Source organism: Bradyrhizobium oligotrophicum S58, from assembly GCF_000344805.1.
GTDB classification, from domain to species: domain Bacteria; phylum Pseudomonadota; class Alphaproteobacteria; order Rhizobiales; family Xanthobacteraceae; genus Bradyrhizobium; species Bradyrhizobium oligotrophicum.
Genome location: NC_020453.1, coordinates 1,545,044 through 1,660,386 on the forward strand (window position 1 = coordinate 1,545,044; position 115,343 = coordinate 1,660,386).

84 protein-coding genes, 2 tRNA genes and 2 pseudogenes (1 of these 88 cut by a window edge) are annotated in these 115,343 nt (G+C 64.4%); 51 read left to right on the forward strand and 37 right to left on the reverse strand.

Features of this window, described 5'->3' with window-relative positions; all coding sequences use genetic code 11:
- Positions 1-88 precede the first annotated feature (88 nt).
- Positions 89-165 (reverse strand) — tRNA-OTHER (locus tag S58_RS38070).
- Between the two features lie 103 nt (positions 166-268).
- Positions 269-973 (reverse strand): class I SAM-dependent methyltransferase, encoded by a 705-nt coding sequence (locus tag S58_RS06685; protein ID WP_015664498.1) that lies wholly within the window; start codon positions 971-973, stop codon positions 269-271.
- Between the two features lie 107 nt (positions 974-1,080).
- Here S58_RS06685 and S58_RS06690 point away from each other — a divergent pair, with 107 nt between their 5' ends.
- Positions 1,081-1,608, forward strand: coding sequence for a Dps family protein (locus S58_RS06690; protein ID WP_015664499.1), 528 nt, complete (start codon positions 1,081-1,083; stop codon positions 1,606-1,608).
- Positions 1,609-1,698: 90 nt separating this feature from the next.
- Here the strand turns inward: S58_RS06690 and S58_RS06695 are convergent, their stop codons facing one another.
- Both S58_RS06695 and S58_RS06700 read right to left on the reverse strand, forming a co-directional pair.
- On the reverse strand, positions 1,699-2,157 hold the full coding sequence (locus S58_RS06695; RefSeq protein ID WP_015664500.1) for a DUF6691 family protein: 459 nt from the start codon (positions 2,155-2,157) through the stop codon (positions 1,699-1,701).
- A gap of 7 nt (positions 2,158-2,164) precedes the next feature.
- A complete protein-coding gene (locus S58_RS06700) occupies positions 2,165-2,587 on the reverse strand; it encodes a YeeE/YedE family protein (protein WP_042338884.1) in 423 nt (140 codons plus the stop codon).
- Between the two features lie 88 nt (positions 2,588-2,675).
- Here S58_RS06700 and S58_RS06705 point away from each other — a divergent pair, with 88 nt between their 5' ends.
- The 3 genes from S58_RS06705 (at position 2,676) to S58_RS06715 (ending at position 5,985) form a co-directional block, all read left to right on the forward strand.
- Entirely contained in the window at positions 2,676-3,002 is a 327-nt protein-coding gene (locus S58_RS06705; protein WP_015664502.1) for an ArsR/SmtB family transcription factor, read from the forward strand.
- Positions 3,003-3,186: 184 nt separating this feature from the next.
- The gene (locus S58_RS06710) at positions 3,187-4,356 is read left to right on the forward strand and encodes an ROK family protein (protein WP_015664503.1); all 1,170 of its coding nucleotides are present in this window, start codon (positions 3,187-3,189) and stop codon (positions 4,354-4,356) included.
- Between the two features lie 42 nt (positions 4,357-4,398).
- Entirely contained in the window at positions 4,399-5,985 is a 1,587-nt protein-coding gene (locus S58_RS06715; protein WP_015664504.1) for an ABC transporter substrate-binding protein, read from the forward strand.
- Positions 5,986-6,003: 18 nt separating this feature from the next.
- On the opposite strand, the pseudogene S58_RS38925 reads toward S58_RS06715, so the two are convergent.
- Positions 6,004-6,153, reverse strand: a pseudogene (locus S58_RS38925) (PaaI family thioesterase); the annotation flags it as partial.
- Between the two features lie 88 nt (positions 6,154-6,241).
- Positions 6,242-7,438: a glutamine-hydrolyzing carbamoyl-phosphate synthase small subunit gene (carA, locus tag S58_RS06720; RefSeq protein ID WP_015664505.1), complete on the reverse strand. Its 1,197-nt coding sequence runs from the start codon at positions 7,436-7,438 to the stop codon at positions 6,242-6,244.
- Positions 7,439-7,619: 181 nt separating this feature from the next.
- Here carA and S58_RS06725 point away from each other — a divergent pair, with 181 nt between their 5' ends.
- The 4 genes from S58_RS06725 to S58_RS06740 all read left to right on the forward strand — a co-directional run bounded on the left by S58_RS06725 (position 7,620) and on the right by S58_RS06740 (position 11,676).
- Positions 7,620-8,075, forward strand: coding sequence for a GatB/YqeY domain-containing protein (locus tag S58_RS06725; RefSeq protein ID WP_015664506.1), 456 nt, complete (start codon positions 7,620-7,622; stop codon positions 8,073-8,075).
- A 290-nt stretch (positions 8,076-8,365) separates the two neighbouring features.
- Positions 8,366-9,973: an acyl-CoA synthetase gene (locus tag S58_RS06730; protein ID WP_015664507.1), complete on the forward strand. Its 1,608-nt coding sequence runs from the start codon at positions 8,366-8,368 to the stop codon at positions 9,971-9,973.
- 391 nt (positions 9,974-10,364) lie between these two features.
- A complete protein-coding gene (locus S58_RS06735) occupies positions 10,365-11,141 on the forward strand; it encodes a DUF2189 domain-containing protein (RefSeq protein WP_015664508.1) in 777 nt (258 codons plus the stop codon).
- Positions 11,142-11,253: 112 nt separating this feature from the next.
- Positions 11,254-11,676, forward strand: a complete 423-nt coding sequence (locus tag S58_RS06740; RefSeq protein ID WP_015664509.1) for a hypothetical protein — start codon at positions 11,254-11,256, stop codon at positions 11,674-11,676.
- 13 nt (positions 11,677-11,689) lie between these two features.
- Here the strand turns inward: S58_RS06740 and S58_RS06745 are convergent, their stop codons facing one another.
- The 3 genes from S58_RS06745 to S58_RS06755 are packed head-to-tail and all read right to left on the reverse strand — an operon-like array spanning position 11,690 to position 12,974.
- Entirely contained in the window at positions 11,690-12,202 is a 513-nt protein-coding gene (locus tag S58_RS06745) for an SRPBCC family protein (protein WP_015664510.1), read from the reverse strand.
- Positions 12,203-12,205: 3 nt separating this feature from the next.
- Positions 12,206-12,667: an SRPBCC family protein gene (locus tag S58_RS06750; RefSeq protein WP_015664511.1), complete on the reverse strand. Its 462-nt coding sequence runs from the start codon at positions 12,665-12,667 to the stop codon at positions 12,206-12,208.
- Positions 12,660-12,974 carry an ArsR/SmtB family transcription factor gene (locus tag S58_RS06755; protein WP_042340598.1) on the reverse strand — a complete coding sequence of 105 codons (315 nt, stop codon included), beginning with the start codon at positions 12,972-12,974 and terminating at the stop codon, positions 12,660-12,662. The genes S58_RS06750 and S58_RS06755 overlap by 8 nt, the downstream gene beginning before the upstream one ends.
- 400 nt (positions 12,975-13,374) lie before the next feature.
- Between S58_RS06755 and S58_RS06760 the strand changes: the two genes are divergently transcribed.
- On the forward strand, positions 13,375-13,995 hold the full coding sequence (locus tag S58_RS06760; RefSeq protein ID WP_015664513.1) for a LysE family translocator: 621 nt from the start codon (positions 13,375-13,377) through the stop codon (positions 13,993-13,995).
- Between the two features lie 48 nt (positions 13,996-14,043).
- Here the strand turns inward: S58_RS06760 and S58_RS06765 are convergent, their stop codons facing one another.
- The 3 genes from S58_RS06765 to S58_RS38365 form a co-directional block, all read right to left on the reverse strand.
- The gene (locus S58_RS06765) at positions 14,044-14,628 is read right to left on the reverse strand and encodes a Uma2 family endonuclease (protein WP_015664514.1); all 585 of its coding nucleotides are present in this window, start codon (positions 14,626-14,628) and stop codon (positions 14,044-14,046) included.
- An 88-nt stretch (positions 14,629-14,716) separates the two neighbouring features.
- Positions 14,717-15,553 carry a PhzF family phenazine biosynthesis protein gene (locus tag S58_RS06770; protein WP_015664515.1) on the reverse strand — a complete coding sequence of 279 codons (837 nt, stop codon included), beginning with the start codon at positions 15,551-15,553 and terminating at the stop codon, positions 14,717-14,719.
- Between the two features lie 25 nt (positions 15,554-15,578).
- Positions 15,579-15,722: a DUF1127 domain-containing protein gene (locus tag S58_RS38365; RefSeq protein ID WP_173424418.1), complete on the reverse strand. Its 144-nt coding sequence runs from the start codon at positions 15,720-15,722 to the stop codon at positions 15,579-15,581.
- 86 nt (positions 15,723-15,808) lie between these two features.
- Between S58_RS38365 and S58_RS06780 the strand changes: the two genes are divergently transcribed.
- Positions 15,809-17,218, forward strand: coding sequence for an aminotransferase-like domain-containing protein (locus S58_RS06780; RefSeq protein ID WP_083938517.1), 1,410 nt, complete (start codon positions 15,809-15,811; stop codon positions 17,216-17,218).
- A gap of 4 nt (positions 17,219-17,222) precedes the next feature.
- On the opposite strand, the gene S58_RS06785 is transcribed toward S58_RS06780, so the two are convergent.
- A complete protein-coding gene (locus S58_RS06785) occupies positions 17,223-18,026 on the reverse strand; it encodes an N-formylglutamate amidohydrolase (protein ID WP_015664518.1) in 804 nt (267 codons plus the stop codon).
- Between the two features lie 246 nt (positions 18,027-18,272).
- On the opposite strand from S58_RS06785, the gene S58_RS06790 reads away from it, so the two are divergent.
- The 4 genes from S58_RS06790 to rpoD all read left to right on the forward strand — a co-directional run bounded on the left by S58_RS06790 (position 18,273) and on the right by rpoD (position 24,312).
- Positions 18,273-19,097 (forward strand): transglutaminase-like domain-containing protein, encoded by an 825-nt coding sequence (locus tag S58_RS06790; RefSeq protein WP_015664519.1) that lies wholly within the window; start codon positions 18,273-18,275, stop codon positions 19,095-19,097.
- 36 nt (positions 19,098-19,133) lie between these two features.
- Complete coding sequence (locus S58_RS06795) at positions 19,134-19,544, forward strand: gamma-glutamylcyclotransferase family protein (protein ID WP_015664520.1); 411 nt, start codon at positions 19,134-19,136, stop codon at positions 19,542-19,544.
- Positions 19,545-19,764: 220 nt separating this feature from the next.
- Positions 19,765-21,771, forward strand: coding sequence for a DNA primase (gene dnaG, locus S58_RS06800; protein ID WP_015664521.1), 2,007 nt, complete (start codon positions 19,765-19,767; stop codon positions 21,769-21,771).
- A 429-nt stretch (positions 21,772-22,200) separates the two neighbouring features.
- Positions 22,201-24,312: an RNA polymerase sigma factor RpoD gene (gene rpoD, locus S58_RS06805; protein WP_015664522.1), complete on the forward strand. Its 2,112-nt coding sequence runs from the start codon at positions 22,201-22,203 to the stop codon at positions 24,310-24,312.
- 127 nt (positions 24,313-24,439) lie between these two features.
- Here rpoD and S58_RS37300 read toward each other — a convergent pair whose 3' ends face one another.
- The gene (locus tag S58_RS37300) at positions 24,440-25,387 is read right to left on the reverse strand and encodes a hypothetical protein (protein WP_144058258.1); all 948 of its coding nucleotides are present in this window, start codon (positions 25,385-25,387) and stop codon (positions 24,440-24,442) included.
- Positions 25,388-25,533: 146 nt separating this feature from the next.
- Here S58_RS37300 and S58_RS38930 point away from each other — a divergent pair, with 146 nt between their 5' ends.
- Together S58_RS38930 and S58_RS06810 are read left to right on the forward strand one after the other, a co-directional pair.
- The gene (locus tag S58_RS38930; RefSeq protein WP_277996609.1) at positions 25,534-25,902 is read left to right on the forward strand and encodes a DUF817 family protein; all 369 of its coding nucleotides are present in this window, start codon (positions 25,534-25,536) and stop codon (positions 25,900-25,902) included.
- The gene (locus S58_RS06810) at positions 25,895-26,830 is read left to right on the forward strand and encodes a DUF817 domain-containing protein (protein WP_015664525.1); all 936 of its coding nucleotides are present in this window, start codon (positions 25,895-25,897) and stop codon (positions 26,828-26,830) included. Before S58_RS38930 ends, S58_RS06810 begins: the two co-directional genes overlap by 8 nt.
- A gap of 158 nt (positions 26,831-26,988) precedes the next feature.
- Here S58_RS06810 and S58_RS06815 read toward each other — a convergent pair whose 3' ends face one another.
- Positions 26,989-27,225 (reverse strand): hypothetical protein, encoded by a 237-nt coding sequence (locus S58_RS06815; RefSeq protein WP_015664526.1) that lies wholly within the window; start codon positions 27,223-27,225, stop codon positions 26,989-26,991.
- A 219-nt stretch (positions 27,226-27,444) separates the two neighbouring features.
- Here S58_RS06815 and S58_RS06820 point away from each other — a divergent pair, with 219 nt between their 5' ends.
- A complete protein-coding gene (locus tag S58_RS06820; RefSeq protein WP_042340599.1) occupies positions 27,445-27,819 on the forward strand; it encodes a thiol-disulfide oxidoreductase DCC family protein in 375 nt (124 codons plus the stop codon).
- 288 nt (positions 27,820-28,107) lie between these two features.
- On the opposite strand, the gene S58_RS06825 is transcribed toward S58_RS06820, so the two are convergent.
- The 3 genes from S58_RS06825 to S58_RS06835 all read right to left on the reverse strand — a co-directional run bounded on the left by S58_RS06825 (position 28,108) and on the right by S58_RS06835 (position 30,137).
- Positions 28,108-28,437 carry a hypothetical protein gene (locus S58_RS06825; protein ID WP_015664528.1) on the reverse strand — a complete coding sequence of 110 codons (330 nt, stop codon included), beginning with the start codon at positions 28,435-28,437 and terminating at the stop codon, positions 28,108-28,110.
- A 157-nt stretch (positions 28,438-28,594) separates the two neighbouring features.
- Entirely contained in the window at positions 28,595-29,107 is a 513-nt protein-coding gene (locus tag S58_RS06830) for a hypothetical protein (RefSeq protein WP_015664529.1), read from the reverse strand.
- Positions 29,108-29,192: 85 nt separating this feature from the next.
- On the reverse strand, positions 29,193-30,137 hold the full coding sequence (locus S58_RS06835) for an OmpA family protein (RefSeq protein ID WP_015664530.1): 945 nt from the start codon (positions 30,135-30,137) through the stop codon (positions 29,193-29,195).
- 275 nt (positions 30,138-30,412) lie between these two features.
- Here S58_RS06835 and S58_RS06840 point away from each other — a divergent pair, with 275 nt between their 5' ends.
- The gene (locus tag S58_RS06840; protein WP_015664531.1) at positions 30,413-31,219 is read left to right on the forward strand and encodes a lytic murein transglycosylase; all 807 of its coding nucleotides are present in this window, start codon (positions 30,413-30,415) and stop codon (positions 31,217-31,219) included.
- Positions 31,220-32,382: 1,163 nt separating this feature from the next.
- Here S58_RS06840 and S58_RS06845 read toward each other — a convergent pair.
- Positions 32,383-33,222: an SDR family NAD(P)-dependent oxidoreductase gene (locus S58_RS06845; RefSeq protein ID WP_015664532.1), complete on the reverse strand. Its 840-nt coding sequence runs from the start codon at positions 33,220-33,222 to the stop codon at positions 32,383-32,385.
- Positions 33,223-33,376: 154 nt separating this feature from the next.
- On the opposite strand from S58_RS06845, the gene S58_RS06850 reads away from it, so the two are divergent.
- The 4 genes from S58_RS06850 (at position 33,377) to S58_RS06865 (ending at position 36,276) form a co-directional block, all read left to right on the forward strand.
- On the forward strand, positions 33,377-33,781 hold the full coding sequence (locus tag S58_RS06850; RefSeq protein WP_015664533.1) for a response regulator: 405 nt from the start codon (positions 33,377-33,379) through the stop codon (positions 33,779-33,781).
- A 122-nt stretch (positions 33,782-33,903) separates the two neighbouring features.
- Positions 33,904-34,248, forward strand: a complete 345-nt coding sequence (locus tag S58_RS38370; protein ID WP_173424419.1) for a hypothetical protein — start codon at positions 33,904-33,906, stop codon at positions 34,246-34,248.
- 143 nt (positions 34,249-34,391) lie between these two features.
- Positions 34,392-35,621 carry a GGDEF domain-containing protein gene (locus tag S58_RS06860; RefSeq protein WP_015664534.1) on the forward strand — a complete coding sequence of 410 codons (1,230 nt, stop codon included), beginning with the start codon at positions 34,392-34,394 and terminating at the stop codon, positions 35,619-35,621.
- 22 nt (positions 35,622-35,643) lie between these two features.
- Positions 35,644-36,276, forward strand: coding sequence for a peptidoglycan recognition protein family protein (locus S58_RS06865; protein WP_015664535.1), 633 nt, complete (start codon positions 35,644-35,646; stop codon positions 36,274-36,276).
- Between the two features lie 77 nt (positions 36,277-36,353).
- Here S58_RS06865 and rpoH read toward each other — a convergent pair whose 3' ends face one another.
- Together rpoH and S58_RS06875 are read right to left on the reverse strand one after the other, a co-directional pair.
- Complete coding sequence (gene rpoH, locus S58_RS06870; protein ID WP_015664536.1) at positions 36,354-37,253, reverse strand: RNA polymerase sigma factor RpoH; 900 nt, start codon at positions 37,251-37,253, stop codon at positions 36,354-36,356.
- Between the two features lie 219 nt (positions 37,254-37,472).
- A complete protein-coding gene (locus tag S58_RS06875) occupies positions 37,473-38,453 on the reverse strand; it encodes an RluA family pseudouridine synthase (RefSeq protein ID WP_042338891.1) in 981 nt (326 codons plus the stop codon).
- A 31-nt stretch (positions 38,454-38,484) separates the two neighbouring features.
- Between S58_RS06875 and S58_RS06880 the strand changes: the two genes are divergently transcribed.
- Together S58_RS06880 and S58_RS06885 are read left to right on the forward strand one after the other, a co-directional pair.
- Entirely contained in the window at positions 38,485-38,823 is a 339-nt protein-coding gene (locus S58_RS06880) for a hypothetical protein (RefSeq protein WP_042340600.1), read from the forward strand.
- 425 nt (positions 38,824-39,248) lie between these two features.
- Positions 39,249-39,323, forward strand: a tRNA-Glu gene (locus S58_RS06885).
- Between the two features lie 672 nt (positions 39,324-39,995).
- Here S58_RS06885 and S58_RS37310 read toward each other — a convergent pair.
- The 3 genes from S58_RS37310 to S58_RS06900 form a co-directional block, all read right to left on the reverse strand.
- Entirely contained in the window at positions 39,996-40,832 is an 837-nt protein-coding gene (locus S58_RS37310; RefSeq protein ID WP_015664539.1) for a DUF294 nucleotidyltransferase-like/CBS domain-containing protein, read from the reverse strand.
- A 78-nt stretch (positions 40,833-40,910) separates the two neighbouring features.
- On the reverse strand, positions 40,911-42,329 hold the full coding sequence (locus S58_RS06895) for an argonaute/piwi family protein (RefSeq protein ID WP_015664540.1): 1,419 nt from the start codon (positions 42,327-42,329) through the stop codon (positions 40,911-40,913).
- Positions 42,326-44,068: an SIR2 family protein gene (locus S58_RS06900; protein WP_144058259.1), complete on the reverse strand. Its 1,743-nt coding sequence runs from the start codon at positions 44,066-44,068 to the stop codon at positions 42,326-42,328. Before S58_RS06900 ends, S58_RS06895 begins: the two co-directional genes overlap by 4 nt.
- A gap of 900 nt (positions 44,069-44,968) precedes the next feature.
- On the opposite strand from S58_RS06900, the gene S58_RS06905 reads away from it, so the two are divergent.
- The 4 genes from S58_RS06905 to S58_RS06920 all read left to right on the forward strand — a co-directional run bounded on the left by S58_RS06905 (position 44,969) and on the right by S58_RS06920 (position 48,138).
- The gene (locus S58_RS06905; protein WP_015664543.1) at positions 44,969-45,718 is read left to right on the forward strand and encodes an SDR family oxidoreductase; all 750 of its coding nucleotides are present in this window, start codon (positions 44,969-44,971) and stop codon (positions 45,716-45,718) included.
- Positions 45,719-45,850: 132 nt separating this feature from the next.
- Positions 45,851-47,107: a sulfite dehydrogenase gene (soxC, locus tag S58_RS06910; RefSeq protein ID WP_015664544.1), complete on the forward strand. Its 1,257-nt coding sequence runs from the start codon at positions 45,851-45,853 to the stop codon at positions 47,105-47,107.
- Position 47,108: 1 nt separating this feature from the next.
- Positions 47,109-47,627 carry a c-type cytochrome gene (locus tag S58_RS06915; RefSeq protein WP_015664545.1) on the forward strand — a complete coding sequence of 173 codons (519 nt, stop codon included), beginning with the start codon at positions 47,109-47,111 and terminating at the stop codon, positions 47,625-47,627.
- Positions 47,628-47,733: 106 nt separating this feature from the next.
- Positions 47,734-48,138 (forward strand): DUF302 domain-containing protein, encoded by a 405-nt coding sequence (locus S58_RS06920; RefSeq protein ID WP_015664546.1) that lies wholly within the window; start codon positions 47,734-47,736, stop codon positions 48,136-48,138.
- A gap of 63 nt (positions 48,139-48,201) precedes the next feature.
- Here the strand turns inward: S58_RS06920 and S58_RS06925 are convergent, their stop codons facing one another.
- From S58_RS06925 to S58_RS06935, 3 genes are read right to left on the reverse strand one after another with little or no spacing between them, the layout of a single operon-like run.
- Positions 48,202-48,573, reverse strand: a complete 372-nt coding sequence (locus tag S58_RS06925; protein WP_015664547.1) for a YidH family protein — start codon at positions 48,571-48,573, stop codon at positions 48,202-48,204.
- Positions 48,570-48,911, reverse strand: coding sequence for a hypothetical protein (locus S58_RS06930; RefSeq protein ID WP_015664548.1), 342 nt, complete (start codon positions 48,909-48,911; stop codon positions 48,570-48,572). The genes S58_RS06925 and S58_RS06930 overlap by 4 nt, the downstream gene beginning before the upstream one ends.
- A gap of 43 nt (positions 48,912-48,954) precedes the next feature.
- Positions 48,955-49,920, reverse strand: coding sequence for an MBL fold metallo-hydrolase (locus tag S58_RS06935; RefSeq protein WP_042338898.1), 966 nt, complete (start codon positions 49,918-49,920; stop codon positions 48,955-48,957).
- Between the two features lie 299 nt (positions 49,921-50,219).
- Between S58_RS06935 and S58_RS06940 the strand changes: the two genes are divergently transcribed.
- From S58_RS06940 to S58_RS06970, 7 genes are all read left to right on the forward strand, one after another.
- Entirely contained in the window at positions 50,220-53,087 is a 2,868-nt protein-coding gene (locus S58_RS06940) for an ATP-binding protein (RefSeq protein WP_042338901.1), read from the forward strand.
- A 308-nt stretch (positions 53,088-53,395) separates the two neighbouring features.
- Positions 53,396-54,385, forward strand: a complete 990-nt coding sequence (locus tag S58_RS06945) for a helix-turn-helix domain-containing protein (protein ID WP_015664551.1) — start codon at positions 53,396-53,398, stop codon at positions 54,383-54,385.
- A gap of 153 nt (positions 54,386-54,538) precedes the next feature.
- Complete coding sequence (locus S58_RS06950) at positions 54,539-55,360, forward strand: alpha/beta fold hydrolase (RefSeq protein ID WP_015664552.1); 822 nt, start codon at positions 54,539-54,541, stop codon at positions 55,358-55,360.
- A 143-nt stretch (positions 55,361-55,503) separates the two neighbouring features.
- Positions 55,504-56,004, forward strand: coding sequence for a cytochrome P460 family protein (locus tag S58_RS06955; protein ID WP_144058260.1), 501 nt, complete (start codon positions 55,504-55,506; stop codon positions 56,002-56,004).
- A 385-nt stretch (positions 56,005-56,389) separates the two neighbouring features.
- Positions 56,390-57,298 (forward strand): alpha/beta fold hydrolase, encoded by a 909-nt coding sequence (locus tag S58_RS06960; RefSeq protein ID WP_377811991.1) that lies wholly within the window; start codon positions 56,390-56,392, stop codon positions 57,296-57,298.
- A gap of 123 nt (positions 57,299-57,421) precedes the next feature.
- On the forward strand, positions 57,422-57,853 hold the full coding sequence (locus tag S58_RS06965; protein ID WP_015664555.1) for a DUF6130 family protein: 432 nt from the start codon (positions 57,422-57,424) through the stop codon (positions 57,851-57,853).
- Positions 57,854-57,952: 99 nt separating this feature from the next.
- Positions 57,953-58,483, forward strand: coding sequence for a Dps family protein (locus S58_RS06970; protein WP_042338905.1), 531 nt, complete (start codon positions 57,953-57,955; stop codon positions 58,481-58,483).
- A 274-nt stretch (positions 58,484-58,757) separates the two neighbouring features.
- On the opposite strand, the gene S58_RS37320 is transcribed toward S58_RS06970, so the two are convergent.
- From S58_RS37320 to S58_RS06995, 6 genes are all read right to left on the reverse strand, one after another.
- Positions 58,758-59,063: a hypothetical protein gene (locus S58_RS37320; protein ID WP_144058261.1), complete on the reverse strand. Its 306-nt coding sequence runs from the start codon at positions 59,061-59,063 to the stop codon at positions 58,758-58,760.
- 172 nt (positions 59,064-59,235) lie between these two features.
- Positions 59,236-59,832, reverse strand: coding sequence for a redoxin domain-containing protein (locus S58_RS06975; RefSeq protein WP_015664559.1), 597 nt, complete (start codon positions 59,830-59,832; stop codon positions 59,236-59,238).
- A 45-nt stretch (positions 59,833-59,877) separates the two neighbouring features.
- Positions 59,878-61,638 carry an MOSC and FAD-binding oxidoreductase domain-containing protein gene (locus S58_RS06980; protein WP_015664560.1) on the reverse strand — a complete coding sequence of 587 codons (1,761 nt, stop codon included), beginning with the start codon at positions 61,636-61,638 and terminating at the stop codon, positions 59,878-59,880.
- A gap of 157 nt (positions 61,639-61,795) precedes the next feature.
- Positions 61,796-62,848 carry an alpha/beta fold hydrolase gene (locus S58_RS06985; RefSeq protein WP_015664561.1) on the reverse strand — a complete coding sequence of 351 codons (1,053 nt, stop codon included), beginning with the start codon at positions 62,846-62,848 and terminating at the stop codon, positions 61,796-61,798.
- A 141-nt stretch (positions 62,849-62,989) separates the two neighbouring features.
- Entirely contained in the window at positions 62,990-63,691 is a 702-nt protein-coding gene (locus tag S58_RS06990; protein ID WP_015664562.1) for a hypothetical protein, read from the reverse strand.
- A gap of 119 nt (positions 63,692-63,810) precedes the next feature.
- Positions 63,811-66,654 carry an ATP-binding protein gene (locus S58_RS06995; protein ID WP_015664563.1) on the reverse strand — a complete coding sequence of 948 codons (2,844 nt, stop codon included), beginning with the start codon at positions 66,652-66,654 and terminating at the stop codon, positions 63,811-63,813.
- 203 nt (positions 66,655-66,857) lie between these two features.
- On the opposite strand from S58_RS06995, the gene S58_RS07000 reads away from it, so the two are divergent.
- Positions 66,858-67,526, forward strand: coding sequence for a sensor histidine kinase (locus tag S58_RS07000; RefSeq protein ID WP_015664564.1), 669 nt, complete (start codon positions 66,858-66,860; stop codon positions 67,524-67,526).
- Between the two features lie 52 nt (positions 67,527-67,578).
- On the opposite strand, the gene S58_RS07005 is transcribed toward S58_RS07000, so the two are convergent.
- Positions 67,579-70,443 carry an ATP-binding protein gene (locus S58_RS07005; RefSeq protein WP_015664565.1) on the reverse strand — a complete coding sequence of 955 codons (2,865 nt, stop codon included), beginning with the start codon at positions 70,441-70,443 and terminating at the stop codon, positions 67,579-67,581.
- A 250-nt stretch (positions 70,444-70,693) separates the two neighbouring features.
- Between S58_RS07005 and S58_RS07010 the strand changes: the two genes are divergently transcribed.
- The 7 genes from S58_RS07010 to msrA all read left to right on the forward strand — a co-directional run bounded on the left by S58_RS07010 (position 70,694) and on the right by msrA (position 77,712).
- A complete protein-coding gene (locus S58_RS07010; protein ID WP_015664566.1) occupies positions 70,694-71,383 on the forward strand; it encodes a VOC family protein in 690 nt (229 codons plus the stop codon).
- A gap of 287 nt (positions 71,384-71,670) precedes the next feature.
- Positions 71,671-72,984, forward strand: a complete 1,314-nt coding sequence (locus tag S58_RS07015; RefSeq protein WP_015664567.1) for an epoxide hydrolase family protein — start codon at positions 71,671-71,673, stop codon at positions 72,982-72,984.
- A 33-nt stretch (positions 72,985-73,017) separates the two neighbouring features.
- Complete coding sequence (locus S58_RS07020; protein ID WP_015664568.1) at positions 73,018-73,866, forward strand: enoyl-CoA hydratase/isomerase family protein; 849 nt, start codon at positions 73,018-73,020, stop codon at positions 73,864-73,866.
- A 110-nt stretch (positions 73,867-73,976) separates the two neighbouring features.
- Positions 73,977-74,447, forward strand: a complete 471-nt coding sequence (locus tag S58_RS07025; protein WP_015664569.1) for a (2Fe-2S)-binding protein — start codon at positions 73,977-73,979, stop codon at positions 74,445-74,447.
- 2 nt (positions 74,448-74,449) lie between these two features.
- Positions 74,450-76,621 (forward strand): xanthine dehydrogenase family protein molybdopterin-binding subunit, encoded by a 2,172-nt coding sequence (locus S58_RS07030; protein WP_015664570.1) that lies wholly within the window; start codon positions 74,450-74,452, stop codon positions 76,619-76,621.
- Between the two features lie 29 nt (positions 76,622-76,650).
- A complete protein-coding gene (locus tag S58_RS07035; RefSeq protein WP_015664571.1) occupies positions 76,651-77,073 on the forward strand; it encodes an OsmC family protein in 423 nt (140 codons plus the stop codon).
- Between the two features lie 126 nt (positions 77,074-77,199).
- Positions 77,200-77,712, forward strand: a complete 513-nt coding sequence (gene msrA / locus S58_RS07040; protein WP_042338910.1) for a peptide-methionine (S)-S-oxide reductase MsrA — start codon at positions 77,200-77,202, stop codon at positions 77,710-77,712.
- On the opposite strand, the gene S58_RS07045 is transcribed toward msrA, so the two are convergent.
- Positions 77,663-80,542: an ATP-binding protein gene (locus S58_RS07045; protein WP_015664573.1), complete on the reverse strand. Its 2,880-nt coding sequence runs from the start codon at positions 80,540-80,542 to the stop codon at positions 77,663-77,665. The genes msrA and S58_RS07045 overlap by 50 nt on opposite strands.
- Positions 80,543-80,770: 228 nt before the next feature.
- Between S58_RS07045 and S58_RS07050 the strand changes: the two genes are divergently transcribed.
- The 3 genes and pseudogenes from S58_RS07050 to S58_RS07055 all read left to right on the forward strand — a co-directional run bounded on the left by S58_RS07050 (position 80,771) and on the right by S58_RS07055 (position 83,731).
- Positions 80,771-81,757: a Bug family tripartite tricarboxylate transporter substrate binding protein gene (locus tag S58_RS07050; RefSeq protein ID WP_015664574.1), complete on the forward strand. Its 987-nt coding sequence runs from the start codon at positions 80,771-80,773 to the stop codon at positions 81,755-81,757.
- An 869-nt stretch (positions 81,758-82,626) separates the two neighbouring features.
- Positions 82,627-82,926: pseudogene (locus S58_RS36200) on the forward strand (transposase domain-containing protein); the annotation flags it as partial.
- A 409-nt stretch (positions 82,927-83,335) separates the two neighbouring features.
- Positions 83,336-83,731 carry a hypothetical protein gene (locus S58_RS07055; protein WP_015664576.1) on the forward strand — a complete coding sequence of 132 codons (396 nt, stop codon included), beginning with the start codon at positions 83,336-83,338 and terminating at the stop codon, positions 83,729-83,731.
- Here S58_RS07055 and S58_RS07060 read toward each other — a convergent pair whose 3' ends face one another.
- Entirely contained in the window at positions 83,732-84,073 is a 342-nt protein-coding gene (locus S58_RS07060; protein ID WP_015664577.1) for a DUF1833 family protein, read from the reverse strand.
- Between the two features lie 736 nt (positions 84,074-84,809).
- Here S58_RS07060 and S58_RS07070 point away from each other — a divergent pair.
- The 5 genes from S58_RS07070 to S58_RS07090 all read left to right on the forward strand — a co-directional run bounded on the left by S58_RS07070 (position 84,810) and on the right by S58_RS07090 (position 114,378).
- Positions 84,810-85,526 (forward strand): hypothetical protein, encoded by a 717-nt coding sequence (locus S58_RS07070; RefSeq protein WP_015664578.1) that lies wholly within the window; start codon positions 84,810-84,812, stop codon positions 85,524-85,526.
- Positions 85,527-85,553: 27 nt separating this feature from the next.
- Entirely contained in the window at positions 85,554-87,080 is a 1,527-nt protein-coding gene (locus tag S58_RS35765) for a hypothetical protein (RefSeq protein WP_015664579.1), read from the forward strand.
- Positions 87,081-87,114: 34 nt separating this feature from the next.
- Positions 87,115-87,522 carry a PilZ domain-containing protein gene (locus S58_RS07080; protein WP_015664580.1) on the forward strand — a complete coding sequence of 136 codons (408 nt, stop codon included), beginning with the start codon at positions 87,115-87,117 and terminating at the stop codon, positions 87,520-87,522.
- A 308-nt stretch (positions 87,523-87,830) separates the two neighbouring features.
- Positions 87,831-89,513 (forward strand): TolC family protein, encoded by a 1,683-nt coding sequence (locus S58_RS07085; protein WP_160167585.1) that lies wholly within the window; start codon positions 87,831-87,833, stop codon positions 89,511-89,513.
- A gap of 256 nt (positions 89,514-89,769) precedes the next feature.
- Positions 89,770-114,378 carry a beta strand repeat-containing protein gene (locus S58_RS07090; protein WP_015664582.1) on the forward strand — a complete coding sequence of 8,203 codons (24,609 nt, stop codon included), beginning with the start codon at positions 89,770-89,772 and terminating at the stop codon, positions 114,376-114,378.
- 62 nt (positions 114,379-114,440) lie between these two features.
- On the opposite strand, the gene S58_RS36205 is transcribed toward S58_RS07090, so the two are convergent.
- On the reverse strand, positions 114,441-115,343 hold the 3' portion of the coding sequence (locus tag S58_RS36205) for an HlyD family type I secretion periplasmic adaptor subunit (protein ID WP_160167586.1). Its footprint extends 675 nt past the window's final position; 903 of the gene's 1,578 nt are visible here — the last part of the coding sequence; its start codon lies beyond the right edge, outside the window — the gene reads right to left on this strand; its stop codon occupies positions 114,441-114,443.

A 115,343-nucleotide genomic window follows, 5' to 3' on the forward strand; every position in this document is an offset into this window, starting at 1 on the left:
CGAAATCAACGGCCAATTTGGCCGGGACGGGCAGAAGGGTGGCCGTGAGCGCTGGCTCGCCGAGCCGAAGCCGCGCAGCGGCGAAGGCTGGAGGCCCGGCCTGGACTTGAACCAGGTTCAAGAGCGTTGCACCGCTCTTCGCGTCGTAGCTTCCGCCACCGGGCCGGGGACGATCTTACCCCTCACGGCGGCGTGAGCCAGCCCGTGTTTCAATTAACCCTAATTCCTTTGCGGAATATGGCTGATGGCCGGCCGGCGACCGTGACGGTCAGGCGGTTCCCGTCATGGGCCGGGCCACGAAGGTCATGCGCCAGCGATTGTGGCCGATGTTCTTGGGCGCACGGACGGCGCTGAGGCCGGCTTTCTTGAGCCTCGCCAGGATATCGGCCTCGCTGTAGCGCTGCAGCCCGACCTTGGTGCGCAATTGCCGGTAATCGGACAGGGCGGTGGCCACTAGCCCCACTAGCGCATCCTTGAGGAAGCCGTTGCGTCCGGCGAACATCAGCAGCGCGAGCACGTCCCTGACCATGCCGACGTCCGGGCGCAGCACGTCGCCAAGAACGAACTTGCCCGACGGCTTCAGCAGCCGGCGGATGACGGCCAGGGCTGCGTCGAAATCGGCCTCGCTCATGTATTGCGCGACCGAATTCATGACCACGAGGTCAATCGACGCTTCCTGCATGTTGCGCAACTCGTCCAGCGAGCGCACGCGGATCTTGGTGTTCGGAGCAAAGCGCGCGATCAGCCGCCCACGCACGCCGGGTGCCGGCTCGGCCAGGATCAGCGTCATGCAGGAGTCCGCCACCTTGGCCGCGGACAAGGCTTCGCCGCAGGAATAGTCGAGCACGACGGCATCGGGCGCCGGAATGTAGCTGACGATATCGCGCGCAATCACCTGGAAGTGCAGGTCGCGATGCAATTTGCTCGCATAGATCGTGTGCGTGGAATCGTAATAGTCGATCCAATCGTCCATAGCGGGTTCCGGCAAACACGGTTCCTTGATCGGAACTGGAGGGGTCAGCGAGCGTTAACGGGTCCGATCACCCGTGTCCATGCTGGTTCTAACAGGAAGGTAAAGCCGTGAGTAAAGCAAAGACCGACAAGACCGCCCCCGAGCTCGATACTCCGACCGATCTGTCGCCCGACGCCGTCAACAAGATCTCGACCGCGCTGAACACGTTGCTCGCGGACGCCTTTGCCCTCTATCTCAAGACCAAGAACTTCCATTGGCACGTCAGCGGACGGCATTTTCATGACTATCACGAGATGCTGGACCAGCAGTCGGATGCGATCTTCGCCACCACCGATCAGCTCGCCGAGCGGGTGCGCAAGCTCGGTGGCACGACGCTGAAATCGATCAGCCAGATCAGCAAGCTGCAGACCATCAAGGACAACAACGAGGAGTATGTCCCGCCCCGTGAGATGCTGCGGGAGTTGATGGAGGACAACAAGCACGTGGCCGCCGCGATGCGCAAGGCGCACGAGCTGTGCGACGACAATGACGACCCGGCGAGCGCCGGCCTGCTCGAAACCTTCATCGACGAGACCGAGCGCCGGACCTGGTTCCTGTTCGAGGCGAGCCGCCAGGAGGGCAGCAACGCCGCCTAAGCAGATAGGTCTGGAGACGCGCTGCGACGACGTGGCGCGTCCGCCCAGCCCGGTGCATCAGCCGTTAGTGCGCAGATGGCCGGCGCCAAATCAGCTCGACTGGCCCATGGCCATCGAGCCGCGGTGCTGGCGGTTCGCGAGCATGCGGGCCGCGGCCATTCCGATCATCATTGCAATCACGAACAGGGCGATCGCGGGCGAGCCGTAGCCGAGGTCCACGAATGCCGGACCCGGGCAGATGCCGGCCAGACCCCAGCCGATGCCGAAGATGGCGGGACCCGTGGCGATCCGCCAATCCAGCGTCTGCGAGGGTGGCAGTTGGAAGCGGTCGCTGAGAAGCGGGCGCTGGCGCCGGAAGATGAGCCGGAAGCCAGCGAAGGTGACACCGACCGCGCCGGCCATCACGAGAATGAGGCTGGGGTCCCAGCCGCCGGAGCGGATGGCGGCGAGATCGAGGAAGTTCAGCACCTTCTGGGGATTGGACATGCCCGACAGCAGCAGTCCGAGCCCGAACACGATCCCGACGATGAACTGGACCAGGACGATCATTCGCGCCTCACATCACGTGACGGACGAGGAAAGTGGTCGCGACCGCAGTGGCCATGAACACCAGCGTGGCGACGATCGAGCGTGACGACAGGCTGGCGATGCCGCAGACGCCGTGGCCCGACGTGCAGCCATTGCCCCACACCGCACCGAAGCCGACCAGCAGCCCGGCTGCAACGAGGGCGATCGGGCCGGCCTCGAGCGTGAGGGGCGGCAGGCTTCCCGTCGTGACGCGAACCACCAGTGCCGCGATGACGAGCCCGGCCACGAAAGCGAACCGGCCGGCGACGGCCCCGTCCCAAGGCGGCAGCATCTGCGCGGCAATTCCACTCACGCCGGCGATCCGCCCGGTCAAGCCCATCAGCATGACGGCCGCAGCTCCGATGAGAGCGCCGCCAGCGAGCGCGGTGAGGGCCGTATACTCTGTGATCATCTCGTACCGATTCCCTGAAAAGTCAGCCGGTTGCAATCGAGTAGCGTATGCATTATTTCTTATATGCGAACTTCATAAAGTAACAATCATGACAGCTCGGGTCGCGCGCAACGCCAAGGTCGCTTCGGTGACGGGCCTCGAAGACAAAGCGGAAGAGGCCGCCCGCCTGCTCACGGCCATGGCGAACCCGAAGCGGCTCATGGTGCTTTGCAACCTGATCGAAGGCGAACGCCCCGTGGGCGAACTGGCCGAGCAGGTGGGCCTGCGGCAGGCGGCGTTATCGCAACATCTTGCCATGATGCGTGCGCTCGATCTGGTCGCGACGCGGCGTGAGGGCCAGACCATCTACTATCGGCTGGCGAGCCACGAAGTCCGCGAGATCCTGCAGACGCTGTATCGGCTGTACTGCGCCTGATCAGCGCGCGTCCTGGCCAGCGCTGCGTCAGCGGCAGATGGCCGCCGGACCGAACGCCCCATGTCTTCCCCCCTCAACGTCTTCCCGCGCATCCAGCCGGCTCGGCGGTGGCGCGCCGATTGACACCTCGATGTTCGCTGAGTACCATTCTTACAATAAGTAAGAATGAAGCGGGGAGGACGGCGTGCGGCTCATTCGCAGTCGGCACGATACGAGATCTGCAGTCCTTGGTTACCTCTGGTGCTCCGGCGGCTCGTTCCGGCCGGATCTGGCGCAGGGGGTTGCGCTCACCGAAGCCAGCATCTCGCGCATCATCGGCGATCTCAAGGCCGAGGGCGTCATCCAGGAGACGCGGCGCGCGGTGCCCTATCGTGGCGGCCCGAGCCAGTTCATCACCTTGAGCAACGAGATCTCCGTCGCGGCGATCGAGATTTCCAACAACCGTCTCTACTCCGCCATCGGCACGCTGGCCGGCGAGACGCTCTACGTGGCGCCGTACGAGCTCCCGGATGGTCTCGGCGCCGCCGAAGTCGATGCGACGGTCAGCCGGGCCGTCTGCGACATCGCGGCCTGGGCCACGCAGCGCAGCATCACCCTGGAGCAATTGGCCGTCTCGATCCCCGGCTATGATCCCGATCTGCGCGCCAGCCCCATCGTTGCGCTCGATGCAACGAGGCTTGCCGATGCCCTGCAGCGCGAGCTGCCGGAGACCCCGGCGCGATTGACCAATTCGATGGTTGCGCGCGCCGTCGGTCACCGGCTGCAGATCGGAACGGGCGTTCTCGGCGGCTCGTATTTCTTCGTGTTCGTCGGCCATGGCGTCGGCGCGGCCATCGTCGATGAGCTTGCCGGGAGCGGCGATGTCGAGACCTGCGAGATCGGCCACGTCGTGATCGATCCTGCCGGCGGCCTCTGCCGCTGCGGCCATACGGGCTGTCTCGAAACCCATGTCTCCACCGTGGCGCTGGCGGACATTCTCGCAGTGCAGGAAAGTGACCTGCTCAGCCGCGGCGATTGCTGGCCTCATGACTATCGCATCTCCGTGCAGGCACGCGCAGAGATCAGGGTCCGCCTCGGCCGGCTGGGGCTTGCGATCGGCAACGCGCTCAATCTCAACCGGCAGCGCAACGTCGTCATCGCCGGATGGCCGGGGGCTCTGCCCGCCGAGGATCGCGCGGTCGTGATGGAGGCCATCGGCCAGTCGCGCCTGGGCGGCCTGCAAGCCGTCGCGCTCACCTTCTCCAATGCCAGCCTGGGCCGCGAGCCGGTCTCCGGACTGGCGCTGGCCGCCTTCTCGTTCATCCGGCGCAGCGGCGAGCGGCGCGCGCAGGCCCGGCAACCGGCTTCGAGCTAACACACGTCGGCGGTGCACGTCCGACGATCATGGGAGGGAATGATGAAACTGAGCCAGGCCCTGATACGCCAAGCTCTGGCAGGCGGTCTCCTCTGTCTGGCAGCCTCGCTGCCCGCGACGTTCGCGCGTGCCGAAACCGTGCTGAAGGTGAAGCCGTCGGGCGATCTCAAGGTGCTCGATCCGACCATCGCCGCGGATTCGATCGCGCGCAATTTCGGCTACATGATCTACGACACGCTGTTCACGGTCGACGACAAGCTCCAGGTCAAGCCGCAGATGGTGGACAGCTGGACCAATTCCGCCGACCGCAAGCTGTGGACCTTCAAGCTGCGCGACGGGCTGAAGTTCGGCGACGGTCAGAGCGTGACCTCCGACGATGTTGTTGCTTCGCTCAAGCGCTGGAGCCAGGCCGATGCGATGGGGCAGGTGCTCAATGCCCACGGTGCAGCGTGGGAGGTGGTCGATGCCAGGACCTTCACCCTGACGCTCGGGGAGCCATGGGGATTCGTGCTCGACGCGCTCGCCAAGCCGGGCGCGCCCGTGCCCTTCATCGTTCCGGCGCGAATCATCGCCAGCACCCCTGCCGGGCAGCCGCTTTCGGATCAGACCGGCTCAGGCCCCTTCATCTTCAAGAAGGACGAGTGGGTGCCGGGCTCGAAGCTGGCATTCGTCAAGAACCCGCATTACGTGCCGCGCGCCGAGCCGGCGGCGGGGCTTGCCGGCGGCAAGGTCGTCAAGTTCGACCGCGTCGAATGGCTGATCATTCCGGATCAGCAGACGGCGCTCGACGCGCTGAAGAAGGGCGAGCTGGACATTGCCGAGGACATTCCGACCGACCTCGTTCCGGTGGCGAAGGCGAGCAGGAACGTCGTCGTCTCCAACCAGGACGAGATCGGCGTGGCGCAGCAGATCCGACTGAACTCGCTGCAGCCGCCGTTCGACAATCCCGCCATCCGCAGGGCGGCGCTGCTCGCCGTGAACCCGACGGACTATATCGAGGCCTGGGGGGGCGGCGAAGGCGGGCTCATCAGGGCGTGCAAATCATTCTACATCTGCGCGTCGCCCTACTACACGGAGGCAGGCTTCCCGTCCTTCGATCTCGAGAAGGCGAAGACGCTGCTGCGCGAGAGCGGCTACGACGGCACGCCGGTCGTGATCCTCGACGCCTCGGAGAATGCCCAGATCCATCCCGCGAGCCTGGTTGCCGAGCAGCAGCTCAAGGCGGCCGGCTTCAAGGTCGACGTCCAGGCGATGGACTGGGCGACGGTGGTGAGCCGCCGGACCAAGAAGGAGCCGGTGGCGCAGGGCGGCTGGTCGATCTTCATCTCGGGTCCCGGCGGTCTCGACATGATGCTGCCGATCAGCCATCTCGGGCTGCGCTCGAACTGCGACAAGGCCTGGTTTGGTTGGCCGTGCGATGCCGAGATCGAGAAGCTGCGCGCCGCGTTCGGCGACGCCGCCGAGATGGCCGAACGCAAGGCGCTGGCCGAGCAGATCCAGCTGCGCGCCGCGCAGACGGTGCCGTACATCCCGATCGCCGTGGCCTATCAGTTTCGTGCCGCGCGCGCGGACCTGGCCGGAATTCTCAATCCGCCGGCACCGGTCTACTGGAACGTGACCCGCAAGTGAGCTGACCGCGAACGAAGCCTTCGGCAACTCGACCACCAGGCCGGTCGTCGTCGCGTGCGCCAGCAGCCGGCCCTGCGTATCGGTGATGCGGGCTTCGGCCGTGGCGGCGCGGCGTCCGAACGACAGCGTCCTGCCCTCGGTCCTCACCGTGCCGGTGCTCTCGGTCATGAGGTCGTTGGCGTCCTCACGACCTGGTCCGGGCACAAAAATGCCCGGGAGCGGCCCGGGCATTCGATCGCGATCAGCCTGTCGGCCCTCAGGCCGCGCTGCGCTTCTTGTCTCGCATCAACTCGGCAAAGCGCTGGAACAGATAATGCGAATCGCGCGGGCCAGGCGAGGCTTCCGGGTGGTACTGCACCGAGAACACCGGCTTGCCGTCGAGCTGGATGCCGCAATTCGAGCCGTCGAACAGCGAGATGTGGGTCTGGGTCGCGCCCGAGGGTAGCGTGTTCTGGTCGACCGCGAAGCCGTGGTTCATCGAGGTGATCTCGACCTTGCCCGTGGTCTCGTCCTTGACCGGATGGTTGGCGCCGTGATGGCCCTGATGCATCTTCTTGGTCTTGGCACCGACGGCGAGGCCCAGCATCTGGTGGCCGAGGCAGATGCCGAAAGTCGGCGTGCCCGACGAGATCACCTGCTGAATCACCGGCACGGCATATTTGCCGGTCGCCGCGGGATCGCCCGGACCGTTGGACAGGAACACGCCGTCCGGCTTCATCGCCAGGATATCCTCGGCCGGTGTCGTCGCCGGCACCACGGTCACTTTGCAGCCGACGCCGGCGAGCAGGCGCAGGATGTTGCGCTTGATGCCGTAGTCGATCGCGACCACGTTGAACTCCGGCTTGGTCTGCTGGCCAAAACCTTCGTTCCACACCCAGGGCGTCTCGTCCCAGGTGAAGCGCTGCGCGGAGGTGACCATCGGCACGAGGTCCATGCCTTCGAGGCCCGGCCACTCCCGCGCTTCCTTCTTCAGGGCATCGAGGTCGAAGGTGCCGTCCTTCGAATACGCGATGACGGCATTCGGCATGCCCTTGGAGCGGATCAGCGCGGTCAGCGCCCTTGTGTCGATGCCGGAGAGCCCGACGATGCCGCGGGCGCGCAGCCACTGGTCGAGATGGCGGGTGGCGCGGTAGCTCGATGGATCGGTGATCGCGGTGCGCAGGATCACGCCACGCGCGCCCGGCGTCGCCGCCATGTTCACCGTCTCGATATCCTCGTCGTTAGTGCCGACATTGCCGATATGCGGGAAGGTGAAGGTGATGAGCTGGCCGGCATAGGAGGGATCGGTGAGGATCTCCTCATAGCCGGTCATTGCGGTGTTGAAGCAGACCTCGCCCACGGCGTGGCCCTCGGCGCCGAGGCCGTAGCCTTCGAGCACCGTGCCGTCGGCGAGCACGAGGAGCGCGGTCGGTTTATGGTCCGGCCAGGCGGCGTCAGTATCGATGTGTGTCATGAGGCCCCTACATAGTGGCCTGGGCCGCCGGCGTCAAAGCAGGAACCGGTCGATTCACACGCGATTTCGGTCAATTTGGCGGGGTTCAGGGGGCGTTCAGCCGGAACAGATGCGGAACCGTGTTGTTTCGGGGGAACGAACCGCCTAGACAGCCGGCAACGAAGTTCGAGAGGGCGAGATCATGCTGCGCGACGACATCAACAATGCGGTCAAGGAGGCGATGAAGGCCAAGGACGAGCGCAAGCTGTCCACCCTTCGCATGGTCAACTCCACCTTGAAGAACGCCGACATCGCCGCGCGCGGCGAGGGCAAGCCGCCATTGACCGACTCCGACGTGCTCGCGGTGCTGCAGAAGATGATCAAGCAGCGCCAGGAATCGGTCGAGCTGTACGAGAAGGGCGGCCGCGCCGAGCTCGCCGCCGGCGAGCGCGAGGAGATCGCGGTCATCTCGGCCTATCTGCCGAAGCAGATGAGCGATGACGAGGTGAAGACCGCCATCTCCGCCGCCGTCACCGAGACCGGCGCCGCCGGCATGAAGGACATGGGCAAGGTGATTGCCGTGCTGAAGGCCAAGTACACGGGACAGATGGATTTCGCGAAGGCGAGCGCGCTGGTGAAGGCCGCGCTGTCGGGCTAGCCACCGCTGATTTTTGCGCACGGCGCGAGCCGCACGGGCAGTGCGCTCCCTCGCCCCGTTCTTCACGGGGAGAGGGTCGGGGTGAGGGGCAGCCGCACGGGAGGTGTTCGTGGTGAGACCTGTACCTCCTCACCCGGTTTGCATCTTCGATGCAATCCGACCTCTCCCCGCCCTAGCGAAGCCTGGCTTCGCCCTGGCGGGGCGAGGTAAGGAGACCGAGCAAGCGTTCCAGGCATTCGCCACCTCACGGGCACGCTTGAACTAACAACCGAGAGGGAAACGCCTCCGCCATGCTCCAGGAAACGTCCGACTACGACCAGCTCACGCGCGACTTCCGCTGGGACATCCCGGCGCAATTCAACATCGCCGTTGCGACCTGCGACCGTCACGCCGACGGCTCGGGACGTCTCGCCCTGATCGTGGTCGAGGAGGACGGCGCGTCCCGGCGCGTGTCATTCGACGAGCTGCGCGAGCACTCCTGCCGGTTCGCCAACGTGCTGAAGGCCGATGGTCTCGCACGGGGCGATCGCGTCGCGGTGTTCCTGTCGCAATCGTTGGAGCTGCCGGTCGTCCATCTCGCGGCGTTTCGCGCCGGGCTCGTTTCGGTGCCGCTGTTCACGCTGTTCGGCGAGGACGCGCTGCAATTCCGGCTGCAGAACTCCGGCGCCAAGGCGCTCGTCACCGACGCCGTGGGCCTGGCAAAGCTCGCCCGCATTCGCGACCGGCTGCCGGAGCTGAAGACGATCTACGTCACCGATGGCGGCGGCACCGGCGCCCGGCCGTTCTGGCCGACGCTGGAGCGCGCCTCGGATCAATTCCCGACGGTGGCGACCTCGAGCGACGATCCCGCCATCATCATCTACACGTCAGGGACGACCGGCAATCCGAAGGGCGCGCTGCACGCTCATCGCGTGCTGCTCGGGCATCTGCCCAATGTCGAGATGGTGCACGGCTTCCTGCCGAAGCCCGGCGACGTGATGTGGACGCCGGCGGACTGGGCCTGGATCGGCGGGCTGTTCGATGCGCTGTTTCCGGCCTGGTATCACGCCGTCCCGGTGATCGGCTATCGTGCCAGGAAATTCGTACCCGAGGCTGCGATGCAGCTGATGGCTGACTACAACGTGCGCAACGTGTTCCTGCCGCCGACCGCGTTGAAGCTGATGCGGCAGGCCAATGTGAAGCACGACGAGGTCAAGCTGCGCAGCATCCTGACCGGCGGCGAGTCGCTCGGCGCCGAGCTGCTGGACTGGGTGCGGGCGACCTTCGGCATCGACGCGCACGAGATTTACGGCCAGACCGAATGCAATCTCGTCGTCGGCAATAATGCTAAGCTGTTTCCGATCCGGCCGGGCTCGATGGGCAAGGCGACGCCGGGTTTCCAGGTTCTGATCGTGAACGACAGGGGCGAGGAGCTGCCGCGCGGTGCCAGAGGCATCATCGGCGTACGCCAGCCCAATCCCTGCACCATGATCGAATATTGGCGCAATCCGGAGGCGACGGCGAAGAAGTTCGCTGGCGATGTGCTGCTGACCGGCGATCTCGGCACCCAGGATGAGGACGGCTATTTCTGGTATGCGAGCCGCGAGGACGACGTCATCACCTCGGCCGGCTACCGCATCGGCCCGGCGGAGATCGAGGACACGCTGCTCAAGCACCCGGCGGTAGCACTGGCTGCCGTGGTCGGCATTCCCGATCCGGTGCGCACCGAGGCCGTCAAGGCCTGGATCGTGTTGCGGCCGGGCTTCGTTGCAAATGACACGCTGTCGCGGGAGATCCAGGACTTCGTCAAGGTGAAGCTCGCCGCGCATGAATATCCGCGCCACGTCGAATTCACCGACACCCTGCCGATGACGGCGACCGGCAAGGTGCTCCGGCGGGAGTTGCGGGCGCGGGGGTAGGGGCTGTGCTCCAAGCCGCTCCATGGGTCTGTTTCCATCGTTGAGAGATGTGAAGCAAGATGGTGCAGCAGGCTCGGTGCACCTCGCCCCGCCAGGGCGAAGCGAGGCTTCGCTAGGGCGGGGAGAGCTCGGATTGCATCGATGGATGCAATCCGGGTGAGGGGGGACAGGTCTCTCCACGAACACTTCCCGTGCGTTTGTCCCTCACCCCAACCCTCTCCCCGTGAAGGACGGGGAGAGGGAGCGCACCGTCCGTGCCGCGCGAGCTCGCATTCGCCTTCAGAGATGTAACCGACACGCCACTCGGCTCTGCCTACAAGTTGAAATTGAAATCCCTGCCCTCCCGCTGTTAGCATCGGCTCAAAGACTAACAATCAAGGAGGGTACGCCGATGACCGCTTCCGTCTCGGGACGATCCGATCCGGTGGTGCGCCGCATCACCACGGGCGACATTGCCGAGGCCTTGACGCAAGGCCTGCGGGATTTTCAGGCGCAGCCGCTGTTCGGCCTCGCTTTCGGCCTGATCTACGTGCTCGGCGGTATCAGCATCGTGCTGTGCGTCACCGCCTTCGGCATGGTCTATCTCGCTTATCCGCTGGCCGCGGGTTTTGCACTGATCGGCCCGTTCGTCGCGATCGGCCTCTACGAGGTCAGCCGCCGTCGCGAGCTCGGCCAGCCGATGTCCTATGGCGCGATCTGGCGCACGGTCACCTCGCGCGGCGAGATCGCCTGGATGGCATTCGTCACCGTGTTCTTCTTCGTGATCTGGATGTATCAGGTGCGGCTGCTGATCGCGCTGCTGCTCGGGCTGAACGCCTCGTTCTCCAGCTTCAAGGAGTTCATGACGGTGGTGCTGACGACCAATGAGGGCCTGCTGTTCCTTGCGATCGGCAATCTCGATGGCGCTGCGCTGTCACTGATTTTGTTTTCGCTGACGGTGGTGTCGTTTCCGCTGCTGCTGGAGCGCGACGTCGATTTCGTGACGGCGATGATCACCAGCGTGCGGGCGGTCGTGACCAGCCCCGGACCGATGATCGGCTGGGCAGCGATCATCACCGTGCTCCTGATCGTTTCGGCGCTGCCATATTTTCTCGGCCTGCTCGTCACGGTGCCGGTGCTGGGCCATGCGACATGGCATCTCTATCGCCGCATCGTCGCCCCGGCCTGATGGAGGAGCAGATCGCGACTAAGGTTCGATGGAGGACAAAGGCGCTGCCGGGTATGATCCTTGAAAACGCCGCTCACCGGTTATTTAGCCGGTGCGGATATGGGGAAGGATGATGCCCGACAACATCGCCCTGTTTGCTACCATCGTCCTGCTGCTGCCGATGTTCTATCTGCTGCTGGCCGCACCGGCATTCCTGCTGGTACGGCTGGATATCGTGCCGGTGACGCGGCTCTTGCGCGGCATGTTCGATTCCTACTTCATCGCCCTGGCGATCGCCGGCGGCATTGGCACGCTCGCCGTGCTGGCGGACGGCCGCCCCGCTCTGGGCCTGGGCATCGGCCTGATCGCTGGCTTCGCGCTGCTCTCGCGCCGCTGGTTTCTGGAGCGGATGGACGCGCGCATCCGCGACCGCGATTCCGGTGACGTGACGGCGGTGCGGCGGCTGCGCTGGCTGCATTGGGGCGGCATGCTGAGCAATGCCATCCAGGTCGGCGCCGTGCTCGCCAGCATTCCCCAGATCGCCGCGGTGTCGTAGCGGGCGTTTTTCGTTATGGCACCTTGATTCCGATCGCCTTCAAGGCCGCGAGCATGCGTGTCGGCGGCGCCATCTTCACCGCAAGCGGCTTGCCGGTCTCGAGTAGGCTCTTGAGGCTCGACAGGATCGCCGGCCAGCCCGCGCGTCCGCCGGACAGGATGTCGTCGGACAGCGGCCGCTCGTGCGCTTCGGTCATCGTGAGACGGACCGCATCGCCGGCCGCTTCGATCTCGTAAGTCACGAGCGTTCGGCCCAGCGCGTCGACGAGTCCCGGCCAGTTGACGTCCCAGGTGATGGTCAGCCGCTGCGGCGGCTCACAGACGATCACTTGGCCGCCGATATGCTCGGAGCCGTCGGGCGCGCGCACGATGAAGGCGCCGCCGGCGCGCAGGTCTGCCTCGACGGCGAAGCCGAAGAAATATTGCCGGCTGAACTCGGCCGAGGTCAGCGCCTGCCACACCTTCTCAGGGCTGGCGGCGATGTAGATGGTGTAGACGGTGGCGGGCCTGAACTTTGCAAGATCCATCGCTCAGCCTCCCTTGCCGAGCGCTGACCTCGGGATCGCCAGCGCCGTTCCGGTCTCCAGCAGACTTTTTAGGCCGGACAAGATCGCGGGCCAGCCGTTGGAAACCGCATCGAGCAATCGACCTGCCCCTTCGAAACGTTCGTGCGTCAAGGTCAGCTTGACGGAGTTGCCGTGTTGTTCGATCGCGAACACGACCTTGGTCGGCTGCTCGTTGCGAAACTCGTCTTTCAGGACGTGCTGGAAGGTGTAGGAGAGCCGGCGCGGCGGATCGGACTCCAGAATCTGGCCGACATCGGTCGTGATCCCATCGGTCACCAGCGCGAACGGCGAGCCGACGCGCCAGTCGGAATGCAGTTCGGTGCCAAACCAGTAGCGCTTCGCAAATTCGTTCGATGTCAGCGCTTCCCACAATTTCTCGGGCGTCGTCGCGATATACGTGACGTAGACGAATTCGGGCTTACTCATCGCGCTTCTCCAATTGCCGCTTCAAATCGCTGAGCGCGGTGAGCTTGCCGCGCTCGAATTTCTTGATCCAGCGCTCCCCGATGTGATGGATCGGCACCGGATTGAGATAGTGCAGCTTCTCGCGGCCATGCCGGATCGTCGCGACCAGATTGGCTGCTTCCAGAATGGCAAGGTGCTTGGTCACGGCCTGTCGCGTCATCGCGAGGCCGTCGCAGAGTTCGGTCAGGGTCTGCCCGTTCCGCGCGTGGAGCCTGTCGAGCAGGGCGCGTCGTGAGCCGTCCGCAAGCGCCTTGAAGACGTCATCCATGATCTGGATCATAGGCAACCAAATGGTTGCGTGTCAAGCGGGTACGCTGCGAGCTGTTTTCCTGGTTTGGGCGCACATTTTGCGGCTTGCTCGGTTCACCTCGCCCCGCTTGCGGGGAGAGGTCGGATTGCATCGCAAGATGCAATCCGGGTGAGGGGGTACAGGTCTATCCACATACGCTTCCCGTGCGTCTGCCCCTCACCCCAACCCTCTCAGCGCGAGCGAGGCTCGTCGCGGCCTCGTAAGAACGGGGAGAGGGAGTGCACTTCTGTTGCGGAAGCAGCTCTACTCTCGCCAGCGATCTGCGCTCACACCGAGCTGTCAGGATCGGGTTCAGCAAGGCTTCCCACCGCACACATGTCGTGCATTAGTGATCGCATCACTCGCATCGAGGCGCCTCATGTCCCTGCAAGTCTATCTCGCCTTCGTCGCTGCCTGCATCGCGCTGGCGCTGCTGCCCGGACCCGTCGTCACGCTTCTGATCGCCAACGGCCTGCGTCATGGAACCCGCGCCGCGCTGATCAACATCGCCGGCGTCCAGACCGGGCTTGCGATTGCGATCGGCATCGTCGCCGTCGGCCTGACGTCGCTGATGGCCACGATGGGCTACTGGTTCGAATGGGTGCGGTTGATCGGCGCCGCCTATCTGGTGTGGCTTGGCATCCAGCTCATCCGCTCGCCGATCGAGGGCATCGCCGCGGGCGAGGCGCCGCCGCCACCGCCGCGTGGCGGCTTCTTCCTGCAGGGCCTGCTGGTGCTGTTGTCGAACCCCAAGGTGATGGTGTTCTTCGGTGCGTTCCTGCCGCAGTTCATGGACATGAGCCGGGATCACGCACCGCAGGTCGGATTGCTCGGCGCCACCTTCATGGTGATCGCGGGTCTCACCGATGCGATCTATGCCCTGCTCGCCGGCCGTGCGCGAAAACTGTTCTCGGCCAGGCGCACCCGGCTGGTGTCGCGCATCTCCGGCGGCTTCATGATCGGCGGCGGCCTGTGGCTGGCGCTGACGCGGGCGCGATGAGTCCGCGTTCGGCCCGCGGCTCGTCTCCGGCTATGGGCGCCGTAGCGTCTATTCGACGAGGCGGGGGCGGGGGCGGAATTCAAGGCCTGCATAGACGTCACGCAGTTCGAGTGTGACGTTCAGCTTGTCCAGGCGAATAACAGCATCTAGCCCCTTCAGCACGGCGTCCGTCCAGGCGCCGTCCGCATCGCGTGAGTAGAGATGCACGTTGGGGCTGTCGGTGTCGATGAACAGGATGTAATCGAGACAGCGCAGCGCTTGATATTCGGCGAGCTTGACCGTGACGTCGAAGCCCCCGGTCGTGGGTGACAGCACCTCGACCAGCAGCGCCGGCCGATCTGCTACCAGCGAGTCCTCATCGGGCTTGCCGCAATCGACTCCCAGATCCGGCATCCGCCGGGTCGAAGGCGACGTGACCACATAGGTGTCGCCCGTGAAGGTTTGGCACGGGCCACGTCTGGTCTGGGCGTGTAGCGCCGCCGTCAGATTCACCACGATCGCATCATGCCGCCGGCCGGCACCGGCCATCATAACGACCTCGCCATCGACGAGTTCGTAACGCTCTTCCTGCGCCGTGACCCAGGAGAAGAATTGCTCCGGCGTGACCGCCGCCTGATCGACCTTGATGTTCATCCAAGAACGCCTGTTCGATCGAAGTATAGGCGACGCCATCGATCGACGGAAGCGGGCCCGCGGCCGCATCTTTGTCTGCCGACGGGCGTTACAGGCTGATCGTCCCCTTCACGACCGGCGCGACGTCGCCGCCGATCCAGATCGTGTTGCCGTCCTGTGCGACATGGACACGGCCGGCGCGGCCGAGCACGGTGCCTTGCGAGGCGACGTATTGCGTCGGTGCAATTCCGGCGCCAATCAGCCATTGCGCCAGGCTTGCATTGAGGCTGCCCGTGACAGGGTCCTCGACGCCGCTCCAGGTGAAGGCACGGACTTCGAAATCGGCATCGCGTCCGTCGCGCGCAGGATCCCATGGCGCGGCGACGCCGATCGGCTGCTGCGACAGCGCCGAATTGTCGAAACGGATGTTCAGGAGATCCTGGCGCGAGTCGATGAGAACGCCGATCCAGCCCGGTCCATTGTCGACCCACTGCACGGCGCGCATCGCATCGGTCTTGATGCCCAGCGCGGCTGCGATCTTCGCAGTGAGTTCGGCATCGACAGCACCGGAGCGGCGCAGCGGCGGCGCCGCAAAGGCGAGCCGATCGCCGTCACGCTTGATGCGCACGAGACCGGCGCCGCATTCCTGCACCACGTGCTCGCCCTTCGGCCGGCCGCCGAGCGCGAGCCAGGCGTGGCAAGAGCCAAGCGTCGGATGGCCTGCAAAAGGCAGCTCGCGCTGCGGCGTGAAGATGCGCACGCGATAGTCCGCGCTCGGATCCTGCGGGCGCGACAGGAAGGTCGTCTCGGACAAGTTGGTCCAGTTGGCGATGGCCTGCATCGCCGTATCGTCGAGGCCGTCGGCCTCGGCGATCACGGCAAGCGGGTTGCCCTTGAAGGCGACCTTGGAGAACACGTCGACTTGATGGAAGGGAAGCGTCGGCATCGCTGTGTTCTCCTGAAGGTCCGTGTCAGTCGCGCCAGAACGGCTTGTTGGCCTCTTCGTGGACCACCGTCGGGTCGAGGCCGCAATCGCGCATTTGCTCAGGGTCGAGCATTGCGAGCTCGGAGCGCCAGAACAGACGCTGCAGCCAGAGTTGCGGAGCCTGGAGCAAATTGCTCTTTCCGTGGGCAACCTGCGGAGTTGCCCAACGCTGCGCCAGGGAATATGCCATGTGTCACCTATTGCTCTTCAATTGCGTTGTTCGAAGAGCAATCGCGCAGTACATATCTCGGTGCAATTGAAACATTGCTCTCGGTGCAATTTAGCATGAACACTTCCTATACGACCCTCGTGGACGGCATCGCCGAGGACATCGCCCAGGGGCGGCTAAGGGCCGGCGACCGGCTGCCGCCGCAGCGCCAGTTCGCCTATGAGCGGGGAATTGCCGCATCCACGGCAGCGCGTGTCTATGCCGAATTATTGCGCAGGGGTCTCGTCGTGGGCGAGGTCGGGCGCGGCACCTTCGTCGCAGGAGAGCCGATACCGGTGCCGCCCTCGCTACGGCTGGAGCCGTTCGATGGCCGCATCGATCTCGAGTTCAATTTTCCGACCCTGCCCGATCAGGCGGCGCTGATCGCGAAGTCGCTCGCGGTGTGGCAGCGGCCGGAGAAGCTCGCGCCGGTGCTGGCGCCGATCACGCAGCGCCGGCTGGTCGAGGCCGGCCGGACCGCCGCGGCCTTTTTCGCTGGCGACCGCTGGCGCCCGCGGGCGGAGAATTTCGTCTTCGCCGGCAGCGGGCGGCAATCGCTGGCGGCGGCGATCTCGGCGCTGGTGCCGGTCGGCGGCCGGCTCGGCGTCGAGGCCGTCACCTATCCGATGATCAAGGGCATTGCGGCGCGGCTCGGCGTGACCCTGGTGCCGCTCGCGATGGACGGCGAGGGAATCCGCCCGGATGCGCTGACCAAGGCGCATCGCAGCAGTGCGCTCAACGCGATCTACATTCAGCCGGTGATGCAGAATCCACTTGGACTGACGATGAGCGAGGCGAGGCGCGAGGAGATCGTGCGTCTCGTGCGCAAGCACGAGCTGATGATCATCGAGGATCTCGTCTACGGCTTCCTCAGCGACCAGGTTTCGCTGGCAACGCAGGCGGAAGAGCGCGTCGTGATCGTCGATAGCCTCGCCAAGCGGCTCGCGCCGGGAATCGCGGTCGGCTTTCTCTACGTGCCGGCAAGCATGCGCGAAAAGTTCGCTGCCACAGTCCGCACCGGGGCCTGGTCGGTGACGTCGCTGGCGCTTGCCGCCGGCATGGGGCTGCTGACCGACGGCACGGCGGCCGAGATCACGAGGCGCAAACGCGCCGATGCGCTGGTGCGGCAGGCGATCGTCGCCGAGTGCCTCGCTGGCCATCACATCGAGGCAGATCCGCGCTCCTACCATGTCTGGCTGCATCTGCCGGAGGGCTGGCGCGCCGAGGCCCTGACGGCGGCCGCTGCGCGTGCCGGCATCGCGATCACGCCGGCAAGCGCCTTTGCCGTGGCGCATGGCCATTCACCGAACGCGGTGCGGCTCGCGCTCGGCCTGCCGAGCCATGACGATCTGCGCACCGCGCTGTGGCGGCTCGCCGGATTGCTGGCGCATCACGACGCCTCCGACATGACGGAGTAGCGAGCTAGGCGAGGCCCTTGTTGCGCAGCTCGACTTCGATCTCGCCGAGGATGCGGCTCAGCCGCTCGGCCCAGCGCTGCTGGCCCTCGGGCTCCGCGATCTCGTTCTGCCGGATCTCGATGCCCGACGTAATGAGGCCGCGGCCCCCGCCATGCACGGGGATGGTGTAGTCGGTGCCGTCGCCGACTGCGTAGGGCTGGTTGTCGCCCACGACGAGATCAGGCTCGGCCCGCAACGCCTTCAACAGCAGCGGCGGCAGCACGCGGTCGTGCTGATACAGCGTGCCGATGTGCCAGGGCCTCGCGATCCCCGCATAAACCGGCGTGAAGCTGTGCAGCGACACCAGCACCGTCGGCCGCCCCTCGGCCTTGCGCGCATCGAGCACTTCGGTGATGCGGTCATGATACGGATCGAAGATCGCGCGGCGCCGGAGCTCGGCATCCTCATGCGTCAGGCCTTCATTGCCGGGGATCGTGGTGCGCTCGCTGATCATGGGAATCGCGTTCGGTGCCGTCGGCGAGCGGTTGCAGTCGATCACCAGTCGCGAATAGCGCTGTGCGATCAGATGCGCATCGAGGGCGCGCGACACCGCCTCCGCGACGCCGGCGATGCCGATGTCCCAGGCGATGTGCCGCTCCAGCTCGGTCTCATCGAGGCCGAGATCGCCGAGCGCGCGCGGCAGCAGGCGGCCGTAGTGATCGCAGGTGAACAGAAACGCAGACGCTCCGCCGGCATTCTGTTCGAGCACCGGCGGAACTTCGTCGCTCTGCAGGAGTAGTGCTTTATCGGTCGTGCCCGGAAGCTTCATGGTGACGTTCGTTGCTCATTCAGGCGCCATGACGATCTGCAATTGAGCAGAGGTCGATCTGGATTGAAATGCCGAAAACCGCGATGATGGTTCGACGATGCCGATCCTGACGGACGATCACACGACCCGATATTGCCGAGCCCAGCCGCTTTCTGTGGGAAGGCTATGCATCCCGCGGCCGGCGCGGCTGATTTGCGCTGAGACGATCGAACATGCCGAGAGCCGCATAGGCTGAAGAGGGGACTGATGGAGATCAAGGTCGGGTTCGAGATCGTCTATGCGGCGCCTGCGGCGACGCCGATGGTGATCATGCTGTCGATCCATCCCTCGCGCTTTCCGGACATCGTCGGCACCGAGACGATCACAACCGAGCCCAATGTGCCGATCAAATTCTATAGCGACAGCTTCGGCAATCTCTGCGGACGCCTGGTGGCGCCGGCCGGCGGCGTCACCTTCCACGGCAGCGCGATCGTCCGCGATTCGGGATTGCCCGATCTCGTCGATCCCGCCGCGCAGCAGCTGCCGATCGACCAGTTGCCGGACGAGCTGCTGCTGTATCTGATGCCGAGCCGCTATTGCGAGACTGACAAGCTGACCGACATCGCCTGGTCGCTGTTCGGCAGCATGCCGGCGGGCTGGGCGCGGGTGCAGGCGATCTGCGACTTCGTGCACCGCCATGTCACGTTCGGCTATGAGCACGCCCACGCCATGAAGTCGGCCCACGACGTCTACCAGCAGCGCACCGGCGTCTGCCGCGACTTCGCGCATCTGGCGCTGACCTTCTGCCGCTGCATGGGCATCCCGGCGCGCTATTGTACCGGCTATCTCGGCGACATCGGCGTGCCGCCCGATCCCGCGCCCATGGACTTCTCCGGCTGGTTCGAAGTGTATCTGTCTGGCCGCTGGTACACCTTCGACGCCCGCCACAACACCCCGCGCATCGGCCGCATCCTGATGGCCACGGGGCGCGATGCCGCCGACGTGGCGCTGTCGACCTCGTTCGGCCTGATGACCCTGGCGAAATTCCACGTCGTCAGCGAGGAGGTCGTGGCGGCCCGCGGCGTGGCGTGAGCTGGCCTTGCCGCACCAGGGCGGCTATGCAGGGCGATGACCTCCGATACGATCTCCGACCTGCTTTTCGTCTACGGCACGCTGATGCGCGGCTTCGACCATCCGATGGCGCGGCTGCTGTCGGCCAATGCCGACTTCGTTGGCGAAGCCAGCTGCCGCGGGCGGCTGTATCGTATCCAGCACTATCCAGGCCTGGTGCTCTCCGATGACGCTGCGGACGCCGTGCATGGCGAGGTGTTCCGGCTGCGCCAGCCTGACGCCATGTTGCGCGAGTTCGACATGTACGAGGCCTGCGGCGAGGGCTTTGCCGCCCCGACCGAATATCTGCGCCGGCGCCTCGCAGTCACGCTCACCGATGGCAGCGTCCGCGATGCCTGGACCTATGTCTATAACTGGCCGGTCGACGAGGCCGCCCGCATCGCCTCGGGCCGCTTCCTGGCGCCTTGAGCCTAACTCTCTCGACGCCGTCATTCCGGGACATCACGAAAGCGATGAGCCCGGAATCCATAATCCCGAATGGATTCCGGGCTCGCCCTGCGGGCGCCCGGGAATGACGAGCGGCGAGTGCGCGGCCTGTGAATAGCCCGGACAAGGCCAAGGAAGTTCACATTTCGTACACGGCTGCCTATATGCGTAAGTCCATCAGCACAGGACCACCACGCCGCCCATGGCCCGCTTCACGCCGGAATTCCTCGATGAGCTGCGCGCCCGGCTTCCGGTCTCGGATGTCGTCGGCAAGCGCGTCAAGCTCAAGAAGGCGGGGCGCGAGTGGAAGGGGCTGTCGCCGTTCCAGCAGGAGAAGACGCCGTCCTTCTACGTCAACGACCAGAAGGGTTTTTATCACGACTTCTCCTCCGGCAAGCACGGCAACATCTTCGACTTCGTGATGGAGACCGAGGGCTGCAGCTTCCCGGAGGCTGTCGAGCGGCTGGCGGGGGTCGCCGGCCTGGCGCTGCCGGCGGTGACGCCCGATGCTGCGCGGCAGGAGCGGCAGCGCAAGACCCTCTATGACGTGATGGAGCTGGCCGCGAAGTTCTTCGCCGACACCCTGGCCTCGCGCCATGGTGCCCGGGCGCGCGGCTATCTCGCCGATCGCGCGATCCTGCCGCAGACGCAGCTGCAGTTCCGCATCGGCTACGCGTCGCAGGAGCGCTTCGCCCTGAAGGAATATCTCGGCGCCCAGGGCGTGCCGGTGAACGACATGGTCGAGGCCGGGCTGCTCGTCGCCGGCGACGACATCCCGGTGCCGTACGACCGTTTCCGCGACCGCGTGATGTTTCCCATCACCGATGTCAGAGGCCGCGTCATCGCCTTCGGCGGCCGCGCGCTGCAGAAGGACGTGCCGGCGAAATACCTGAACTCGCCGGAGACGCCGCTCTTCCACAAGGGCGACAACCTCTACAATCTCCCGAGCGCCCGCCAGGCCGCGCATAACGGCGCGCCGATGATCGTGGTCGAGGGCTATGTCGACGTCATCGCGCTGGTCGCGGCCGGCTTTGCCGGCGCCGTGGCGCCGCTCGGCACCGCGCTGACCGAGAGCCAGCTTTCGCTGATCTGGAAGATGGTCGATGAGCCGATCCTGTGCTTCGACGGCGACCGCGCCGGCCAGAAGGCGGCCTATCGTGCCGCGGACCTCGCCCTGCCTCATCTCAAGCCCGGCAAAAGCCTGCGCTTCGCATTGCTGCCCGAGGGCCAGGATCCCGACGACCTCGTCCGCTCCGGCGGCCGCGGCGCCGTCGAGGAGGTGCTCAAGATCGCAAAGCCGCTCGCCGAGGTGATCTGGTCGCGCGAGATCGAGGGCGGCAGCTTCACCACCCCGGAGCGGCGCGCCGCGCTGGAGGCCCGGATCGGTCAGCTCACCGGCGGCATCGCCGACGAGGTGGTGCGCCGCTATTACAAGCAGGACCTCAGCGACCGCTTGTACCGGGCGTTCGCCCCGGACGGCGGCCGGGGCTTCGGCCGCGGCTTCGGTGCCGAATCAGGACGACGGTTTGGCCCCCGCAGTCCCGGTTCCGGACAGCCGGGGCGGTTATCCACAGGGGGCGGCCGCCGCGGCGGGGCGCCATCCACAGGCCCGGCGATGGCCCGCGGCCCCTACCAGGCGGCGAGCCCGCAGCTCGCCATGAGCCCGATCATGCGCGGCCAGCGCTCCGCGATCTCGCGCCGCGAGGCGCTGATCCTGCAGTGCCTGATCAACCATCCCTGGCTCCTGCACGACCATCTCGAGGAGGTCGCAGCGCTCGAGCTCGCCCACCCCGAGGCCCACAAGCTCCGCGCCGCCATCATCGCCGCCTTCGCCCACGACCACCACCATTCTCCGGATCCGGACGAGCAGGCCGAGAAGATGCGGGCCGATCTGGAGAAATCCGGCTTTTCCGAGCTTCTTCAACGGGTTGAGCGGGCGATCACGACCGCGGCGGTGTGGGCGACGAAGTCCGGCGCGGCGCGCGATGACGTTCTTGCGACCTGGCATCAGCTCGTCGCCTTGCATCGGCAATGGCACTCCTTACTTAGAGAATTGAAGGATGCCGAGCTGGCGTTGGGCGAGGAGCCGAGCGAGCCGAACATGGGCTGGTTGAGGGACGTGAAGGCCAGGATGGCCGAGGTGGACGGCACCGAAGCGCTGATCGAAGGCTTCGGGGAACTGTCCGGACGCAACAGCCGAAACGTGTAGATCTGAGGCCCGGCGCCCTGTCGCCAGTTGAGCACATTTCGACCCGGTCCGCGGAAGCGGAGTCCGGTCCACGCGAAAAGACTCGCCAAATCCATGGTTTGGCTGCAAAAACAGGGTTAATCGAAGTTTAAGAGGTCCGGGGCATTTTCTGCAGCAGATGGTTTGGTTTCGCTGTCGGACACCACGCTTGCATGTCGGGCGCCGGATTCGATTGCAAAACCGGTATCGCTTTTGCAAGAAACGCGCGCCGGTCCGAAAACGGGACGACACCAGCGTAGGGCGACACTAGCGAAAGACTTCATGGGGTGGCGACGTTGAAGTGCGCCGCCCTTTCCGCGTCGACAACAGTTTTTGAGTAGAGCAGGCGGGCGCCGCGATGCCAAGGGCGAAGATGCCACGGGCGGAGCGGGCGCGTTTCGGGAGCAATGAATGGCCACGAAGGCAAAGACGCTGCAGGTGAAGGACAAGGAAAAGGACGACAAGGCGGCCGACGCTCCCGAGAAGGACGCCGCCGATGCGCCTTCGCCGTTGCTCGATTTGTCGGACGCCGCCGTCAAGAAGATGATCAAGCAGGCCAAGAAGCGCGGCTTCGTGACCTTTGATCAGCTCAACGAGGTCCTGCCTTCCGACACCACCTCGCCGGAACAGATCGAAGACATCATGTCGATGCTCTCCGACATGGGCATCAACGTGACCGAGGCCGAAGAGGCCGACGATTCCGACGAAAAGGACGACGGCGAGGACGAGACCGACAACGAGCTCGTCGAGATCACCCAGAAGGCCGTCACCGAGGTCAAGAAGTCCGAGCCCGGCGAGCGCACCGACGATCCCGTGCGCATGTATCTGCGCGAGATGGGCACCGTCGAGCTGCTGTCGCGCGAGGGCGAAATCGCCATCGCCAAGCGGATCGAGGCCGGCCGCGAGGCGATGATCGCAGGGCTCTGCGAAAGCCCGCTGACCTTCCAGGCCATCATCATCTGGCGTGACGAGCTCAACGAAGGCAAGATCTTCCTTCGCGACATCATCGATCTCGAAGCCACCTATGCCGGCCCCGAAGCCAAGGGCGGCATGAATCCGCAGATCGCAGCGCCGGTGAACGGCGAGGGCGCTCCGGCCGAGGGCGGCGAGATCCAGGCCGCGGTCGCGCCGCCGGCCGCCCCGCAGCAGCCGACCCCGTTCCGGGCCGCGCCGAACGGCGCGCCCGCCACCGAGGAAAAAGATCCCGGCGAGGCTGCGGCCGAAGCCGACATGGACGACGACGAGTTCGAGAACCAGATGTCGCTCGCCGCCATCGAGGCCGAGCTGAAGCCGAAGGTGGTCGAGACCTTCGACAAGATCGCGTCCGAGTACAAGAAGCTGCGCCGCCTGCAGGAGCAGGACATCGCCAACCAGCTGCAGAGCGAGTCGCTGTCGCCCTCGCAGGAGCGCAAGTACAAGAAGCTCAAGGACGAGATCATCGTCGAGGTGAAGTCGCTGCGCCTCAACCAGGCCCGCATCGACTCACTCGTCGAGCAGCTCTACGACATCAACAAGAAGCTGGTCTCGTTCGAGGGCCGCTTGATGCGGCTGGCCGATTCTCACGGCGTCGGGCGCGAGGATTTCCTGCGCAACTACCAGGGCTCGGAGCTCGATCCGCGCTGGCTCAATCGCGTCTCGAAACTCTCGGCCAAGGGCTGGAAGAACTTCGTCCATTACGAGAAGGACCGCATCAAGGATCTGCGCCAGGAGGTGCAGTCGATGGCCGCCCTGACGGGTCTGGAAATCGGCGAATTCCGCAAGATCGTGCACTCGGTGCAGAAGGGCGAGCGCGAGGCCCGTCAGGCCAAGAAGGAGATGGTGGAAGCCAACCTCCGTCTCGTGATCTCGATCGCCAAGAAGTACACCAACCGCGGCCTGCAGTTCCTCGACCTGATCCAGGAAGGCAACATCGGCCTGATGAAGGCGGTCGACAAGTTCGAGTACCGCCGCGGCTACAAGTTCTCGACCTACGCCACCTGGTGGATCCGGCAGGCGATCACCCGCTCGATCGCCGACCAGGCCCGCACCATCCGCATCCCCGTGCACATGATCGAGACGATCAACAAGATCGTCCGCACCTCGCGCCAGATGCTGAACGAGATCGGCCGCGAGCCGACCCCGGAGGAGCTCGCCGAAAAGCTCGGCATGCCCTTGGAGAAGGTGCGCAAGGTCCTCAAGATCGCCAAGGAGCCGCTCTCGCTCGAAACCCCCGTGGGTGACGAGGAGGACTCTCATCTCGGCGACTTCATCGAGGACAAGAACGCGATCCTGCCGATCGACGCCGCCATCCAGTCCAACCTGCGCGAAACCACCACCCGCGTGCTCGCCTCGCTGACCCCGCGCGAAGAACGCGTGCTCCGCATGCGCTTCGGCATCGGCATGAACACCGACCACACCCTGGAAGAAGTCGGCCAGCAGTTCTCGGTGACCAGAGAGCGTATCCGCCAGATTGAAGCGAAGGCGCTGAGGAAGCTGAAGCATCCGTCGAGGTCGCGGAAGCTGCGGAGCTTCTTGGATAATTGATCCGCGGTCGATTCTGACCGTCATTATCGGGCTTGACCCGGCAATCGATTGACACGAAGGAGCGGGCCGAAAGGGCCGCTTCTTCGCGATTGCAACTCGCGTGTTCAGTAAAGGTTGTACGGATTTTTCAATCCGGCGGAAGATTGGGACCCTGAGGGCAGGCAGGTATCCAATGAATTTCTGGTATCTGACCGTTTAAATTAGCTCGGTGAAAATCAGCGACGGCACCGAGGGTCGCAAGTAGTGCCCGGTGTGCTGTCGAAAATGAGCGACCATTTTTGACGTAGCTGTCAAATTCTTGAAGCGCCAGCGTCATGGGTCCAAATTCTCTCTTTTCGTCATTTGAGAGAAGGTTCCAAGATGTTTTTAGCAGAGACAGAGCCAGATCGCGTTTGAGATGGTCAAAAGCATCGATCGCACCGCTTTCGTCAAACCCGTCCTTCATCTTTCGCATCGCCGGTCGCTCCTGTTCAGGAGCTGCCGATATTTCGTCTTCAGTGAATGTTTTGGGAATTAATGACCGAGTCGAAGTTTGACCCGTGAAAGCAAGGAACTGCCAGATTACCGTCAACGAAAAGTTTCTAAATCTTACCTGAACAACGTTCTTGCCCTCGGGAAATCTGACGCCAAAAGCTCTATCGGCTCGACCGACCAAAACATAGAATACTGGTTGAAAGTGCTCAGGATCATATTTCCCAAGCGATACTACATTTTGGGACGATCGGATTTTGTATCGATCATGAGACATGTCGCCCGCGCGACGTATAAAAACACCTGCGAACTGGTTGAGGACTTTCAAAGCCTCAGTATAGTTCCTGGTAGTTTCGCGCCGGCCGTCCTTCATCACTTTCGTATATTTTATGACGTTAACCTGAGAGCTTTCAAGGCTTTGATGAACTGAAAATCGTTCTTCGATCACCTTGTCTATGTCGGTCGATTTGGATCCTTCTACTTGGTTGTGAAATAGCGAGTGCTTAACAATAAGCGTAAGGTCACCTGAGGCTCGTTCCTGCACAGAAAGCAGAAGGCGCTCGGCTCCTCTAATTCTGGCTGAGAAGATTATAGGTTTAGGCATGACTAATCCGAAATAGCCAAGCGTCGAATCTGTTATCAATCACATTGTTTGCAAAAAGGCTCTTATTCAGCAAGGGTGGCGCGTATGTGCTGTAACGAACCGTGAGTATGCTCGGCGCGCTGCGGTGATCGCGATTTCTGCCGAGTATCGTTGTTTTCGACTTCCGCTTCACCGGCCACCCGTCACGGCGCTGGCTGATTAGCTTGAGCGCGGCGATCTATCTCAACTTCTTCACCGACCACTATGGGCTCGATCTGCGGTTCGTGCTGTTCGGTTGGGCCGCGCTGCTGTTCGCGCCGGCGACTGTCCACTTCGATGTTACGGTGACAGTGCTGGACTGCACTAATCTCTCTCGCGCCGAACGGCGGCGTCGAGGTGTCGAGGGTTGGCCGACAAGACGTTCTGTCCGCAAATGTCCGTGTCCTGGCCGCAAGAGGCCGAACTTTGCGCAGGCGGCGTTGGGCGATCGACTGCTAGGAATCGGCGTCTCACCGGACGCCAACTCCCATGCATGACGACGAGTTTTCATCAGCCGCGGCGCAGGACAGCGCCGCCGCGATCTGGGCGCCGCTGCGCCCCTTCATTGCGGCCGAGGCGCGTCTGGCCGCGCGCGCAGCGCAAACGCCCTGGACCGCCTTCCTCTACGAATTCCTCCGCTTCGGCGTGAAGCAGGCTTGGGCCTGCCTGTTCGGCGGCATCGCGGTGGCGCTGATGCTGCTGACGTGGCGGTTCTATCCGGCGAACGCGCCGCTCGCGCGCTACGACTTTCTCTTTCTCTGCATGCTCGGCGTCCAGGCCGCGCTGCTCGCTGCGCGCCTGGAGACCTGGGAGGAGGCGAAGATCATCTTGATCTACCATCTCGTCGGCACGGCGATGGAGTTGTTCAAGACCGCGACCGGCTCGTGGATCTATCCCGAGCCCAGCCTGATCCGGCTTGGCGGCGTGCCGCTGTTCTCCGGCTTCATGTATTCCTGCATCGGCAGCTATCTCTGCCGGGTCTGGCGGCTGTTCGATTTCCGCTTCAACTTCCATCCGTCGCGGCGCTGGCTGATGGCTTTAAGCGCTGCGATCTATCTCAACTTCTTCACCGACCATTACGGCCTCGATCTCAGGCTCGTGCTGTTCGGCTGCGCCGCGCTGCTGTTTGCGCCGGCGACGGTCCACTTCAAGGTCTGGCGCGTGCACCGGTCGATGCCGCTGCTGCTCGGGCTGGTCCTGGTGTCGCTGTTCATCTGGCTGTCGGAGAACATCGGCACCTTCACGCGGGTCTGGCTCTATCCGGCGCAGGCCCATGGCTGGGCCATGGTGTCGCCGGCCAAGCTCGGCTCGTGGTTCCTGCTGCTGATCATCAGCTACACGCTGGTCAGTCTGATCAACCGGCCGAGGGTGATGGGCACCAGGGAAAACACGCTATTGCCGGAGCGACAGAAGCAAGCCGCATAGCGCGCTGCCGTAGGGTGGGCAAAGGCGCGGGCGCGGTGTCGAGATGCGGACGGTATCGAACGCGCCGTGCCCACCGAGTCTCGCGGTAATCACCTGATGGTGGGCACGCGGCCGCCGGGCGGCGGACGCTTTGCCCACCCTACGGCGGCGCGACTGAGCTACTTCTTCTTCGCGCCGACCCGGTCGAGCGACTTGATCGCCAGCGGCGGGCGGCCGGATTTTTCGGCGATCTCGCGGTCCTGCTCCATGATGAACCCGCGGGCCGGCTCGTCGCCGTCGAGGCCGCCGAGCAGCTCGGCCGGAACGCGGCGGTTGGAGCGCTGCGAGCCGTCCTCATAGGTGACGTTGAAGAAGGCGAATTCGCCTTTGGGATTGGTGCCGGGTTTTTTCGCCATGGAAGGCGCTTTACGGCGGCAGGGCGCACCCGGTCAATGCCAGAAAATGCTTATCCGCTGCCCGAATTTGACTTTTTCGTCATATGGTTTTCGCGGAATCGGGACGGTCGCCGGGGCACGAATCGCGGGTCGGCCGCGGGCTTCCGAAACTCCTCGATTTTGCCGGATGAAGGTGCCTTCATCGCGGCCCCGAACCCGCGACGAATGTCAGACATGTCGATGCCCCAACTCACCGTCTGGTACAACACGCGCTGCCCGGTCTGCGACGCCGGCATCGACTGGCAGCGCAACAAGCTGCTGGCGCTGGTCAGGTCGGGCCGGGTCGCGTTCAAGGACATCAATGAAGAGCCTGAGGCGCTGAGCGCCTTCGGCGCCGATGTCGACGCCGTCCGCCGCCGCCTGCACGCGACCGACGAGGAGGGGCAATTGATTACCGGCGCCGACGTCGCGCTGCTGCTGTGGGCGCTGACACCCGGCGAGGGCTGGCTCGCCACCCTGTTCGGCAACCGCCTGGTGCGGCCGCTGACGCGGTTCGGCTACGACCGCTTTGCCGACGTGCTGTTCGCCTGGAATAAGCGCAAGGGGCATTGGTGAGGAGCGGAGCTCGCGACTGGAGTGCAACCATCTCACCGCGCGATCGGTGAGCTCCCCTCCCCCTTTTGCGGGGAGGGGTCGGGGGTGGGGGTCCACGAATTCCGCTCTGTCTGATGAGCACTGATCTCGGCTGAGCCTTACGGACACGCTGACTGTCGTCAGCGCCTTCGGACGGACCTGCGAACATCTGGAATGGCGAGGCGCATCTCACTGAGGTCAGCGCCCGTGGACCCCCACCCCCAACCGCTCCCCGCAAGGAGGAGGGGAGTTCACCGTCTGCGTGGCGAGCTATCGCGTCAAACTACGTCGCACCTTCACCCGCGCATGCACCCTTGTGCCGCCGCGTGGCTCGTCGTCATCATCGCCGCGGCCGAGCGCCATGATGGCGGTGCCCATCGCGGTCGAGCCGAAGGTGACGAAGAACGATCCCAGCAGCAGGCCGATGGCGACGCCGGGCGAGTGATCGGAGAAGATCAGGTGACGCAGGCCGTAAGGGTCGAGCGCCAGCAGCCCGCCGACCAGCACCACAGCCATGCCGAGGCCGAGCGCGAGGTTGATCGCGAGCAACCGGAAGAGGGGAGTCTGAAGCAGTCTGCGTCGTCGCTGGCCTGGCGGCATCGGCGATCTCCCGCGGATCGTGAACGACCTTGATATGGTAGCACCGGTCGCGATGGGCTCAAGGCCGTAAGCCGCCCGCCAGGGACATGGCTGAAGCGCCATCCTGGCGCGCCGTTTCGGGACAATGGCGCGCCAGGCAGGCTGCACGCCAATGACGTCACGCCGCCTCGCCCTCGGCGACACCATGCTGCTTGGCGATCACGGTCTGCCACACGCCGGCGATCGCGCGCTGCGTCTCCGGTGCGATCAGGCAGTGGCCTTCATTGTCGAAGCCGCAGAAGCGCGCCGAGGGATCGTGTCTCGCCTCGATCAGCGCCTTGTTGATCATCTCCAGCGACGCCATCACCTGACCGACGTTCTGCAGCCTCGTGTGATGCAGGATGTCGATCAGGCGGAACATCATCACCGGCGGCTGGCCCAGCGCGATGCCGGGACGGCCGAACTCGAACAACACGTTGACCGCCGGCAGCACGCCCTGGATCTGTGCCAGGATCTTCGCGGCATCCTCGGTCGTGCAGGCGACGAGATGCGCGCCCTGGACCGGGAGGGTGGGGACCGGTGGCGCCTCCGGGCCGAGCCCGAGACCCGACAGCACCTGATGCTCGATCCAGCGCCGCACCTCGGGTGGCGCCGAGAGGATCTGGTCGGTGGACAGGGTAATCCCGATCATGGCGTCATCTCCTTTTGCCGCAGCTTAGAAAACGACGATGGCACTGTCTTGACGAGGATCAAGCGGCCGCGAAGGCGCAGCTGCCTCAGGGCGCCACCAGTTCGACGCGGCGGTTCAGGGCGCGGCCGACATCGGTGGCATTGCTGCCGACCGGAGCGAGCAGGCCCACGCCCGCGCTGCGCAGCCGCGCTGGCGCAATACGGTAGCTCCTCGCCAGCTCCGCGGCGACCGCCTCGGCCCGCCGCCGCGACAGATCGAGATTGTAGTCATAGCTGCCCTGGCTGTCGGTATGGCCGACGATGAAGACATTGAGCTGCGGCTGGCCGGCGAGCAACTGGGCGATCTGCTCCAGCGTCGGCCGGCTCTCCGGCTTCATGGTCGCCTTGTCGGTGTCGAAATAGATGCCATAGAGCGCGATGTGGCCCTTGTCGCCGAGGCCCTTCGCCATCTCGGCGGCGCTGACCATCTTGTTCTGCATCGCGCCGAGCTCGGCGATGGTGAGCTGCGCAGTGATCTGTTGGTTGTTCTGGCTGACCAGCACGCTGGCATAGATCTCGCGGCCATCAGCCGCCTTGCGGCCGGCAAAATAGCGATAGTCGAAACCGTCCACCCACATCTGCGGCACCGGCAGCACGTCGATCGCCTCGGTGAAGGGAATGGCGCCGCAGGCGTCGGTGTCGCAGGCGAGCAGCGTCTCGAAGCCGGCCTTGGCGAGCTGGTTCTCGAAATTGCGTGATACTTCGAGGATCGAGGGACCGGGCATGGTGCGATACGCAATCCGTGTGATGCGGCCCTCCAGGCGCCGTTCGTCGGTGGCCTTGCCATCCTTGAACGGCGCCGCCTGCAGCCGCATGGCGTCGAAATCCTTGGCGACATAGCCGGTGATCACGCTGCCGGCGAAACGGCCGATGCCGGGGAAGTCTCTTGCACCCGCGACATCGCCGGGCTGTGCGGTCGCAGGCGAAACGGTGTGACAGATCAGGGCCGCGATCAGGGTGAGCTGCGCCAGTGCGCCGAGCCGGAACGTCATAGTCATGGTGACCTCTTGGGAAAATGGCGGGCCGAGGCTTGCGAGGGTCGGAAGGCATGTTTGGATCAGCGGAAAGAACGCGACGACGAAACAGGGGCGCCTCGCTTTAGTAACGACGAGGCCGCTGCCCGTTCAAAGAAGCTGGCGGCCGGACGCAGGTCGATCGCGGTCGATGGTCCGCCCGCTGGCTGGCCTGCCGCCGCCAAATCGGGCATTGTGGCGAGGCTCGGCACCGCCTGTCCTCATCACGCTCTCATGCAGGGACCTTTCTTCTCATGCTGGCTTTTCGATCCCTCGTAGCTGTTGCGATTCTGTCGTTTGCCTCTCCCGCCCTGGCCGCGCGCTGCGGCGGCGATTTCAATACCTTCATCGCGAGCTTCTCCGCGGAGGCGCAGAGCGCCGGCGTCTCGGGCGCGGTGGTCAGCCAGGCGCTGTCGGGCGTGACGCTCGATCCGGCCGTGCTCTCCTTCGACCGCCGCCAGCGCTACACCTTCAACAAGAGTTTTGAGCAGTATGTCGCGACCCGCGTCGGCCCCGGCCGCATCAATGGCGGCCGCGCCATGCTGCAGCGGCACGCGGCGCTGCTGTCGCGCATCGAGCAGCAATATGGCGTGCCACGCCAGATCCTGGTCGCGATCTGGGGGCTCGAGACCGATTTCGGCAAGGGCGACATGGGCAAGCTGCCGGTGATCCGCACCCTCGCCACGCTGGCGCATGACTGCCGCCGCACGGAGCTGTTCCAGACCGAGCTGATGGCGGCGCTCAAGATCGTCGAGCGCGGCGATCTCACCTTGCGCGACCTGATCGGCGCCTTCGCCGGCGAGATCGGGCAGACCCAGTTCCTGCCGTCGTCCTACATCAAATACGGCGTCGATTTCGACGGCGACGGCCGCGTCGACCTGCGCCACTCCACCGCCGACGTGCTGGCCTCGACCGCCAACCTGCTCCACACCAACGGCTTCAAGATGGGCGCGTCCTACGAGGAGGGCTCGGCCAACTTCGATGCGATGCGCGAGTGGAACAGAGCCGTGATCTATCGCAAGACCATCGGCTATTTCGCCGACCAGCTGATGGGGCGGTAGGCCGAGTCATAGCCTCATGTGGGCTGTCATGCCCGCCACCGGGTCTCGCCTTCGGCGAGCCCGATGACAGGCTCCGGCGGGCATCCAGTACGCCGTGCCGCCTCGGCTTATTAACCTCTGCCGGTGACTACTGGATCGCCCGGTCAAGCCGGGCGATGACAGCTTGGGGTGTAGCTCCAGCACTCATTAGGTGTAGCTCCAGCACGCGCCACACCCACGCTGTCATTCCGGGGCGCGCCCAACGGGGCGCGAGCCCGGAATCCATAACCACAGGCGGACGCGGTGAGACACGGCTGTTGCTCCAGCTCGCGCCACACTCACATCCGTGGCTATGGATTCCGGGCTCGCGCTACGCGCGCCCCGGAATGACGGCAGAGGGCGGGGGCGCATAGCTCGCATGCGCAAACTGCCCGTCGTGTTAGTTTGTCGCAGGATCAGCGCTTGCGCCGTCGGGCAAATCAGAAGCACATTTCCGCTCGTCCCGGCCCGCCGGAGGGGCGTTTCGCGATCGTCACGAGGCGCGGGCCTGGGATGCGATGGGCGTAGAGGTCTGCAGCGTGGCTTGTCCGCGCCGACGAACGGATCGATGCGCACGCCGAAATCGTGGCGTCCCGACACCCCGACGCTGGTGTCAACTCACGACGAAGCTCTGCTTCGCGTGGGGATGGTGGCCAACAAGCCCGGCGCACCAGGGAGACCACGTATAAGGCGTCAAACCATTGCGCAGGGAGGGCCGGGTCTGTCCGGCTGAACCTGTGGTAACCGCCGCGTGCACTTTCTTTCGCACGCGGGCCGCAGGCCTCAGCCGAGGCCTGGCTCTCCCTGCGCCCTCCATCTGATGAGGGCGACGAATTGGCAAGACTCGGACGCATCACGCGCCGCGAGAACGATCAACGACATTCTCGTCGTGGCGACGAGCGGCTGCTTGACACGAGCTTGCAGATGCCTGGCTCCACCCTCCCCTGGAGGGGGAGGGTCGCCTCACGACGAGCGAAGCGAGACGTGAGGCGGGGTGGGGTGATGTCTCCACATGCACCATCGTCCGCGGCTTCACCCCACCCCGCTCGCCCGCTTCGCATGCGATCGACCCTCCCCTCCAGGGCAGGGTGGGCATTCCGTTCGGACTTCTGCGCAAGGAGCGACAGCGGCACAGAGGCGCCGGCTCACCTGTCCTGCGCAGCCGCCTTCTCCAGCCGCTTCGCCATCACCTTCCAATAGGTGCCCGGCATGAACCGCTGCAGCAGATCCATGAAGCGCGCGTCGCCGCCGATCAGGATGCGCGGCTCGTTGCGCTCGATGCCGGCGATGATCCGCAGCGCCGCGTCGCGCGGGCTGGTCCTGGCGAGCCGCTCGAAGCGCTCGATCGACTGCACGCGGCGCGCATTGTCGGTCATGCCGGTCCCGGCGCGGGCGTTGCGCGCGATCGCGGTGGCGACGCCGCCGGGATGCACGACGGACAGCCTGACCGGGCTGTTGGTGGCGGCAAGCTCGTGACGCAGGCTCTCGGAAAAGCCGCGCACCGCGAACTTGGCCGCGGCATAGGCCGACTGGCCGGGCGGCGCGATGATGCCGAAGATCGAGGACAGGTTGACGACATGCGCCTCCGGCTTCCGCGCCAGATGCGGCAGGAACGCGCGCGTGCCGTGCACGACGCCCCAGAAGTTGATATTGAACAGCCACTCCATCTCGGCCTGGTCGATCTCATCGAAGCTGCCGAACAGCGCCACGCCGGCATTGTTGATGACGATGTTGAGGTTGGGATGCGCGGCGGTCGCGGCGTCGGCGAATTGCGCGATCGCGGCGGGGTCGCTGACGTCGAGCCGGTGCGTGGTCACCTTGCGATGATGCCCGGCAAGCTCGCTCGCAAGGCTGGCAAGGCCGCCCTCGTCGCGATCCGCCAGCGCCAGATCACAGCCGCGTGCGGCAAGTTCCAACGCCAGTGCGCGACCAATGCCGCTCGCTGCGCCCGTGACGGCGGCAGCCGCCCCATTGAGAGCCGTCATCCCCGCATCCTCCCCGCTGATCTGCCGGTTCCGTGCGCTCGTTCCAATTGCAGGTGGAATTTCTGCGAGTTTTTCGCATTGGAACCGAACCATCCGGCCGTTGGGCTTTTAACTCACATTACTTTTGCGATGGCACACTTTCTGGAGGTCAAGCATGGGACAGTCGCACCCCTTTCGCGCAACGGCGCTGATCGTCGAGGACGATCCGACCCAGCGCGAGATGATCGCGCTGCTGCTCGAGGAGAGCGAGTACGACGTGATCGCGTGCGAGAGCGCGGAGGCGGCGGAGCTCGTGCTCAACAAGCCCGGCAACCGCATCATGCTGCTGATGACCGACGTCAATCTCGCCGGCCGGATGAGCGGCGTCGAGCTCGCGCACATCGCGCGGGCGCGTCATCCGCATATCAACATCGTGGTGACGTCGGGACGACCGCTGTCGCAGCCATTGCCGGGGAATGCGAAGTTCTGGAGCAAGCCGTGGGCGCCGCTCGACGTGCTGCGCGAGGCCGAGGTGACGCTGGAACGCGCGCCTGACGGCCAGAGGTGGCTTGGGGAGTGACGGTCCGCCAGGACCGGTTCGACTTGACGGAGCAGGGGCAGCCATCCCACGTCTGCAAAGACGAATTTTAGCCAGGGGTCGGGGATGCAGCGGGAGGATGGTGAAGCGCGAGAAGAGGCCGGGTGGAAGCCGCGCTCCCACCCGGGGAGTGCAACTACTTCTTCTTGGCAGCCTTCTTGGTCTTCTTCGCCGCTTTCTTGGTCGCCTTCGCGGCCTTCTTCGCTTTCTTCGCCATGGAATCCTCGTCAGGAGTTGATGGATTGCAACGCGACTTCGAGGCTTGGCTGGCGCAGGCCAGCTATGCATCAGCCTCGGGAATTGATCCCAGCAGATTCGCGAAGCTCTGCCTCACCCTGTCACCGGGCGACATCCGCTTATCCACAGCTCGCTGCGGCGAGCCGCGGCGTGCAGCGTTCGCACATGCCGCGAGAACAGGGTTAACGTCTGGCAAATCGTGTCTTCATTGATTCAAAACCAAGGCGCAATCTTGGTGGCTCAATTGAGGAAGCGTTAAGTGCGCCGCGCTCATGTTGTGGCCAACCACAGGGAAGGTCATGAGCGCGGCGTTGCTGAATATCGGGAACAGGACTCGTCACGTCCTGTGGTCGGGATGCTGAACGTCCCGACGCTCTGGACCGCCTTCGTGGTCAACTTCCTGGCGCTGGGCCTGATCTGGGCCTACGTGATGCGCAGCTATCCCAATCTGGATTCCGCGCGCTTCTGGACGGCGTCCGCATTCATGTGCGCGCCGGCCGCGATGTTCGCGTTGGCGCGGTTCTATTTCGGCTCGCTCCTGCCGCTCTTGGCCGCCGCCTCGCTGATGACCGCAGCGATCTGCCTCGCCGCGATGGGCGTGGAGCGGTTCTATGGGCAGAAGGCGTCGTGGCGGCTGAGCTTCGCCGTGGTCGGCCTGACTTGCACCTCCATCGCGTTCTTCCTCTACGTCTACGACAGCAGTTCGCTGCGCATCCTCTGCTACTCGCTGGGGCAGGCGGTTCCGATGGCGGTCATCGCGCGGCTGGTGCTGGATCCGAGGCGCGGGCCGATCAACCCGGGCGCGCGGCTCGCCGGCCTGTTGTCGGTGCTGATCATCGCGGTGTTCGCGGTGCGGGCGGCGGGGAGCTTCATTGGCCTCGATTTCAACTTCAGTCATTCCACCGACGGCCAGGCGGCCGCGGTGCTGCTGCTGATCTTTCTGTCGATGTCGCTCAATTTCGGCTTCCTGCTGATGGCGGTGGACCGGTTGCGCAACGAGGTCGCCGATCTCGCGCTGCTGGACGATCTGACCGGCGTCGCCAACCGCCGCCATCTGATGCAGCGCCTCACTGAGGAATGCGCGCGGGCGGAGCGCTCGCAGCAGCCGTTCGCGCTGCTGGTGATCGACCTCGACGGCTTCAAGCTGATCAATGACAATCATGGGCATGCGGCGGGCGATGCCTGCCTGCAGCATTTCACCCTGATGGCGCAGACACGGCTCAGGCCGGGCGACCTGCTCGCGCGCACCGGCGGCGACGAGTTCTGCATCGTGCTGCCGGCGTCGTCCTTGCGCGAGGGCGCGATGATTGCGCGGCGCATTCTGCAGGTCTGCCGTGACGATGCCGAAGCCTGCGCCGGCACCGAGGTTCCGATCGAGGTCTCGATCGGCGTCGCCGAATGGACCCGGGACGTCGCTGCATTCCCGGACCGGCTGATGGCGCGGGCCGACCAGGCGCTCTATGCCGCCAAGAAGCACGGCAAGAACGGCTATGCCGTCCATCAGGCCGAGCACGACGCGCCGTCGCTGGCGCCCGATCAGCTCGAGGCGATCGCCGCGCCTCGGCAGGATGCCGCAGCCGAATAAGCGGTGCTATCGTCCCCTCGCCATGAGGCCGACCCTGCTCTCCATTCGCGCAGCGCTCGCGCTGCTTGTTCTCATTCCGCCTCTGCCGGTCTCGGCCGAGGATCTCGATCTCGCCACGGTCGCCCGCTCATCCGGCACGCCGGATATCCCGGGCTTGAAGATGGTCTGGCTCGCGCCCTGGGGCGATCCCGCCAACGCCCATCCCTGGACCAACATCATTGTTCACCAGACCGAAGGGCCTGCCGGGTCGGCGCGCTCCGGCGCGCTGGCGCAGGCCAAAAACCCGAAACGGCGCGGCGTCACTCTGTGGGTCGAGACCGACGGCACGGTGTATTGGGCGGTGCCGGAAACCCTGGTCACGCTGCATGGCGACGGCGCCAATCGCAACGACAACCGCTATATCGATAACGGTCCCACCTATCGCAAGGTGGTGCGCGACAATTCCATCGGCGTGGAGTTCGCCGGCAACTATCCCGACGTCGGCACACCCGCCACCGTTGCCCAGGTCGCCGCATGGCGCGTGCTCTCGAAGCTGCTCCGGTTGCGCTATGGTATCGCGCGGGAGCGGATCTATGCGCACAACTGGATCGACTACAAGGATGCCCGCTATTGCGAGGGCTGTGCGCTGGCCGAGCTCGCCCGCGCCGCCGACTGACTCACCTAACAAGAAGCCGGCGTCTCCGCCGGCTCCGATCGCATCCAAAAACCACCTTCGAGCGAAGCCGCGCGCGCTTAGTGCGCGGCCTCCAGCGCCGCCGCCTCCTGCTGGGCGATGGCGCCCTTGACGGCCGACTGCACCTTCTCGAAGGCGCGCACCTCGATCTGGCGCACGCGCTCGCGCGACACGCCGAACTCGGCAGCAAGATCCTCGAGCGTCATCGGCTCGTCGGCCAGGCGCCGCGCCTCGAAGATGCGGCGCTCGCGCGCATTCAACACGCCGATCGCGCCGTTCAGCGCCTGCCGGCGGTGGTCATACTCCTCGTGCTCGGCCATGATGGCTTCCTGGTTGGGCGTATTATCGACCAGCCAGTCCTGCCATTCGCCCGCTTCGCCGTCGTCGCGGATCGGCGCGTTCAGCGAGGCGTCGCCGCCGAGGCGGCGGTTCATGTCGACCACGTCCTGAGCGGTCACGCCGAGGCGCTTCGCGATCAGCTGCACCTGATCCGGATGCAGATCGCCTTCGTCCAGCGCAGAGATCTTGCTCTTGGCCTTGCGCAGGTTGAAGAACAGCTTCTTCTGGTTCGCGGTCGTGCCCATCTTCACGAGCGACCACGATCTCAGAATGTACTCTTGTATCGACGCCTTGATCCACCACATGGCGTAGGTGGCGAGGCGAAAGCCCTTCTCGGGCTCGAACCTCTTCACAGCCTGCATCAGGCCGACATTGCCTTCCGATACGACTTCGGATATCGGCAGGCCGTAGCCGCGATAGCCCATGGCGATCTTGGCCACGAGCCTGAGATGGCTGGTCACGAGTTTATGTGCTGCGTCGCTGTCGTCATGCTCACGCCAACGCTTGGCGAGCATGTACTCCTCCTGCGGTTCCAGCATCGGGAACTTGCGGATCTCGGAGAGGTAGCGAGCAAGTCCGGATTCTCCGTTGAGAACCGGGAGTGTAGCTGTACGGGCCATCGAGCGCCCTCCAGTTGGTTCAGGCCCCCGATAGCGGCGGGCCAGGCAAAGCGGTCGCTTGGTTAAAGCCAACCGGTTTGCGACGTTCCATGCGTCGACCATTCGACGCAGGCGCAACATACACCAAAATTCGCCTCCCGTGGAAGGATTCCGGGGGTCACGACCCCGTGTGAGCGCATTAAGATTTTGACATACTTGCGTTTTTCTGAACGGCCTGCGTCATAGCGCCGCTCGAAGCGCCTCCCCCAAAAGAGAAAGATCCTCCGGAAGCTCCGATTCCCAGCGCATTATGTCCCCGGTCCGGGGGTGCTCGATCACCAGCAGATAGGCATGCAGGGCCTGCCGCCCCAACGATTCGAGCGCCGCGCGCGCCCCCGGCGCCAGCTGGTTCGCCTTGGTCTTGAAATGCGGGCCGTAGACCGAATCGCCCATCAGCGGGTGGCCGAGATGGGCAAGATGCACCCGGATCTGGTGGGTGCGCCCAGTTTCGAGATGGCAGGCGATCAGCGCCGCCACCGGCTTGCCGTCGCGGCCGGTAAAACTCTCCTGCACCTCGTAATGGGTGATGGCCTCGCGCCCCTTGGGACGCACCGCCATCTTGTCGCGCGCATGCGGGTGCCTGTCGATCGGGGCATTGATGGTGCCATGCGGCCGATGCGGCAGGCCCCAGGCGAAGGCGAGATAGCCGCGCTCCATCGCGCCGGTGCGGCCGTGGTCGGCGAACTGCGCGCTCAGCGAGGCGTGGGCGTGGTCGTTCTTGGCGACCACCATCAGTCCCGTGGTGTCCTTGTCCAGCCGGTGCACGATGCCCGGCCGCTTGACCCCGCCGATCCCCGAAAGACTGGCGCCGCAATGCGCGATCAGCGCGTTCACGAGCGTGCCGCTCTCGTGCCCGGCGGCCGGGTGCACCACGAGGCCTGAGGGCTTGTCGATGACGATGATGTCGTCGTCTTCGTAGACGATTGTGAGCGGGATCGCCTCGGCGGCGGGCTCGGCCGGGACAGCCTCCGGCACGTCGATTGTGATCGTGTCGCCGGCTGTGACGTGATAAGCGGGGTCCCGCACCGCGCCCGCGCGGAGCGACACCTGTCCGGCCAGGATCAGCGCCTTCAGCCGGGACCGCGACAGCTCCGGCAGCTTCGCCGCCAGCACGCGATCGAGCCGCGGCGAGCCTTCGTCGCCGGCGACGATGACCGTCATCAGACCGTGGGATTGTGAAGTCGAGATGTCCATGAACTCTACCGTTGCGCCCGAGCCGTCCTCGCCCGAGCAGGCCCAGCTGATGGCGCGGCTGCGGCGCATGATGATGATCGCGGGCGTGACCACCTCGGTCGCGATCGCAGTGCTTCTGGTCGCCATCGGCTATCGCCTTTTCCGCGGCGATGGAAGCACAGCTTCGGGTCCGGACCTCACCGCCATGCTGCCGAAGGGCGCCCGCATCGTCGCCACCGGCACCGCCGGCGACCGCTTGGCGGTGACCTTGGATGTGGGGGGCGCCACCGAAATCCGCACCTTCGACGCCAAAACCCTCAAACCCACCGGCCGCCTCCGCTTCGCCGTGGAGCCGTAAGGGCAGGGCGATTTGGCCCGGCCATTTCAACCCTTCTCTCCCGCCTTGGGCATCTCTCTTCTGGCTTTGGCCCATCTCCCCCACCTCGGGCAGTCAGCGCCTCCCCCGCTTGCGGGGGAGGTCGCATCGCATCGAAGATGCGATGCGGGTGGGGGAACTCTCGCACCGCCGCCGCGGCTGCCCCCACCCCAGCCCTCCCCCGCAAGCGGGAGAGGGGGCCCACCGCCGTCGTGGCAGTCTGCTTCCCTCCCATCAATGTCCGAATGGCCACTCTCCTCACCACCCGGGCAGTCCGCCCCCTCCCCCTTGCTGGGAGGGGTCGGGGGTGGGGGTCCCCACGGGGACTCTCTCCTTCACCACCCCCAAAAAACTCCCATCCCCCGTCTTGCGGCGCGCCGATTTCGAGGCTATGCGGTTCACCTCACGCTCCCTTCGTCTAGCGGTTAGGACGCGGCCCTCTCAAGGCTGAAACAGGGGTTCGATTCCCCTAGGGAGCGCCATTCTTCCCGGCGCTCAACCCTCTATCTTTGACCTGTAAGCGCGGCTCATCAGCCTCGCGGCGCGTTTGCGCGTCCGAGCTTTGCTGGTCGGGGCACCCTTCAGAGAGAAGGGCGCAGGGAAGGCCGGGTGCAGGCCGCACCCATGGCCCGCCTGCAACAAAGAAAGCAGGCGGCAGTCACCACAGGATTGGCCGAACATCCGGCCTTCCCTGCGCGATGGGTTTTACGGCTGCTCCGTGCTCTCCCAGGGGACCGGGCTTGCTTGCCCCCGTCATCGGCATCGTCGCCGACCAAGACACCAGCGTCGGGGTGTCGGGACCACACGTCTTGACCGTCCGCCCAGGGTTCGTTCGTCCGCACGCGAAACGCGCACTGCGACCCCAGGCGGCCACCGCATCCCCCGCTCCACGGTCCGTGACGATCGCGAAACGCCCCTCCAGTGAGCGCGAGACGGCGGGAAGCATCGATCTGATTTGCCCGACGGCACAAGACCGGAGTTGCCCGACGGAATGCGGCAAACTGGCACGACAGGCAGTTTGCGTATGGGTGGTGTGGAGAAGGCTGACGTCGAGGCGTAGGCCAACACGAAATGAGTGCTTTTCTTTGGTGCGCTACGATCGAGTTAGGTGGACTGCCACCGTAGCCCACCGTATTTCGCGATGGCAAATTGAGTTAAGTTTCGTTGAGCCGTTCTCGAATCTCGCACCGCATGCTCAAGAGTTCGCGAACAACCTTGCACACGTGCTTTGCTTGATCCGGGGATGAAGCATATTCGTTAGCATGTGCAACCTTGTTTCTCAGGCTTTCAAAATGCCTCAGATTTCGCGCTAACGCGGGGCCATTCACAGCAAGGGGTTTAAGTCGTTTCATGATCTCGGCTTTGTCGGAAAATTGCGTGAAGAGAAGCGCATCTACGTATGCGTCCTTTTCCCGAGCTATCAAGATTTCCTGCTGAATCTTGGTGAGCCTCGTTGGCTTGAGCATCGCCATCCAAGCCGGTTCATGGGGTAAGGTCGTCCTAATCAAGTCGGTCATGATCATTTCAAATCCTGTGATTAGCGCAAACAGCGCCACTCGGACTGGCAATCGCTGCAGATCTGATAGCGTCACAAGGCCCACAATTTGGTCGCCTGACACGACGAGCCTGCAAGGACGACTATCAGCCTGAACGACGAAGTCCAGAATGCTCGCGTCAGCGCCGATCAAGTACTCCTCCGTCAGCGGTACGTAGAAGGAGGACACCGGTCCATCCGCAATGCCTCTCTTTCGAATATCCGCCGCATGAAATAGGCCGACGAGCCGCGGCTCGTCATCGGCGTCGTTCAACACCGGAATGAAATCGAAGTCGTCCGGATTTGAGTCAAGGACGTCAGAGGCTAGCTCGCTCCATTTGCAGGTTTTCAGCTCGTGTCGCGGTGTAGAGACAAGTTTCACTGTGAGACCGTAATGCAGGGTCTTGAATATGTCGTCCACGCCCGCAAATGCCGGGCGAGCCCAGTTTGCTGCCACGGATGGTCTCCTTGCCTAGTTTAAATCGAGTGAGCTGCTGACTGCGCATCGTCGCCTGAAGCGTGCGGACCTCGACCGCTACATGAAGAAACGGAATTGGTAGGAGGCGGAGCCTAGTCCGTCCATCCGTTTGACGACGCGGGCCAGCGTTTTGGCGTAGGCCATCGTCACCGGCAGCATGTCGTACAACGCGTCGTTGTTCCAATCCATCTTCGCGAGCGCGAGAGCCGAGCGGGCGGTTTCGTCCCAAGGGCCATGGCCCGCATGGCGGACCAACCGGATTGGACGAGGCGTGCTGCGACCCCCTTGGTAGTACGAGCGCTCCGCAATTCCTTTCACGTCGCCGTGCATCCAGAGCAAGCACTCTCGGTCTCCAAGCGGGATCACGGTACCGCGCTCGACCGGATAACCCGTCGGCTTGCCTTTACCGCTCTGCCGGTCGCGATCGATGCGGACACCCCGCCAGCCGATGTCCTCCACGACCTGCACGAGGTCGACGGCTTCGCACAGATGCAGCGCTTCCATGCAGCCTTCGATCTCCTCCTTCTTGAACTCCGTCGACTTGTGCACCGCCACTCTGCGAGGCGAGCGACCTGAGTGCCGTCGTCGGTACAGGTCCAGAGATCGTCCCATCACGCGGAACATCTCCGTCCGGGACATGAACGGATTGTCCCGCTGCACATCGATTTCATGGGCGTCGTAGGCGACAAATTCCAGACCAGCTCCCTCCGCATCGAACACTTGGCTACAGCAGGTTACGAAGCGCGGCCCGTCCGAATCAGTCGGGCGCAGCGCATAGGATAGGCCGATGAAGGCGGTCTCCGGATCCGAATCCGCAAGTTTCCAAGGAACGCCGCCCGCCTTTGCGTAGATCGCAAGGCCGATCCGCCACATGACACTCGCACGGTCCGGGTAGGCGAGCGCGCGGTCTTCGCGCACAAGCTGGATCGGAATACGCCGCGCTGCAGTGGCGGCCTTTAGATGATCATGAAGGTCGAAATCGTCGCCGTCCGTACCCTTAAACCCGACCGCCCAGCTTTGTGGAATGTAGATGAAGACTATGTCGAACGCGTCGCGGCGAGCTTCCAGTGATCGGATCGCGCGAAGCAAGCGGTCCGCCAGCACGACATGTGGCGCGGCCGAGTCCTTCATCTCGCCCTCTAGCCGGTCGTCCAACTCGATATGGCAATCCTTAACCGCCCCACGCATGTCGAGATTGAACGCTTTGCGGAAACTGGGCCAAGGAGGCAGGTAGTCCTTGCGCTCCGTCGGCTTGTATTGGGACGCCAGTTCCTTCATGAAGCCGTAGAGCTCGTTTCCCTGCCGCGCCGGTGCGATCGTCGCGATCCGGATGGGATCGGGAACGAGACCCGATGAATAGGGTCCGAACCGCAGTAGCCCGCGCAAAGGATGGAGATCCACGTCCGACGCGCGGTCGGGGTGGAATGCAAGTCTGGCTTCGGGAAAGAATAGGTGAGGCGATATCTCGCTCGTCATGGGCGGGCTCTCCCCGAGAAGGCGGTGACGTCCCCCAGCCTGAAGGCGGCGTCCACACCTGCGGTGATCCCGAGCGCCGGGAGGTCGCGCTGCGGGGACGCGAACAGCGTCGACCAGAATTCGAGCAGGGCATTGAGTGCAGGGTTGTAACGTCTCACGGTCCGTTCACGCGCGAAATCGGTGGCGGCAGCCCTGTTTGCCTCCGTGAGGCCTTCGAACACGGTGCGCGGTTCAAGCAACAGCCAAAGCCGCTCGTCCGCCCAATCCAGCCTGATTCCCAAGCCTTCCTGCCATCTCAATTCGAGTTGCTTCGGCACCCTTCCGCCGAGGCTTCCGATCAGCTTTTTCAGCGGCGTCCACTTTTCGTCCTCGGCAGACGCCGGGGCTAGTAGGTCGGCGCTTCTGCGACGGACGGCCGTCATCCGATGTTCGCGGATGAGAGCTTGGGTTAACGCTTCGCGAAGCAGTCCGCGCTCGTGGCTGTCGTAGCGCAGCCGACGGGCTTCGATCGGATGCAGGTCGAAGCTCTTGATCTCATATGCAGAGAGGACGGCTCTGACGTCAGCGTCGGCGCCAAACGCCAGCACGCCCGCTTTCGAACGGGTGCCTATAACGGGCAGGCCCGACGCTTCGATGGCTGACTTGACGTCCTTGACGCCGCCAGCGTCGCAGACGACGCGACGGCAAACCGTCGGCGTCCCTGTTAGTTCGAGCGCGTTGAGCCGGACGACCGGATAGCCCCGATTTCCGGTCGGGTGCGGGGCGGGGGACCAAACTCTCCGTTCGGATGCGATCTCGTCAAGCACCGTCGTATCCAGGTCCACCACGAGCCGCACAAGATCCCGCAACGTCTCGTCGAAATTCTCGATCGGCACGAGACCGCCATCGATCTCCTTACTCGCGGCGGCAGCAAGAAGCTGTTGGACGCGTGGCAAGGGCGTGTCCTCGCCGCGATGTAGCCAAAAGAGGCCGGCGGGAAAACAGCCATCGCGTTCGAGTGCTGCTTCGAGTGTGTCCATCACGGACTCATCACGACCGCTGTAACCAGCTACGACGAGGCCCCACCGGCTGCAACTATCGATCAGCAGGGCCCTGAGTTTCGCGTCCTGTTCGCGGAGTTCGTCCCCCGTGTTCTTGAGCCGGCGCGACCGGAAGTCGCCGTGAAGCTTGACCTCGACGGGCCAGCGTCCCTCATCGATAGCGTCTCGCCCAAGACTCCCAGTCTCAATCGCCACCGTAGTCAACTGACCGGTGCCGCCATAGACCTTCGCGCAACCGTCTGCGACCAGAGGGTCGAAATTGGTCGTCCAGACCAGACGGCAACGCACACCTTTCATCAGCGTCGCCAATGCAACGTGCCCATAGGAGGGCTTCGCGCCGCTGATCTTCGAGGCGATGTATGTCCGACGGTCCGCCTCGCTCGGATAGGCGGATTCGAAGAGCGCCGCATATTCGGCAGGCGAACCGAGGGCGGGCAGGCTGCCAATGCCGTCGATGAACGTTTGCAGTTCGCGTCGGACGGCCGGGTTGGCAAGGTCGGCGACGTGCTTCGGGGAGACCCGTCGCTGGCTGACATAGAGTTGCTGCTTGAATTCCCAGATCATGTCCCACGCCGTTGGAATGCCGGCAGCTGCCGAGGCGCCGGCTCCGAGCAGCCACATGAGGTTTCCGCCGCGCTGGGAGTAGCGGCGTGCAAAATCGTCCGTAGCCACGGTGGGGTAGATCGAATCGATTGTCACGCGAGCATTGTAGTTTCGCTCGCTGGCAGATGCCACTGGGCCTCGCTTGGCTGTCCGGGTTATCGTCGCAATCCCCAGAGGCAGCGCTTAAGCTGGATTCCTACGTCATTTAGCAATTTGCGGTGATAGTACACTTAACTCGCAGACTTGTCTGCCATGGTTCGGCGGACGGATACTGCCGGAGTGAATTTAACCCTTTTGCCGCTCAGTTGGTCGGGGGCGACTTCCGATGGCACGCGCGCATTGCGCACAAAAAAGTGCATTTTGGCTGTCGAGCGTCGGCAGGTCTAGGACCATCCCTATCGCCACCACAATATAGTTCTGGTTAGTGCTTGTCCCCTGTCATCTGAGGCGAACACAGGACCACGCGAGCCTGCCGTGGCGCATGAGCTTGCGCTTTCGGCATTTGCCCTCCACCAACTGGAATTACGGTGACGCTGCGGTTAATTTTCGTCTCGACAGCGCTGTCGAGTCGCGCAATTCGTCGATGATGGGCATTGCCCCGTTCCGCCGCAGCCGCGATCGAGAGGCTCACACTCTCGTTCCGGCATGACGTCCTGGCCGCGAGGAACACTCCGACCAGGTCGTTCTGGTCGTGAGTAACCCAATGGCCCCCCACTGGTTACGTCCTCTGATCAACCCACCGGACCGCCCACATCCGACCGACATGTGATCGTCATCGGATGTGGACACAGCCATCTAGAGGTGGACACGCCCCAAGTCGGAGAGGCCAAGCCCAGATGCCTGCTCCTACAACCTCGTCCGCGTCGAATGACACGGACATCGGATAATCGAGACAAAATTCCCAGAAAGATCCAATCCGTTTCGGACCTGGTCCCCTAGCGTCATCCCCTGCATCGCAGGGGCCGCCTGCGGCAGCACACCGCTCGAGGGGACCACATGGACCGATTGTCAGGGAAGATCGCGCTCGTTACTGGCGGAACCAGCGGCATCGGATTGGCGACCGCGAAGCTGTTTGCGGAGGAAGGCGCGTTCGTCTTCATTTCGGGGAGACGGCCGGCCGAACTCGAGACGGCCGTCGCCGCGATCGGGCCGGGCGCGAAGGGAATCCGAGGCGACATCGCGAACCCCGAGGATCTCGATCGTCTGTTCGACGAGATCGAGCGCACCAAGGGGCGGCTGGATGTGCTGTTCGCGAATGCCGGTCTCGGCGAGTTCGCGCCGCTCGGGTCGATCACGGAGGACCACTTCGACAAGACGTTCGGCGTCAACGTCCGCGGGACCCTGTTCACGGTGCAGAAGGCGCTGCCGCTGATGGGCGAGGGGGCCTCGATCGTGCTGAACGCGTCGATCGCCGCCATCAAGGGCATTCCTGCATTCAGCGTCTATGCCGCGTCCAAGGCCGCGATCAGGTCGTTCGCCCGCGGCTGGAGCGTCGATCTGAGAGATCGCAAGATCCGCGTCAATGTCGTGAGCCCCGGCACGGTGCCGACGCCGGCCTACGACAAATTCGGCATGACGGACGACCAGATGGCCGAGTTCCTGAAGGGGCACAGCGATGTGGCGCCGGTCGGACGTGTCGGGCGGCCGATCGAGATCGCGGAGGCGGTCCTGTTTCTCGCGTCCGACAACAGCTCCTTCGTCAACGGTGCCGAACTGTTCGTCGACGGCGGCGCGGCCCAGGTCTGATCGTGCCTCGCGAGGTTCGAGGTCGCCGCAGCGGAATCTTTCCCTCAGGCGATTTCCGTTCAAGGCCAACGTGGAAGCACCGGGACAGGATACAGCGGATCCCGGCTCGCTCCAGAGTGAAGGGACAACGGCATGTCGGAACGACGCGGAAGTGACGTCGCGTGGAATCGCAGGAAATTCCTCGCGGCCACGACGACGGGCATCGTTGGGAGCGCGGCCGCGGGGAGCGCGTCGGCAGAAACGCTCGCGGACGTGCCGGCGCGCGAGCCGGGAGCCGATCTGGGCGCGCTCAGCGCACGGTCGACATACGTGCAGATCGGTCGGATCCCCGAGGCGGGTCCAGGGCGCCGCAACGTCGATCCCGCCGACGCCATCAACTCGAAAGCGCCGTTGCAGAAGCTCGTGGGCGCCATCACGCCGTCCGACCTGCACTACGAGCGCAGTCATTCTGGCGCGCCCGACCTCGACCCGTCCAAGCACCGGCTGCTCGTGCACGGGATGGTCCGCAAACAACTGGTGTTCTCCGTCGAGGACTTGAAGGCGATGCCGGCCATCTCCCGCATGGCCTTTCTCGAGTGCACCGGCAATGGCTGGGAGAATTGGAAGAAGGCCGACGGCAATCTCACCGTTCAGAACACGCATGGGCTGGTCAGCACCAGCGAATGGACGGGCGTGCCGCTGAAGTTCATTCTTGGCCTTGTCGAGAAGGAGACGGCTGCCACCTGGATGCTCGCCGAGGGCGGAGACGCCGCCGGCGTGGCCCGCAGCATTCCGCTCACCCCAGAGATCGTCGATGAGGCGATCATAGCCTACGGGCAGAACGGCGAGCCGATCAGGCCCGCGCACGGTTTTCCGATCCGGCTGATCCTGCCCGGCATGGAGGGCAATCTGAACATCAAATGGCTGCGCCGCCTGAAATTCGGCGACCAGCCCTGGATGACCCGCTGGGAGACGGCACGCTACACGCAACTTCTCGCCAACGGGAAGGCCAGGCAATTCCAGCTGCGGATGGAGACCAACTCGGTCATCACGCAGCCCTCGGGCACCATGCAGATCCGGCCGGGATACAATCGCATTTCGGGACTGGCCTGGAGCGGCCACGGCAGGATCGCCAGGGTGGAGATCAGCACCGACGGCGCGAAGACCTGGCAGGACGCGCAACTGAACCTTCCAGCTCTGCCGAAAGCCCAGACACGCTTCCAGATGGATTGGATCTGGGACGGCAGGCCGACGAAGATCGTCAGCCGCTCCACCGACGACAAGGGCAATGTGCAGCCCGACCGGGACTCCTTCATCGCCACGATGGGGACCAACGCCCTGTTTCATTACAACGCCCAGCAGACCTGGAGCATCGACCAGGCGGGAGGGGTTCAAAATGTCCTGTCGTAGAATGGCGCTGTTCTCGGGCGCGATGGCGTTTGCGCTGGTCTCCTCCGCAGGGGCCTCGGATTTTGGTCGCCCCGCGACCCCCGATGAAATCGCGCTGTGGGACATCGACGTTCGGCCTGACGGCAAAGGCCTGCCGCGGGGCAGCGGCACGGTGGCCCGAGGCAAGCAGATCTTTGCAGAGAACTGTGCGGCGTGCCACGGCGACAATGGCGTTGGCGGCATCAAGGATCGGCTCGCCGGCGGGCAGGGGACACTGGCCTCGGCCACGCCCGTGAAAACGGTGGGAAGCTTCTGGCCGTACGCCACGACCCTGTTCGACTACATCCACAGGGCGATGCCCTATCAGGCGCCTGGATCGCTCAGCGTCGACGACACCTACGCGGTGGCCGCCTACATTCTCAGCCTCAACGGGATCCTGCCTGCGGAGGGCCAGCTCGACAACCACTCCCTGCCTGACATTCGGATGCCCAACCGGGACGGCTTCATCCCGGAACCGGAATTCAGCGGCAGCAGGAAGTAGGTCCGCCATGGCGCACGCGACAAACTCGCAAATCCGCCGCTCGCGACTTCTCTTGCTCGCAGCAACAATCGTGTTGTTTTCAGCCCGCCTCTCAGGAGCAGACGCCATGGCCGCCGAAGGATTGATCAGTCAGAAGAGCCACTACGCGCCGAAGGAGACCATGGCGCGGCTCGAGGCCGCCGTGTCCAGGCGAGGCCTGACCATCTTCGCGCAGGTCGATCACGCGGCCGGCGCCGCGGCGGTCGATCTGTCGCTGCGCCCGACCGACCTGTTGATCTTCGGGAATGCCAAGGGCGGAACACCGGTGATGCAGGCGGCCCAGACCGCGGGCATCGACCTGCCGCTGAAGGCGCTGGTCTGGCAGGATGCAAATGGCATCACGTGGCTGTCGTACAATGATCCGGCGTGGATCGCCGGCAGGCACGCCGCGGGCCCCGACGCCAAGGCCGCTGCCGAAGCGATGACGAAGCTACTCCAGGGCATTGCGGCCGAGGTCACGTCGGAGAACTAGCAGCACCGCGGCGTCGGCGCGGTGAACACCGCCGCGATGTCGATCGAGGCTGACCCCGCTGCATCAGACGTGGGACAAGTATACCAGCAGCGCAATTCCCATCACACTGAGGAGCCCGCCCAGCACGATGTCCATGCGTGAGCCCGGGATCCGGCGCTCCTCGTCGCTGTCGATCATGGTCGCGTTGCGCAGGAAGCGAACGGTCGCGAGGACGAACAGGAGCGTCCCCACCGCGATCGCCGAGGTTCCCGCGATGTTGGCGAGTTCGCGCTCCGGCGCACGCGGTGTGGCAACGCCGGCGGCCAAGCCGGCTGCCTCCAGCATCAGATCGAATCTTTCGATCAGGACTCCGAATGCCATGACGGCGATTGCCGTCCTTATCCAGGCCAGGAAGGTGCGCTCGTTCGCGGCATGATCCCGGAAGTTGCGGATCATTTGTTGTCGCCGGCGTTCTCGACGGAGGAGTCGGAGCCTCCCTCCGTGGTGATAAACACCGCAGGCTCGTCGTAGCCGCGGCGGCTGCTGTAGAACACCAGGCCCATGAGCCCGAACCCGACGGCCAGTGAAACGACCACGCCCAGAGCCATCGCGACATAGCCTGCGGTCGTCACGTCAGCGCCGCTTCCAAGTGTCCAGCCGAGATAGGCGACGAAGCCTGATGCTCCCAGCAGCGCGACCAGGATCACGATGATGGTCCAGGACCCCACGCCAAGACGGGCATTCGCCGTCGTGGTGCCAACGGCAACAACCGTTTCCTGCTGTGGGTCGCTCATGTCAGTGCTCCCTGTGACGGGTTGCCGACTTCGGCCTGTCGAACTAGACGCCCTCATAGACCAGCTTGGTGAACAGGGCCGGCGTGATCACGAACTGGCCCCACTTCCCGTCGAAGGCCGCCGTCGGCCTGGCAGCGACCACCGCATCGAGCGTCTTCTCCTGCTTCTTGAGCCTCGCGACGTTGTCGCGGATGGCGACCAGCATGTCGCGATACTCCTGTAGCTCGGCGCGATTGCTGACCGGGGCGCCGTGTCCCGCGATCACGATCGTCTTGTCACTGGCCTTCGCCAGATTCGCGTCCGCGGCGCGGATCATGCCGTCGATGCTTCCGCCGGTCGAGTAGTCGATGAACGGGTAGATCCCGTTCCAGAAGGTGTCCGCGACATGCAGAATATCGGCTTCCACGAAGTGGACCGAGATGTCGCTGTCGGTGTGAGCAGGCCCATAATACTGAAGTTCGATCGTGGACCGATTCACCGTCAGCTGTTTCCGCTCGGAAAATACGTCCGTCGGAATGGCGCTCGGCGCCAGGGCCGGGAAATCGAAGTTCCAGTCCTCGACGCGCTGCATCGTCTTCAAGTGTTTTTGCGTGTTCTCGTGAGCCGTAATCGCGGCGCCCTGGGCCTGAACCCACTCGTTGCCATCGGCGTGGTCGAAATGCCAATGCGTGTTGATGAGATGCCGAACGGGCTCGCTTCCAAGACTGGCCAGCGCTTCCAGCATTCTAGGCTTCGACGCTGTGATTCCGGCGTCGATCATGACCTTGCCGTCCGGCCCACTGAGCACGCCGACACTGCCGCCGGACCCCTCGAGGACGCTGACGCCACCGCGCAATTTGTGGACCTTGATCGATGCCGTGGCCGCGTCCGCGCGGATCATGTCCACGATGTTCCTCGCTTCGGCATACGCGGCCCGAGGCGTCAGCCACCCTCCACCGGATGCGAACGTAGCCGATGCCACGCAACACAAACAAAAGCGCCGTCTTGTCAATTGTGACACTTGGCTCATCTTGGCCTCCGATGATCCGCAGGGTTCGTCCGGACATCTGGGGCGAATTCGATGGCGGGTACTTGAATGAACCTCCTCGGCTTTGTACGTTTCGCTCACTCGCAGACGCAAACGATGCAAAAAAGCCCGCGCAACGCGCGGCAAGGGAGGCTTGTCCCTTTCGGGGCAACAAGCGAGCGATCGGTTGCAAAGTGTCGCAGGTCGATCGCGTAGGATGGATCTGTGATCGTTTGTGTCTCTGATTTTGACAAGCAGACATCTCAAGAATTGGCCGTTGGCGCCTTAGCGGGACATGCCGGATGATTCCTCAGGATTCGTTGCCGCAGGGGGATGAAGTGTCGTTCGGCTCGTTCATACTCCGGGTGAGTGAGCGGTCTCTGAGAAAGGGTGCGACGCCGGTCCACCTGCCGCCGCGCGCGCTGGATATTCTTCTTGTGCTTCTGCAGCAGGCGGGCAGCGTCGTCGACAAACATGATCTGATGGCGCGTGTCTGGCCGGACGTGACCGTCGATGCCGGCAGCCTGCGATTTCACATCGGCGTGTTGCGCAAGGTCCTGGGCGACGGAGAAGCCGGCGCCAGATTTGTCGCCACGGTGCCGGGCAAAGGGTACAGTTTCGTCTGTCCCGTATCATATCGGATGAGCGCAGAGGCGGACGATCGCAGTCGGGCTGTCGAGACGAACTATGGCCTGCCACCGCGTCTCAGCCGGATGATCGGTCGCGACGAAGTGGTCGAAAAAGTCTGCGGGATGCTCCTCAAGGATCGCTTCGTCACCATTGTTGGACCAGGCGGGATCGGCAAGACGACGGTGGCCATAGCTGCTGCGCATCAGAGGAACCCGCAGGTCGCCAGCGCCGTGGCCTTCTTCGACTTGGGGCCCCTGAACGATCCCATGCTCGTGCCGACGGCCGTGGCGTCGACGCTCGGTCTCATGGTTCAATCCGATGATCCGACGCCGGCCATCATCAGCTTTATCCGCGACAAGAACATGTTGCTGATCCTCGACAGTTGCGAGCACGTCATCACCTCGGCGGCGGCACTCGCCGAGCATATTTTTCAGCACGCACCGAAGGTGCGAATTCTCGCGACGAGCCGCGAGGCGCTGCGGGTGGAGGGAGAATATGTCTTCCAACTGCCGTCATTGGAGAATCCGCCCGTGAATGTGCAGACAGTCTCGGACGTGCTTGCGTTTCCGGCGGCGCAATTGTTCCTGGATCGCGTTCTCGCGAGTGGGTCATCATTCGAACTGAACGATGATGATGCTCCGATCGTCGGGGAAATCTGCCGACGATTGGATGGAATAGCACTGGCGATTGAAATCGCTGCAAGCCGGGTGATCGCCTTCGGGGTCAAAGGAACGGCTGCTCTGCTCGATGACCGGTTCAGGCTGCTGGGCCAGGGGCGGCGCACGGCTTTGCAGCGTCACCAGACGCTGACAGCTGCGCTGGATTGGAGTTACGGTCTGCTCTCCGACAACGAATCGCTTGTGCTTCGGCGGTCATCTGTCTTTGTCGGGTTTTTCTCGATGCGAGCCGTCGTTGCCGTGGTCGGGCCGGATGATCTCAGCGAGGAGCTCGCGTTCGAGGCCGTCGCAAGCCTCGTCGACAAGTCGCTGATAGCGGTCGCTTCAGGGACATCGGAGGCGCGCTATCGTCTGCTCGACACCACGCGCGCATACGCCTTGTCGAAGCTCATCGATCATGACGACGACAACGGCGTCTTCCAGCGACATGCCATATTTTATCTGAGGTGGGCCGAACAGCACGAGAGTGTTCGGCTGACCGAGGCAGGTCGTGACGGGGCCTCCGCTTACGACCCTCACCTCGGCAACATACGTGCAGCATTGGAGTGGAGCTTTCTTCAGACCGAAAAGTCGATCGCTATTGCACTGACCGCTGCGACTGCTCCACTGCTGCTTGAGTCGTCGTTGGTCACGGAATGTCGCCGCTGGACGGAGCTGGCGATGGTCAGTCTGGATGAGTCGAGCCGGGGGACGTCTCGAGAGGTGACCTTGCAGGCGGCGCTTGGCCTCTCGCTCATGTTTTCTCAAGGCAATAATCAGCAGGCCAGGACATCACTCGAAAGGGGACTTGAAGTGGCCGAGGACTTGGGGGATTTGCCAAGTCAACTGCAATTGATCGGTCGCCTTCATCTGTTTCACTACAGAACCGGAAATTTTCGCGAGGCTCTCAAATATGCCGAACGCAGTGAGGCCGTTGCACTGAAGATGAATGACCAGGGGGCGCTGGCGGCTGCAAGCTCCCTTCTGGGTGTCTCGCATCATCTCATGGAGGATCTCGAGAAGGCGCGTGGGTACCTGGAATCGGCTGTCAGGCACGTACCCGCTTCAAAGCATGTCGATTCACTCCGTCTTGGTCTTGACTATCGCAACCGCGCTGGAATCTGCCTGGCGCGTACGCTCTGGCTCCTTGGATACGCCGACCGGGCGACCAAATTGGCTCGGCAGGTCTCGATTGAGGCCGGCAAGTTGAATCATCCGCTTACGCTCTGCATCGCGCTGATCTGGGCTGTTTCAGTCTATCTCTGGAACGGAGATTGGGAAAACGCGGAGCAGAGCATCGAGCGACTGATCGATCACGCGCGCAATCGCGCAATAGTCGCCTATGAGGCGGCCGGAATTGGCGTGCGAGGCTATCTCGCTGTCATGCGAGGTGACCACCAGGCGGGGCTGCCGATGCTGAGATACGCCCTCATCGAGACGCGAGCGCATCGCTATGAACTGATGACGACAGCCTTCAAGAGTGCGTTGGCGGAAGGATTGCTGATGGCGGATCAAGCGAGAGAAGCGCTTGACGCGGCGGACGACGCACTTGCTACGGTGGCGCGAAATGGAGACATGTTCAATGCCGCCGAGCTTCTTCGCATCAAAGGTCACGTGTTCTTGGCCGAAACCATGAAAGACATGCCCAGGGCGGAGGGGCTTTTCATTCAATCCCTCGAAGCCGCGAAGGCATGCGGAGCCCGTGCGTGGGAGCTGCGAACGGCGACGAGCTTGGCCAGCCTGTGGTGCTCGCAGGGAAAGTTCGAGTCGTCCGTGGAACTCTTGGAGAACGTCCTGGAAAGCCGCACCGAAGGCTTCGGTCGCCCTGATTTCATCAGCGCCAGGAAATTGCTCAGTGATTGCGCCAGGCGCGCTGCGCCTTGACGGGGAACCCGGGCGGTCTACCGTCCCGAAGGAGACCCCTCACACAATCTAACACCTGTCTTTGAGCATTCTAACACGCCTCTCGGATGTTCTAACCCCCGGACTTGCTCAGGAATTGTACCTTGCAAGTGCCGAGCGACCAACACGAGAGTATCCACATATGCAAGAGTTGAAGGATCCCCAGAGGGGGGCGCTTGCCGGTTTTCAAGCTGGCGGCTGCCGTCGCAGCGACCGTGCTGGCATCGCTGCATCAAGCCGGCCCGCGCGCGCATCGAGATCGCCGTCCCCACCGATTCGGGGAGCCTGATATGAGCGTCCTCGATCAGACCGCCGCCGCAAGCCCAGGTTGGCCGGCGCACGCGTTTGGATCTGTCAAGACGCGCCGCACGCCTCCGAATCGTGGAGGCGCTGTGATAGCCCAGACGTCCTTGGACCGCGTTGATCTCTTCAGACAACTGGTCGTTCCGGCCGGCGAAGACGAGGTAGTGATCTCACACATTTCAAGACGCCTGGCCGGACATGGCTCCACGGAATCGCAAGCCAGGAAAGCGGGCTATGCGGTCTGCGTGCACCTGGATGAACTCGCCTCATACGACGTGTGGAGCGACGAGAGGCATTGCGCCAGTCCTCCGCTCGCGGCAGGCACAATTCACATCAGCGACATGCGACACACTTGGCAGGCAGATATTCAGAGCTCATTCCAGGTTGCCAATTTCTACCTACCTCAATCGGCTCTCGACGAGGTCGCCGAGGGGCAGGGCTCGCGGGGTGCGGGGACACTCCATTGTCCCATCGTGGAGACAAGATCGGACTCCGTCGTGACGAACGTTGCGATGGCGCTTCTGCCCGCTCTGATGCGTCCCGAACAGGCGAGCAAGATCTTTCTTGACCACGCCTGGAGAGCGCTGACGGCGCATTTGCTCAAAACATATGGATCGTCTGACGCGCGCCCGCAAATCGCCCGAGGCGGCCTTTCTCCATGGCAGGAGCGTCGGGCAAAGGAGATGCTGCTTGCAGACTTGAATGGCAATGTGACGTTGCCGGATCTCGCGCAGGCGTGCCGCCTGTCATGCAGTCACTTCAGTCAGGCATTTCGACGGACGGTGGGCTGTCCGCCACATCGATGGCTGCTATCTCAACGGGTCGAACGATCGAAGGAATTGATGCTCAACAGCGATCAACCGCTCAGCGAAATCGCGCTCAATGCCGGCTTCGCCGATCAAAGCCATTTCACGCGCGTATTTTCACGCATGGTCAAGACGAGCCCCGCCGCCTGGAAGCGTGCGCAGGAAAGGTAAGTGCGTCGGCGCAAAGAAATGCTTTCGTCACAAGGAGCAGAGAATACGAAAAGAAGCTGTAGTTCGTTCGCTCAATGATGCGTCAGTTGTAAGGCAACTCGGGTCCCGGCGGCTTTTCGTCGATGATCCCGACAAAACTCGACAGGAGCGGACATGAGCACAATCACGACGAAGGACGGTACGACGATCTACTATAACGATTGGGGTTCGGGTCGGCCGATCGTGTTCAGTCACGGATGGCCGCTGAGCGCGGACGCCTTCGAAGACCAGATGTTCTTCCTCGCCTCGCGTGGCTATCGTTGCATTGCTCTCGATCGGCGCGGGCATGGCCGTTCGAGCCAGCCTTGGCAGGGCAACGATCTCAGCACCTATGCCGACGATCTGGCGACGCTCGTCGATAAACTGGATCTGAAGCATGCGATCCATGTCGGGCATTCCACCGGCGGCGGCGAGGTGACCCGATATATCGGTCGGCACGGGACGGGCCGGGTGGCGAAGGCCATTCTGATAGGCGCCATTCCGCCGCTGATGCTCAAGACCGAAGCGAATCCCGGCGGCCTGCCGATCGCCGCGTTCGACGAGCTTCGCGCGAACGTGGCCGCCGACCGATCGAAGTTCTTCAAGGACTTGAGCCTGCCGTTCTATGGCTACAACCGATCCGGAGCGAAGATCTCGGAGGGAGTCCGTGAGTCCTTCTGGCTGCAGGGCATGATGGCCGGCTTTCCGGCGTCCTATTTCTGCATCAAGGCGTTCTCGGAAACAGACCTGACGGAGGACCTCAAGCGGTTCGACGTCCCCACTCTGGTCCTGCACGGGGACGACGACCAGATCGTTCCGATCGGCGCCTCGGCGCTGCTGTCGTCCAAGATCATCAAGGACGCGAAGCTCGTCGTCTACGAGGGCGCACCGCATGGCATGTGCACGACCCTCAAGGACCGAGTCAACGCCGAGCTGCTATCGTTCATTCAAGGCTAGCGGCTCATGCGCCGGCGCCCGACGGCACGTTGTCGAAGAAGCTCCGCACGGGCTCTGCACGCCGCACAAGGATCGCGTCGATGCGGAGCCCCTCGCATTCATAAGGTCATCGGCAGTTCGGCGGCACGACGATGGGACATGCGATGAACCGGGCGGCAAGGCTCGCCATTTTGATTGCGGCGACCGCGGGCGCCGTCTTCCTGCGATCCAGCGCGGCGCCCGGGGAGCTCGCGCTGTCGCCGATCTTCGGCGTTGGAATTCCGCCGGACTACCGCCATTGGGAGTTGGTCGGGGTGGCGCACGAAACCGGGTTGGACGAGCTCCGGGGCATTGTCGGTAACGCGGCGGCGATCGAGGCCTATCGGGCCGGAACGCTGCCGTTTCCGGACGGGGCGATCCTGGTCAAGCTGGCGTGGAAGCACGTCCAGTCGACGGAGTTCGAACCTGCGTTCGTACCCGGGCCCGCCACGACGGTCCAGGTCATGGTCAAGGACTCGATACGATACCGCTCGACCGGTGGCTGGGGCTTCGGTCGCTTCATCGATGGCCGCCCGGTCGACGAGGCTCAACATCAAACCTGCTTTGGCTGCCACGCCGCGGGGGTCAAAGAACACGACTTCGTCTTCACCCGACTTGCGCCTTGAGACTCGATTGCCCCTAGGGCGCCGACAGCGTTCCCGGAATGATGCTGAGCTGTCCAGATCGTCTCATTCAATTCGTCAGCGTGGCGAGATCCATTTCGGACGCGTCGTGCTCACCTCAAGCGATGCCGGCATCATCTGAACTCGTCGCCTTCGCGCGGACGGCAAGAACAGACAATCGGAAAGAGTCGCAGGCAAGAGCAGATCGATCCTCGCGGATAGTCTCTCCGGCATCGGCCGGCAAATGCAGATGGCGCGACGATCGCGTTGCCTGTCGGCGGTCGCACAGGCGCAACATCCCGGAGAAGCAGACATGATCAGATTGACACGATATATCAAGATCGCGGCTCTTGCCGCGTCCGTAGCTGCGCTCTCGCCGATCCCGACGATGGTGTCCGGACCGGCGCAGGCAATGGACGCGAGCCCCATTCCGGTTACTCACTATCGGACAGTAAAGATCGACGACATCGATATCTTCTATCGAGAAGCCGGGCCTGCGGATGCTCCGGTCATCTTGCTCCTTCACGGATTCCCGACGTCGTCACACATGTTCCGCAACCTGATTCCTCAACTGGCGTCCCGCTATCATGTGATCGCGCCGGATTATCCGGGCTTCGGCCAGAGCGCAGCTCCCGACCACAAGACGTTCGCCTATACGTTCGCTCACTTCGCCGACCTGACGGACGGTCTGCTGGGCAAGCTCGAGGTGAAGCGCTACGCGATGTACGTGATGGACTACGGCGCCCCGGTCGGCTACCGGCTCGCGCTGAAGCATCCGGAACGGGTGAGCGCGCTGATCATCCAGAACGGCAATGCCTACGAGGAGGGGCTCAAGAAGTTCTGGGATCCGATCAAGGCCTACTGGGCCGACGGATCGCCGGCGCACCGCAAAGCGCTGGAAGTGCTGATGAAGCTGGAGACGACGAAATTCCAGTACACCGACGGAATGAGCGACGTCAGCCGGATCGATCCGGACAATATCCTGCACGACCAGACCTTGCTGGACCGGCCGGGCAACATGGATATTCAACTCGACCTGTTCCACGACTACGGGTCGAACGTTCCGCTCTATCCGCAGTTTCAGGCGTTCTTCCGGGAGCGCAAGCCGCCGACCCTGATCGTCTGGGGAAAGAACGACTTCATCTTCCCGGCAGATGGCGCCGGTCCGTATCTGCGCGACCTGCCAGATGCCGAATTGCATCTGATCGACAGCGGCCACTTCGCACTCGAGGACAAGGCCGATGAGATGGTTCCGTTGATCCGCAGCTTTCTCGAACGGAAACTGCCGGCCTCCTGACGAGCGGCATACGCGGTAGTTCATCGGAGGCGCAGCACCAAGTCGGCACTGCGCCTGCAGATGCAGGACGTAAGCGGCCTTTCGGCGCGCTGGATCACTTTAGCTAACGCAAGGAAATCGAACATGGACGCCTCTTTCGACACGGACGCCAGGCCCGCCGGCAACGTGCCGTCGGTGACTCTCGACGCCGCGACGGCTCGCGATGTTCGCGGTCCGTCGGCTTTGCTTGCCCTCGATGATGAACCGCCTCCCAGGCTGATTGTGGATCCGCCGCTCGCCGGTCCTCTCCCAGCGGGAAAGGTCTTCATCCAATATAGAACGGAGAACCTGCGTGTGCTGCCGGTCTTCGGTGCCGGAGCCCTGGACGTGTCGCCGAGGGCTGGACACGTGCACGTCACGGTGGACGACGCGACCTGGCACTTCATCGACGCATCCGGCGAAACGGTTGTCCTCGTGGGCCTTGCTCCGGGCCCGCACCGCGTGCTGTTCGAATTGGCGGACCCGATCCACCGCGTAATCGACCGTCAAACGGTGCGGTTTACAATACCGGAATGATATCGGCCAAGGCATCGCACGTTCGTCCAATACCCTTGTCGTCAGGTGTGAGACGATCGACATCGCGGAGTAGTGGACAGAAACTGGAAGGGATCGAAGATGGATGCTGTGGAAACGAAGAAGCGCCGAGCCGCACCGCTGCAGACGCCAAGCGGCCTCGGGGCAAATGCTGTGCGCGACGTCTCGGGCGCGTTGACCGCGCTGCTGGCGGACATGCTGGCGCTTTACCTGAAGACCAAGAACTTCCATTGGCATGCGTCGGGGCCGCACTTCCGCGAAGATCACCTGATGCTGGATGATCAAAGTGCTCAAGTCCTCGCTACGACGGACGCCATCGCGGAGCGCGTGCGCAAGGTCGGCGGAACGACCATCAAATCCATCGGGCATGTCTCGCGCTTGCAGCGGGTCATCGACAACGATGCGGAGTACGTGACGCCGCTCGACATGCTCGCGGAGTTGCGCGACGACAACATGCAGCTGATCGCCCGGATGCGGGAGGCCCACCAGCTCTGCGAGGAGCACCGGGACGTCGCGAGCGCCAGCCTGCTCGAGCCGTGGATCGACGAAGCCGAAGGCCGGGTCTGGTTCCTGTTCGAGAGCAGTCGCCGATCACAATCGTCCGCCGGCTAGAGCCAGACCGCAGTCAATCGAGGCGAGCTTCGGAGGCGCGGCGATAAGCATTTTGGCGGGATACGATGGCCGCGACGTGCTCGACCGTCGCACTTTCATGGATGGGACGGCGGGTGCGCTGGCTTTACCTCTGCTGCCGGATCGCACGCTTGCGCGCAACGCCTATGCTTTCAAGCACGGGGCTTTCGATACCGGCTGCATCCACCGCCGAGATCAACTGTGGTGGCGCGCTGTTACGATAGCAAGCTGCGGCTACAGCAAGCGTCGCTAGTGGCTAGTTGTAGAGCCGGCGCAGCGCCTTGATGGCCTCTCGTTGCTCGTCGATTTGCTGCTGGATCGCCTTGCGAAGCTCCTTTGATCGCAACCTGTTGCTATCGGACTCGACCTCCTTGAGCGCAGATTCGGCGTCCGCCAGGATCTTCATCGTCATCTTGATACCGAGCCATTCTTGGGGCCATCGACATCCGAACGACAGCTGTTCGGCTACGGCGGCACCTTCCGGGACTCCACAGAATGTGCCTTGAGGTAGCTCAAGTTTGCCGAGCCGGCGTTGAGAAATTGATGCGCGCGCGGGCGGCATCTGGTGTGGCTGTACCCGTCACGACGTTGGATCAGCGTCAGGAGCAGCCAGACCCCATCGTTGCTTTTTGCACCGACAGGTCCCAGGCTCGGAAATGGTCGTCGTTAAGCGCCGCTGAGGACTTCTGATGAAGCGTTGAAATCCGGGGAGGCGTGCGGCTCTCGCGGCCCGCTCAATCCTGTTCGTCCCGGGGCAGGGCGGAGGCTCCGCCGTACGGGTAGAACAGGTCCTTTCGACCCTGCTGCCATGCGACTCTCAGTTCCGGCGTGGTGATGTCCCAGTCCGGTCTGCATTTCCTGCTGACGGCTCGCAGGTCCTGCCGGAGTTCTTCGACGGTGGGACGTCCGAAGAACCAGTAGCCGTTGTAGATCTTGTGAATGACACGGCCCGGCTCCAGCACCACGACATGAGGAATCATCGGGTTATGGACGGGATCAGTATACTCGGCGATGTCGAGGTCCTTCTGTACGATCCGCCGGGTGTCGGACAGAAAGGGCCAGTGCGCTCCGACGCCGCTGCGATATTCGTACGTCTGGGTAATGTTATCGGTCGTGATCGTGACCAGCCTGCAATAGCCGACCTCCATCTCACGGTGAAGCTCAAGCAATCCCTCGGCCTGTCGCCGGTCTTTTGGACAGAAGCCGCCGCGGCCGAGCACGACCACCATCGGTTCCTGCCCCTGCAACTCGGAGAGCTTTCGATGCTTCCCTGTGTGGTCGCTGAGCTCGTAGTCCGGAAACGTCGCTCCTGGCGTCATGTCGGATCGCATCTCAACCACTCCTCCACGATTTCGTGAAGCCGCAGCCCGCGGCTATTACAGATCGATCACGATGTCACCCTCAGGATGGGCGCAGCAGATCAGCACGTTCCCCTCCGTCGGTGCATCAACGGGAGCCGGCTGATAGCCGACCGCCCCTCCCACCAGTCCGGTCTCGCAGGTGTGGCACACCCCGGCTCGACATGACCACCGCACAGGCACGTCACAGGCCTCCGCCAACTCCAGCAATGTCTTGGAGCGGGGGTCCCAGTGAACATTGAGACCGCTCCGGGCGAACGACACCATGGGTCCTGTGCCGGCCGGTCCTGCCGGCAGGTGCGGCGCCTTGCGCGGCGATGCGGCAATGCCCGGTGAAATCGACGGGCCGGCGCCGAACAGCTCGGTATGAATGCGCTCTGGCGATACGTCGAGCGTCGAGAGGCCGGCTGTCAAGGCGCTCATGAAGGTCGACGGACCGCAGATGTAGAAGTCGCCATCGCGGGGAATGCCGATCTCGGCGAGGGCCTGCGTGTTCAGCCGTCCTTCGGCGTCGAAATCCAACTTCGGTCGATCCCCAGGTTCTGGCGCGCTGTAGCAGATATAGCTGTGATGATGCGCAAGCGTCGCGAGCAGCTCGCGGCTCTCGGCGGCAAACGCATGCTCGCGGCCGTTTCGGGTTCCGTGCAACCACCAGACGTCGCGCGTCGAAGCTTCGGCCGACAGCGCGTGGAGCATCGCCAGCACCGGCGTCACGCCAATTCCTGCACTCAGGAGAACAACGGGCGCGTCACCCGGGCGCAGCGTGAAGCTTCCACGCGCTGCGCTTGCCTGCACGAGGTCGCCGGCACGGAGGTGCGTATCGATGTAGGTGCCGGCCGCACCATGCGGCTCTCGTTTGACGCTGACGCGATAGACCGCGGCGCTCGGCTGTCCCGACAGCGAATAGCTGCGCATCAGCGCGGTCTCGGACGACGTTCCGAGGCGCAACACCACGAACTGTCCGGGAAGGGCGGTGGCGACAGGCTGACCATCGGCGGGCGCGAGCAGCAGCGAGGTCACATCGTCGCTTTCGTGTACCATGCGGCCCACGCGGAAAGAGCGAAACCCGGACCATGCCGGGGATGGGCCGGACGCCGGACCAAGTCCGGCGTTTCCCGATGCCGCACCGCCCTTGTCCTCTTGGGTGAGCAGTGCCTCGAAGGAACGGCGCCAACCGATGCTCAGCGCTGGAATGCGCAGTGCGCGCTGCAGCTGTTCGCGGGGGTGACCGGGCAGATAAAGCAGCGCATCGATCTCGGACACACTCATGCGCTCGGGTCCGGAAGCGACCAGCGCGATCTCGTCACCGGCTTCGACGTCCCCTTCCTTGAGAACACGAAGGTAGAAGCCGGGCCGGCCGTGCTTCACCAGCAGTGCGGCCATGTCCGGCTCGTTCATGCGGATGCCGACCCGGTAACACGTCACCCGAGGCTGCGTCACCTCGAACAGAGCGCTTCCGATCCGGTAGCGGTCTCCGATGCACACCTCGGCGTCCGGCAGGCCGTCGACAGTGAGGTTCTCGCCGAACTGTCCGTAAGTGAGGTCGGAGCGACCCAACTGCTTCTGCCAGTATTGGTAGGACTCATGCTGATAAACCAACACGGCCCGGTGCTCGCCGCCGTGGCCCGCCAGATCGCCCTGTCCGTCGCCATCGATGTTGAGGCGGCGGACCTTGCGCGGTCCGCTCACCGGCGCCTTCCAAATGCCGGTGTGGACCGTCTTGCCTTGCCAGGGGATGTCGCGAGGCAAGCCGACATTCACCGAAAGCACGCGTCCCATGAGGCTTCTCTCCGGGGTAAATTGCGTTCATCCGAACAACAGCGGCGGACCAAACTGGATCAGCGCCAGGAGGATAGCGGCGGCCAGTATCGCAATCACGATCGTTCTGCGCATGATATCGTCTATCCCTTTGCTAGCGAACCAACCCCTCCGCCGGCTACACGCCGGCGGCGACGTCGATGATCGCATCGGCAAAGGCCTTGGGAGCCTCCTGCGGCAGGTTGTGTCCGATTCCGCCCTTGACGGTGCGGTGCGCGTATTTCCCCGAGAACATCTTTGCATAGGCCGACGGCTCGGGATGCGGCGCGCCGTTGGCGTCGCCTTCCATGGTTATCGTGGGCACGCCGATGACGGGAGATTGCGCCAGCCGCCGCTCCTCGTCGTCGTACTTCGCTTCGCCCTCGGCGAGCCCGAGGCGCCAACGATAATTGTGGATCACGATCGCGACGTGATCCGGATTGTCGAAAGCCGCTGCGCTGCGCTCGAAGGTCGCGTCATCAAAGTGCCACTGCGGTGAAGCGAGCTGCCAGATCAGCTTCGAGAACTCGCGCCGGTACCTGTCATAGCCGTCGCGACCGCGTTCGGTCGCGAAATAGAATTGATACCACCACTGAAGTTCCGCCTTCGGCGGCAACGGCATCTTCCCGGCTTGCTGGCTGCCGATGAGATAGCCGCTGACCGAGACCATGGCCTTGCAGCGCTCGGGCCACAGCGCCGCCATGATGTTGGCGGTTCGCGCGCCCCAGTCGAAGCCGGCGACCGTCGCCTTCTCGATCTTGAGGGCATCCATCAGGGCGATGATGTCGGTCGCGATGGCGGAAGGCTGTCCGTTCCGGATGGTTGCGTCGGACAGGAAGCGCGTCGTCCCGTAGCCGCGCAGATAAGGCACGATCACGCGATAGCCCGCCGACGCAAGGATGGGCGCGACATCGACGAAGCTGTAGATGTCGTAGGGCCAGCCGTGCAGGAGAATCACGGGCGATCCGTTGGCGGGACCAGCCTCAGCGTAACCGATATCGAGGAGGCCGGCATTGATCTGCTTCAGCGCGCCGAACGACGGATTGCTTCCTGGCTTGACGGTTGACCCGGCTTTCGCCGACTGGCCGATCTCCGCGTTGGCCGTAGCGCTCAGCGAAAGTTGTGCGGCCGCCAGCGTCATGACTGCACTGCCAAAGAAGCGACGTCGACCATGATTTATCTTGTCGGACATGCTTTTCTCCTGTCTTCGTCGTTTCAGGTTGTTTCAATGAGCTCTGCGATGTCGTTGAGTCTGCACCGATGTCGGGCCGTTGGCTCGTTATGTCGTGTTAGACGTTGAGAGCGGGTGTCCTGCACTCGTGGCTTGCGACCGCTACTCGAAAGACGCGTCGAAGATCTCGACGTCGATCAGAACGGGCTTGGCGTTCACCGTTCCGTCAGGTTGACGCATCTGCGAACGACGAAGGGTTGGCACGACGATGCCGTCGAAGCTCTCATGGGCCCAGGAGTAGTGCGCGACTTTCATGCCCAGGCAATCGTGATCGGTCCGCCGCTGCAGGGCATTCTCGTCGAAGTAAAAGATCTGCTCGCCCGCAAAGGTGACAAGTTTGGGCGGTAACTGCGCACGCAGGCGCCGCCAGGTTTCGATGCCTTCCTCCCAGGAAGGCAGTTCCTCGACGACAACATCGGAACGGGCGAGGAGAAAGGGCGTGGTCAGATAGTTCCAGATCATGACGCCGCAAAAGAAGATCAGATGCAGTTCGTCCGCGAGAACCTGCGGGCTGGCGTCAAACGTGTCGGGGTTGCTCCAGGTCTGCAAGACCTCGCCATCGACGCTTTCGATCGTGATCGCGTCCGGCTGAAACGCGCCCGACTGTTCGCCGCCGGTGATGCCGGTGAAGCGGACCGATTGGGTTCGTGTCGATCCCTCCGCGATGACGTCCTTGAATTCGCGGGCATGTCCTGCGCTCGAGAACAGCGTCCCGCCAACGGAAAGATGCAGTGTGAACCGGCTCAGGCTGTTCCAGCGCGCGATGCCGCCGTTCGCGTCGATTACATCGTCAAGAAGAGCCATGTCGTGTCGTATCCACCGGAAAGCGGACCCACCATGGCGGGGCATGGGCGGCTTGGCGTGTTAGAAATTGTTAGGAGTTGCAAGGGCTGGACGCGACGGAATGACGTAAGAAGGTGCCCTTAATCGAGGGCGCCGAGGAAATCCTTCGCGCGGGCCAGATCGCGGCTCGCGACCCCTTCCTGATAGTGTGCCACGAGCGGCGCCAGCATGCGGCTTGCCTCGCCGACGCGTCCGGTCCGCTGCCAGATGCGGCCGAGGCTCAGGGCTCCGCGCAGCTCCCAGGCGAGGGCGCATTGCCGGCGCGACAGCGCCAGCGAGCTTTCGAGGCAGGTCTCGGCCTCCGCGTCGTGCCCCAATTGGGCGAGGATGTCCCCCCTGACCCGCAGCATCTCCGGCATGTCGAAGGATTCGCCGTGGTCGCCGATCTGGGCGATCGCCTCGTCGATCGTGCCCAGAGCTTCCTCGGGCCTGCCTTGGGACGTCAGTCCCTCCGCGAGCGCCGTCGCGAACACTGTCGTCATGATCCGGTGCCGCGTCGCATACAACGTGGCCTGGCTGCGGCGCAGGTGCTCGACGGCGTCGTCGACGTCGCCGCGCTGCAGGAGAAGCAGGCCCTTCTGGCCGATGCCGACCGCGTGGTAAGGGCCGAGGAAGTGCCGCGCGGCATGATCGATCAGCCGCTCGATCATGCTCTCGGCGCTGGCGCAGTCGCCCACCCACAGAAACACGTAGATCGTCCAGATCAGCGCAATACCGAGCGTCAGCGGCTGTTCGAGCTGCTCTGCCTCGCGAACGGTGTATCGGGCCGCCTCTATGGCGCGATCGGGCCGGCCTGTGAGCCAGAGGCCGCGCGCCAGCGCGACCAGCGCGACGATGCGGTCGTCATAGCCGAGATGCCCGATATTCAGCCGCTGCGAGCCCGGGTTGTGCACCATCGCGCTTTCACAGAACTGAACGGCCTTGTCCTGATTGCCGATCAGGTGATGTGCCACGCCAAGCATCCATTCGACGTTCAGCGTGCTCGTCGGGTCGTTCAGCCGGCTGGCCACGTTCTCGCCCTGCTCGCTGACTTCGAGCGCCCCGTGAAAATCCCCGACGCGGGTCAGGTAAATGTGCAGTCCGCGCAACAGCCATAGCTGCCAATGCAGGTCGTCGAGCTCCTGGGCGAGATGCAGGCTTCGTGTGAAGGCCGACCGAACCGCTTCGGTGTTGCCCTGCGTGAACATCACGGAGACGCCGAGCGCGGCCTGAAGTGTCATCTCCTGCCGTGCGTCCGCAGGAGCCGCGTCGAGCGCCGCCAGCGCCTGCTGGGTCCAGCGGTAGCACTCCGTCAGCAGCGTCAGCTCGAGGAAGAACTGGGCCGCTGAAGCGGCCAGATCGACGCCGATGACCCAGTCGCCTTCGTCGGAGAAGCCCCAGGCCAGTGCGGCCCGCACGTTGGGCAGGTGATCTGCATAGGGCAGGAATCCGCCGGCGCTTTGCAGGCCGTTGGACTTGAGGGAGATATCGAGCAGGAAGTCGCGGAAATATTCGGCGTGAGCGCGCGCGACCCGAGGCGCTTCCCCGCTCTCGACGAGCTTGTCCGCCACGAAGGCGCGGGTGGTGTCGAGCAGTCGATACCGGAGCCGCCGCTGCGCGGGCGACGTGGCAATCAGAGATTTGGAGAGCAGGTTCGAGATCGCTTCCATGCCCGCCGGCTCGTCGATGCCCTGGCATGATGCGACGGCAAGCGCGGCCTCCAGCGTGAACGGGCCGACGAACACCGACAGGCCGCGCAGCACGGCACTTTCGACCGGCGGCAACAGGTCGTAGCTCCAGCTGAGCGCCGCGCTCAGCGTCTGGTGCCGGGGGATCGCGGTGCGCCGCCCGCGCCACAACAGCGAGAAGCGGCTGTCGAGAAGCTCGGCAGTCCCGGCAATTCCGTAGGCGTTGACCCGGCCCGCGGCGAGTTCGATCGCCAGCGCGATGCCGTCGAGGCGCCGGCATATGTCGGCAACGAGAGGCGCCTCGTCATCGCTCAGCTCGAATTCGCTGAGGCTCTCGGCAATTCGCTCGACGAAGAGCTGGCTCGCTGGATAGGCGAGGATATCGGCGACGCCAAGTCCGTCCTGTTGTGGCGGACAATCCAACGGGAACAGCCGATAGACGCGCTCGCCCTCTGAGCGCAGGGATTCGCGACTCGTCGCCATGACGTGCAGGTTCGGCGCCTCGCGAACCAGGCGTTCGGTCAATGGCGCGAGCTCGTCGAGGAGGTGCTCGCAGCTGTCGAACACCAGCAGCATTTGCCGGCTGCGCAGGAACGTCAACAGTCCCGGTATCGGATCCTCGGAATTGACGGTCAGGCCAAGTGCACTGGCGATGCTGCCGGGCACCAGCCTTGCATCGCTCACCGCGCCGAAATCGACGAAGCTGACCTGGCCGTCGAATGCTGCGAGGTGGCGGTGCGCGACGGCCAGAGCGACCGAGGTCTTGCCGATGCCGCCCGGACCGACAATCGTGACGAACCGATGCAGGGAGAGCTCGGACGTGATCTTTTCAACCGCATCGTCCCGCCCGATCATCCTGGTGAGGGGGGCCGGAAGGAGGCGGACCGACGAGGCGATCTCGGTCGATCGACCCTCCGAGGGAGCAGTCCGCGACAGCGGCACGGCGAAACAATAGCCGCGTCCGGGCACGTTGACGACGTAGCGGGAGCCTTCATTGCCCTCGCCAAGCGCCTTGCGCAGTGCGGCGATGTGGAACCGCAGGCTGCCCTCGTCCACATTCACGTCGGCCCACACCCGCTTGACGAGCTCGCGCTTGTCGACGACTTCACCGGCCCGTTCAGCAAGACAGATCAGGATATCGAGCGCGCGGCCGCCGAGGTGAAGCGGAGCGCCGTCCTTCTCCAGCAGCCGCGATTTCGGAAATAGCCGAAATGGCCCGAAAGCGACGGCCGAATCCTGGTTGTCATTCTCTGCCACGCAATTCTCGTCCGTCGAACGTTTCGCACATTTGCGGAGGATTCTTCGAACCAGAAACAACAGTCCAGCGGCCTGCAAACCGGCGGCATCGCCGTCGCGCCGCGACGATCATAACAAAATCTTGCAACGTCTAACGAGCAAAAATCGCAGGCCTCCTCCATTGTGACGGCAGGCCAAGGCTGATGATCAGCGGGGAGGCTGCGATGCCCGGTATCGGAACTCGTCCAAAAGACGATATTGTTCAATCTCATCTGGCCGCCAATCTCGGCGACCGGGCCGACTGGGACCTGGTGCTGCGGGAATCGCATCATCGGATGAAGAACACGCTGACGCTGCTCGGTGCGTCAGTCCGCCGCGATCTGACGCGGGCGAGGCCGGGCGAAGTGTCGGCTGCCGTGGACCGGTTCGAGCGGCGCCTCGTCGCCTTCGGCAGGCTCTATCAATTTTTATCGAATGACGAGGGTCGTCCGGCGGTCTCCGTTGCGACCTTCTTCGAGGCACTTTGCGGGGCGGTGTCCGAGGCAATTCTGGAGCCTGCGGGGATCCGTTGTGAAGCCGCCATCGAGGACGGCATGCTGCCCGCATCGCAATGTCATCGGCTCGCTCTGATGCTGACCGAGCTGATCACCAATGCGGCTAAGCACGCCTTTCCGACCAGGAACGATGCACTGATCCGCATCGACGTGCTCCAGCGTGACGGTTGCTGGCTCTGCACGGTGACCGACAACGGGATCGGGGCGACCGGCCCGCTTCAGGGCACCGGGAGTCGTATTCTGGAAGGCCTGGCGCGAAGCATCCAGGCCCGGATGCACGGAGAGACCGGACAAGACGGCACGCGCGTGACCATTGCCATGTCAGCCCTCGCCGATTGACGTCGGTCTGCTGGATTTCTGCGGACGACGGGGCCAGTTGCCTAGGATGCGATCACGACAGATCCGCCAGCAGCCGCTTTGCGGCAAGCAGATCGGCAGTATCGAATCCCTCGTCGAACCTGTCAAACACCGGCCGGAGCGTCTGGTGCGCGGCCCTCCGTTGGCCTTTGCCGGCCAACACCACCGCAAGATCATGCGCTGCGCGCAATTCCCAGCCTCGCGCACCCTGACTGCGACTTAGAGCTAGGGACTCCTCGAGACAGGCCTGGCCGGCCTCGATGCGCAGCGGGACCATCGACAGAAGCAATCCTGCCTTCACCCGCAACAATTCCGGCATGTAGCAGGTGTCGCCATTGCGACCGACATGCCGGATCGTCTCGTCGAGGTGGGCGATTGCCGCATCAGGCCGGCCCGTCGCTGCGAGGCCTTGTGCCAGCGAGATGTTGAACTCGGTGGTGATGAGCTCGTAGCGCACGGCGTGGATCGCTGCGAGGGAAGCGCGCAGGCTCGCGACGCCCTCGGCAACGTTGCCTTGCCGAATGGCAAGCTGCGCCCTGCGCGCGCGCCCGACCGCTGCGAGCGGACCGAGCGAGTTCGACTCGGCCATGGTGATGGACGCATCGATATGCCTCTCGGCATTACGTAGATCCCCGGTCCACAGGAAGATCGATGCGGACCAGGCGAGCAGGACGGTCACCGAAGCCGGATGATCCATCTGCCGCGCGCCATCGACGAACTCATGGACGCGTTGCACGGCCTGAGCCGGATAGCCCTGCAGCCACAGCGTGCGTGCCAAGGCGATGCCGGCCCGGTAATGCCTGTCATGGACGAGATAGATCGTGCGGCTCTGTAGTGACGGCGACCAGGTCCTGAACAGCTCTTCGAGCTCCCCGCGCGCGCCGCTCAGATCTCCCATCATCAGAAGCGATCGACCCAGGATGGAATGTGCAAGCGCAAGGGCCGCCGGATCGTCGACATTGTCGGCAACGGTCCGGCACCGCCGCGCGAAGGACAGCGCAACGTCGAAGTCGCCGCCCCGGAAGTGGAACATGTGAAGCATGCCGAGCAAGCCGGCCTCATTGGGAGCGTCATGTTCTTCCCGCGCGATCTCCAGGCTGCTGTTCAGGGCCGCGCGTGCGCGCTCATTTTCCCCGTAAAGATGCATGGACGAGATGCCGAGCCCAGCCTGCAGATGCATCTGCTCCGTTCTGCTGGTGGCCTGGCCGGCGGCCAATGCCCGTTCCGACCAGTGGTGGCATTCAGGCAGCAGCGACATGGCCAGCAAGACCGGCACGGCGGCGGCTGCGAGTTCGACGCCGGTTCGCAGGTCGCCGCTCGCGCCGAAGCACCATTCCAGCGCAGCGCGAACATTGCTGATGGCGGCAAAATAGGGAGCGCGTTCTGTCCCGGACATGAGGCTCGACCATTCGGAGCCGGCCCGCTTTAGCCAGTCCCTGCAATAGCGGGCATGGCGAACCGCCAGGGCCGCGGTCTCGCGCTCGTCGGCCGCCCTATCGAGGGCGTAGGTGCGCGTCGTGTCGAGCAGGCGATATCGCATGACGGTGCCGAGCGAACGGGTCGCGACCATCGATTTTGCGACCAGGCTGTCGATCGCCGCAAACACGTCGGCCTGATCGAGCCCGTCGCCGGCCACGACGGCCAGTGCCGCGTCCAGCGTGAAGTTTCCGACGAAGATCGCAAGCCGGCGAAGCACCATGCGCTCGGTTTCGGAGAGTAGGCCGTAGCTCCAGTCGAGTGTCGCCTGGAGGGTGCGCTGACGTGGCGGCGCCGTGCGGGGGCCCGCCCACATTTGCGACAGCCGCTGGTCGAGAAGGGCCTCGGTCTCGTTCAAGCCGTAGACATCGACGCGACGTGCCGCCAGTTCGATCGCAAGCGCGACCCCGTCGAGCTTGCGGCAGATGCGTGCGATGATGGCCGCATCGGAGTCGTCGAAGGCCAGATTGGCCCCGCTGGCCGTTGCGCGTTCGACGAACAACTGGGTGGCTGGAAACGTCCGGACGGTGTCGGCCGAGAGCAGTTCCCGGTCGTCGACAGGAAAGGCAAGCGGGTCCAGCCGGTAGACATGCTCGCCCTCGACCTGGAGCGTTTCGCGGCTGGTCGCGAGAATATGAACCCGCGGCGCGTTGTTGAAGATGGCCGCCGCGAGCACGGCGACGGCCGCGATCAGATGCTCGCAGGTGTCGAGAACGAGCAGAAGAGACTTGTCCCTGAGATGGGAAATCAGGCTGGACATGACGTCCTGGCTTTGCACGGACAGGCCGAGCGTGGAAGCGACGCCGGTGGCGACAAGCCCGGGATCGCTCAGCATGCTCAGATCGACGAAGAGGACTGCGCCGTCGAAAGCGGTGCGTAGTTGATGGGCAGCCGCCACCGCGACGGTGGTCTTGCCAATTCCGCCAGAGCCTACGATGGTCACAAACCGCCTGGCGTAGAGCTGGTTCGATAGCCTTTCGAGGTCGTCCTCACGATCGATCATCGCGCTCAGCCGGTTGGGCAGATTGTAGTGCGCAAACGCCGGCGAACCGTCGGAGAGGAGATGAGGCTGGTTGCGAACCGGACGGGGCGTCCGCGAGATCGCCGCGACAAAGCTGTAACCGCGGCCGGGTGTCGTTGAGATGTATCGCGCGCCGTCCTTTCCGTCGTCGAGGACCTTGCGAAGGGCCGCGACGTGGAAGCGCAGGCTGCCCTCTTCGACCGCGATGCCGGGCCAGACTTTCGCAATCAGCTCGGCCTTGTCGATGATCTCGTTGGGACGCGACAGCAGCGTCACCAGGATTTCAAAGGCCCGTGCCCCGAGCTCCATGCGGACACCATGTCTCGTCAGCCGTCTCTCGTTGACGATCAGCTCAAACGGACCGAATGAGATCGTATCCTGCCTCTGCGCCGGCGGCGGCATCGTTGCGTAGCCTTTCTTAGCGCTTTGGATTTGGTTGGGATTTTAGGTCGGAACCAGCGTCCGCGCCACATCAATGACGCACAAGTTCGGCGGGGATTCCACCGGCCGCGACGGGTCTCCCAAGCTGCTCGCAACAGCTAACGGCCTCTAACAACCCATAACGCGCAATATTCCTGGGATCGCGCGATGGTCTCGTGGCGATTGGGGCTTCGGAAGCACAACACCCAATCTTCGCACCAGGGAGACCGCCATGACCACGACCGAGATGGAACGGCAAGCCGACGTCAAGCTCTCGACATCGCGCGGAGTTGATCTGAAGCTCGAGGTCATCGTCATTCCCGTTTCCGACGTCGATCGCGCGAAGTCCTTCTACACGGCTCTGGGCTGGCGGCTGGACGCCGATTTTGCGTCAGGCCCGGACTACCGCGTGGTCCAGTTCACGCCGCCCGGCTCGGCCTGCGCGGTGATCTTCGGCACGAACGTCACGGCAGCGGCGCCCGGCTCGGCGCGAGGCCTGTACCTCATCGTTTCGGATCTCGAAGCCGCTCGCAACGAGCTGCTCGGCCGCGGTGTCAAGGTCAGTGAGCCATTCCACGACGCCGGCGGCAATTTCGTCGGACCTGATGAGCCATACCTCTTCGGCCGTCGTCGCATCGATGGCGTCGACTCCGAGCATCGAAGCTATCGTTCGTTCGCCTCGTTCAGTGATCCCGACGGCAATGGCTGGCTCTTGCAGGAGGTGACCGCACGGCTTCCTGGACGCGTCGAGCCTGCCGCCACGGTTTTTACGTCGTCAATAGAGCTCGCCGCAGCGCTGCGGCGCGCGGCGTCCGCGCATGGTGAGCACGAGAAGCGCGGGGGAGAGCACGATGATAATTGGGCGGACTGGTACGCCGACTACATCGCGCGCGAGCAGTCCGGAGAGTCGTTGCCATCCTGATGCCCGACGAAAGGATCAGGAAAATCGCGATGGCGCTTGGTCGCCTCGATGTTGGCGCGGGTCGTAGCGCCGCGATGTGCTGCTCGGTATTTCCGCGAGCATCGCCTCAAGTTTGCGAGCGGGATCTATGGCTGGATGCGCGCGTCGCTCGTCTCGCAACGGCTAACGCGGTCTAACAATCCATAACGGGCAAAATGCCGGAGCTTGCGCCAATCTGTTTGTAGCACGGACCGATCGATCCACTTCGAATTCGGTCAACGTCGCCAGCGAAGCCAGGGAGATTGACAATGTCGACACAAATAACAACCGATGTCCTGAATCCCGACCGCCGCCAGTTGCTGGGTCATGCCGCGATGGGCGCGGTTGCCGCGAGCGTGGCGAGCCTGCTGCCGCTGGATCGCGCGCAGGCGGCGACGAGCGGCGCAATTCGCCCATTCCGGGTCGAAATTCCCGAAGAAGATCTGCTCGACCTGCGTCGGCGCCTTGCGGCCACGCGATGGCCAGATCGCGAGATCGTCACCGACCAGTCGCAGGGCGTGCAATTGACGACGGTCCAGCAGCTGGTGCGCTACTGGCAGACCGATTACGACTGGCGCAAGATGGAAGCGCGGCTGAATGCGCTGCCGCAGTTCGTCACCGAGATCGACGGCGTCGATATCCATTTCATTCACGTGCGCGCCAAGCACGAGAACGCCCTGCCGATGATCGTCACGCATGGTTGGCCCGGCTCGATCATCGAGCAGATGAAGATCGTCGGCCCGCTTACCGATCCGACGGCGCACGGTGCAAAGGCATCCGACGCGTTCGATCTGGTCATCCCGTCGCTTCCGGGCCACGGCTTTTCCGGCAAGCCAGCAACGCTCGGCTGGGATCCGCAGCGCGTCGCGCGTGCATGGGTCGTGCTGATGAAGCGGCTCGGATACACCCGTTATGTGGCCCAGGGCGGGGACTGGGGCGATGCTGTGACCGAGCAGATGGCTCTGCTGGCGCCGCCCGAATTGCTCGGTATTCACACCAACATGCCCGCGACGGTTCCCGATGAAATCGCCAAGGCGCTGCAGCCGGGCGGGTCGCGTCCATCCGGCCTCTCCGCCGACGAGAACCATGCCTACGATCAGCTCGACGATTTCTACAAGCACGGCCTCGGCTATGCGATCGAGATGTCGAACCGGCCGCAGACGCTCTATGGCCTCGTGGACTCGCCGGCGGGTCTTGCGTCCTGGATGCTCGATCACGACGCGCGCAGCACTGCCATGATTGCGCGGGTGTTCGACGGAAAGACCGAAGGCCTGTCGCGCGACGACGTCATCGACAACGTCGCCCTCTATTGGCTGACCAATACGGCTGTGTCGTCGGCGCGCCTGTATTGGGAGAACAAGCTGGTCTTCTTCGAACCCAAGAATGTCCAGATCCCGGTGGCCGTCAGTGTCTTCCCCGACGAGATCTATGCCGCGCCGCGGAGCTGGGCCGAGAAGGCCTATCCCAAGCTCATCCACTACAACCGCCTCGACAAGGGCGGGCACTTCGCGGCCTGGGAGCAACCCGCGCTGTTCTGCGCGGAAATGCGCACGGCATTCCGTCCGCTGCGCCAGTCGATCTGAGATGACGGAGGGACCACATCAGGAGTGCAAACCATGAATCGCCCAGAACACACTTTCACGAACGAGGATATCAGGCTGGAGCGCCGGCTGCCGTCCTATTGGCGTGTCACCTTCGACATGCCTCCGGTGAACATCTTCGGCCCGAGGCACCTTCCGCTGCTCAGCGACATCATCACCGCGATCGAGACCGATCCGCAGCTCAAGGTCGTGGTGTTCGACAGCGCCGTCGATGGCTTCTTCATCACCCATTACGACTTCCTCGCGCCGCTCGAGGACTCCCAGCGCGTCCCGCCCGGTCCGACCGGTCTTCAGGCACTCCCGGACATGCTGGTGCGCCTCAGCCGCGCGCCGGTGGTGTCCATCGCCGCGATCCGGGGACGCGCGACTGGTGTCGGCAGCGAGCTCGCGCTCGCGAGCGACATGCGCTTCGCCAGCCGTGAGAAAGCCATCCTGTCGCAATGGGAGGTCGGCGCGGGCCTGGTGCCCGGCGGCGGCCCGATGGCGCGGCTGCCGCGCCTGATAGGTCGCGGTCGTGCGCTCGAGGTGTTGCTCGGCGCTGACGACATCCATGGCGATCTCGCCGAACGCTACGGCTACGTCAACCGGTCGGTGCCGGACGCCGAACTTGACGGCTTCGTCGAGGCGCTCGCCATGCGCATCGCTTCCTTCGACAAGGACGCGATTGCGGAGACCAAGCGCCTCGTCGATGTCGCAAGCCTGCCGCCGGATCTTGAGATCAAGCCGGAGTGGGACGCGTTCCTGGCGTCGCTCGGCCGTCCGGCAAGCCGGGGCAGGATCGCGGCGCTCATGGCGCGCGGCTTCCACCGCGCTGGCGACGTCGAGAGCCGGCTCGGCTTCCACGTCGGGCAGATCGGCGACTGACGAAAACGCTGCGGCGCTCGACCGCCGGGCGGGAAGCGTCGGTGCCGACATCAACGATCCGGCGTGACCGTAAGTCGCGCCGGGCCAGTCCAGAACAAGGGAACCTCATCATGGGCTTTACGATCAACATCAATGGAACGCCGCGCAGTGTCGACGTCGACGGCGACACGCCGCTGCTCTGGGTGCTGCGCGACGTGCTCGGCATGACCGGCACCAAGTTCGCTTGCGGTCAGGCGCTGTGCGGTGCGTGCACCGTCCACCTCGACGGCTCGGCCATTCGATCGTGCATCACGGCCATCGACAGCATCGGCGACTCCAAGGTGACGACGATCGAGGCGATCGGCGCGACGTCGGCCGGCGAGCGGATCCAGAAGGCCTGGCTCGACCGCGAGGTCGCCCAGTGCGGCTACTGCCAGTCCGGCCAGATCATGTCGGCGACGGCGCTGCTGACGGACAACCCGCATCCGACCGATGCTGACATCGACGATGCCATGAGCGGCAACATCTGCCGTTGCGGCACCTATGTCCGCATCCGCGAGGCGATCAAGCTCGCCGCGCAAACGCGGGTGAAGGAGGGTTGACCATGATCTTCGATCGCACGACATCCCGCTCGTCCGACACGAGCCTTTCCCGCCGGGGCTTTCTGGTCTCCGCGGCCATGACGGGCGGAAGCCTCGTGATCGGCCTCTCCCTGCCGCTCGGCCAGGGCGGCGCCACGGGTGCGGAAGCTTTCGCGCCCAACGCCTTCATTCGTATCGGCAATGACGGCCAGGTCGTGCTGACCATGCCCTATGTCGAAATGGGGCAGGGCACCTATACGTCGATCCCGATGCTGATCGCCGAGGAGCTCGAGGTCGATCTGAAGCAGGTCAGGCTCGAGCATGCGCCGCCGAACGAAAAGCTCTACGTCAATCCGCTGCTGGGCGTTCAGGCGACTGGCAATTCGAATGCCATTCGAGGTGCCTGGAAGCCGCTGCGCGAAGCCGGCGCCGCCACGCGCCTGATGCTGATCGAGGCGGCCGCGAAGCGGTGGGGCGTCGAGGCCAAGTCCTGTCATGCCGAGGCGGGCGAAGTCATCCATAGCCCGAGCGGGCGGCGCCTGTCGTATGGCGAGCTCGTCGCGGATGCGGCACGTCTGCCCGTTCCGACGAATGTGGTGCTGAAAGGCCCCGCGGAGTTCAAACTGATCGGAACGCCGGCCAAGCGGCTCGACGCGTCGGGCAAGGTCAATGGCTCGGTGGTCTACGGCATCGATGCCCGGCCGACGGGCGTGAAGATCGCGACGCTGGCGCAATCGCCCGTGTTTGGCGGCCGCGTGAAGAGCGTGGACGACGGCGCCGCAAAGCTGATCAAGGGCGTGCGCCAGATCGTTCGGCTCGACGACGCGGTCGCCGTCGTCGCCGATCACATGGGCGCGGCAAAGAAAGGGCTGGAAGCCCTCAAGATCGAATGGGACGAGGGCGCCAATGCTGCCTTGGCAAGCGAGAACGTCGCGCGCGAGCTCGAGCAGGCCACCCTCAGAGCTGGCCCGGTTGCGCAGAACGTCGGCGACGCCGGACAGGCGATGGCGAATGCCGCGACACGGGTTGCAGCGAGCTATCACGTGCCGTTTCTCGCTCATGCGACGATGGAGCCGATGAACTGCACCGTGCATTTTCGCGGCGGCGAATGCGAGATCTGGCTCGGCACCCAGGCAATCGCGCGAGTCCAGGCGATGGCGGCGACAGCCGCTGGCCTGCCGGTCGACAAGGTGATCGTCCACAATCATCTCATCGGCGGTGGCTTCGGGCGCCGCCTGGAAGCGGACGGCGCGGTGCGCGCTGTCCAGATCGCAAAGCAGGTGGATGGTCCCGTGAAGGTGGTGTGGACGCGCGAGGAGGACATCCAGCACGACATGTACCGGCCCTATTGGGTGGATCGCATCGAGGCCGGGCTCGACAAGGATGGAAGGCCTGTTGCATGGACCAACCGCTTCGCCGGCTCCTCCGTCATCGCGCGCTATCTTCCACCCGCCTTCAACAACGGTCTTGATCCGGATACGACGGAAGGCGCGATCGATCTGGTCTACGCACTTCCGAACTTTCACGTCGAGTATGTGCGCGTCGAGCCGCCGGGCATCCAGACGGCGTTCTGGCGCAGCGTCGGCCCTTCGCACAACGTCTTCGTCACTGAGAGCTTCATCGACGAGCTCGCGGCGGTCGCCAAGCAGGATCCGGTGGCCTATCGCCGCGCGCTGCTGGATCACAATCCGCGGGCCAAGGCTGTGCTCGATCTCGCCGCGGAAAAGGCCGGGTGGGGTGCTCCATTGCCGAAAGGGTGGGGGCGCGGCATTGCCCTGCAGAACGTCTTCGGGAGCCTGCTGGCGCAGGTTGCCGAGGTCGAGATCGCGAAGGACGGGGCGGTCCGGGTTCATCGTGTCGTCTGTGCGATGGATTGCGGCACCGTGGTCAATCCGGATACCGTTCAGGCGCAACTCCAGAGCGGCGTGATGTTCGGCGTGACCGCCGCGCTCTATGGCGAGATCACGCTCAAGAACGGCCGTGTGCAGCAGGCCAACTTCGATACTTATCAGCTGCTGCGCATCAACGAGGCGCCGGCAGTCGAGGTCCATCTCGTCAAAAGCGTGGAGCCTCCGGGTGGAATGGGAGAGGCCGGCACGTCCGGCATCGTTCCCGCCATCGCCAACGCCGTGTTTGCCGCCACCGGCAAGCGGCTGCGCAAGATGCCGATCGATCCCAACGCGCTCAAGGCGTGAGCAGAACCACCATCAGTGAGGAGAACATCATGATCCGCAAGGCAACGGCATTCTGGCACGGCACCGGCCGGGATGGCAGCGGGCACCTGTCCAGCGAATCCGGCGTGCTCGCCGAGACGCCTTATTCGTTCAAGACCCGTTTCGAGAACGAGAAGGGCACCAATCCGGAAGAGCTGATCGCAGCGGCACACGCGGGCTGCTTTACGATGGCGCTGGCCTTCGGCCTGCAGCTGGCGGGCTTCACGCCGACGGAGCTTTCCACCGAGGCGGCGGTCACGCTCGAACCGGACGGCAAGGGTTTCAAGATCAGCAAATCGGCGCTCACCTTGCGCGCCAAGGTGCCGAATCTCGATGAGGCCGGCTTTGCCCGTATCGCCGGCGAGGCCGAGAAGAATTGCCCGGTGTCGAAAGTGCTCAACGCGGCGATCACGCTTGACGCCAAGCTGATCTAGGCGAACAGGACAGGGAGCGCGCCATGACCCATCAGCATGCGTTTCCGGCGGGCGCGCGGCTGGCAGTCTCTGTCTCCAACCACTATGTTCGCTGAAACGCCATCTCGAACCATTGGAGCACGTCACATGACGACAGAGCGCGCAGTGCTTGCCGGAGGATGCTTCTGGGGCATGCAGGATCTCATCCGCAAGCAGCCGGGCGTGATCTCGACCCGGGTCGGCTACACCGGTGGTCAGGTGAAGAACGCGACCTACCGCAATCACGAAGGGCATGCCGAGGCGATCGAGATTATCTTCGATGCCGGGAAGACCAGCTACCGGACGATGTTGGAATTCTTCTTCCAGATTCACGATCCGACGACGCGCGATCGTCAGGGCAATGATCGGGGCACGAGCTACCGTTCGGCTATCTTCTACACGACGGACGAGCAGAAGAGGATTGCCGAAGACACGATCGCCGATGTCGAGGCCTCGCATCTCTGGCCCGGCAAGGTGGTCACCGAAGTCGCGCCCGCCGGCGAATTCTGGGAGGCCGAGCCCGAGCATCAGGACTATCTGGAACGTTTTCCGGACGGCTACACATGTCACTTCATCCGCCCGGGCTGGAAGCTGCCGCGGCGCGGGCCCGAAGCTGCGTGATCAGGCCGCGGGCCATGCGCATGTCGGCGATATCAGCCCCCTCGGTCAGCCGTCCGCAGATCGTCTCGAGAACCTCCGTCGCCTCCGCGTTGCGGCCCTGAACCATTCCGAGGCGCGCGAGGCTGATTGCGCATCTCAGCTCCCAGAAGCCGGCGCCCTGCTCAGCTGCGATGGCCATGGCCTCGCGAAAGCATGTCTCGGCGCCGGTCGATTGCTCCGCGTCCTTGAGCATCAGCTCGCCCTTGATGCGGATCAATTCCGGCAGATACCAGCGCTCCTGCCGGTCGTCGCAGCGCTTCAGCACGTCGTCGATGGCGGCGAGGCCGCGATCGACCTGGCCGGCCTCGCCAAAGCATGCCGCCAGTTCGCCAAGCAGGGGAAGAAAGCGCGGCAGGACGCGGGCGTCGCCGGCGCGATCGAGCTCCTCGCGCAGCAGCGGCAGGCCTGCCGCGCTGTCCCCGCGCCTCGCCACGATCATCGCGTTGAAGGCGCGGGCCCAGAGACCCCAGAGTCGGATTGCGTGGCGGTCGGCGTGCCCGAGCAGCTCGGCGCCATGGCGTTGCGCGGCATCATAGTCGCCGGCGAAGAAGGCGAGCAGGCAGGCGCTTTGTCCGAGCACGCTGCAGAAGGTCAGCGCGTGGCCGTTCGCTCGGCCTTCCTCGATGTTGCGGGCGGCGAGCTCCAGCGCCTGGTCGGCCAGGCCCTGCAGCCACAGGATACGAGCCCGGAAATATTGCGTCGAGACCCCGAGATCGAGCGGGAAGATCTTCGGCCTCTCGGTCAGCATATGCAGCGAGGCGTTGACCCGGTCGATGCGGATGCGGGCCTCGGTCTGGTCGCCGAGATAATGCAGCGCGACCGCCATCAGCCGGTCGGCCAGCATCAGGTCGGTGGTGTCGGGAGAGCTTGCCGCGATGGTGGTGAAACGATCGGCAAGCGCGCGCGCCTTGCCGAACTCACCATTGTTGAACTGGTCGATGCACAATCCCCACAGCGCCCGTAGCCGGAAATCCTTGTCGTCGAGCCGGTCCGCGAGCTCGAGCGTTTCCTCGAGGATCGGGCGGGCTTCGCGCGCGCGGCCTTCGCCGTACATCAGCGACCAGCCGAGCGCGCCCAGGAGCTGCATGCGAAGCCGATCGACGCCGTCGGTGTCGTCGCCCAGCACCGCAAGCGCGGTCCTCGTCCGTTCGCGGCATTCGGCGAACAGCGACAGGCGCACCCACAAGGTGACGGCGGCTGCCGTCAGCGCAATGCCGAGCGCAGCGTCGCCGTCGGCGGAGAAGGCCCAGTCCAGCGCCGCGCGTACATTGTCCAGCTTGCCGCCATAGGTGCTCAACCATGCGTGCAGCGGCGCGGATGTCTCGGTTTCGGCGCGATCGAGCACATAGCGGAAGTACTCCGCGTGGCGCTGCGCAAGACGCCGTTGTTCTCCCGACAGGCCAAGCTTTCCGAGCGCATAGGTTCGTGTCGTGTCCAGCAGGCGATAGCGCAGCGTCCGCGCACCGGACGGGACGATCAGCGATTTCGTGACGAGGTTGTCGATCGCCTCGCTCGTTTCGGCCGGGCTGAGCCCGTCGCCGGATGCGATGGCCGTGGCAGCCTCCGGCGTGAACGGCCCGACGAACACGGACAATCGTCGCAGGATGGTGCGTTCCGGGTCCGGCAGCAGATCGTAGCTCCAGTCGAGCGCGGCGCTCAGCGTCTGGTGTCGCGGAATGGCCGTGCGCCGGCCGCGCCATTGCAACGAGAAGCGGCTGTCGAGCAGCGACGCCGTGCCTGCGATGCCGTATGCGTTGACCCGGCCGGCCGCGAGCTCGATCGCAAGCGCGATGCCGTCGAGGCGGCGGCAGATGTCGGCGACGAACGGCGCGTCTTCCGCGCTGAGCTCGAATGGCCCGGAGCCCTGGGCGATGCGTTCGACGAACAATTGTGCCGCGGGGTAGGCGAGGATCTCCGTGACGCCGAGATCGTCGCGCTGGGGCGGACAATCCAGCGGGAACAATCGAAAGATCCGCTCGCCCTCGCTGCGGAACGATTCCCGGCTGGTGGCAAGAACGTGCAGCTGCGGCACGTCGCGGACGAGGCGTTCGGCCAGCGGCGCCAGGGTTTCCAGCACATGCTCGCAGCTGTCGAAGATCAGCAGCGTCCGCTTGTCGTGCAGATTTGCCAGCAGCGCCGGGAGCGGATCGTCCACGTTGACGGCCAGCCCCACCGCGGAGGCGACGGCGGTTGCGGCGAGTCTGGGATCCCTCAGCGGTCCGAAGTCGATGAAGAAGACCTGCCCGACGAAGTCCGCTGAGCGGCGATGCGCGACGGTGACCGCGACGGCGGTCTTGCCGATGCCGCCCGGGCCGACCACGGTGATGAAGCGGTGCTGCGAGAGCCCGCTTGAAATCCTTTCAACGACGTCCTCCCGCCCGATCATCTTCGCGAGCGACGGCGGCAGCGGTGCGCGAGGCGCGGCGGCTTCGACGGGCGCAGGCGCCACCGAAGGCGCGGCCTGGGCGAGCGGAGCGGCAAAGCAGTAGCCGCGTCCGGGGACGTTTACGACATAGCGGGCCGACTTGCCGGCATCGCCGAGCACCTTGCGCAAGGCGGCGATATGGAAGCGAAGGCTGCCTTCGTCGACATGCACGTCGGCCCAGATGCGCTGGACCAGCTCCCGCTTGTCGACGACCTCGCCGGGCCGCTCGGTAAGGACGATGAGGATGTCGAGGGCGCGGCCGCCGATATGAAGCGGCGCGCCATCCTTCTCCAAGAGCCTGGACTTGGGGAGCAGGCGAAATGGCCCAAATGAAATGGCCGAGTCCTGAGTGTCGTTATCCGGCACGCGCCATCGTCCCCTCGGCAGGGAAACTGCATGGTTTTTCTGTACCAGATCGAGGCGCGGAGTAAACTGGCGGAAGCGGCAGGACCAGCCCGGTACGCAACCTGGGTCCCGTGCCTCGTGCTGGGGACATGCTCTTTCGGGCGAACGGCTCAAGCGAATGCCGGGCCCAATCGACAGACTGCCGGTGGGGTTGCTTCCTCGTGTGCTCGGCGACTTACGGACTGCAACATGCCATGGCTCTCGCGCCGACAACTCATCAGTTCTGCCGCATGTGCGGGCGCGCTCGCCGCGGTCGCGCGCAACGGAACAGCTGCCGATTATCCGACGCGCCCCATTCGGCTGGTCATTCCATACGCCGCGGGTGGATCGGGTGACCAGATCGGGCGCCCCTGGGTCGACGGCATGGCATCGCAGCTTGGCCCGGCTTTCGCCGAGAACATCGGGGGGGCGGGCGGAGCGATCGGCGCTGCGGCAGTCGCGCGCGAAAAGCCTGACGGCTATACGCTTCTCCTTGGCAACGGCAGCACGCAGGTCATCATCCCCTTGGCAGAACGGCCTGCCTATTCCGCGGGCGACTTCCGAGCAATCTACCGGTTGGTCTCGAGCGCACTCGTCTTCGCGATACATCCTTCGGTGCCCGCGCAGGATCTGCAGACCCTGATCGCGTACGCCAAGGTCAATCCCGGCAGGCTTTCCTATGGCACGCCCGGCGTTGGCACCGGAAATCACCTCGTTGGCGAAATGTTCAAGCGGCAGGCAGGTGGGCTCGATATCGTCCATATTCCCTATCGTGGTGTGGCGCCGGCAACGAATGATCTCGTCAGCGGTCAGATCCCCTTGTTGATCGCCGTCATGTCGATTCAATTGCGGCAACTGAGCCGGGCGGGCAAAATTCGACTGCTCGCGGTCACCACCGACACGCGGCTCAGCGCGGCACAGGAGATACCGACCGCAGCCGAATCCGGCATGCCCGAACTCCGATATGAGGGATGGTTCGGCTTGTTTGCACCCAGCCTGACCCCGGATTCGATCGTCGACCGGATCGCGCTGTCGACGCGCGCCGTCATGGCGGACCCGGCTCTGCAGGCGGCCTACCGGTCCCAAGGTCTGGAGCCGGACAGCCAGTCGAGCCCGGACATGTTCCAACGTATTGTTGAAGCCACGTCTGCAAGCTTGGCCCCCGTGATCAAGTCGATCGGGCTCCGGTCTGGTTAGTCAGATCGGGGATTCGACGCGTTCAAAGCCCGATCGGCTGAAAAGCGGTTCCAACTCGCCCTATTCGCAGCCGACACCCTGTTGTCCACGACATTCTCGGTCGATCTTTTGGGCCCCGCTCTTGAAAAGCATTGCAGAACAATGATGCCGTTTCTCCCCAAACGGATTTCTAGTCCACTGATTTCGTTTGGTTTTTCTGCTTCCCTAGGGAGCGCCGTTCCCGGCGCTCAACCTGATATCTCTGATTACGGCGCGGCTTCGCAGCCTCGCGGCGCGCTTTCGCGTCCGAGCTTTGATCCTTTCGATGCCCTCCATAGAGAAGGGCGCAGGGAAGGCCGGGTGCAGGCCGCACCCATGGCCCGCCTGCAGAAAAAAAGCAGGCGGCAGTCACCACAGGATTGGCCGAACAACCGGCCTTCCCTGCGCGATGGGTTGAACGGCTGCTCCGTGCTCTCCCAGGGGACCGGGCTTGTTTGCCCCCGTCATCGGCATCGCCGCCGACCAAGACACCAGCGTCGGGGTGTCGGGACCACACGTCTTGACCGTCCGCCCCGGGTTCGTTCGTCCGCACGCGAAACGCGCACGCCGAGCCCCAAGCGGCCACCGCATCCCCCGCTCCACGGTCCGTGACGATCGCGAAACGCCCCTTCAGTGAGCGCGAGACGGGCCGGATGATCGTTGTGATTTGCCCGACGGTGCAAGCCGGGATTTGCCCGACGGAATGCGACAAACTGGCACGACGGGCAGTTTGGGCAGGGGTGGGATGCGACTATACCGGCCGGCCGGAGACGAAGGCGGCGCCTTCCGCGGGCATCCCTACCGAGTTGAGCGAACCGAGAGAATTGACTGCACTGTTACCGATATTCCACTTCCTCGACGATGGCAGGATCTGCTTGACTAACTATTGTGCCGAGCGCGCATTGAGAGGCATGGCCCTGGGAAGGCGCAACTAGACCTTCGCCGGCAGCCAGCGCGGCGCTGACCGGGCCGCCATCATGCTGACCATGATCACGACCTGTCGCCTCAACGACGTCGATCCCAAGGTCTGGCCCGCCGACGTCCTCGCCCGTATCGCCGATCTTCCCGCTCCGCGTCTGCACGAAATGCTGCCTTGGGAATGGAAGCTTCTGCGCCAAGCCGACAAGCCCGCCGATCAGCAGGCCGCCTGACCTTCACGTAACACCATCATAGCGCTCGCCGTAACGCATGCGTCAATCACGCGATCTCCGTCGTATGCGTACCGGCAAACTGCCAGCAATTGTGCTGAGCCCAGGCCCAGCGCTCGCCGATTAGGAGGCTGAGAAAGGCCGCTCGCTCGCCGCGTCCATGTCAGTTGAGTTTTCTCGGCCTCGCTGCCATATTGCGTTCTGCAATTGGAGGTTGCGACATGGTCGATAACCATAAGCCCGACACGCCGACGGCACCCTTGGAGAAGCCAAAGGTGGAATACGTGCACCGCAAGAAGCGATGGTGGGAAGACCTCTTCAGAGGTCCGACAGCCGGGCGCGGTTCTTTAGAGCGAAAGCCGGGGGACCGGTTTGGTCGCCTGAAGATTTTCAGCCGTGAATCGAAAACACGATGAACCTTCAGGACTGCCGAGACGCGTTCGCGACCTACTCCGGCAAGGTAAGCGACATCTGTCGTCATCTGGGTCTGACAGGCGTTGTTATCATTTGGACGTTCAAGAAGGACGTCACAGGACGATCCGCTATTCCGCGCGAGCTACTAATGCCGCTTCTTCTGATTGCGTGCGGTCTATTGGCTGATCTCCTCCAGTATTTCCTCGGAGCGATTATCTGGTTCTTGTACTATCGGAAGCAGGAGATCGTTGGCATCAAGGAGAAAGAGGATTTCCGTCACACACCGCTGCTCGATCTTCCCATGCACATTCTGTTCCTGCTGAAAGCCGTCCTGCTCGCCGTCGCTTATGGATACATCGCGAGCTATTTCTATCGAGCCATCTCATTTTCATGATCAGGACAACAGGCTCGGAAACCGCTGATAGTCGTAGTTCTTTGTGGTGCGCGGAAAGCGTTTGTTCTGCAGGTTCTTCTCGATGACCGTGCCGGCTAGCGTGGGGCCCGTCATCTGGATGTTGCGCAGCTCGAACTGCACGGGACCATAGGCCGGGTTGGTCAAGTCGCTGCCGATATATTCCCGGTAGAGCACATCGATATAGGCGCGCACCCCAAACGCAGCGCGGATCTGTGGCACGAGCTCGCGCGCGACGTTGTCGATCGAGATCCTGCAGCTCGGCGGCTGGCCTTCACGCTGCTCCGGATAGTCAGCCTGGAACGGACAGGCGACGAACGTCACCGTGCTGCTGGCATCGCGCGGCGTACCGAGTTCGAGTTACGGTGACAGTGCTGGACTGCACCCCTCAAGTGAGACACGATAATCTCAGTGACAGGCATTCCGAGGATGACCTGTGGCAGCAAGAGGGAAGAACCGTCAATTTCCGACGGCTTACAAACTGGAGGCGATCAAGCGTGTCGAGCGAGGCTCTCACCACGAAGGAGAGCGCGGACGAATCCGGCTCGGCCCTGATACGCTCAGTGTTGGCGCGGATGCATTGGTCCATCTCCGCATTGGCGAGGTCGGTCGCGTCGAACGGCCCCGGCATCCGGCCGAAATGTCCGGCACCGCCGATCAGGTCTGCGACCAGCGCTGCATGTTCGCATCACAAGCGTCCGGAACGCCCATCACATGCGCGAGAATGCGCGCGGCCAGCGGTCCTGCGGGAGCAGGAAACAGATCGACCGCCTCACCGCGTGGCAGCCGGTCGAGATAGTCGGCGGGGACGCGTCGTCCGCTGTGGCATCCGGTTTTGATGCGCGAGTCTCACGCGCGCCTCAACTCACGGGCGGTGAAATGCCACTGCTGTGAGGTAGACAACTTGCGGTGGTATCGCTCTCGCTTCTGTTTTGGCGATGTTGCATGACGATGCGCGCCGTCGCGGCGCGCGGCTGCACTCATTAGTAACACTTCGGATCTAATCAGGAAGGATCGATGCGTTTTGGATCTGGCATCGCGAGGTAACGACGGCCATTCCATGTCGCACGGCTCGGAGGAAGGTGACAATTACTGGCCGGGATACGTCGACGCGTTGACGTCCATGGTCCAGGTGCTGGCCTTCGTGATGATGATGCTGGCGATGGCCGTGTTCGTGTTGTCGCAGAGCGTCTCCAAGAAGGCGGTCGAGGCGATCGCGAAAGCCGTCAACGCCGACGTCAAGCCGGGCGCCGACGTCAAGCAGCTCACGCAGGCCGTCGTCGCACAGATCGACCGGCTGCAGAAATCGGCGCCCTCGAGCGAGGCGGAGCCGAGCCAGGCGGCGAAGTCGCTGCCGACCAGCGAGGGCGCGTTGCGCGCCGACAATGACCGGCCGACGACGCTGCGGATCAGCGGCGCCCAGGCGCAGCCCGCGCCCGTCCCCGTCGAGGTGCCGGCGGATGCGCCGCGGCTGACGGTCGGTTTCGCCGACCGGAGCTTCAAGATCGCGGCCGATCAGGCGCAGGCGATTGCGGGCTTCGTCGGCGAGCAAGGGGCCGCCGGGCAGCACATGATCGTCGTCAATGCCTTTGCGTATTCCGGCGAAGGCGCCGTCTCGGAAGCGCGGCGGCTCGCCTACTACCGCGGCATGATGGCCCGCAAGCAGCTGGTCGATGCCAGAGTGAAGCCCGAGAACATCCGCATCAACGTCAACGACACCACCGACAAATCCAAGGGATTGACGGTCGAGCTGATCGTCGCAGGCAGCGCCCGCTAGTTCAGCGTCGGGCGAGGGATCAGGGTCATGGAAAAGCAGATCGCGCAGATCCGGAACAAGATGATCGGCTTGATTGCGATCATCGCACTGGGCAGCGCCTGGCAGTGGGACTTCATCGCCGAGGGCGTCATGGCCCACGTCTACACCACGGGCTCGATCCTCAGCGCCTTCGGCTTCTCGATCGTGATGTCGTTCATCTTCGTCTCGAAGCTGAAGAACGAGGTGATCGCCTTCAATGCGCTGAAGGAGATGTGGGACGACATCCGCAAGGGACCCGTCGAGCAGGCGGCCGACCCATTGTGGCGTCATTACCGCTGCTCGCGGCCGGGGCGGGTGTTTCGCCGGCCGCGGCTCCTGGGACATGCCTACGACCTCGTGACCGAGGAGCTCGCGCGCACCAAGAAGATCCGCATCTCCGTCGAGACCATGAACACGCTGGTTCACAAGATCAGCCAGACGATCGACGACGAGAAGTCGCTGCTCGGCTACATGTCCGGCCTGCTGGTATTCATGGGCCTGATCGGCACCTTCATCGGCCTCTTGCACATGGTCGGATCGATGGGCGGCATCATCGGCACGCTGGCGAGCTCGACCGGCGGCGGGGGAGCCGGCGCGGATGCGTTCCAGCAGCTGCTGGGGGCGTTGCAGGAGCCGCTCAAGGGCATGGCCTCAGGCTTCGCGGCGTCGCTGTTCGGTCTGTTCAGCTCGTTGATCGTCGGCCTGCTCAACCGCATGGCCGGTCAGGCTGGCGGCGTCCTGAAGCACGGATTCGAATCCTGGCTCGCCGGCGTCGTGCAGATCGGCGACCAGGAGCGCGAGGAGGCGATGGGGCGCAAGAAGCCGCTCGACGGCGCCGCCGCTCTCGCGACCAGCAACCTGGTGGTGGACTACGCCAAGGTGAGCTCCGGCTTCGACGACGCCGTCCGCATGTTGCACGGCCTGCAGACCCGGCAGGACGATCATGCAAGGCTGATGGAGGCGATGATGCAGACCCTGTCACAGGTGAGCGCCGGGCTGGGGGCGTTGACCGACAGCGTGACACAAGGTGTCGCTGACGAATTGTCGGTGACGCGAGACATGTTGAGCGATCTCGCCGGGGCGCACAGAGAGCTCGCCAAGCGGCACGCCGCGAGCTCGGCGCAGCTGGCCTCCGCGATCGAGCAGAATGGCCGGACATCGGAGGAGATGTCCGCGCGGCTGCGCGACGACATCGGCCGCCGCATCGAGAAGGAAGTGAGAGAGGCCATCGGCCCGGTGGGCCTCTCGGTCGCCGATCAGATGGCCGCGCTCGAGCAGGCGGTGGTGCAGTTCGCGCACAACCGGGCGGCTGCGCATCGCGCCGCTGACGCGATGGATGATGAACCGCCAGCGCCTCGCACGGACGCCGGGATGGGGCTCTCGGAAGATCTCGGCCGGCTCGATCTCGACGACGCACCGGGCGCCTATTCCGACATTCGGAAGGAAGTGGCTTCGGCGCTCGCCGCGTCCACGCATGGTGTGACGTTCGACGGCGGACGACGAACGACGCACGCTGGAATGGTCGTGAGCCACTGACGCCCGACGGAGAGAGAGAAGCAGGAGCCAATCCATGAGCATTGCGGCCAGCAAACGCGCGATCGCGCTGCCCCGGTTCTCGCTGCCGAAGCTGAGGCGTAGCAAGGCTCCGGCCTTCTCCAGGCGCCATAGCCGTCACGCCTGCGTTCTCATCGGGACGATGAAGGTCATCGAGATCGGCGCGGAGTTCGACGGTGCATTGCTGGAGGTCTCGCGCGGCGGTTGCACATTCCGCCAGGCCAGCATGTTCCTGCTCGACCGCGTGAACGAGGTCGTGCTCGTCCATACCGAGTTCTTCGAGATCGAGGGCAGGATCCGCGCGGTCCGTCCCGACGGCTATGGCATCCAGTTCTTCGGCGAGATCGAAGAGAGCGTGGTCGATCGCATCGTCGACGAGTACGGCTTCACCGTCGCCGATTCGTTTCTCGCGAAACGCAACTGACGCGCGATTAGTCCGCTCCCTGCTAAGAACGAGACGTGTTTTGCAACTCGCGATAATGGCTCGCGTGCAAACTCGTCTTCGGATATCTAAAAAAATATACGCAGTCGGAAAAATTGCTACCTTGCGTGGTCGAGATTTTTAGTCGGCATTAAGGGTAATAGAGCACTAACAGCGGGTGGATGGTGTAACCCGTGTCGTGCAGTAATGAATGCAGCGTCTTATCTTCTGCGATTGAGTCACGATGCTCGCCTGCGCAGCGCTCGCGACGCCCGCACTCTCTCGATCGTTCGGGTCGCCGAATGGATCGCGTGAGCTCATCTCGTGTCGAGACGCGCAGCCAGTGCGCCCACATCGTGCGGCTTGCAGCGCTCTGCCTTCTGGCGCTCCAGCTCGCGGCCTGCGTGACGACCTCCTCGGTGCCGAACAGTCCGTTCCTGACGGCGGTGGTCCGCCTCAATCCGCTGGCGCGCCCGCCTGAGTCCGTTGCCAATGCCAACGCCGCGGTGATCGACACGCCGAAGGCGCAGGCGGCCGAGGTGCAGAGCGGCACACCAAGACCTGCCGTGGCGACCGCCGACGTCGAGACGACCTCCGCTGTCCCAAGCGCGGAGCGCAGGGACGTCTATCCTCAGGTCGCGAGCGCCTCGCGCAACCTTGCGACGATTGCAGCTCCCGCTGCGCCTGGGATCGCCCGGCCCGGCGTGACCGACGCGGCGAGGCCTGCGTCGAACGGACGAGGAATTCTGCTGGGCGAAGCCGTCGGCGCCGCCGTGCTCAGCCATCCGCTGATGGGCGCGCAGGCGGCCAAGGTGAGCGGCTCGCTCGCTGACGTCCGCGGCGCGGAAGGCTCGCTCAAGCCGCAGCTCCAGGTCTATGCAGGCTCCGGCGGCTCGTATCTCGGATCCTACGTGAACTATCCGCGCCAGTTCAGCGACGTCGCCATTCCCGGCAGCTCGCGGTCGGATGCCGGATTCACGCTGCGGCAGCTCATCTACGATTTCGGTGCTGCAAAGGCGGACATCGCGCGGAGCAAGTCGCTGGTCGATGCCGAGCGTCTGCGTCTGGCGGATCAGGCCGAAGACATCGCGCTTCGGACCGCCAACGCGTATTTCAATCTGCTCGAGCAGAGTGAACTGGTCGCGCTGATCGACAAGGTGGTGGCTGACGACAACAGCTTTGCCAAGCTGGTGATGCTCAACGAGAAGCAGGGCAACGGCACCGTCGCCGACGTCAACCGGATCAAGTCCAAGGTGATCGAGGTGGAGGCCGTGCGCACCGACGTCATGACGGCGCTCCGCACCGCCGAGGACGAGTTCTTCCGGCTCACGAAGCTCGACCCGGGTCAGGTTCGCCGGTCGTCCTCGTCGCTCCCCCGCATTCCGTCGTCCTTCGAGCCGGCGCTCGCGGCGGCCAAGCAGTCCAACCCGTCGCTGCTCGCCTTGAGCGCGAATGGCAGCTCGATCGAGCATCAACTCGCCTCGCAGAAGGCGCAGCAGCTGCCGCGCGTCGACCTGCAGGGCGACGGGCTCGTGAAGCATTACATCGGCAACCAGGCGGCGAGCCAGGGCGTGGTCGATTCCCGCCTGATGGTGATGGTGTCCTACAAGCTGTTCGACGGCGGCATCATGGCCTCGCAGGTCGATCGGATCCGCGAAGACAAGAGGGCCAATGACTTCAGAGCGCTGGACGAAAAGGAGAGCATCGAGCTCAACCTGAGGCGGTTGTATCAGTCGCTGTCGTCCAATCGCATCAAGGAGACCTCGGCCATCCAGGGCATCGCCACGGCGCAGAAGGCCAACACGCTCTATCTCGAGCAGTTCAAGGCCGGCAAGCGCACCGTGTTCGAGGTTCTGGACAGCCGCATGGTCGTCTTCACCATGCAGAAGAACGCGGTCAACGGGAAGTATGAGCAGCTTCGCGCTGCCTACGGAATCCTGCGCAATGTCGGGACTCTGGTGGAGACGGCGGTGCGATCGCCGGCGGGATCATGACGTCAGCCCGCGGTCGTTCTCGCCTTGGTTGTAGAAGCCCGCGTTGCTCGCCGTGTACGGATTACCGGAAGTCGTGCGCAGGGCGTGCTGCTCGCTTTCGGAAGTGCCGCTTAAACGAGAATTAAACCAGCGAGCGATCAGGTCTATCTCCGAGTTGTCCACCGTCCGCAGAAGAAGATTACCTTAGTGAAGGAAGCGGATGGTGACGGAATGAGTGACCGCTCTCGCGTCGCCAATTTGCTCGGGTGTAGTTGCTATGGACGTTGCTGACACGACAACGAACGGCGCCAAGCCGGCCGCTTCTTCGCAGCCCTCGCATGATGAGAAGGCCGTCGCGCTGGCCCCGGCGCAGGCCGGCGACCCCATCGTCACGTCGATTCACCGGCCCGCACCGGGTTCGATCAGCGTCGTCGAGGTGCCTCCGGGCGCGCATCTCAAGCTCGACTTCGCATCGACCGAGGTCAAGGTCGCCGTGCTCGACGTCGACCTGGTGCTGCTGTTCCCGGACGGCGCCAAGGTCATCCTGCCGGGCTACGCCTTCAGCCTGGTCGCGCCCGACAGCGCGGACGCCAACTTCTCCGACAAGGTCTTCTCTCCGCAGCAGCTGCTTGCCGCAGTCGACGATCTGCATCTGGTGAACGACGAGAGCGCGGCGCTGCTCGGCTCGGGATTGAAGCCTGATCCGAGGAATCAGGACCAGGACAAGGATCACAAGGAGGCCAAGCAGACAGCGGAGGAGGCGCCGCCCGCGCCGCCACCGCAGCCGGCAACCCCACCGGCGAAGCTCACGGGCGTTGCGGATTTCGACAAGCCGCCGGAGCCGCCCGCGGATCGATCGTTCAAGCGGCCGCCGTCGGACGATGCGATTGCCGCCTCTTCCGGAGCGCCGCCCGCCTCCCGTCATACGGCCGATGCGGTGGCCAATCCGAACACCAGTACGGACACCAGCACAGACACCGGCAATGGCAACGGCGACGGCAACGTCAGCGCAGCCCATCTCTCGGTGACGCTATTCGGCGTTTCCGGCGACAAGGTCACGCCGCTGGCGTCGGGCGGTGTCCAGATTCTCGGCGCTGCCTCCGAGATCCCTGCGACCACCGATCCGACCTTCTCGGTTCAGCAGCAGATGCGGACGCTGACCGGGACGGCGCAGAACGACGTCATCTATGCGGCGGATCCCAATCGCATGCCGTCGGGCACGACCGAGCGCCTGATCGACGTGCACGTCACCTTTCCCGATCCCGGCATCACGGCGAAGACCGCCACCGTCACCAACCTGCCGGCCGGCTATGCGATCGTCAACGGCGTTCAGAAAGGCTCCAACTGGACCGTTCAGCTCGATCCCCTGGACCCCACCCATCTGCAGCTCGAGCTTCGCTATGTCCTGCCGACATCGGCGACACATGCCGACGCCAACGGCTTTCTGGGCAGCTTCAACCTCAACATCCTGTTCGGCACCACCGACTCGACGGGAGCGACGCGGCTGTATTCCGGCAGCCAGGCCTTCGTCATCCGCGACATCACCAGCGCCGGCGATGTCGAGATCGTTTCGGCGGACGGCAAGTCGTCGATCTTCGGGCTGAACGCGACGCCGCCGGGCGCAAATATCGCCGCCGGTGCCGGTGACGATTGGGTCTATGCCGGCCCCGGTCACGACAATCTGGACGGCGGCACCGGCACCAACACGCTCTCCTACAGATATTCCAACGAAGGCGTGACGGTGGATCTGTCTACCGGCGCGACGCATGGAGGTTACGCCGAAGGCGACGTCATCAAGAACTTCACCAACATCGAAGGCTCGGCGTCCGCGGACAAGCTGACGGGCACCGCCGGTGACAACATCTTCTACGGCAGCGGCGGCGGCGACATCATCATCGGCAACGGCGGCAACGACACCGTCGACTACAGCGCGTCGACGACCGGCGTCTCGGTCAATCTGACCACCGGCACAGGCTCCGGCGGGCTTGCGAACGGCGACACGCTGATCGGGATCAGCAACCTGATCGGCTCGGCCACGGGCAACAACACGCTGATCGGAAACAGTGGCGCGAACGTCATCACCGGCGGTGCCGGCGACGATGTCATCGACGGTGCCGGCGGCGCTGACACACTGATCGGTGGTGGCGGCAACGACACGATCAGCTACCATGGCTCCGAAATCTCGATCGACGGCGGCACGGGAACGAACACGCTCGTTCTCGCCTCTGCTGTGGCCGTCAATCTCGCCAATGCCGACCAGACCACCGGCGATGCGGTCAACGCCAGCAATTTCCAGAATGTCGATGCCTCCGCGCTGAGCACGGGTGTCTCGATCATCGGTTCGGCCGGGGTCAACATCCTCACCGGCGGCTCGGGTGCTGATACGATCGACGGCGGCGGCGGCGCTGATATCATCCAGGCCGGCGCGGGCGATGATATCGTGATCTATCACGGCACCGAGGCCGTGCTCGATGGCGGCGCGGACAACAACACGCTGGTGATGCTGGCGCAGGCCAAGGTCAATCTCACCGTCAGCGACCAGACTAGCGGCGATACCACGACGGTTAGCAATTTCCAGAACGTCGATGCCTCCGCGCTCACATCTTCGCAAGCCGTCTCGATCACCGGATCTTCCGTCGCGAACGTGCTGGTCGGCGGTGCCGGCAACGACACTATCGACGGGGGCGGCGGCAGCGACACCATCCGGGGCGGCGGCGGTGACGACACCATCGCCTATCACGGTACCGAGAATACGATCGACGGCGGCAGCGGCAACAACACGTTGTTGATGATGGCCACGGCGATCGTCGAGCTCTACAACGCCGATCAGACCGCCGGCGACGCCGCCAACGTCGCCAATTTCGTCAATGTCGACGCCTCGCAGCTGAGTAGCAGCGTCAGCATCACCGGCTCGACCGGCGCCAACATCATCAAGGGCGGATCGGGGGACGACGTCATCGACGGCGATGGCGGCGCTGATACGATCAGCACCGGCGCCGGCAACGACACCGTGGTCTACCACGGCTCTGAAGCCTCGATCGACGGCGGTGCGGGCACCGATACGCTGGTGCTGGCGGCCTCCGGCGGCATCACCCAGGTGAATTTCGCCGTCGCGGCCGGCGCCGATCAGACCGTCGGCGATGCCATCAACGTGGCGCGGTTCGAGAATCTCGACGCCAGCGCGCTCGCCTCCGCTCTTACCGTGACCGGTTCGGCGGCGACCAACTCGATCGTCACCGGCAGCGGCAACGACGTCATTGATGGTGGCGGTGGCCTGGACGTGATCCAGGGCGGCGCTGGCGACGATACGATCGCCTATCACGGCAGTGAAGCCGGCATCGACGGCGGCACCGGCGCCAACACCATCCGCCTCCTGGACGCGACCGATATCAATCTCGGGCATGCCGATCAGTCGATCGGCGATTCCGTTGTTGTCTCGAATTTCCAGAATGTCGACGCGAGCGCGCTCGGGAGCGGGCAGGGCATCTCGATCGTCGGATCGTCGGGCGCCAACGTCATCACCGGCGGCGCCGGCGCCGACGTGATCAATGGTGCTGGCGGTGCCGACATTATCAATGCGGGGGCCGGCAACGACTCCGTCTCCTATTGGGGGACGGAAATCTCGCTCGATGGTGGCAGCGGCACCAACACGCTGGTGTTGCGCGCGGCAGCGGCCGTCAATCTTGCCAATGCCGACCAGACCAGCGGTGACGCCACCAGTGTCGCCAATTTCCAGAATGTCGACGCCTCGGCGCTGACATCCGGCGCGACGATCACCGGATCGACGGGCGCGAACACGATCATCGGCGGCGCCGGGAACGATACGATCGACGGTGGTGGCGGTGCCGACACCATCAGTGCCGGCGCCGGCAACGATGTCGTCTATGTTCACGGCAACGAGGTCTCGATCGACGGCGGCGACGGCAACGACACGCTGGTGCTGCCGGCCGCGAGCACGGTCACATCGGTCAATTTCGCCGTCGCCGCCGGTCTCGATCAGACCGCGGGCGATACCGCTGTGGTGATGAACTTCGAGAACGTCGACGCTACCGCGATGACGACGGCGCTGACCGTCACGGGATCGCTGCTCGCCAATACGATTCGGACGGGCTCGGGCAACGACATCATCCATGGCGGCGGGGGTGGCGACGTGATCGATGCCGGCGCCGGCAACGATGCGGTGGACTACACCGGGACCGAGGTGTCGATCGACGGCGGCGCTGGCAGCAACACGCTGGTCATGCGTGCCTCCGCGGATGTCGATCTGTCTGCCTCGGACCAGACCACCAACGATTCGACCGTGGTTTCGAATTTCGTCAACATCAATGCGAGCGCAGTCTCGACCGGCGTATCGGTCATGGGCTCGGTTGCGGCCAACATCATCACCGGCGGCAGCGGCGCGGATACGCTTGATGGCGGCGGCGGTGCAGATACCATCAATGCGGGCGCCGGCAACGACATCGTCACGATCCACGGCACCGAGGTTGCGGTCGACGGTGGCGCGGGCTCGGACACGCTGGTGGTCGGCGCGGGCTCGGCCATCTCTGCGGTCGACTTTTCGGTTGCCGCCGGCGCGGACCAGACCTCCGGTGACGTGGTGCTGGTTGCCAATTTCGAAAATCTCGATGCTGGCGCCCTGACCACGGCGTTGACCGTCACCGGTTCGAGCGCCGCCAACAGCATCATCACTGGGACCGGCAACGACATCGTCGACGGTCGCGGCGGCGCCGATGTCATTTCGACCGGGGCGGGTGACGACACGGCCACTTATTACGGCACCGAAGCGTCGATCGACGCCGGCACCGGCCTGAATACGCTGGTGATGAAGACCGCGACGGATATCAACCTTGGCCACGTCGATCAGACCGTCGGCGATGCGGCCACGGTCTCGAACTTCCAGAACGTCGATGCCAGCGCGCTCGGCTCCGCGCAGGGCATCAACATCATCGGCAGCGCCGTTGCGAACGTCATTACCGGCGGTGCCGGCAACGATACGATCGATGGCGGCGGCGGCGCCGACATCATCGATGCCGGCGCGGGCGACGACGTCGTGGCCTATCGCGGCACCGAAAGCTCGATTGCCGGCGGCGCCGGCAACAACACGCTGCAGCTCAAGGTGGTGACGACGGTCGACCTGGCGAACGCCGACCAGACCAGCGGCGACGCTGTCAATGTCACGGCTTTCGAGAACATCGATGCCAGCGCGCTGGGCGTGGCGCAGGGTGTCTCGATCCGCGGCGACGCGCAGGCCAACATGATCACCGGCGGCACGGGCAATGACGTGATCGACGGCCGGGGCGGGGCCGACGTCATCGACGCCGGCAGCGGCAACGACACCGTGCATTATCACGGCGCCGAGGTTCTGATCGACGGCGGCTTCGGTTCGAACACGCTGATGATCGACAATCCCGGCGGCATCACCCACGTCGATCTCAGTGTCGCGCCGGGCTCCGACCAGACCACCGGCGATGCCGTCGACGTCGCGGACTTCCAGAACATCGACGCGTCGATCCTGGCCACGGCCCTGGTCGTCACGGGATCGTCCTCCGCCAACGCGATCACGACCGGCTCCGGAAACGACACGATCGACGGCAGCGGCGGCGCCGACACCATCAGGTCGGGCGCCGGCAACGACACCGTCACGTATTACGGCACCGAAGTCTCGATCGATGGCGGCACCGGGAGCAACACTCTGGTGCTGCGCGCGGCCGCGACCGTCGACCTCGGCGCCGCGGATCAGACCACGGGCGATTCCGTCGTCGTCGCCAACTTCAACAATGTCGATGCGTCCGCGCTCGCCGTCGGAGCAGTCATCACCGGTTCGTCGGCCGCCAACACCATCACCGGCGGCGCTGGCAATGATACGATTGACGGCGGCGGCGGCGCCGACGTCATCAACGCTGGCGGAGGTGACGACACCGTCGTGGTTCGCGGGGCCGAGGCATCGATCGACGGCGGCACCGGCTCCGATACGCTGGTGCTTGGTGCCTCGAGCACGGTCACGGCGGTCAACTTCTCGGTGGCGCCGGGGAGCGACCAGACCACCGGCGATGCCGTCAACATCGTCAATTTCGAGAACCTGAACGCCGGCGCGATGAGCACTGCGCTGAACGTCACGGGCTCCTCGGGCGCCAACGTGATCGCGACGGGCGCCGCCAACGACACGATTCACGGCGGTGGCGGTGCCGACATCATCAGCGCGGGCGGCGGCAACGACGCGGTTGACTACTGGGGCAGCGAGGTCTCGATCGACGGCGGCACCGGGACCAATATGCTGGTGGTGCGTGCCTCTGCAACGCTCGACCTCTCGGCGGCCGACCAGTCTGCCGGCGATCTCGCCACCGTCACCAATTTCCAGAACGTCGATGCGTCCGGACTGACCGCGACCCAGGTGGTCTCGGTCATGGGCTCGTCGGCGGCCAACATCATCATTGGCGGGGCGGGCGCCGACATCATCGACGGCAATGGCGGTGCTGACGTCATCAGCGCGGGCGCCGGCAACGACGTTGTCACCCTCCGTGGCGCCGAAGCCTCGGTGGACGGTGGCGCGGGTTCGGATACGCTGGTCCTGATGGCCGGATCCAGCACCTCGGCGGTGGATTTTTCCGTCACCGCCGGCACCGATCAGACCGCCGGCGACGCGACGAATGTCACCAATTTCGAGAACCTGGACGCCAGGGCGCTGACCACGGCCTTGACCGTGACGGGCTCGTCGGGCGTCAACACCATCCTGACCGGCGCGGGTAATGACGTCGTCGACGGCGGCGGCGGCCTCGACGTCATCAGCACCGGCGCCGGCAACGATACCGTCTCCTACCGTGGGACCGAGTTGTCGATCGACGGCGGCACCGGCACCAACACGCTGATCCTGCACGCGGCCACGGACGTCAATCTGGCCCGCGTCGACCAGACCGTCGGCGATGCCGTTACCGTCAACAATTTCCAGAATGTCGACGCCAGCGCCCTCAGCGCGACCGAGGGTGTCAACCTGATGGGAAGCTCGGCCGCCAACGTGATTACGGGCGGTCTCGGCAGCGACGTGATCGACGGCGCCGGCGGCGCCGATGTGATCAGCGGTGGCGGCGGCGACGACATCATCGCCTATCGCGGTTCGGAGGTTTTGCTCGACGGCGGCAGCGGCAGCAACACGCTGCAGCTCAAGACGGCCGTTACCGTGAACCTCCTCGGCGCCGACCAGACCTCGGGCGATGGCGTCAACGTCACGAACTTCCAGAATGTTGATGCGAGCGTCCTGAACGCGGCGCAGGGCATCTCGATCACGGGCACCGGCGCGGCCAACATCATCACCGGTGGTGCCGGAGCTGATACGATCGACGGCGGTGGCGGCACCGACGTGATCGCATCCGACGGCGGCAACGACACCGTCAAATACTACGGATCGGAAATATCGATCGACGCCGGCAGCGGCAACGACACGCTGGTGATGACCGCATCCGGCGGCACCAGCCTGGTCAATCTCGGCGTGCCGGCGAATGTCGATCAGACCTCCGGCGACGGTGTCGACGTCTTCAACTTCGAGAACGTCGATGCCTCGGCGCTGTCGACGGCGATCGCGGTCACCGGCTCTGCCTCGGCCAATGCCATCACGACGGGCGCCGGAGCAGATACCATTGATGGCGGTGGCGGCGCGGATGTCATCTCGGCCGGCGCCGGCGATGATGCCGTGGCCTACTATGGCAGCGAGAGCTCGATCGATGGCGGCAGCGGCGTCAACACGCTGGTGCTCAAGGCGGCCGTCGGCAGCATCAATCTCGGCAATGCCGACCAGACATCGGGCGATGCGACCATCGTCACCAACTTCCAGAATGTCGACGCCTCGGCACTGACGGCCGGCGCGACGATCACCGGCTCGGCGGGCGCGAACGTCATCACCGGCGGCTCTGGAGCCGACATCATCGACGGTGGCGGTGGTGCGGACGTGATCAACGCGGCAGGTGGCGACGACACGGTCACCTATCGCGGCTCGGAATCCTCGATCGACGGCGGCGCAGGTTCGGATACGCTGGTGATCGGTGCCGGCGCGCCCGTCACGGCGGTCAACTTCGCCGTTGCCGCCGGTGTCGACCAGACGACAGGCGACTCCGTCCTGGTCAAGAATTTCGAGAACCTCGACGCCAGTGCGATGACGACGGCGCTGAGCGTCACCGGCTCTGCATCGGCCAACGTCATCGTCACCGGCTCCGGCGACGACGTGATCCAGGGCGGCGGCGGTGCCGACGTGATCAGGGCCGGTGCCGGCAACGATACCGTCGACTTCTGGGGCAGCGAGATCTCGATCGATGGCGGCAGCGGCAACAACACGCTGGTGCTGCACACGTCCGCGACCATCGATCTGACCGCGGCCGACCAGACAACAGGCGATCTGACCGCTGTCGGCAATTTCCAGAACATCGATGCGTCCGCGCTCAACGCCACGCAGTCGGTCTCGGTGCTCGGGACGGCGGGTGCCAACACGATCACGGGCGGCGCGGGCGCCGACGTCATCGATGGCGGCGGCGGTGCCGATGTGATCCGCGCCGGCGGCGGCAACGATACCGTCACCATGCACGGCACCGAAGCCGTGGTGGACGGCGGAGCGGGATCCGACACGCTCGTCCTGACCGCAGGCACCAGCGTGACGGCGGTCGATTTCGGCGTGGTTGCCGGCAACGACCAGACCAGCGGCGATTCGGTCTCGGTCACGAACTTCGAGAATCTGCTCGCCGGCGCGGTGACCACCGCGCTGTCGGTGACGGGTTCGGCGGCCGCAAACATCATCACTACGGGCTCGGGCAACGACACCATCGATTCGAGCGGTGGCGCCGACATCATCGATACCGGTGCCGGCAACGACACGGTTGCCTATCGCGGCACCGAGGCATCTATCGATGGCGGTAGCGGCACCGACACGCTGGTGCTGAAATCCTCGGGCGGCATCTCCACCATTGATCTGAGCGGCGCGCCCGGCTCCGACCAGACCTATGGCGACAACGTCGCTGTTTCGAATTTCGAGAATGTCGATGCTTCGGTGCTGCTCTCGGCGCAGGGCATCACCATCGTCGGGTCGGCCGGCGCCAACATCATCACCGGCGGTGCGGGCGCAGACGTCATCGACGGCAACGGTGGCGCTGATGTCGTCAGCGGCGGCGGCGGCAACGATTCGATCAGGTTCTACGGCACGGAAACGTCGATTGACGGCGGTTCTGGAACGGACACGCTGGTCCTCGCCGCGTCCGGAGGCATCACTGCGGTTGATTTCTCCGTGTCCGCCGGCGCCGATCAGACCGCAGGCGACGTCGTCAACGTCACCAATTTCGAGAATCTCGACGCCTCGGTGGTGTCGACCGCGCTGACCGTAACCGGCTCGGGCGGCGCCAATTCGATCACGACCGGGTCCGGCAACGACCTCATCGACGGCGGCGGCGGTGCCGACGTGATCAGCGCCGGTGCAGGCAACGACACGGTGTCCTACTACAATTCCGAAGTGTCGATCGATGGCGGTATGGGCAACAACACGCTGCTGCTGCGCGCGGTGACGACGGTCAATCTCGGCAATGTCGACCAGACCTCGGGCGACGCCGTCACGGTCAGCAATTTCCAGAACGTCGACGCCTCGGCGCTCTCCTCGGGCATATCGATCACAGGCTCGGCCGGAACCAACATCATCACCGGCGGCAGCGGCAATGACACGATCGACGGCGCCGGCGGCGCGGACACCATCAACGCGGGTGCCGGCAACGACACCGTCACCTTCCACGGCACGGAGACCGCGATCGATGGCGGTGCGGGCGCGGATACGCTGGTGATCACCAGCGGCGCCGCATTGAGCGCGATCGATTTCTCGGTCGCGGCCGGCGCCGACCAGACCACTGGCGATTCGTCGCTCATCAGGAATTTCGAGAGCCTCGACGCCTCCGCGGTTACAGCGGGCCTCACGGTGACCGGCTCGTCCGCAGCAAATATCATCACCACAGGCAGTGGCAATGATACGATCGATGGCGGTGGCGGAGCCGACGTCGTCAACGCCGGGGCCGGCAACGACACCGTGTCCTACTACGGCTCGGAGAACGTGATCGATGGCGGCACCGGCAGCAACACGCTGGTGCTCAAGGCGGCGACGACCGTCAATCTGGGCAACGTCGACCAGACCACTGGCGACGTCGCCAGCGTCTCGAATTTCCAGAATGTCGATGCCACGGCACTGTCGTCATCGGTGTCGATCACCGGCTCGACTGCCGCCAACATCATCACGGCAGGATCGGGCAACGACATCATTGACGGTGCCGGCGGCGCCGACGTGATCAGTGCCGGCGCGGGCGACGACACCGTGTCCTACTACGGTTCGGAAGCCTCGATCGACGGCAGCGCCGGCAACAACACCCTGGTGATGCGGGCGGCCGCGACCGTCAACCTGGGGAATGCGGACCAGACCGTCGGCGACAGCGCAGGTGTGACCAATTTCCAGAATGTCGACGCGTCCGCGCTGTCCTCGGCACTGTCGATCACGGGCTCGTCCGGGGTCAACGTCCTGACCGGTGGCTCAGGCAACGACACGATCGACGGCGGCGGTGGCGCTGACACCATCAAGGCCGGCGGCGGCGATGACTCCGTCGTCTATCACGGCAGCGAAACCGCCATCGACGGCGGCGCCGGGACCGATACCCTGATCCTGGCGGCGTCGGGCGGCACCACCGCGGTCAATTTCGCGGTTGCGACCAATGTCGACCAGACGGCGGGCGATAACGTCAACGTCACCAATTTCGAGAACCTGGACGCATCCGCGGTCGGCTCGGCGCTCTCGGTCACGGGCTCGGTGTTCGCCAACACCATCACCACCGGCGCGGGCGACGACACCATCGATGGCGGCAGCGGCGCCGACGTCATCGGCGCCGGCGCAGGCGACGACACCGTCGCGTATTACGGCACCGAGATCTCGATCGACGGTGGCACCGGCACCAACACGCTGGCGCTGAAGACCGCGGCGACCGTCAATCTGGCTGCTGTCGACCAGACATCGGGCGATTCCACCGTTGTCAGCAGTTTCCAGAGCATCGACGCCTCCGCGCTGTCGACCGGCGTCACGCTGACCGGCTCGGCGACGACGAACGTCATCATCGGCGGCTCCGGCAACGACAGGATCGATGGCGGTGGCGGCGCCGACGTCATTTCGGCGGGCCTCGGCGACGATACGGTCACCTATCACGGCACCGAGGTGTCGATCGATGGCGGTGCGGGAAACGACACGCTGGTGGTCAGCGCCGGCTCTCCCATCACCGCGGTCAATTTCGCGGTTGCGCCAGGCGTAGACCAGACCATCGGCGATACCGTGCTCGTCACCAACTTCGAAAATCTCGATGCGAGCGCGCTCAACTCCGCGCTGACGGTGACCGGCGCGAGCGCGGCGAACGTGCTGACCACCGGCGGGGGAAATGACGTCATCGACGGCGGCGGAGGCGGCGACGTCATCAGCGCGGGCGCGGGCAACGACATCGTCTCCTATTACGGCACCGAGGTTGCGATCGACGGCGGCGCCGGCACCAACACGCTGGTCATGCGCGCCGCGGCCATTGTCAATCTCGGCAATGTCGACCAGACCGCGGGCGATACGACGACCGTCGGCAATTTCCAGAACGTCGACGCGTCCGCACTGACAGCCGGCGTATCGATCACCGGTTCGACCGGCGCCAACGTGCTGACCGGCGGCTCCGGAGCCGACGCGATCGACGGTGCAGGCGGAGCCGACTCGATTCTTGCCGGCGGCGGCGACGACAGCGTCGTCTATCACGGCACCGAAACGTCGATCGATGGCGGCAGTGGCTTGGACACGCTGGTGCTGGCCGCATCCGGCGGGATCACCGCCGTCAATTTCACCGTCGCCGCCGGCAACGACCAGACCGCCGGCGATACCGCCATCGTCGCCAATTTCGAGAACGTCGACGCGTCGGTGATGACGTCCGCCCTCACCGTCACGGGCTCGTCGTCCGCGAACGTCATCACGACGGGGTCGGGAAACGACACGATCGATGGCGGCGGCGGCGCCGACGTCATCCGCGCTGGTGCGGGCGACGACACCGTGTCGTACTATAATTCGGAAATCTCGATCGACGGCGGCACCGGCACCAACACCCTGCTGCTCCGCACGGCGGCGACGGTCGATCTGGCGAGCGCCGACCAGACCGTCGGCGATGCCGTGGTGGTGGCCAATTTCCAAAACGTCAATGCGTCGTCGCTGTCGACCGGCATCTCGATCACGGGCACCACGGATGCCAACACCATCATCGGCGGTGCGGGTGCCGATACGATCGATGGAGCTGGAGGCGCCGATGTCATCAGCGCCGGTGGCGGCAACGACACCATCCAGTATCACGGAACGGAGACGTCGATCGACGGCGGCAGCGGCTCGGACACGCTGATCCTGGCCGCGTCAGGCGGCATCACGGCGGTGAATTTCGCCGTCGCCGCCGGCAACGATCAGACCGCTGGCGATGCCGTGGCTGTCACCAACTTCGAGAATCTCGACGCGTCCGTGATGTCGACGGCCTTGTCGGTCACGGGGTCATCCTCGGCGAACGCGATCACGACGGGATCGGGCAACGATACGATTGACGGCGGCGGCGGCGCGGATGTCATCAGCGCCGGCGCGGGAGACGATACCGTCTCCTACTACAACTCGGAAGTTTCGATCGACGGCGGCAGCGGCACCAATACGCTGATCATGAAGGCGGCCGTCGCCGTCAACCTCAACAATTCCGACCAGACCACCGGCGACACGACGACGGTCTCGAATTTCCAGAACGTCGATGCTTCCGCGCTGAACGCCGCGGTCTCGATCCAGGGCAGCTCGAGCGCGAACGTCATCACCGGCGGCGCGGGCAATGACACGATCGACGGCGGCGGCGGTGGCGATACCATTGCGGCCGGCGCAGGCAATGATTCGGTCACCTATTACGGCACCGAGCTTTCCATCGACGGCGGGACCGGAAACAACACGCTGGTGATGAAGGCGGTTGCGACCGTCAACCTCGCCAATCTCGACCAGACCACGTCTGACGCGACCAACGTCGCCAATTTCCAGAACGTCGATGCGTCGTCGCTGTCATCCGGCCTTTCGATCACCGGATCGAGCGTGGCCAACACCATCACCGGCGGCTCCGGGAACGATACGATCGATGGCGGCGGCGGAGCCGATATCATCAACACCGGTGCCGGCGACGACACCGTTCTGTATCGCGGCGGCGAGGTGTCGATCGACGGCAATACCGGCACCGACACCCTGATCGTGGCGGCCGGCTCGGCGCTGGCCGCCGTCAACTTCGCCGTCGCCTCGGGCTCCGACCAGACCACCGGCGACAGCGTCAGCGTCACCAATTTCGAAAATCTCGATGCGGGCGCGCTGACATCGGCGCTGGTCGTGACCGGCTCGGCTTTCGGCAACATCATCACGACCGGTTCGGGCAACGATACGATCGACGGCGGCGGCGGCACCGACGTGATCGCGGCGGGCGCCGGCGACGACACGGTGTCGTATCGTGGCGGCGAAACCGCGATCGATGGCGGCACCGGAAACAACACGCTGCTGCTCAAGGCCGCGACCACGGTCGTGCTCGGTGCCGCCGATCAGACCAGCGGCGATGCGACCGCCGTCAGCAACTTCCAGAACGTCGACGCCTCGGCGCTGGCGTCCGGCGTCTCGATCACCGGCTCGTCCGGCGTCAACACGATCACCGGCAGCTTCGGCGATGACATCATCGACGGTGCCGGCGGCGCCGACGTCATCAGCGCCAGCGGCGGTGACGACACCGTCACTTTCCGAGGCACCGAGACCTCGATCGATGGCGGCACCGGATCGGACACGTTGGTGCTGGCGGCGACCGGCGGCATCACCGCGGTCAACTTCGCCGTCGCAGCCGGCGCGGATCAGACCACGGGTGACAGCGTCGCGGTCGCGAATTTCGAGAACCTCAATGCGGCCGTTGCGACCACAGCCCTGTCGGTGCAGGGGTCGTCGGCGATCAACATCATCACCACCGGCTCGGGCAACGACATCATCGATGGCGGCGGCGGCGCCGACATCATCAGCGCTGGTACCGGCGACGACACCGTCTCCTACCGCGGCACCGAGTTCTCGATCGACGGCGGCACCGGCAACAATACGCTGCTGCTGCGCGCCGCGACCACGGTCGATCTCGGCAGCGCCGATCAGACGCTGGGTGACCTGGTCACCGTCACCAATTTCCAGAACGTCGACGCGTCACAGCTGATTTCCGGCGTCTCGATCACCGGAAGCTCCGGGGCCAATTTGCTCACCGGTGGCGCGGGCAACGACACGATCGACGGTGCCGGCGGTGCTGACGTCGTTGCAGCCGGAGCCGGAGCGGATACCGTCACCTATCGCGGGACCGAGGCCTCGATCGACGGCGGTAGCGGTTCCGACACCCTGATCATGGCCGCATCGGGCGGCACGACCGCGGTGAATCTCGCGGTGGCCGCTGGTGCTGACCAGACGACCGGCGACGCCGTCAACGTGAGCAATTTCGAGAACGTCGATGCCAGCGCGCTCTCGACTGCGCTTGCGGTGACGGGATCGAGCTCTGACAACACCATCAAGACCGGCTCGGGCAACGACACGGTCGACGGCGGGGGCGGCGCCGACATCATCGCCGCGGGTGCCGGCAACGATTCGGTCGTCTATCACGGCACCGAAACCTCGATCGACGGCGGCTCCGGCACCAACACGCTGGTGATGAACGCCGCGACCAGCATCAATCTCGGCAACATCGATCAGTCCACCGGCGACATCACCGCGGTCACCAATTTCCAGAACGTGGATGCCTCGGCACTATCAGCGGCGATATCGATCATCGGCGATGCCAACGCCAACACGATCATCGGCGGCTCGGGCGCGGACACGATCGACGGTGGCGGCGCCGCCGACGCCATCTCGGCCGGTGCGGGCGACGATACCGTGTCCTACCGCGGCACCGAGATCTCGATCGACGGACAGGCGGGCACCAACACGCTGCTGCTTCGCGCGGCGGCCACCATCAATCTCGCCATTGCCGACCAGACGACTGGCGACAGCACCGTCGTCGCCAACTTCCAGAATGTCGACGCCTCCCAGTTGTCCACCGGCATCAGCATCACGGGGTCGAGCGGCGTCAACCAGCTCACTGGCTCGTCCGTCGACGACACGATCGACGGCAGCGGTGGCGCCGATACGATCCTGGCCGGGGACGGCAACGATACGGTCATCTTCCGCGGCAGTGAGAATACCATCGACGGCGGCAGCGGCTCCGACACGCTGGTGTTGTCCACGGCGGCCGGAATCACCGCGGTCAATTTCGCGGTCGCGGCCGGCACGGACCAGACCAGCGGCGATGCCGTCAAGGTCTTCAATTTCGAGAACCTCGATGCCAGCGCGCTGAGCTCGGGCTTGCTGGTGACCGGCTCGGCGGCGGCGAACACGATCACGACCGGCTCCGGCAACGACACCATCGATGGCGGCGGTGGCGCTGACGTAATCAGCGCCGGCGATGGCAATGACACCGTCGCTTACTATGGCACGGAAAACACTGTTGACGGCGGCAATGGCATCAACACGCTGATCCTGCACGCGGCGACCACGGTCAACCTCGCCAACACCGATCAGACGCCAAGTGATACGACAGCGGTCGCGAACTTCCAGAACGTGGATGCATCCTCGCTGGCAGTCAGCGTCTCGCTCGCCGGCTCGGCCGCTGCCAATACCCTGACCGGCGGTGCCGGCAACGATACGATCGACGGCGGCGGCGGCGCCGACGTGATTGCGGCCGGCGGGGGCGACGACAGGGTGACCTATCAGGGCACCGAAGCGTCGATCGATGCCGGCAGCGGCGTCGACACGCTCGTCATGGTGGCAGGCGGCGGCACGAGCGTCGTGAACCTGTCGGCCGTTGCGGGCGCCGACCAGACCACCGGCGACGGCACCGTCGTGGCCAATTTCGAGAATGTCGACGCCAGCGCGCTGACCACAGGGATCTCCGTCATCGGCTCGACGTCCGCGAACGTCATCACGACGGGCTCCGGCGACGACACCATCGACGGCAAAGGCGGCGGGGACGTGATCAGCGCTGGCGCCGGCAACGACACCGTCGCCTATTGGGGCTCGGAGACGTCGATCGACGGCGGTTCCGGCACCAACACGCTGCGGATGATGGTCGGCGGCACCGTCAACCTGGGTGCCGCGGACCAGACCTCGGGCGACGTCACGACTGTCACCAACTTCCAGAACGTCGATGCATCGGCCGCGGGCGGTGTGTCGATTACCGGTTCGTCCGGCGTCAACATCATCACCGGCGGCGGTGGCAACGATGTCATTAATGGCGCTGGAGGCGCCGACGTGATCGCCGCCGGGGGCGGCGCCGACAATGTGCTGTATCAAGGGACCGAAGTCTCGATCGATGGCGGCTCAGACAACGATACGCTGACGCTTGCAGTGCTCGGCGGGATCACCGCGGTCGACTTCTCGGTCGCGTCCGGAACCGATCAGACCATCGGCGATTCCGTCAAGGTCATCAATTTCGAGAACCTCAACGCCTCCGTCGCCACCACGGCGTTGACCGTGACCGGCTCCGGCGGCTCCAACCAGATCGTGATGGGTTCGGGCGACGACACGATCGATGGCAAGGGCGGCTCCGACTCCATCTTCGCTCAAGCCGGCAACGATACTGTCAGCTACTACGGCACCGAGAGCGCGGTTGACGGCGGCAGCGGCACCAACACGCTGATCATGCACGCCGCGGTTACAATCAACCTGGCCAATACCGACCAGACCACCGGCGACCTCACCACCGTCACGAATTTTCAGAACGTGGACGCCAGCGCAGTGTCGGCGGGGATGGGCATATCCGGCTCTTCCGGCGCCAATACCATCACGGGGGGCTCCGGCGATGATGTCATCGATGGCCTCGGCGGCACCGACATCATCGCTGGCGGGGCCGGCAATGATACCATCTTCTACCGCTCGGGTGCGACGTCGTTCGACGGCGGGACCGGCACCAACACGCTGGTTCTGCGGAGCGCCGTCACCGTCAATCTGGCCAACGTCGCCGATCAGACCAGCGGCGACACTATCACTGTCACCAATTTCCAGAACATCGATGCGGGCCAGGTCGCCGGGCCGGTGTCCATCACCGGCTCGTCCGGCGCCAACATCATCACCGGCTCGGTCGGCAATGATACGATCGACGGCGGCGGCGGCGCCGACGTGATCGATGCTGGCACCGGCAACGACACCGTGACCTATCGTGGTACGGAAGTCTCGATCGACGGCAATGGCGGCACGGACAAGCTCGTGCTGGCCGCATCCGGCGGCATCACCGCAATCGACCTGTTAACCACCGGCGACCAGACGACCGGTGATGGCGTCGTGGTGTCCAATTTCGAGAGCGTCGACGCTGGCGTCATGACCACGGCGGTCACGGTGACCGGCTCGTCCTCGGCGAACACCATCACCACCGGCTCCGGCGATGACATCGTTCACGGCGGCGCCGGCGCCGATATTATCTCAGCGGGGGCAGGCAACGACACCGTCGACTACTGGGGCTCGGAGGCCACGATCGATGGCGGCACCGGCAACAATACGCTGGTGGTCAAGGCGGTCTCAGGCCTGTCGGCGGTCGATCTGTCGGCCGCGGCCGGCTCCGACATCACGACCGGTGACGCCGTGTCGGTGAAGAATTTCCAGAACCTGGATTCGAGTGCGGTCAGCGCGTTACTGACCGTGACGGGATCGTCAGCGGCAAATTCGATTTTGACGGGCAGCGGCATCGACACCATCGACGGCGGTGGCGGCGCTGATACGATCAATTCGGGCGGAGGCGACGACGTCGTCACCTATCACGGCACCGAAGTCTCGATCAACGGTGGCGCGGGCAACGACACGCTGGTGCTGGCGGCAAACGGCGGCATCACCGCGATCAATCTCGGCGCCAGCGCGGGCACGGACCAGACGACGAGCGATAGCGCCACCGTCCTCAACTTCGAACGTGTCGATGCCAGCGCAACGTCCACCGGCATGACCATCACCGGCTCGTCCGGTATCAACGCGATCACCGGCGGCTCCGGCGCCGACACGATCGACGGCGCCGGCGGCGCTGACACCATCATCGCGGGTGGCGGCAACGACACGGTGGTCTATCACGGGGCCGAGACGTCGATCGACGGCGGCAGCGGCACCAACACGCTGGTGCTGCAGGCCGCTACGACCGTCAACCTGACGAATGCGGATCAGACCACCGGCGATCTCGTCACGGTCACGAATTTCCAGAACGTCGATGCCTCGGCATTGTCGGCCGGCGTGGCGATCACCGGCACGTCCTCGGCCAATACGATCACCGGCGGCTCGGGCGCGGACACCATCGACGGCGGCGGCGGCGTCGACGTGATCGCCGGCGGAGCCGGTGATGATCTCATCCACTACTACGGCGCGGAGAGCTCGATCGACGGCGGCGCCGGCACCAACACGCTGATGCTGCACGCTGCAGTGACGGTCAATCTTGCCAATACCGACGTCACGACCGGTGACGGCATCTCGGTCGTCAATTTCGCCAACGTCAATGCCTCCTTGCTCTCGACCGGCGTGACCCTGACAGGCTCGTCGGGCACGAACACGATCGTGGGCGGTGCGGGCAACGACACGATCGATGGTGGCGGCGGTGCCGACCTCATCAACGCTTCAGGCGGTGACGATACCGTCACTTATCGTGGGAGCGAGAGCTCGATCGACGGTGGCGCCGGGAGCGACACGCTCACCTTCGCAGCGACCGGCAGCATCACCGCGATCACCCTCGCGGCGGGTGACCAGACCGTGGGCGACAGTGTCACTGTCGCGAACTTCGAGAGCGTCAATGCGGCGATATTCACGACAGCGTTGACGGTCACCGGCTCGTCCTCCGCCAATACGATCACGACCGGTTCGGGCAACGACATCATCGATGGTGTCGGGGGCGCCGACGTCATCAGCGCCGGCGGTGGCAACGATACCGTCTCCTATTACGGTACCGAAACGTCGGTCGACGGCGGTAGCGGCACCAACACGCTGATCCTGAACACCTCGGCGGTGCTGAACCTCGCCAATACGAACCAGCTGTCGTTCGGCGCCGGCACCGTCAGCAACTTCCAGAACGTCGATGCTTCCGCCGTGTCGTCGGCGGTGTCGATCACTGGCTCGTCGGGCACCAACGTCATTACCGGCGGTGGCGGCAACGACACCATCGACGGCGGCGGCGGCAATGATGCGCTTGCAGGTGGTGCCGGCAACGACACAATGTCCTACTACGGGACGGAAGTGTCGGTCGACGGCGGCACCGGCACCAACACGCTGATCATGAAGGCGGCGGCAACCGTCAATATCGCCGCCGGCGATCAGACCTCGGGCGACTCCGTCACCGTCAAGAATTTCCAGAATGTCGACGGCTCGGCAGTGTCGACGGCAATGTCGATGACCGGTTCATCGTCCGCCAACACCATCATCGGCGGCTCCGGCGACGATACGATCGACGGCGCGGGCGGCACGGATGTCATCAATGCCGGAGGTGGCAACGACACGGTCACCTTCAACGGCAACGAGGGCTCGATCGATGGCGGCGCCGGGTCCGACAAGCTCGTGCTGGCCTCCGGCGCCAGCGTCAGCGTGGTCAATTTCGCCGTATCGTCCGGCTCCGACCAGACCACTGGCGACTCGACCACGGTCATGAACTTCGAGAGCATCGACGCCAGCGTGCTCTCCACTGCCGTCACTGTCACCGGCTCGTCCTCAGCCAACACCATCATCACCGGCTCAGGCAACGATACCATCGACGGCGGCGGCGGTGCCGACGTGATATCTGCGGGCGCCGGCAACGACCAGGTGTCCGTTTACGGCAATGAGATCTCGATCGACGGCGGCACCGGCACCAATACGCTGGCGCTGCGTGCGGCCGACACCGTCAATCTCGGCAATGCCGATCAGACATCAGGCGATAACGCCAACGTCGTCAATTTCCAGAACATCGACGCGTCGGCGCTGTCGTCGGGTGTGTCACTGACCGGCTCGTCGAGCATCAACACCATCACGGGCGGGGCGGGCAACGATATCATCGACGGCGCCAGCGGCGCCGACGTCATCAACGCAGGGGCAGGCAACGACAGCGTCACCTATCGCGGCTCCGAGGCCACGATCGACGGCGGAGCCGGCATCGACACGCTGGTGCTGGCGACCTCGGGCGGCATCACGGCCATCAATTTCTCGGTCGCCGCCGGTACCGACCAGACCACCTCCGACAGCGTCGGCGTGACGAATTTCGATAGCGTCGATGCGTCGGCGCTCAGCTCTGCACTGACCGTGACAGGTTCGTCATCGGCGAACACGATCACGACCGGTTCCGGCAACGACACCATCGACGGCGGCGGCGGCGCCGACGTGATCAGCGCCGGGGGCGGCAACGATACGGTCACCTATCACGGCTCAGAAGTGTCCATTGACGGTGGCGCCGGCACCAACACGCTGGTGATGAGTGTGGCAGCCACGGTCAACCTTGCGAGCGGTGACCAGACCTCCGGCGATTCGACTGCCGTCAGCAACTTCCAGAATGTCGATGCCTCCGCGTTGTCGGCGGCAATTGCGATTACAGGCTCGTCGGCGGCCAATACGATCACCGGCGGCTCCGGGAACGACACGATCGATGGCGGCGGCGGCGCCGATGTCATATCGGTGGGTGCCGGCGACGACAGGGTAGCCTATTACGGCACCGAAGCGTGGATCGATGGTGGCACCGGCACCAATACCTTGGTGCTGAAGACAGCGGTCACGGTTAATCTGGCCAATGCCGATGTCACCCCGGGCGATCCTATCAGCGCGATCAATTTCCAGAACGTGGACGCATCGGCGCTGTCCGTCGCGGTGACGCTGACCGGCTCATCATCTGTCAACACGATCGTCGGCGGTTCCGGCGACGACATCATCGATGGTGCCGGTGGCGCTGACGCGATCAGCGGCGGTGGCGGCAACGACACCGTCACCTACCGCGGCACCGAATCCACGATCGATGGCGGCGCCGGCAGCGATACGCTGGTGCTGGCAGCCACGGGTGGCATCACCGCCGTCAATTTTGCCGTGGCTGCGGGATCGGACCAGACCACCGGCGACAACGTCGCCGTCAGCAATTTCGAGAACCTCAACGCAAGCATCCTGTCGACTGCGGTCAACGTGACCGGCTCGTCGCTGGCCAACGCGATCACGACGGGTTCGGGCAACGACACGATCGATGGCGGCGGCGGTGCCGACGTGATTGCGGCAGGTAGCGGCGACGACACCGTGTCCTACTATGGCTCGGAGACGTCGATCGACGGCGGCACCGGCGCCAATACCCTGCTGCTGAAGGCGGCGGCGACGGTGAACCTTGGCAACACTGATGTCACCTCGGGTGACGGGATCAACGTCACGAACTTCCAGAACGTCGATGCCTCCGCGCTGTCAGCGGCGGTCACGCTGACCGGCTCGTCATCGGTCAATTCCATCATCGGCGGTTCGGGCGCGGACACGATCGATGGCGGCGGCGGTGCCGACGTCATCAGCGCTGGCGGCGGCAACGACACCGTCACCGAGCGCGGCACGGAAGCGTCGATCGACGGCGGGTCCGGCAATGACACGCTGGTGCTGGCGGTCGGTGCCGCCATCGCAGCGATCAATTTCGCGGTCGCGGGGGGATCCGACCAGACCACGGGCGACAGCGTTACCGTCAGCAATTTCGAGGGCATCGATGCCAGCGTGCTGTCCACGGCCGTGACGGTCACCGGCTCGTCGTCGGTCAACACGATCACCACCGGCTCCGGCAACGATACGATCGACGGCGGCGGCGGCGCTGATGTCATCAACGCCGGCGCCGGCAACGACACCGTCACTTACCGCGGCTCGGAAGGCTCGATCGACGGCGGCAGCGGGTCCGATACGCTGGTGATGCGTGTCGCCGCGACCGTCAATCTCGGCAACGCCGACCAGACCTCCAGCGACGGTGCCACGGTCAGTAATTTTGAAAATGTCGATGCCTCGGCGCTATCGGCGGCATTGTCGATCACAGGCTCCGCCGGCGTCAACTCGATCACGTCAGGCTCGGGCAACGACACGATCGACGGCGCTGGCGGCGCCGACGTCATTGCGGCCGGTGCTGGCGACGACATCGTATCCTACTATGGCTCGGAGGCGTCGATCGACGGCGGCACCGGCACCAACACACTGCTGCTGAAGGCAGCGGCAACGGTGAACCTTGGCAACGCGGATGTCACCTCGAGTGACACGATCAGCGTCACCAACTTCCAAAATGTCGACGCTTCAGCGCTGTCAGCGGCGGTCACGCTGACCGGCTCGTCATCGGTCAATTCCATCATCGGCGGTTCGGGCGCGGACACGATCGATGGCGGCGGCGGTGCCGACGTCATCAGCGCCGGCGGCGGCAATGACACCGTCACCGAACGCGGCGCGGAAGCTACCATCGACGGCGGATCCGGCAGTGACATGCTGGTGCTGGCGGCTGGTGCCGCCATCGGAGCGATCAATTTCTCGGCCGCGGCGGGAACGGACCAGACTACGGGGGACAGCGTCAGCGTCAGCAATTTCGAGGGCATCGATGCCAGCGTGCTGTCCACGGCCGTGACGGTCACCGGTTCGTCGTTGGCCAACACGATCACCACCGGGTCCGGCAACGATACGATCGACGGTGGCGGCGGCCTTGACGTCATCAACGCCGGTGGCGGCAATGACACCGTCACCTATCGCGGCTCGGAAAGCTCGATCGATGGCGGCAGCGGGACCGATACGCTGGTGATGAGCGTCGCTGCGACCGTCAATCTCGGCAATGCCGACCAGACCTCCAGCGATGGTGTCACGGTCAGCAACTTCGAGAATGTCGACGCCTCGGCGCTGTCGGCGGCATTGTCGATCACCGGATCCGCCGGCGTCAACTCGATCACTGGCGGCTCGGGCAACGATACTATCGACGGCGGTGGCGGCGGCGACGCGATTGCGGCCGGTGCGGGCGACGACGCCGTGTCCTATTATGGCGCGGAGGCGTCGATCGACGGCGGCACCGGCACCAACACCCTGCTGCTGAAGGCGGCAGCGACGATGAACCTTGGCACCACGGACGTCACCTCGGGTGACGGGATCAGCGTCACCAACTTCCAGAATGTCGACGCTTCAGCGCTGTCAGCGGCGGTCACGCTGACCGGCTCGTCATCGGTCAATTCCATCATCGGCGGTTCGGGAGCGGACACGATCGATGGCGGCGGCGGCGCTGACGTCATCAACGCTGGCGGCGGCAACGACACCGTCACCGAGCGCGGCGCGGAAGCCTCAATCGACGGTGGATCCGGAAGTGACACGCTGGTGGTGGCGGCCGGCGTCGCCATCGCAGCGATCAATTTCTCGGTCGCGGGCGGATCAGACCAGACCACGGGCGACGGAGTCAGCGTCAGCAACTTCGAGAGCATCGATGCCAGCGTGCTGTCTACGGCCGTGACGGTCACCGGCTCGTCGTCGGTCAACACGATCACCACCGGCTCCGGCAACGATACGATCGACGGCGGTGGCGGCCTTGACGTCATTAACGCCGGTGCCGGCAATGATACCGTCACCTATCACGGCACCGAAAGCACCATCGATGGCGGCACTGGTACCGATACGCTGCTGATGAGCGCCGCTGCGATCGTCAATCTCGGCAATGCCGACCAGACCTCAAGCGATGGTGCCACGGCCAGCAATTTCGAGAATGTCGACGCCTCTGCGCTGTCGGCGGCATTGTCGATCACGGGATCCTCCGGCGTCAACTCCATCACGTCAGGCTCGGGCAACGACACGATCGACGGCGCGGGCGGCGCCGATGTCATTCGGGCCGGCGGTGGCGATGACAGCGTGACCTATCACGGCACCGAGGCATCGATTGACGGCGGCGCTGGCAATGACACTCTGGTGCTGGCGGCCGCGGGCGGCATCACCGCGGTGAACTTCTCGGTTGCGGCCGGCACAGATCAGACGACCACCGACACCGTCACTGTCACCAACTTTGAGCATCTCGATGCGTCGGCGATCAGCTCGGCCTTGACCGTCACCGGATCGTCCTCCGCCAATACCATCACCACGGGCTCGGGCAACGACATCATCGACGGCGGCGGTGGCACTGATACGATCAACGCAGGCGCCGGAGACGACACGGTCACCTATCACGGCACCGAGACCTCGATCGACGGCGGGAGCGGCACCAACACGCTGGTGCTCGGCGCAACGGCAACGGTCAATCTCGGCGGTGCCGACCAGACCTCCGGTGATTCGGCCGTGGTCAGCAACTTCCAGAACGTCGATGGTTCCGCGATGACCTCGGGGCTCAGCATCACCGGCTCCTCGGGCAACAACACCTTGTCGGGCGGTTCGGGCAACGACACCATCTCGGGCGGCGGCGGTACGGATCACCTGTTCGGCAATGGCGGCGATGACATCTTCATCATCGACCATACGTCGCTGGCCGCCGGCTCCACCATCGATGGCGGTAGCGGCAACAACACCGTCAACATCTCCGCCAATTCGGGTACGGTCGGCGATGCCGAGCTGCTCGCCGCATTGACGAACATCCAGACCATCGACTTCACCGCCACCAACGTCAATGCGTCGGTCAGTCTGTCCGGCAGTCAGATCAGCCAGATGGACGGCGGTGCCGCCAATACGTTGACGATGATGGTCAATGCCGGCGACACGGTGAACATTGCCGACCCGGCATCGCACTACACGAGCTCGGTCGCCGGCAACACGACCAGCTACACGATCTACGACGATGCCGCGCATACCAACGTCATCGCGCATCTGTCGCTGGTGGCGTGATGGTCGCGAGAAGCGCGTGAGCCGACATTGCCGGCGCGGAGCCGGCATTCGACGGCGCGCCGCTACTGCCTCAGCGCGTTGTCCTTGATCCGGCGCAGCGGCCGCAGCAAGGTGCCGAGCACGCTCTGCCGCCGTCCGATGACGTCCACGTCGGCCAGCATGCCCGGCAGCACCGGATGATCGGGACCCAGCGCTGCCGCGTCGGCTTCGAGGCGCACCTTGAAATAGGGCACGCCGCGCTCGTCCTGATGCGCGTCGGGCGAAATGTCGGAAACCCGCGCGCTCAATCCGCCATAGACGGAGAACTCGTAGGCACTGATCTTGACGATTGCGCGCTGGCCCGGCCAGACGTCGGCGCGGTCGGCCGGTGAAAGCTTCATCTCAACATCGATCGAGCCGTCCGAAGGAACGATTTCCGCGAGCGCTTCTCCCGGCTTGACCACGCCGCCGATGGTGGTCACGTTCAGCTTGTTGATGATGCCGCTGACGGGGGCGCTGACGTCGGACCGGCTCATGCGGTCCTGCAGCGCCTCGATGCTCTTGGTAAGCTTCTCCAGCTCCGTCGATGTCTGCGCCCGTTCCTTTTCGGCGTCGGCCTGGAAGCGGGAGGTGACCTCGGCTTTGCGCTTGTCGAGCTCCGACAGGGCGGCCTCGGCGCGCGGGATCTCGTGCGCGAGGTCGGAGAGGCGCGCGACCGCCTGCTGCAGCACCCGCTCGGCCTCGAGCTGCTCGTTGTTAGAGGCCGCGCCCGCGGCAGTGAGCTTGCGCAGGGACGCCAGGCGTTCGTCGGAGATCTGCCGCTCGCGCGTGACGGAGGGCAGGCGTGAGCGCAACTCGGACAGTTCGATCTCCTTCTGCCGCTGCTGCTGGGTGACGATCGAGAGCTGCTCGTTCAGGTTGGCGCGACGGCGTTGAAACAGTGATAGCTCGTTGTCGATCACCTGCTGGCTGATGTTCAGGGCGGC

What these genes read in the sequence shown, in the direction of transcription:
- S58_RS06685 (WP_015664498.1), bottom strand. Translation starts at nt 973, where the DNA reads ATGGACGATTGGATCGACTATTACGATTCCACGCACACGATCTATGCG.
- S58_RS06695 (WP_015664500.1), bottom strand. Translation starts at nt 2,157, where the DNA reads ATGATCGTCCTGGTCCAGTTCATCGTCGGGATCGTGTTCGGGCTCGGA.
- S58_RS06700 (WP_042338884.1), bottom strand. Translation starts at nt 2,587, where the DNA reads ATGATCACAGAGTATACGGCCCTCACCGCGCTCGCTGGCGGCGCTCTC.
- S58_RS06705 (WP_015664502.1), top strand. Translation starts at nt 2,676, where the DNA reads ATGACAGCTCGGGTCGCGCGCAACGCCAAGGTCGCTTCGGTGACGGGC.
- S58_RS06715 (WP_015664504.1), top strand. Translation starts at nt 4,399, where the DNA reads ATGAAACTGAGCCAGGCCCTGATACGCCAAGCTCTGGCAGGCGGTCTC.
- carA (WP_015664505.1), bottom strand. Translation starts at nt 7,438, where the DNA reads ATGACACACATCGATACTGACGCCGCCTGGCCGGACCATAAACCGACC.
- S58_RS06725 (WP_015664506.1), top strand. Translation starts at nt 7,620, where the DNA reads ATGCTGCGCGACGACATCAACAATGCGGTCAAGGAGGCGATGAAGGCC.
- S58_RS06730 (WP_015664507.1), top strand. Translation starts at nt 8,366, where the DNA reads ATGCTCCAGGAAACGTCCGACTACGACCAGCTCACGCGCGACTTCCGC.
- S58_RS06735 (WP_015664508.1), top strand. Translation starts at nt 10,365, where the DNA reads ATGACCGCTTCCGTCTCGGGACGATCCGATCCGGTGGTGCGCCGCATC.
- S58_RS06740 (WP_015664509.1), top strand. Translation starts at nt 11,254, where the DNA reads ATGCCCGACAACATCGCCCTGTTTGCTACCATCGTCCTGCTGCTGCCG.
- S58_RS06745 (WP_015664510.1), bottom strand. Translation starts at nt 12,202, where the DNA reads ATGGATCTTGCAAAGTTCAGGCCCGCCACCGTCTACACCATCTACATC.
- S58_RS06750 (WP_015664511.1), bottom strand. Translation starts at nt 12,667, where the DNA reads ATGAGTAAGCCCGAATTCGTCTACGTCACGTATATCGCGACGACGCCC.
- S58_RS06755 (WP_042340598.1), bottom strand. Translation starts at nt 12,974, where the DNA reads ATGGATGACGTCTTCAAGGCGCTTGCGGACGGCTCACGACGCGCCCTG.
- S58_RS06760 (WP_015664513.1), top strand. Translation starts at nt 13,375, where the DNA reads ATGTCCCTGCAAGTCTATCTCGCCTTCGTCGCTGCCTGCATCGCGCTG.
- S58_RS06765 (WP_015664514.1), bottom strand. Translation starts at nt 14,628, where the DNA reads ATGAACATCAAGGTCGATCAGGCGGCGGTCACGCCGGAGCAATTCTTC.
- S58_RS06770 (WP_015664515.1), bottom strand. Translation starts at nt 15,553, where the DNA reads ATGCCGACGCTTCCCTTCCATCAAGTCGACGTGTTCTCCAAGGTCGCC.
- S58_RS06785 (WP_015664518.1), bottom strand. Translation starts at nt 18,026, where the DNA reads ATGAAGCTTCCGGGCACGACCGATAAAGCACTACTCCTGCAGAGCGAC.
- S58_RS06790 (WP_015664519.1), top strand. Translation starts at nt 18,273, where the DNA reads ATGGAGATCAAGGTCGGGTTCGAGATCGTCTATGCGGCGCCTGCGGCG.
- S58_RS06795 (WP_015664520.1), top strand. Translation starts at nt 19,134, where the DNA reads ATGACCTCCGATACGATCTCCGACCTGCTTTTCGTCTACGGCACGCTG.
- dnaG (WP_015664521.1), top strand. Translation starts at nt 19,765, where the DNA reads ATGGCCCGCTTCACGCCGGAATTCCTCGATGAGCTGCGCGCCCGGCTT.
- rpoD (WP_015664522.1), top strand. Translation starts at nt 22,201, where the DNA reads ATGGCCACGAAGGCAAAGACGCTGCAGGTGAAGGACAAGGAAAAGGAC.
- S58_RS37300 (WP_144058258.1), bottom strand. Translation starts at nt 25,387, where the DNA reads ATGCCTAAACCTATAATCTTCTCAGCCAGAATTAGAGGAGCCGAGCGC.
- S58_RS06810 (WP_015664525.1), top strand. Translation starts at nt 25,895, where the DNA reads ATGCATGACGACGAGTTTTCATCAGCCGCGGCGCAGGACAGCGCCGCC.
- S58_RS06815 (WP_015664526.1), bottom strand. Translation starts at nt 27,225, where the DNA reads ATGGCGAAAAAACCCGGCACCAATCCCAAAGGCGAATTCGCCTTCTTC.
- S58_RS06820 (WP_042340599.1), top strand. Translation starts at nt 27,445, where the DNA reads ATGCCCCAACTCACCGTCTGGTACAACACGCGCTGCCCGGTCTGCGAC.
- S58_RS06825 (WP_015664528.1), bottom strand. Translation starts at nt 28,437, where the DNA reads ATGCCGCCAGGCCAGCGACGACGCAGACTGCTTCAGACTCCCCTCTTC.
- S58_RS06830 (WP_015664529.1), bottom strand. Translation starts at nt 29,107, where the DNA reads ATGATCGGGATTACCCTGTCCACCGACCAGATCCTCTCGGCGCCACCC.
- S58_RS06835 (WP_015664530.1), bottom strand. Translation starts at nt 30,137, where the DNA reads ATGACGTTCCGGCTCGGCGCACTGGCGCAGCTCACCCTGATCGCGGCC.
- S58_RS06840 (WP_015664531.1), top strand. Translation starts at nt 30,413, where the DNA reads ATGCTGGCTTTTCGATCCCTCGTAGCTGTTGCGATTCTGTCGTTTGCC.
- S58_RS06845 (WP_015664532.1), bottom strand. Translation starts at nt 33,222, where the DNA reads ATGACGGCTCTCAATGGGGCGGCTGCCGCCGTCACGGGCGCAGCGAGC.
- S58_RS06850 (WP_015664533.1), top strand. Translation starts at nt 33,377, where the DNA reads ATGGGACAGTCGCACCCCTTTCGCGCAACGGCGCTGATCGTCGAGGAC.
- S58_RS06860 (WP_015664534.1), top strand. Translation starts at nt 34,392, where the DNA reads ATGCTGAACGTCCCGACGCTCTGGACCGCCTTCGTGGTCAACTTCCTG.
- S58_RS06865 (WP_015664535.1), top strand. Translation starts at nt 35,644, where the DNA reads ATGAGGCCGACCCTGCTCTCCATTCGCGCAGCGCTCGCGCTGCTTGTT.
- rpoH (WP_015664536.1), bottom strand. Translation starts at nt 37,253, where the DNA reads ATGGCCCGTACAGCTACACTCCCGGTTCTCAACGGAGAATCCGGACTT.
- S58_RS06875 (WP_042338891.1), bottom strand. Translation starts at nt 38,453, where the DNA reads ATGACGGTCATCGTCGCCGGCGACGAAGGCTCGCCGCGGCTCGATCGC.
- S58_RS06880 (WP_042340600.1), top strand. Translation starts at nt 38,485, where the DNA reads ATGAACTCTACCGTTGCGCCCGAGCCGTCCTCGCCCGAGCAGGCCCAG.
- S58_RS06895 (WP_015664540.1), bottom strand. Translation starts at nt 42,329, where the DNA reads ATGACGAGCGAGATATCGCCTCACCTATTCTTTCCCGAAGCCAGACTT.
- S58_RS06905 (WP_015664543.1), top strand. Translation starts at nt 44,969, where the DNA reads ATGGACCGATTGTCAGGGAAGATCGCGCTCGTTACTGGCGGAACCAGC.
- soxC (WP_015664544.1), top strand. Translation starts at nt 45,851, where the DNA reads ATGTCGGAACGACGCGGAAGTGACGTCGCGTGGAATCGCAGGAAATTC.
- S58_RS06915 (WP_015664545.1), top strand. Translation starts at nt 47,109, where the DNA reads ATGGCGCTGTTCTCGGGCGCGATGGCGTTTGCGCTGGTCTCCTCCGCA.
- S58_RS06920 (WP_015664546.1), top strand. Translation starts at nt 47,734, where the DNA reads ATGGCCGCCGAAGGATTGATCAGTCAGAAGAGCCACTACGCGCCGAAG.
- S58_RS06925 (WP_015664547.1), bottom strand. Translation starts at nt 48,573, where the DNA reads ATGATCCGCAACTTCCGGGATCATGCCGCGAACGAGCGCACCTTCCTG.
- S58_RS06930 (WP_015664548.1), bottom strand. Translation starts at nt 48,911, where the DNA reads ATGAGCGACCCACAGCAGGAAACGGTTGTTGCCGTTGGCACCACGACG.
- S58_RS06935 (WP_042338898.1), bottom strand. Translation starts at nt 49,920, where the DNA reads ATGAGCCAAGTGTCACAATTGACAAGACGGCGCTTTTGTTTGTGTTGC.
- S58_RS06940 (WP_042338901.1), top strand. Translation starts at nt 50,220, where the DNA reads ATGATTCCTCAGGATTCGTTGCCGCAGGGGGATGAAGTGTCGTTCGGC.
- S58_RS06945 (WP_015664551.1), top strand. Translation starts at nt 53,396, where the DNA reads ATGAGCGTCCTCGATCAGACCGCCGCCGCAAGCCCAGGTTGGCCGGCG.
- S58_RS06950 (WP_015664552.1), top strand. Translation starts at nt 54,539, where the DNA reads ATGAGCACAATCACGACGAAGGACGGTACGACGATCTACTATAACGAT.
- S58_RS06955 (WP_144058260.1), top strand. Translation starts at nt 55,504, where the DNA reads ATGAACCGGGCGGCAAGGCTCGCCATTTTGATTGCGGCGACCGCGGGC.
- S58_RS06960 (WP_377811991.1), top strand. Translation starts at nt 56,390, where the DNA reads ATGGTGTCCGGACCGGCGCAGGCAATGGACGCGAGCCCCATTCCGGTT.
- S58_RS06965 (WP_015664555.1), top strand. Translation starts at nt 57,422, where the DNA reads ATGGACGCCTCTTTCGACACGGACGCCAGGCCCGCCGGCAACGTGCCG.
- S58_RS06970 (WP_042338905.1), top strand. Translation starts at nt 57,953, where the DNA reads ATGGATGCTGTGGAAACGAAGAAGCGCCGAGCCGCACCGCTGCAGACG.
- S58_RS37320 (WP_144058261.1), bottom strand. Translation starts at nt 59,063, where the DNA reads ATGCCGCCCGCGCGCGCATCAATTTCTCAACGCCGGCTCGGCAAACTT.
- S58_RS06975 (WP_015664559.1), bottom strand. Translation starts at nt 59,832, where the DNA reads ATGCGATCCGACATGACGCCAGGAGCGACGTTTCCGGACTACGAGCTC.
- S58_RS06980 (WP_015664560.1), bottom strand. Translation starts at nt 61,638, where the DNA reads ATGGGACGCGTGCTTTCGGTGAATGTCGGCTTGCCTCGCGACATCCCC.
- S58_RS06985 (WP_015664561.1), bottom strand. Translation starts at nt 62,848, where the DNA reads ATGTCCGACAAGATAAATCATGGTCGACGTCGCTTCTTTGGCAGTGCA.
- S58_RS06990 (WP_015664562.1), bottom strand. Translation starts at nt 63,691, where the DNA reads ATGGCTCTTCTTGACGATGTAATCGACGCGAACGGCGGCATCGCGCGC.
- S58_RS07000 (WP_015664564.1), top strand. Translation starts at nt 66,858, where the DNA reads ATGCCCGGTATCGGAACTCGTCCAAAAGACGATATTGTTCAATCTCAT.
- S58_RS07005 (WP_015664565.1), bottom strand. Translation starts at nt 70,443, where the DNA reads ATGCCGCCGCCGGCGCAGAGGCAGGATACGATCTCATTCGGTCCGTTT.
- S58_RS07010 (WP_015664566.1), top strand. Translation starts at nt 70,694, where the DNA reads ATGACCACGACCGAGATGGAACGGCAAGCCGACGTCAAGCTCTCGACA.
- S58_RS07015 (WP_015664567.1), top strand. Translation starts at nt 71,671, where the DNA reads ATGTCGACACAAATAACAACCGATGTCCTGAATCCCGACCGCCGCCAG.
- S58_RS07020 (WP_015664568.1), top strand. Translation starts at nt 73,018, where the DNA reads ATGAATCGCCCAGAACACACTTTCACGAACGAGGATATCAGGCTGGAG.
- S58_RS07025 (WP_015664569.1), top strand. Translation starts at nt 73,977, where the DNA reads ATGGGCTTTACGATCAACATCAATGGAACGCCGCGCAGTGTCGACGTC.
- S58_RS07030 (WP_015664570.1), top strand. Translation starts at nt 74,450, where the DNA reads ATGATCTTCGATCGCACGACATCCCGCTCGTCCGACACGAGCCTTTCC.
- S58_RS07035 (WP_015664571.1), top strand. Translation starts at nt 76,651, where the DNA reads ATGATCCGCAAGGCAACGGCATTCTGGCACGGCACCGGCCGGGATGGC.
- msrA (WP_042338910.1), top strand. Translation starts at nt 77,200, where the DNA reads ATGACGACAGAGCGCGCAGTGCTTGCCGGAGGATGCTTCTGGGGCATG.
- S58_RS07050 (WP_015664574.1), top strand. Translation starts at nt 80,771, where the DNA reads ATGCCATGGCTCTCGCGCCGACAACTCATCAGTTCTGCCGCATGTGCG.
- S58_RS07055 (WP_015664576.1), top strand. Translation starts at nt 83,336, where the DNA reads ATGAACCTTCAGGACTGCCGAGACGCGTTCGCGACCTACTCCGGCAAG.
- S58_RS07070 (WP_015664578.1), top strand. Translation starts at nt 84,810, where the DNA reads ATGTCGCACGGCTCGGAGGAAGGTGACAATTACTGGCCGGGATACGTC.
- S58_RS35765 (WP_015664579.1), top strand. Translation starts at nt 85,554, where the DNA reads ATGGAAAAGCAGATCGCGCAGATCCGGAACAAGATGATCGGCTTGATT.
- S58_RS07080 (WP_015664580.1), top strand. Translation starts at nt 87,115, where the DNA reads ATGAGCATTGCGGCCAGCAAACGCGCGATCGCGCTGCCCCGGTTCTCG.
- S58_RS07090 (WP_015664582.1), top strand. Translation starts at nt 89,770, where the DNA reads ATGGACGTTGCTGACACGACAACGAACGGCGCCAAGCCGGCCGCTTCT.